Annotated in this window: 103 protein-coding genes, 1 tRNA gene and 2 pseudogenes (2 of these 106 only partly in view); 53 read left to right on the plus strand and 53 right to left on the minus strand. The window is 39.9% G+C overall.

Translation table 11 applies throughout. The features are described 5' to 3' along the window. Both HC175_RS06810 and lpdA read left to right on the plus strand, forming a co-directional pair. Positions 1-222, plus strand: the final stretch of a protein-coding gene (locus HC175_RS06810) for a collagen-like protein (protein WP_168137740.1). It extends 282 nt beyond the left edge of the window; only the last 222 of its 504 coding nucleotides appear in the window; the start codon falls outside the window, past its left edge; the stop codon is at positions 220-222. A 173-nt stretch (positions 223-395) separates the two neighbouring features. Beyond that, a complete protein-coding gene (lpdA, locus tag HC175_RS06815) occupies positions 396-1,787 on the plus strand; it encodes a dihydrolipoyl dehydrogenase (RefSeq protein WP_168137741.1) in 1,392 nt (463 codons plus the stop codon). A gap of 376 nt (positions 1,788-2,163) precedes the next feature. On the opposite strand, the gene HC175_RS06820 is transcribed toward lpdA, so the two are convergent. The 7 genes from HC175_RS06820 to HC175_RS06850 all read right to left on the minus strand — a co-directional run bounded on the left by HC175_RS06820 (position 2,164) and on the right by HC175_RS06850 (position 8,313). Further along, positions 2,164-3,636 (minus strand): magnesium chelatase, encoded by a 1,473-nt coding sequence (locus HC175_RS06820; protein ID WP_168137742.1) that lies wholly within the window; start codon positions 3,634-3,636, stop codon positions 2,164-2,166. A gap of 51 nt (positions 3,637-3,687) precedes the next feature. Then, positions 3,688-4,812: a vWA domain-containing protein gene (locus tag HC175_RS06825; protein ID WP_168137743.1), complete on the minus strand. Its 1,125-nt coding sequence runs from the start codon at positions 4,810-4,812 to the stop codon at positions 3,688-3,690. Between the two features lie 178 nt (positions 4,813-4,990). Continuing rightward, the gene (locus HC175_RS06830) at positions 4,991-5,710 is read right to left on the minus strand and encodes an adenine nucleotide alpha hydrolase (RefSeq protein ID WP_168137744.1); all 720 of its coding nucleotides are present in this window, start codon (positions 5,708-5,710) and stop codon (positions 4,991-4,993) included. Between the two features lie 71 nt (positions 5,711-5,781). Next, positions 5,782-6,405 (minus strand): porin family protein, encoded by a 624-nt coding sequence (locus HC175_RS06835; protein ID WP_168137745.1) that lies wholly within the window; start codon positions 6,403-6,405, stop codon positions 5,782-5,784. A gap of 140 nt (positions 6,406-6,545) precedes the next feature. After that, complete coding sequence (gene aroQ / locus HC175_RS06840; RefSeq protein WP_168137746.1) at positions 6,546-6,971, minus strand: type II 3-dehydroquinate dehydratase; 426 nt, start codon at positions 6,969-6,971, stop codon at positions 6,546-6,548. Positions 6,972-7,037: 66 nt separating this feature from the next. Beyond that, complete coding sequence (locus HC175_RS06845; protein WP_168137747.1) at positions 7,038-7,535, minus strand: hypothetical protein; 498 nt, start codon at positions 7,533-7,535, stop codon at positions 7,038-7,040. A gap of 181 nt (positions 7,536-7,716) precedes the next feature. Further along, on the minus strand, positions 7,717-8,313 hold the full coding sequence (locus tag HC175_RS06850; protein ID WP_168137748.1) for a porin family protein: 597 nt from the start codon (positions 8,311-8,313) through the stop codon (positions 7,717-7,719). Between the two features lie 111 nt (positions 8,314-8,424). Here HC175_RS06850 and xerD point away from each other — a divergent pair, with 111 nt between their 5' ends. The 4 genes from xerD to HC175_RS06870 all read left to right on the plus strand — a co-directional run bounded on the left by xerD (position 8,425) and on the right by HC175_RS06870 (position 11,280). Further along, complete coding sequence (gene xerD / locus HC175_RS06855; protein WP_168137749.1) at positions 8,425-9,324, plus strand: site-specific tyrosine recombinase XerD; 900 nt, start codon at positions 8,425-8,427, stop codon at positions 9,322-9,324. Between the two features lie 132 nt (positions 9,325-9,456). Further along, on the plus strand, positions 9,457-10,404 hold the full coding sequence (locus HC175_RS06860) for an aldo/keto reductase (protein WP_168137750.1): 948 nt from the start codon (positions 9,457-9,459) through the stop codon (positions 10,402-10,404). After that, the gene (locus HC175_RS06865; RefSeq protein ID WP_168137751.1) at positions 10,394-10,867 is read left to right on the plus strand and encodes a hypothetical protein; all 474 of its coding nucleotides are present in this window, start codon (positions 10,394-10,396) and stop codon (positions 10,865-10,867) included. Before HC175_RS06860 ends, HC175_RS06865 begins: the two co-directional genes overlap by 11 nt. A gap of 113 nt (positions 10,868-10,980) precedes the next feature. Beyond that, on the plus strand, positions 10,981-11,280 hold the full coding sequence (locus tag HC175_RS06870; protein ID WP_168137752.1) for an HPF/RaiA family ribosome-associated protein: 300 nt from the start codon (positions 10,981-10,983) through the stop codon (positions 11,278-11,280). A gap of 123 nt (positions 11,281-11,403) precedes the next feature. Here the strand turns inward: HC175_RS06870 and murA are convergent, their stop codons facing one another. The 3 genes from murA to HC175_RS06885 form a co-directional block, all read right to left on the minus strand. Beyond that, positions 11,404-12,720: a UDP-N-acetylglucosamine 1-carboxyvinyltransferase gene (gene murA, locus HC175_RS06875; RefSeq protein ID WP_168137753.1), complete on the minus strand. Its 1,317-nt coding sequence runs from the start codon at positions 12,718-12,720 to the stop codon at positions 11,404-11,406. Between the two features lie 17 nt (positions 12,721-12,737). Beyond that, complete coding sequence (locus tag HC175_RS06880; RefSeq protein ID WP_168137754.1) at positions 12,738-13,376, minus strand: DUF4290 domain-containing protein; 639 nt, start codon at positions 13,374-13,376, stop codon at positions 12,738-12,740. A gap of 104 nt (positions 13,377-13,480) precedes the next feature. Beyond that, entirely contained in the window at positions 13,481-13,774 is a 294-nt protein-coding gene (locus HC175_RS06885; RefSeq protein WP_168137755.1) for a DUF493 family protein, read from the minus strand. Positions 13,775-13,855: 81 nt separating this feature from the next. On the opposite strand from HC175_RS06885, the gene HC175_RS06890 reads away from it, so the two are divergent. The 5 genes and pseudogenes from HC175_RS06890 to HC175_RS06910 all read left to right on the plus strand — a co-directional run bounded on the left by HC175_RS06890 (position 13,856) and on the right by HC175_RS06910 (position 18,385). Further along, positions 13,856-14,392, plus strand: a complete 537-nt coding sequence (locus HC175_RS06890; protein ID WP_168137756.1) for an AAA family ATPase — start codon at positions 13,856-13,858, stop codon at positions 14,390-14,392. Then, the gene (locus HC175_RS06895; RefSeq protein WP_168137757.1) at positions 14,385-16,289 is read left to right on the plus strand and encodes a RecQ family ATP-dependent DNA helicase; all 1,905 of its coding nucleotides are present in this window, start codon (positions 14,385-14,387) and stop codon (positions 16,287-16,289) included. Before HC175_RS06890 ends, HC175_RS06895 begins: the two co-directional genes overlap by 8 nt. Then, positions 16,286-17,233 (plus strand): methionyl-tRNA formyltransferase, encoded by a 948-nt coding sequence (gene fmt, locus HC175_RS06900; protein ID WP_168137758.1) that lies wholly within the window; start codon positions 16,286-16,288, stop codon positions 17,231-17,233. The genes HC175_RS06895 and fmt overlap by 4 nt, the downstream gene beginning before the upstream one ends. Positions 17,234-17,407: 174 nt before the next feature. Then, positions 17,408-17,689, plus strand: a pseudogene (locus HC175_RS06905) (HU family DNA-binding protein); the annotation flags it as partial. Between the two features lie 135 nt (positions 17,690-17,824). Continuing rightward, the gene (locus HC175_RS06910; RefSeq protein ID WP_168137759.1) at positions 17,825-18,385 is read left to right on the plus strand and encodes a YqgE/AlgH family protein; all 561 of its coding nucleotides are present in this window, start codon (positions 17,825-17,827) and stop codon (positions 18,383-18,385) included. A gap of 10 nt (positions 18,386-18,395) precedes the next feature. Here the strand turns inward: HC175_RS06910 and HC175_RS06915 are convergent, their stop codons facing one another. Both HC175_RS06915 and HC175_RS06920 read right to left on the minus strand, forming a co-directional pair. After that, positions 18,396-19,241, minus strand: coding sequence for an aminotransferase class IV (locus HC175_RS06915; protein ID WP_168137760.1), 846 nt, complete (start codon positions 19,239-19,241; stop codon positions 18,396-18,398). A 50-nt stretch (positions 19,242-19,291) separates the two neighbouring features. Beyond that, positions 19,292-19,678, minus strand: coding sequence for an START-like domain-containing protein (locus HC175_RS06920; RefSeq protein WP_168137761.1), 387 nt, complete (start codon positions 19,676-19,678; stop codon positions 19,292-19,294). A 166-nt stretch (positions 19,679-19,844) separates the two neighbouring features. On the opposite strand from HC175_RS06920, the gene HC175_RS06925 reads away from it, so the two are divergent. The 15 genes from HC175_RS06925 to HC175_RS24600 all read left to right on the plus strand — a co-directional run bounded on the left by HC175_RS06925 (position 19,845) and on the right by HC175_RS24600 (position 34,096). Continuing rightward, a tRNA-Met gene (locus tag HC175_RS06925) sits at positions 19,845-19,921 on the plus strand. A gap of 528 nt (positions 19,922-20,449) precedes the next feature. Further along, the gene (locus tag HC175_RS06930) at positions 20,450-20,770 is read left to right on the plus strand and encodes a four-helix bundle copper-binding protein (RefSeq protein WP_168137762.1); all 321 of its coding nucleotides are present in this window, start codon (positions 20,450-20,452) and stop codon (positions 20,768-20,770) included. Positions 20,771-21,468: 698 nt separating this feature from the next. Continuing rightward, positions 21,469-23,067: a PQQ-dependent sugar dehydrogenase family protein gene (locus HC175_RS06935; RefSeq protein ID WP_168137763.1), complete on the plus strand. Its 1,599-nt coding sequence runs from the start codon at positions 21,469-21,471 to the stop codon at positions 23,065-23,067. Positions 23,068-23,079: 12 nt separating this feature from the next. Then, positions 23,080-23,415, plus strand: coding sequence for a hypothetical protein (locus tag HC175_RS06940; protein ID WP_168137764.1), 336 nt, complete (start codon positions 23,080-23,082; stop codon positions 23,413-23,415). A gap of 9 nt (positions 23,416-23,424) precedes the next feature. Beyond that, positions 23,425-25,050, plus strand: a complete 1,626-nt coding sequence (locus HC175_RS06945; protein ID WP_168137765.1) for a DUF4396 domain-containing protein — start codon at positions 23,425-23,427, stop codon at positions 25,048-25,050. After that, complete coding sequence (locus HC175_RS06950; RefSeq protein ID WP_168137766.1) at positions 25,047-26,288, plus strand: hypothetical protein; 1,242 nt, start codon at positions 25,047-25,049, stop codon at positions 26,286-26,288. Before HC175_RS06945 ends, HC175_RS06950 begins: the two co-directional genes overlap by 4 nt. Position 26,289: 1 nt before the next feature. Continuing rightward, positions 26,290-26,643, plus strand: coding sequence for a hypothetical protein (locus tag HC175_RS06955; protein ID WP_168137767.1), 354 nt, complete (start codon positions 26,290-26,292; stop codon positions 26,641-26,643). A gap of 492 nt (positions 26,644-27,135) precedes the next feature. Further along, complete coding sequence (locus HC175_RS06960; RefSeq protein WP_168137768.1) at positions 27,136-28,587, plus strand: PQQ-dependent sugar dehydrogenase; 1,452 nt, start codon at positions 27,136-27,138, stop codon at positions 28,585-28,587. Further along, a complete protein-coding gene (locus tag HC175_RS06965; RefSeq protein ID WP_168137769.1) occupies positions 28,563-28,940 on the plus strand; it encodes a c-type cytochrome in 378 nt (125 codons plus the stop codon). Before HC175_RS06960 ends, HC175_RS06965 begins: the two co-directional genes overlap by 25 nt. 45 nt (positions 28,941-28,985) lie before the next feature. Then, on the plus strand, positions 28,986-29,237 hold the full coding sequence (locus tag HC175_RS06970) for a transmembrane 220 family protein (RefSeq protein ID WP_209309943.1): 252 nt from the start codon (positions 28,986-28,988) through the stop codon (positions 29,235-29,237). A 73-nt stretch (positions 29,238-29,310) separates the two neighbouring features. Then, on the plus strand, positions 29,311-29,622 hold the full coding sequence (locus HC175_RS06975; protein WP_168137771.1) for a hypothetical protein: 312 nt from the start codon (positions 29,311-29,313) through the stop codon (positions 29,620-29,622). Between the two features lie 20 nt (positions 29,623-29,642). Next, the gene (locus tag HC175_RS06980) at positions 29,643-30,452 is read left to right on the plus strand and encodes a formate/nitrite transporter family protein (RefSeq protein ID WP_168137772.1); all 810 of its coding nucleotides are present in this window, start codon (positions 29,643-29,645) and stop codon (positions 30,450-30,452) included. Positions 30,453-30,705: 253 nt separating this feature from the next. Continuing rightward, on the plus strand, positions 30,706-31,221 hold the full coding sequence (locus tag HC175_RS06985) for a DUF305 domain-containing protein (protein ID WP_235942544.1): 516 nt from the start codon (positions 30,706-30,708) through the stop codon (positions 31,219-31,221). Between the two features lie 113 nt (positions 31,222-31,334). Beyond that, positions 31,335-31,733, plus strand: coding sequence for a transmembrane 220 family protein (locus tag HC175_RS06990; protein ID WP_168137774.1), 399 nt, complete (start codon positions 31,335-31,337; stop codon positions 31,731-31,733). Next, complete coding sequence (locus HC175_RS24600) at positions 31,730-34,096, plus strand: TonB-dependent receptor (protein ID WP_168137775.1); 2,367 nt, start codon at positions 31,730-31,732, stop codon at positions 34,094-34,096. The genes HC175_RS06990 and HC175_RS24600 overlap by 4 nt, the downstream gene beginning before the upstream one ends. 280 nt (positions 34,097-34,376) lie before the next feature. On the opposite strand, the gene HC175_RS07000 is transcribed toward HC175_RS24600, so the two are convergent. The 26 genes from HC175_RS07000 to HC175_RS07120 form a co-directional block, all read right to left on the minus strand. Beyond that, positions 34,377-34,853, minus strand: coding sequence for a YybH family protein (locus tag HC175_RS07000; RefSeq protein WP_168137776.1), 477 nt, complete (start codon positions 34,851-34,853; stop codon positions 34,377-34,379). Between the two features lie 232 nt (positions 34,854-35,085). Next, complete coding sequence (locus tag HC175_RS07005; protein WP_168137777.1) at positions 35,086-36,402, minus strand: PQQ-dependent sugar dehydrogenase; 1,317 nt, start codon at positions 36,400-36,402, stop codon at positions 35,086-35,088. Between the two features lie 496 nt (positions 36,403-36,898). Further along, on the minus strand, positions 36,899-38,401 hold the full coding sequence (locus tag HC175_RS07010; RefSeq protein ID WP_168137778.1) for an FAD-dependent oxidoreductase: 1,503 nt from the start codon (positions 38,399-38,401) through the stop codon (positions 36,899-36,901). 350 nt (positions 38,402-38,751) lie between these two features. Then, on the minus strand, positions 38,752-39,510 hold the full coding sequence (locus tag HC175_RS07015) for a DsbA family protein (RefSeq protein ID WP_168137779.1): 759 nt from the start codon (positions 39,508-39,510) through the stop codon (positions 38,752-38,754). 50 nt (positions 39,511-39,560) lie between these two features. Continuing rightward, positions 39,561-40,490, minus strand: a complete 930-nt coding sequence (locus HC175_RS07020; RefSeq protein WP_168137780.1) for a manganese catalase family protein — start codon at positions 40,488-40,490, stop codon at positions 39,561-39,563. Positions 40,491-40,732: 242 nt separating this feature from the next. Then, a complete protein-coding gene (locus HC175_RS07025; RefSeq protein ID WP_168137781.1) occupies positions 40,733-42,409 on the minus strand; it encodes a glutamine--tRNA ligase/YqeY domain fusion protein in 1,677 nt (558 codons plus the stop codon). 81 nt (positions 42,410-42,490) lie between these two features. Further along, a complete protein-coding gene (locus HC175_RS07030; protein ID WP_168137782.1) occupies positions 42,491-43,459 on the minus strand; it encodes a hypothetical protein in 969 nt (322 codons plus the stop codon). Positions 43,460-43,837: 378 nt separating this feature from the next. Then, a complete protein-coding gene (locus tag HC175_RS07035; protein WP_168137783.1) occupies positions 43,838-47,038 on the minus strand; it encodes a heavy metal translocating P-type ATPase in 3,201 nt (1,066 codons plus the stop codon). Positions 47,039-47,098: 60 nt separating this feature from the next. Continuing rightward, positions 47,099-48,421 (minus strand): APC family permease, encoded by a 1,323-nt coding sequence (locus tag HC175_RS07040; RefSeq protein ID WP_168137784.1) that lies wholly within the window; start codon positions 48,419-48,421, stop codon positions 47,099-47,101. Positions 48,422-48,541: 120 nt separating this feature from the next. Further along, a complete protein-coding gene (locus HC175_RS07045) occupies positions 48,542-49,069 on the minus strand; it encodes a PRC-barrel domain-containing protein (RefSeq protein ID WP_168137785.1) in 528 nt (175 codons plus the stop codon). Positions 49,070-49,121: 52 nt separating this feature from the next. Beyond that, entirely contained in the window at positions 49,122-49,247 is a 126-nt protein-coding gene (locus HC175_RS24610) for a hypothetical protein (RefSeq protein WP_262887222.1), read from the minus strand. Between the two features lie 284 nt (positions 49,248-49,531). Beyond that, entirely contained in the window at positions 49,532-49,906 is a 375-nt protein-coding gene (locus tag HC175_RS07050) for a four-helix bundle copper-binding protein (RefSeq protein WP_209309945.1), read from the minus strand. Between the two features lie 72 nt (positions 49,907-49,978). Further along, a complete protein-coding gene (locus HC175_RS07055; protein ID WP_235942545.1) occupies positions 49,979-50,479 on the minus strand; it encodes a helix-turn-helix domain-containing protein in 501 nt (166 codons plus the stop codon). A 178-nt stretch (positions 50,480-50,657) separates the two neighbouring features. After that, positions 50,658-51,230 carry a DUF2911 domain-containing protein gene (locus HC175_RS07060; protein ID WP_168137788.1) on the minus strand — a complete coding sequence of 191 codons (573 nt, stop codon included), beginning with the start codon at positions 51,228-51,230 and terminating at the stop codon, positions 50,658-50,660. Positions 51,231-51,248: 18 nt separating this feature from the next. Beyond that, positions 51,249-52,037: a DUF6503 family protein gene (locus HC175_RS07065; protein ID WP_235942546.1), complete on the minus strand. Its 789-nt coding sequence runs from the start codon at positions 52,035-52,037 to the stop codon at positions 51,249-51,251. A 201-nt stretch (positions 52,038-52,238) separates the two neighbouring features. Next, positions 52,239-52,694, minus strand: coding sequence for a heme-binding domain-containing protein (locus HC175_RS07070; protein WP_168137789.1), 456 nt, complete (start codon positions 52,692-52,694; stop codon positions 52,239-52,241). Positions 52,695-52,698: 4 nt separating this feature from the next. After that, positions 52,699-53,319 carry a DUF3347 domain-containing protein gene (locus tag HC175_RS07075; protein ID WP_168137790.1) on the minus strand — a complete coding sequence of 207 codons (621 nt, stop codon included), beginning with the start codon at positions 53,317-53,319 and terminating at the stop codon, positions 52,699-52,701. Between the two features lie 42 nt (positions 53,320-53,361). Next, positions 53,362-55,734 carry a multicopper oxidase domain-containing protein gene (locus tag HC175_RS07080; protein ID WP_168137791.1) on the minus strand — a complete coding sequence of 791 codons (2,373 nt, stop codon included), beginning with the start codon at positions 55,732-55,734 and terminating at the stop codon, positions 53,362-53,364. Positions 55,735-56,196: 462 nt separating this feature from the next. Further along, a complete protein-coding gene (locus HC175_RS07085) occupies positions 56,197-57,939 on the minus strand; it encodes an efflux RND transporter periplasmic adaptor subunit (RefSeq protein ID WP_168137792.1) in 1,743 nt (580 codons plus the stop codon). Between the two features lies 1 nt (position 57,940). Beyond that, complete coding sequence (locus tag HC175_RS07090; RefSeq protein ID WP_168137793.1) at positions 57,941-59,191, minus strand: TolC family protein; 1,251 nt, start codon at positions 59,189-59,191, stop codon at positions 57,941-57,943. Positions 59,192-59,193: 2 nt separating this feature from the next. Further along, positions 59,194-63,039 carry an efflux RND transporter permease subunit gene (locus HC175_RS07095; RefSeq protein ID WP_168137794.1) on the minus strand — a complete coding sequence of 1,282 codons (3,846 nt, stop codon included), beginning with the start codon at positions 63,037-63,039 and terminating at the stop codon, positions 59,194-59,196. Positions 63,040-63,159: 120 nt separating this feature from the next. Beyond that, entirely contained in the window at positions 63,160-63,576 is a 417-nt protein-coding gene (locus HC175_RS07100) for an HYC_CC_PP family protein (protein WP_168137795.1), read from the minus strand. Between the two features lie 289 nt (positions 63,577-63,865). Next, positions 63,866-64,081: a GDCCVxC domain-containing (seleno)protein gene (locus HC175_RS24180; protein WP_168137796.1), complete on the minus strand. Its 216-nt coding sequence runs from the start codon at positions 64,079-64,081 to the stop codon at positions 63,866-63,868. A gap of 8 nt (positions 64,082-64,089) precedes the next feature. Then, positions 64,090-65,436, minus strand: coding sequence for a dihydrolipoyl dehydrogenase family protein (locus HC175_RS07110; RefSeq protein ID WP_168137797.1), 1,347 nt, complete (start codon positions 65,434-65,436; stop codon positions 64,090-64,092). Beyond that, complete coding sequence (merTP, locus tag HC175_RS07115; protein WP_168137798.1) at positions 65,433-66,032, minus strand: mercuric transport protein MerTP; 600 nt, start codon at positions 66,030-66,032, stop codon at positions 65,433-65,435. The genes HC175_RS07110 and merTP overlap by 4 nt, the downstream gene beginning before the upstream one ends. After that, positions 66,029-66,397 carry an ArsR/SmtB family transcription factor gene (locus HC175_RS07120; protein WP_168137799.1) on the minus strand — a complete coding sequence of 123 codons (369 nt, stop codon included), beginning with the start codon at positions 66,395-66,397 and terminating at the stop codon, positions 66,029-66,031. The genes merTP and HC175_RS07120 overlap by 4 nt, the downstream gene beginning before the upstream one ends. A 453-nt stretch (positions 66,398-66,850) precedes the next feature. Between HC175_RS07120 and HC175_RS07125 the strand changes: the two genes are divergently transcribed. The 8 genes from HC175_RS07125 (at position 66,851) to HC175_RS07160 (ending at position 77,761) form a co-directional block, all read left to right on the plus strand. Continuing rightward, on the plus strand, positions 66,851-67,171 hold the full coding sequence (locus tag HC175_RS07125; protein WP_168137800.1) for a DUF6660 family protein: 321 nt from the start codon (positions 66,851-66,853) through the stop codon (positions 67,169-67,171). 81 nt (positions 67,172-67,252) lie between these two features. Then, positions 67,253-71,599 carry a CusA/CzcA family heavy metal efflux RND transporter gene (locus HC175_RS07130; RefSeq protein ID WP_168137801.1) on the plus strand — a complete coding sequence of 1,449 codons (4,347 nt, stop codon included), beginning with the start codon at positions 67,253-67,255 and terminating at the stop codon, positions 71,597-71,599. Between the two features lie 3 nt (positions 71,600-71,602). Next, positions 71,603-72,778, plus strand: coding sequence for an efflux RND transporter periplasmic adaptor subunit (locus HC175_RS07135; protein WP_168137802.1), 1,176 nt, complete (start codon positions 71,603-71,605; stop codon positions 72,776-72,778). A 2-nt stretch (positions 72,779-72,780) separates the two neighbouring features. Further along, positions 72,781-73,197, plus strand: coding sequence for a Fur family transcriptional regulator (locus tag HC175_RS07140; protein WP_168137803.1), 417 nt, complete (start codon positions 72,781-72,783; stop codon positions 73,195-73,197). A gap of 159 nt (positions 73,198-73,356) precedes the next feature. Next, complete coding sequence (locus tag HC175_RS07145; RefSeq protein WP_168137804.1) at positions 73,357-75,360, plus strand: heavy metal translocating P-type ATPase; 2,004 nt, start codon at positions 73,357-73,359, stop codon at positions 75,358-75,360. Between the two features lie 67 nt (positions 75,361-75,427). Continuing rightward, positions 75,428-75,784, plus strand: coding sequence for a SpoIIAA family protein (locus HC175_RS07150; protein WP_168137805.1), 357 nt, complete (start codon positions 75,428-75,430; stop codon positions 75,782-75,784). 215 nt (positions 75,785-75,999) lie between these two features. Then, on the plus strand, positions 76,000-76,737 hold the full coding sequence (locus HC175_RS07155; protein ID WP_168137806.1) for a ZIP family metal transporter: 738 nt from the start codon (positions 76,000-76,002) through the stop codon (positions 76,735-76,737). Between the two features lie 13 nt (positions 76,738-76,750). Further along, complete coding sequence (locus tag HC175_RS07160; RefSeq protein WP_168137807.1) at positions 76,751-77,761, plus strand: sodium:calcium antiporter; 1,011 nt, start codon at positions 76,751-76,753, stop codon at positions 77,759-77,761. 269 nt (positions 77,762-78,030) lie between these two features. On the opposite strand, the gene HC175_RS07165 is transcribed toward HC175_RS07160, so the two are convergent. Beyond that, positions 78,031-78,870: an RteC domain-containing protein gene (locus HC175_RS07165; RefSeq protein ID WP_168137808.1), complete on the minus strand. Its 840-nt coding sequence runs from the start codon at positions 78,868-78,870 to the stop codon at positions 78,031-78,033. 54 nt (positions 78,871-78,924) lie between these two features. Next, positions 78,925-81,360 (minus strand): aminotransferase class I/II-fold pyridoxal phosphate-dependent enzyme, encoded by a 2,436-nt coding sequence (locus HC175_RS07170; protein ID WP_168137809.1) that lies wholly within the window; start codon positions 81,358-81,360, stop codon positions 78,925-78,927. Positions 81,361-81,666: 306 nt separating this feature from the next. Here HC175_RS07170 and HC175_RS07175 point away from each other — a divergent pair, with 306 nt between their 5' ends. From HC175_RS07175 to HC175_RS07190, 4 genes are all read left to right on the plus strand, one after another. After that, complete coding sequence (locus HC175_RS07175; RefSeq protein WP_168137810.1) at positions 81,667-82,041, plus strand: DUF7793 family protein; 375 nt, start codon at positions 81,667-81,669, stop codon at positions 82,039-82,041. 13 nt (positions 82,042-82,054) lie between these two features. Continuing rightward, entirely contained in the window at positions 82,055-83,020 is a 966-nt protein-coding gene (locus HC175_RS07180; protein WP_168137811.1) for a helix-turn-helix domain-containing protein, read from the plus strand. Between the two features lie 75 nt (positions 83,021-83,095). Then, positions 83,096-83,578 (plus strand): MauE/DoxX family redox-associated membrane protein, encoded by a 483-nt coding sequence (locus HC175_RS07185; RefSeq protein WP_235942547.1) that lies wholly within the window; start codon positions 83,096-83,098, stop codon positions 83,576-83,578. A gap of 78 nt (positions 83,579-83,656) precedes the next feature. Continuing rightward, entirely contained in the window at positions 83,657-83,932 is a 276-nt protein-coding gene (locus HC175_RS07190) for a DUF6520 family protein (protein ID WP_209309946.1), read from the plus strand. Positions 83,933-84,008: 76 nt separating this feature from the next. On the opposite strand, the gene HC175_RS07195 is transcribed toward HC175_RS07190, so the two are convergent. From HC175_RS07195 to HC175_RS07205, 3 genes are all read right to left on the minus strand, one after another. Then, positions 84,009-86,786 carry a M16 family metallopeptidase gene (locus HC175_RS07195; protein ID WP_168137812.1) on the minus strand — a complete coding sequence of 926 codons (2,778 nt, stop codon included), beginning with the start codon at positions 86,784-86,786 and terminating at the stop codon, positions 84,009-84,011. A 65-nt stretch (positions 86,787-86,851) separates the two neighbouring features. Continuing rightward, positions 86,852-88,180: a RagB/SusD family nutrient uptake outer membrane protein gene (locus HC175_RS07200; RefSeq protein ID WP_317172099.1), complete on the minus strand. Its 1,329-nt coding sequence runs from the start codon at positions 88,178-88,180 to the stop codon at positions 86,852-86,854. 85 nt (positions 88,181-88,265) lie between these two features. After that, positions 88,266-91,250: a SusC/RagA family TonB-linked outer membrane protein gene (locus HC175_RS07205; RefSeq protein WP_168137814.1), complete on the minus strand. Its 2,985-nt coding sequence runs from the start codon at positions 91,248-91,250 to the stop codon at positions 88,266-88,268. A 725-nt stretch (positions 91,251-91,975) separates the two neighbouring features. On the opposite strand from HC175_RS07205, the gene HC175_RS24755 reads away from it, so the two are divergent. The 5 genes from HC175_RS24755 (at position 91,976) to HC175_RS07225 (ending at position 96,259) form a co-directional block, all read left to right on the plus strand. Further along, on the plus strand, positions 91,976-92,194 hold the full coding sequence (locus HC175_RS24755; protein ID WP_369074329.1) for a helix-turn-helix domain-containing protein: 219 nt from the start codon (positions 91,976-91,978) through the stop codon (positions 92,192-92,194). 247 nt (positions 92,195-92,441) lie between these two features. After that, positions 92,442-93,989: a Fic family protein gene (locus HC175_RS07210; RefSeq protein ID WP_168137815.1), complete on the plus strand. Its 1,548-nt coding sequence runs from the start codon at positions 92,442-92,444 to the stop codon at positions 93,987-93,989. Between the two features lie 584 nt (positions 93,990-94,573). Next, the gene (locus HC175_RS07215; protein ID WP_168137816.1) at positions 94,574-94,855 is read left to right on the plus strand and encodes a helix-turn-helix domain-containing protein; all 282 of its coding nucleotides are present in this window, start codon (positions 94,574-94,576) and stop codon (positions 94,853-94,855) included. Between the two features lie 5 nt (positions 94,856-94,860). After that, positions 94,861-95,613, plus strand: a complete 753-nt coding sequence (locus HC175_RS07220; protein WP_168137817.1) for a hypothetical protein — start codon at positions 94,861-94,863, stop codon at positions 95,611-95,613. Beyond that, entirely contained in the window at positions 95,597-96,259 is a 663-nt protein-coding gene (locus HC175_RS07225) for a P-loop NTPase family protein (protein WP_168137818.1), read from the plus strand. The genes HC175_RS07220 and HC175_RS07225 overlap by 17 nt, the downstream gene beginning before the upstream one ends. Positions 96,260-96,420: 161 nt before the next feature. On the opposite strand, the gene HC175_RS07230 is transcribed toward HC175_RS07225, so the two are convergent. Beyond that, positions 96,421-97,071 (minus strand): N-acetylmuramoyl-L-alanine amidase family protein, encoded by a 651-nt coding sequence (locus tag HC175_RS07230; RefSeq protein ID WP_235942548.1) that lies wholly within the window; start codon positions 97,069-97,071, stop codon positions 96,421-96,423. Between the two features lie 194 nt (positions 97,072-97,265). On the opposite strand from HC175_RS07230, the gene HC175_RS07235 reads away from it, so the two are divergent. Continuing rightward, the gene (locus tag HC175_RS07235; protein ID WP_168137820.1) at positions 97,266-97,553 is read left to right on the plus strand and encodes a hypothetical protein; all 288 of its coding nucleotides are present in this window, start codon (positions 97,266-97,268) and stop codon (positions 97,551-97,553) included. 16 nt (positions 97,554-97,569) lie between these two features. On the opposite strand, the gene HC175_RS24695 is transcribed toward HC175_RS07235, so the two are convergent. After that, the gene (locus HC175_RS24695; RefSeq protein ID WP_209309947.1) at positions 97,570-97,713 is read right to left on the minus strand and encodes a hypothetical protein; all 144 of its coding nucleotides are present in this window, start codon (positions 97,711-97,713) and stop codon (positions 97,570-97,572) included. A 110-nt stretch (positions 97,714-97,823) separates the two neighbouring features. On the opposite strand from HC175_RS24695, the gene HC175_RS07245 reads away from it, so the two are divergent. From HC175_RS07245 to HC175_RS07285, 9 genes are all read left to right on the plus strand, one after another. Next, entirely contained in the window at positions 97,824-100,244 is a 2,421-nt protein-coding gene (locus tag HC175_RS07245) for a TraG family conjugative transposon ATPase (protein WP_168137822.1), read from the plus strand. A gap of 4 nt (positions 100,245-100,248) precedes the next feature. Continuing rightward, the gene (locus tag HC175_RS07250; protein WP_168137823.1) at positions 100,249-100,818 is read left to right on the plus strand and encodes a conjugal transfer protein; all 570 of its coding nucleotides are present in this window, start codon (positions 100,249-100,251) and stop codon (positions 100,816-100,818) included. Between the two features lie 2 nt (positions 100,819-100,820). Next, a complete protein-coding gene (locus tag HC175_RS07255) occupies positions 100,821-101,663 on the plus strand; it encodes a hypothetical protein (protein WP_168137824.1) in 843 nt (280 codons plus the stop codon). Continuing rightward, positions 101,660-102,274, plus strand: coding sequence for a conjugal transfer protein TraK (locus HC175_RS07260; RefSeq protein WP_168137825.1), 615 nt, complete (start codon positions 101,660-101,662; stop codon positions 102,272-102,274). The genes HC175_RS07255 and HC175_RS07260 overlap by 4 nt, the downstream gene beginning before the upstream one ends. Then, positions 102,264-103,193 (plus strand): conjugative transposon protein TraM, encoded by a 930-nt coding sequence (gene traM, locus HC175_RS07265; RefSeq protein WP_168137826.1) that lies wholly within the window; start codon positions 102,264-102,266, stop codon positions 103,191-103,193. Before HC175_RS07260 ends, traM begins: the two co-directional genes overlap by 11 nt. Further along, entirely contained in the window at positions 103,190-104,029 is an 840-nt protein-coding gene (locus HC175_RS07270) for a DUF4138 domain-containing protein (RefSeq protein WP_168137827.1), read from the plus strand. Before traM ends, HC175_RS07270 begins: the two co-directional genes overlap by 4 nt. A gap of 7 nt (positions 104,030-104,036) precedes the next feature. Continuing rightward, the gene (locus tag HC175_RS07275) at positions 104,037-104,399 is read left to right on the plus strand and encodes a hypothetical protein (RefSeq protein WP_168137828.1); all 363 of its coding nucleotides are present in this window, start codon (positions 104,037-104,039) and stop codon (positions 104,397-104,399) included. An 85-nt stretch (positions 104,400-104,484) separates the two neighbouring features. Beyond that, complete coding sequence (locus tag HC175_RS07280) at positions 104,485-105,510, plus strand: nucleoid-associated protein (RefSeq protein ID WP_168137829.1); 1,026 nt, start codon at positions 104,485-104,487, stop codon at positions 105,508-105,510. Next, on the plus strand, positions 105,497-106,699 hold the full coding sequence (locus tag HC175_RS07285; protein ID WP_168137830.1) for a hypothetical protein: 1,203 nt from the start codon (positions 105,497-105,499) through the stop codon (positions 106,697-106,699). Before HC175_RS07280 ends, HC175_RS07285 begins: the two co-directional genes overlap by 14 nt. 44 nt (positions 106,700-106,743) lie before the next feature. On the opposite strand, the pseudogene HC175_RS24760 reads toward HC175_RS07285, so the two are convergent. The 8 genes and pseudogenes from HC175_RS24760 to hutH form a co-directional block, all read right to left on the minus strand. Next, positions 106,744-106,851: pseudogene (locus HC175_RS24760) on the minus strand (hypothetical protein); the annotation flags it as partial. Between the two features lie 33 nt (positions 106,852-106,884). After that, a complete protein-coding gene (locus HC175_RS07295; protein WP_168137832.1) occupies positions 106,885-108,468 on the minus strand; it encodes a type IV secretory system conjugative DNA transfer family protein in 1,584 nt (527 codons plus the stop codon). Positions 108,469-108,481: 13 nt separating this feature from the next. Further along, entirely contained in the window at positions 108,482-109,513 is a 1,032-nt protein-coding gene (mobB, locus tag HC175_RS07300) for a MobB family relaxase (protein WP_168137833.1), read from the minus strand. Positions 109,514-109,523: 10 nt separating this feature from the next. Beyond that, positions 109,524-109,925, minus strand: coding sequence for a BfmA/BtgA family mobilization protein (locus HC175_RS07305; protein WP_168137834.1), 402 nt, complete (start codon positions 109,923-109,925; stop codon positions 109,524-109,526). A 664-nt stretch (positions 109,926-110,589) separates the two neighbouring features. Further along, on the minus strand, positions 110,590-111,039 hold the full coding sequence (locus tag HC175_RS07310) for a JAB domain-containing protein (protein ID WP_168137835.1): 450 nt from the start codon (positions 111,037-111,039) through the stop codon (positions 110,590-110,592). 73 nt (positions 111,040-111,112) lie between these two features. Next, positions 111,113-111,469, minus strand: a complete 357-nt coding sequence (locus tag HC175_RS07315; RefSeq protein WP_168137836.1) for a single-stranded DNA-binding protein — start codon at positions 111,467-111,469, stop codon at positions 111,113-111,115. Between the two features lie 952 nt (positions 111,470-112,421). Continuing rightward, positions 112,422-114,470: a urocanate hydratase gene (locus tag HC175_RS07320; protein ID WP_168137837.1), complete on the minus strand. Its 2,049-nt coding sequence runs from the start codon at positions 114,468-114,470 to the stop codon at positions 112,422-112,424. 11 nt (positions 114,471-114,481) lie between these two features. Continuing rightward, a protein-coding gene (hutH, locus tag HC175_RS07325) for a histidine ammonia-lyase (protein ID WP_168137838.1) crosses the window boundary here: on the minus strand, positions 114,482-115,343 show its 3' portion. Its footprint extends 662 nt past the window's final position; 862 of the gene's 1,524 nt are visible here — the last part of the coding sequence; the start codon falls outside the window, past its right edge; it ends in the stop codon at positions 114,482-114,484.

The following is a 115,343-nucleotide window of genomic DNA, read 5'->3' on the forward strand; positions in this document are numbered from 1 at the left end:
AATTTTTTCCTTGCAGATGGAAGGATCATCCAGTATGTATTTAACCATACGGCTTCAGACATTGAACTACTGATAGATGGTAATTTCGATCTTTCAGGACTTGATGGCGCCTATACTCAAAATCAGTTCTTCAGATTTATTGTTGTGCCTTCAGATTTTGCTTTTGATCCAAGTGTAGACCTTTCAGATCATGATGCGGTAATGCAGGCATTGGAACTATAGGTTCAAAATTATTGCTGAAAAATTCCTTTTTCCAACCAGGAGAAAGGAATTTTTTTATGTACAGGTGTCAAAAAGGTCTTTTTTTAAAGGATTTACCAAATTCAAATACTTTCGGTTTCAGCTTAATTTCCGTAAATTCGCTGTCTTAAATTCAGTTTCAAAAATTCCGAATAATGAGTAAATACGATGTTATAGTTTTAGGAAGTGGTCCAGGGGGCTACGTGACCGCCATTCGGGCATCACAATTGGGCTTCAAGACCGCAGTTATAGAAAAAGAAAACCTTGGAGGAGTATGCTTGAACTGGGGATGTATTCCCACCAAAGCCCTGCTTAAAAGTGCGCAGGTATTCGAATACCTCAACCACGCCCAGGATTACGGACTTAAAGTCGAGAAGGCCGAAAAGGATTTTGGAGCCGTCATCAAACGAAGTCGTAATGTTGCCGACGGCATGAGTAAGGGAGTACAGTTCCTGATGAAGAAAAACAAGATCGACGTTATTGACGGATTCGGAAAATTGAAATCTGGAAAAAAAGTTGAAGTTACAGACAAGAACGACAAGAAAACAGAATATTCTGCAGAGCATATCATCATTGCTACCGGAGCACGTTCAAGGGAGTTGCCAAACCTGCCACAAGATGGTAAAAAGGTAATAGGATACCGCCAGGCAATGAATCTTGAGAAGCAGCCAAAATCCATGATCGTAGTAGGATCTGGTGCTATTGGGGTGGAATTCGCTCATTTTTATAAAACAATGGGTACAGATGTTACCATTGTAGAATTTCTTCCAAACCTGGTGCCGCTTGAAGACGAAGAGATTTCCAAACAGTTCGAACGCAGCTTCAAAAAAGCAGGCATAAAAGTGATGACAAGTTCTTCAGTTGAGAGCGTTGACACTTCCGGAGATCTTGTAAAAGCAAAGGTGAAGACTAAAAAAGGTGAAGAAACTCTTGAGGCCGAAGTTGTACTTTCAGCTGTTGGGATCAAATCTAACCTTGAAAATATCGGACTTGAAGAGTTAGGAATAAAGACAGATAGAGATAAGATTCTCGTGAGCCAGTTCTACGAGACCAATGTAAAAGGTATTTACGCTATTGGAGATGTGGTTGCAGGACCTGCTCTTGCACACGTTGCCTCTGCGGAAGGTATCACCTGTGTAGAAAAAATTGCCGGCATGCACGTGGAACCAATCGACTACGGAAATATTCCCGGATGTACTTACGCAACTCCTGAAATCGCATCTGTTGGAATGACCGAAAAACAGGCGAAAGAAGCAGGATATGAGCTAAAGGTTGGGAAATTCCCGTTCTCAGCTTCCGGAAAAGCCAAAGCCGCCGGTACTCCCGACGGATTTGTAAAAGTGATCTTTGATGCTAAATACGGGGAATGGCTTGGCTGCCACATGATTGGTGCCGGCGTAACCGATATGATCGCCGAAGCAGTTCTGGGCCGTAAACTCGAAACTACAGGGCATGAAGTGCTAAAAGCAATTCACCCGCACCCAACCATGAGCGAAGCAGTGATGGAAGCTGTGGCAGATGCTTATGGGGAAGTAATACACTTGTAAATTGTATCCTGTATAGTGTATAATGTGTAACTGTTCAATTAGTTTCACGGGATTAAAAAACCTCCGGAAAATTCCGGAGGTTTTTTGTTTTCAATTCTTCCCCACTTTCGGAAGGGTGCCCAAAGGGCGGGGTGGAAATTTTGAGATTGCCGCAGTCACCCACAAAGAGAAATTTGTACTTGTAATCGGAAGCTTTAATTTTAAAATTTTTTTACAGCCTCTGTTCTCGATACTTTTTTATCCGCCTCTAACGTGGCAAATAAAAAAACTCGAACTGACGGCATTTAAATTCTGGGGCTTGGAATTTGGTGCTTAATGCCTGGAATTTTGAATCTCAGTATTAAATATTCAGTATAAAATATTCAATCATTGATCCTTATTCATTCCTAAGTCCTTCAATATAACTTCCGTACATATCCTTGAACTGCATTCCTTCAGCAAATCTGAATTTGTTGAGCTTTTTAAATTCCACAAGACCCCAAAGCAGAAATTCCTTCAGGAAGTACTTGTCACTCTCAGAAACTTTGGACTGATATTTTTTGACCAGCTTCTCTAGCGCCGGAATGGAATCTAAGGCCTTTTTATATTCTTCATCTGAAGTTTCATCCAGGAGTTCGAATCCGCTCTCAGAAAAGAACCATTCCACAACTTCAGCATAAGGATCTGGAGCATCTGGTTTGGTAAGCTTCTCTATCTTCGGAAAAACAGTCGGGAACAACGTCTTTACAGCTTCACCTATCAATTCCTGAGCAACTACAGCACTTCCCTCCTGTTCCCCTTCATATACCAGCTCAATTTTACCTGTGATGGACGGAATCACTCCAAGGAAATCTCCAAACCTGAGGAGTGTCTTCTTTCCGCCATTTTTGATTGTCCTTCTTTCTGCAGTGCTTAATAGATTTTCATAGGCACTTATACTGAGCCGGGCACTGATACCGCTCCTGGCATCTATGAATTCATTGTCGCGAGCTTCAAAACTTATCTGTTCAAGAAGATCCTTTGCCAGCTCTGGTACGTGCACAATTTTCGTTTGATCGGGATCAAGCTTTGCTTCCTGAAGTGTGATCGCCCTGGCTGTTTCCAGGTTTGTAGGATAATGAGTCAGGATCTGAGAACCTATTCTATCCTTTAGTGGAGTGACTATACTCCCACGGTTGGTGTAATCTTCGGGGTTTGCAGTGAATACGAACTGCATATCCAGCGGCAGCCGTAATTTGAATCCGCGGATCTGGATATCTCCTTCCTGAAGAATATTAAATAGCGCCACCTGAATCCTCGCCTGTAGATCGGGAAGTTCATTGATCACAAAAATGCTTCGGTTAGCTCGAGGGATCATTCCGAAGTGAATCACGCGATCATCGGCATAACTCAGTTTAAGATTTGCTGCTTTGATAGGATCTACGTCGCCAATAATATCGGCTACCGTTACATCCGGGGTGGCAAGTTTTTCAAAAAAGCGTTCCCTTCTGTGCATCCAGGAAATAGGAGTAGCATCTCCTTTCTCTTTCAGGAGTTCTTTTGCATATCGGGAAATTGGTTTAAAAGGATCATCGTTGATCTCTGAGCCTTCAACTACCGGCATCCATTCATCCAGCAAATTCACCATCATCCTGGCAAGCCTGGTCTTTGCCTGACCACGAAGTCCCAGCAGGTTTATATTATGTTTTGAGAGAATTGCCCGCTCAAGTTCGGGAATTACAGTATTTTCATATCCGTGGATTCCTTCAAAAGCAGGTTCATTATTCCTGATCTTCTTTAGCAAATTCTGCCTTAATTCATCTTTTATGCTTTTACTTTCATAGCCGGCACTCTTTAATGCGCCGAAGGTGTTTAGCTTTTGTACATCCATCTTCAGAAAATTATATGTTCCAAAAAGGGCATTTTTGACCCTCTTTCTTTTTTATCCTTTGATCCTTTTTTTCCGGTTGGTCTCGTAATCCTCAAAGATCATTTCTCCCAGGCCTTTGAGACCTGTAAAGAAAGCTTTCCCCTGATTCGCCTGCGTAAATTCCCTTACAAATCTTTCCAAATAAGGATCTTGTGCGATCATAAATGTAGTAATGGGGATGTGCAGCTTTCGTGCCTGGCTAGCAGCATTATAGCACTTTTCCACGATATATGGATCCAGCCCCACGCTGTTTTGATAGTAGTTCCCATCTCGCTCTCTAATACAACTGGGTTTCCCATCGGTGATCATAAAGATCTGTTTATTGGTGTTTCGCTTGCGCCTAAGAAGGTCCATGGCCAGCTCGAGTCCTGCAACAGTATTGGTGTGATATGGGCCTACCTGGAGATAAGGCAGATCACCTATAGAAATACGCCAGGCATCATTCCCAAATACAAGAATGTCGAGAGTATCTTTGGGGTAGCGGGTGGTAATGAGCTCGGCTAGGGCCATGGCCACCTTTTTGGCTGGAGTTATCCTGTCTTCGCCATACAGGATCATACTGTGGCTTATATCAATCATGAGCACCGTACTCATCTGGCTCTTGTGATGCGTTTCCTCTATAACAAGATCATCCTCGGTCATCCGAAAATCATCGGCGCCGTGATGTATCTGCGCATTTCGTAGTGATTCGGTCATAGAGATCTTATCAAGAGAATCTCCATAATGGTAGTCCCGGAATTCTCCTGTATGCTCATCCCCTGTGCCTATTCTTTTTGTATTGTGATTTCCCGAACCGCTCTTCCGCAGTCTTCCAAAGATCTGGTTGAGCGCCTGCTGTCTTATCGCTCTTTCAGTCTTAGCCGTAATGGCCATTCCGCCGTTACCATCGGGATCTATTTCTTCCCTGATAAACCCTTTTTTCTTGAGGTCTTCAATAAAATCATCAATGCTGTATTCTTCGTTGGTAAGCTTGTATTCCTTGTCTAATTGACGCAGCCAATCTATGGCTTCATCAAAGTCACCCGAAGTATGGGTGATCAATTCCTTGAAGATCTCGAAAAGTTTGTCAAAAGGAGGAATGTTCTCTTCCTCAAAACGCTTAAAAACAAACCCCTTCCTTACATGTTGCCTATCCATGCCCTAATTTAAATCTTCACATGAAATTCTCACAGGAGATGAGGATAAAATTGTGTTAATTGGGGGATTTGGTTATTGGTTATTAGGAAATGGTTAATTGAATTTTAAGAGGATATTACCTGAATGCACCAGTCCTAATGCAATCCCCATCTCATAATAACAACTTTTCAAATAACTATTAACTTAGCAAATCACGATAATAAAAACGTGTGTCCCAACTTTCCTGTTCTTCTTTAAAACAATTATCCTCTTTGGTTTTAGCAGGAGCAAAAGATCGTTCCACAATTTCCCCTTTTTGAAAGGTCACCGGTTTAGAAAAGATAGGTCCGTCAAAAACAAAACTGTGAAACTCCCCATTTTCGCCGGCAGGATCTATACCTTCAGGTAAATCTGACAAAAATTTCTGGTCGATGATCCTTCCGCAGAAAGAAGCATCCAGTAATTGCGCGTTTACACTTACCGTTATTGCCTTGAAACCTGCCGCGAGGAATTCTTTCATAAGGTATGCTGTATTTTTTTTCCAGAGCGGGAATACGGCTGTAATTCCCACTTTTTGAAGCTGCTGTTCTCGATAGGCTCTAAGGTCTTCAAGAAATACATCGCCAAAAATGCTGTGGGTGAAGCCTTCTGCCTTGAGCTGACAAGTCTCCTTTTCCATGATCTCGTTGTAGCGCGCCAAAGGAACATCTCCCGGAAGCGTAATGATTTGAAGGGGAATCTGCAGTTGTTCCACCTGTTTTAGTAACAGCTCCTTTCGCAGGCCATGCATCGAAACCCGGTCGAATTCAGAATTGATAGTGGTCACAAGCTTTTGAACAGGGATTTCCTGCTGCTGAAAAAGATAAAGTGCGTATGCAGCATCTTTTCCTGAACTCCAGTTAAGGTAGGCTTTTTTCATGCTGCAAGTTATTTAAAAAGCATAAAAAAAGCGGTAACTCAGTTACCGCTTAGAATCTTTACTTCGTGGTTTTAAAACATAAAACCTACCGAGAGTTGAATCACATTGTTTTTCTGACTAAAATCGTCTTCATCTTCATAATCCCAAATATTAGAAAGTCCAAGATTATACCTTGCCTCGAAGAACAGGCCCATTTCCAATTTGTATCCAAGACCTGCAGCAAGAGCGAAATCCACACCTTTTGTATCGTCTTTTAAATCTTCTGTTTCTGTTTCGGATTCACCCATAAAGGAATATTCAGCTTCCCCTTCAGATTTGACTAGAAATCCTAATTGTGGTCCTACGTGAATATTGAAATTTGGAGAAATATAATATTTAGCCAAAAGCGGAATGTTCACATAATCCAGTTTTAATTTTGCTTCATAAGAAGCTGTGATCCCTTCAAAAGTCTCAGTTCCTTCTGCTTTTGCTCCCTGTGAGGAATATAATATTTCAGGTTGAAAAGCAAATTTCTCACTTAAAAGAATTTCAGAAATAAGACCTAAATGGAAACCTGTTTTGCCATCCCACTCCTCTGTTTCATCACCTCCTATGGAAGCGAAATTCACTCCAGCTTTAGCTCCAAAATTAACCTGCTGTGCAGTGATGGTACACGCAAATAAAGCTACAAATGCAAATAATAATACTTTTTTCATATCATAATTGGTTAGAATTTAATATGAAGATCCTAAAAAAAGTTATTCGTAGTTGAAAAAATCCGTTTTTTGGATAAAAGCATCCCTTTTAACGTCAGGATACAGCAATATGAGAGAAAAGGTGATGTGAGTGGAAGATATTAGCCAATCTCAGATAAGAAACTTTCCACTGCAAGTTCGTAACTCATTAATCCAAATCCCAGGATCACTCCTTTTGCATTGGGGGCAATGTAAGAATGATGGCGAAACTCTTCCCTGGCATAAGTATTGGAAATATGCACTTCAACAACCGGAGTTGAAATAGCTTTCACCGCATCGCCAATGCCTACAGAGGTATGCGTATATGCAGCGGCATTAAGGATGATCCCGTCAAATTCCCTATCGGAAGTTTGGATTTTTCCAATGATCTCCCCCTCAATATTGGACTGAAAATATTCCAGTGCTACCTGGGGAAAATTCTGTTCTAATTTCAGAAAATAAGATTCAAAGGTTTCAATCCCGTATGTTCCGGGTTCCCGGCTACCCAAAAGATTTAGGTTAGGTCCATTGATGATGATGAGTTTCATGAAGTAAATGTAAAAAATAAAAAACGGAAACCTGAGTTTCCGTTTTTGCAATTTCACGTAAGAATTCTAGAGTCGGAACTCCAAACCGAGATTGACGGTGGAGAATGTGCCGCCGTCTACACTTATTCCTGTATAAGATGCGATGAGCCCAAGCCCGAAGAGACTGAATCCCACCTTGGGCTTGTAATAGAAACCTCCATCATTCCCATCACTTATTCCCAATGCATAACCCAAATCTGCACCCAATTCCAGTCCTGCAAGACCAAACCTTGCTGTAGCAGCAATTGGAAGGAACTGGATGTCATCCATTTCAAAACTTCCCATTCCCTCTCCAAGGTCTACATCTTCCCCAAAAAAGTGAGTATACCCCACCATTGGTCCCAGCTGAAAAGTGTCACCAAATCCCATGAGGTAGGCGACATCTCCTCCAATATTAAAATTTGAAATATCTCCTGCATCACCTACAGGGATCCCTGCATTGATTCCCAGCCTAATGTCTCCCTGTCCATAAGAAGAAGTAAACCCCAGAGCCAGAAAGATAATTGAACATAAAAATTTTTTCATAATTATTAATTTTTTTGGTTATCTATTACTAAATTAAGCAATTACATCTCCACTTGATCGAGATGTTAAAATTAATATGTAGTCGAAATCCTACTTTAATAGGTGCTCATCGCATCGTCGTGCATCTTCAAACAAAAAAAAGGGCAGTAAAAACTGCCCTTTTTCATACCTTATCAATGGACTAGAACAATAGTCCGATCCCTGCCTGTATAACAGAATTCTTGGCATCCACCTCTACTCCGTCAATATCATAAATATCGGTCATCCCAGCATTATAGCGGCCATAAAGAAAGAAGTTACTAAACTTGTATGATGCACCTAATCCTACACTAAAGTCAAAACTATTGAAATTGTCATCATCCATTTCTACACTTCCACTAGCACTATCCACTTCATTTTGAACCAAAAATCCGAACTGAGGACCTGCCTCGAGACTTAGTCCCTTAAAGACATAAAGCTTTGCAAGAACTGGAACTGTTACATAATCAAGCTGAAATTCCACATCCTGTTCGTCTTCAATCTCCTGTATGTCATATCCTTGTGCAGAATACAATACCTCGGGTTGGATAGAGAACCGGTCGCTAACAGGCACTTCGGCCAGTAAACCTAGGTGATATGCAGTACGTGATTTAGACTCTTCATCAAATCCTGAAAATCCGTCTCCAGAGAAAGTTGAGAAATTCACCCCTCCTTTTGCTCCGAAATAAACGAATTCCTGGGCAGCTACAAACGTGGTACTAAAAACCATTGCTGCAATAAATAAAAGTGACTTTTTCATAATTGTCTGTTTTAAAGTTCATGGCAAATGTAGGAGCGATAGTGTTAAGAAAATTAAAGCATCTATTAAAATAATGGTAATTCAGTTGAGGAATCCTGTTATCTTTAGCCTATGAAGTGGGAACATGCCTTAAAAGATTACCAGCATTACCTAAAGATCGAGCGAGGGCTCTCTGCCAATACCATCACAAATTATTCGTTTGATGTAGAAAAATTAGTTCTCTGGCTCGAAGAACATGAAGTTACTGCAAATCCAATTTCCATTTCTGAGGAACAGGTGCAGCAGTTTATCTACGCTATTGCAAAAAAGGTCAATGGTAGATCGCAGGCGAGGATCATTTCCGGACTACGCGGATTTTTCAATTATCTGGTGTTTGAAGATTACAGGAAAACTAATCCGCTGGAGTTAATTGAAGCTCCAAAGACTGGTAGAAAATTACCCGATACGCTTTCTACTTCAGAAATTGATGCCCTCATTGCTGCCATTGATCTGAGTAAACCCGAAGGAGAACGCAACAGAGCTATCCTGGAAACTCTCTATGGATGCGGCTTGCGAGTTTCGGAAGTGATCAATCTGCGTCTTTCTGATCTCTTTTTTGAAGAAGGCTTTATCAAGGTTACCGGGAAAGGCAACAAATCCAGGTTTGTCCCTATTGCCGGGATCACTCAGAAATACATCGGGATCTATCGCGATCAAATAAGATCTCACCTGGATATTAAAAAAGGGCATGAAGACACGCTTTTTCTCAATCGCCGCGGCAGGCAATTAACACGAGCCATGATCTTTACGATCATCAAGCAGCTTTCAGAAATATGCGGAATTTCGAAAAAAATTAGTCCGCACACCTTCAGACATTCTTTTGCCACGCACCTGCTCGAGAATGGTGCCGATCTACGCGCGATCCAGCAAATGCTGGGACATGAAAGCATTACCACGACCGAGATCTACGTCCACCTTGACCGATCTCACCTTCGGAAGGTAGTAGAAGAATTTCATCCCAGAAGAAGATAATTCAGATGAATACTCATTCTTTATGGCCTTTGCTTCAGAAATAAGGAAAAGGAAACTAAAGTTTTGCTAAAGCGGCTTAAATCCTTTGCCAGGCGTCTTTTCCTACTTAATTTCAGCTTATATTATAGTAACATGGAAACACTTAAATTCAGTAATGGTGACGAGATGCCGGCAATTGGCCTTGGCACCTGGAAATCGGAAAAAGGGAAAGTAGGAGAAGCCGTAAAAATTGCGCTCACCAATGGGTACCGACATATTGATTGTGCTGCGACCTATGGCAATGAAGCCGAAATTGGGGAAGCGCTGCATCAACTTTTATCAAACAAGGAAATTAAGCGAGAGGATCTCTGGGTAACTAGTAAACTGTGGAATGATTCACACAGAAAGGAAGAGGTGATCCCTGCGCTAAAGCAGACGCTGCAGGACCTGCAACTGGATTACCTTGACCTCTATTTAATTCACTGGCCGGTAGCTTTTAAACACGGAGTATCTTTTCCTTCAAAAGACGAAGATTACCTGTCTCTTGAAGAAGTTCCAATTCTGGAGACCTGGAATGCGATGATCGAAGCAAAGAAGCAGGGACTTGTGCGGCATATTGGCGTTTCTAACTTCAGTTCAAAAAAGCTTGCAGACCTTATGAAGGAAACGGAGGAGATTCCCGAAATGAATCAGGTAGAACTGCATCCATTCCTTCAGCAGCATGAGCTTCTGGAATTCTGTAAAGAGAATAATATTCACTGCACAGCCTATTCTCCTCTGGGCAGCGGCGATCGCAGTGAGCAAATGAAAGCAAAAGATGAGCCTTCTCTTTTAAAGGAACCGGCCATTGTAGAGATCGCCGAAAAACACGATGCTTCCCCGGCACAGGTGCTCATCAAATGGGCTGTTGCTCGTGGTACAGCAGTGATCCCTAAGTCTACTACCAAAAAACATATCATTTCAAATCTTGAGAGTGAGAAATTAGCCTTAGATGAGCAGGATATGGAGAAGATCGCCGAAATTGAACGGGAGTTCCGCTATGTGACCGGCGAATTCTTTGTTACTCCTGGAAATCCTTATAATAACATTTATGACCTTTAGAAAAACCTTTCCAAAAATTGCATTTTTGACACTTCTTTTTGCAACACTTGTAAGCTGCAAAAACGATGACAGGAAAATGGAAGATCATACTTCTGCTCTCGATTCTCTTTCAACAGAACTTGCTTTGCAACAGGAGATCAACGATTCACTTCAATATCTCATGGAAAAAAGTGAAATGGCCGCCGCATATCCTATTTACTTCGGAAGGGATTTCGACAGTATCGCAAATCCGGAGCAATACATTTCCGAAGCTTTAAAGCAGCAAAAGCAGATCATTCCCATGGAAGCCGTGCTGGGAGGGCAAATGGAGTTTCGACAGGTACAGGTACTAACAGAAGATTGGGTGTTAGCCATTTATGATGACGGGCACGTACAGGGGAAAACCATTTTTGAATATGAACTTCAGAAAGATGGAAAATTGCGTTTCCAAGAGGTGGCTTCAAAACTTCCGAACGGGAAATAAAGACCTACCAAAAATGGCATTTTTGGAACGTTATATTTTTTATAAACTCAATCCAGTTCGACCCAAAATTGGTATCTTAAGGTGATATAAATCAAGAAACAAAAAAGGAGATTATGAAGACCAACATTCAATTTGTACACACAGACACTAAGCTTTCAGCTGAACAACTGGTTCAGAGAAAATTGGATAAACTTGAAAACAAATATGACTGGGTTATTTCTGCCGATGTAATGTTCAAGGAAGAAAAATCCACGAATGGAGAAGGAAAGATTTGCGCAATTGAAGTAAGCCTGCCTGGCCCAAAGATTCACGCATCCTCTAATGCTGATAGTTTTGAAGCCGCAGCTGCCGAAACTGTGAAAGACATAGAAAAACAATTAAAGAAACGCAAGGCCGAGATGCAAAGCCACTAGTAATTGCATAATGTATATTGTATAATGTATAATTAAAAGGCTGCCGAAAATGATATTTTCGGCAGCCTTTTTTTTGTAATACTTTGTCTTGTCTCTTGACTCTTAACTCTTGGTTCTTTAGAATTAAGCTACTCTCTTGATCTTCGCTCCAATAGCCTGAAGGCGCTCTTCAATATTCTCATACCCTCTATCGATCTGTTCGATATTGTGGATGATAGAAGTTCCTTTGGCAGACAAGGCTGCGATTAAAAGAGAGATCCCCGCCCTAATATCTGGAGAAACCATAGTAGTGGCTTTCAGCTGCGATTCAAAGTTGTGTCCAATAACAGTTGCACGGTGTGGATCACATAGAATGATCTTTGCACCCATATCGATCAGCTTATCAACAAAGAAAAGCCTGCTTTCAAACATCTTCTGGTGAATGAGCACATCTCCTTTCGCCTGGGTAGCTACCACCAGCATAATGCTAAGCAGATCTGGCGTAAAACCCGGCCAGGGAGCATCGCTTATGCTCATAATGGATCCATCTATAAAGCTTTGTACTTCGTATCCATTTTCATGCGCCGGAATATAGATATCCTCTCCCCTCTTTTCCAGGTTGATCCCAAGTTTTCTAAAGGTTGTAGGGATAAGTCCAAGGTGCTCCCAGCCTACATTTTTAATAGTGATCTCGCTCTTGGTCATTGCCGCCAGGCCAATCCACGAGCCAATCTCGATCATATCGGGCAGGATGGTGTGCGTGCAGCCTCCTAAAGATGCTACTCCCTCAATTTCAAGAAGGTTTGACCCTACTCCTGTGATCTTTGCACCCATGCTGTTAAGCATCTTACACAGTTGTTGCAGGTACGGCTCACAGGCTGCATTGTAGATGGTTGTCTTGCCTTTTGCAAGCACAGCGGCCATAACAATATTGGCCGTTCCGGTCACCGATGCCTCTTCCAGAAGCATATATGTTCCTTTAAGACCGTCTTTGGGTGCCTCAACACCATAAAACCGTTCCTCTTTATTATAGCGAAAATCGGCTCCAAGCTTAATGAAGCCTTCGAAATGCGTATCCAGCCTTCGGCGGCCAATCTTATCGCCCCCGGGACGAGGTATGTAGCCGTGACCAAATCTTCCAAGCATTGGCCCCACAATCATGATGGAACCTCTTAAGCCACTGCCCTCTTCCTTGAATTTTTCACCTTTCATGTAATCCAGGTCAAGATCATTTGCCTGGAAAGCATAAGAACCTTTCTTCAGTTTTTCAACCTTAACTCCTAATTGCTTAAGCAGGTGGATCAATTTATTGACATCCAGGATGTCGGGAATATTATTAATAACTACTTTTTCAGAAGTAAGCAGTACGGCGCAAAGAATTTGCAGGGCTTCGTTCTTTGCTCCCTGGGGTTGAATTTCCCCTTTTAAAGCATGCCCTCCCTCAATTTGAAAAGTTCCCATAAAGAATCGAAAATATTTTAATGACGCTTGCGGCTTCGCGGTCTGTGTGTTTTTTTAACGGGTTTTTTGGTGGCGAATTTTTTATTGCTTCTCAATAAATCTGAAGCTTCGCTTAAATCCTCGTCGGTGTGTTTTAAGTTGATCCTTCCGTCACTTAGTTCCCTCAAGTGCTCAAATATCACCTTATCATCTACAGAATCCTTGTTCCAGCTTAGGTAAGATTTTTTCATATGATTGGCGATAGTGTAGATAAGACCATCTTTCTCGGGCCCATCTTCAAATTTATTCGCCTCATCGATCATACGTTTGATGTTGTTTCCATAGAAACGGTACTTCGGAAAATTCTGAGGATAGGACATTCTTTCGGGTCTTTCCTCAAGCATTTCTTTTGAAGGTTTGGGAAAAGGACTCTCTACATCCAGCTTAAAGTCACTAATGATGAATAACTGGTCCCAAAGCTTATGCTGAAAATCTGGCACGTCCCGTAAATGCGGATTAAGGTTCCCCATCACAGAAATGATGGCTTTCGCCACCTTGTTTCGTTCGCCCTCTTCCTCAATCTCAACGGCGTGTTCAACCATTTTCTGAATATGTCTTCCGTATTCAGGAATAATGAGTTTACTCCTTTCGGAGTTATATTCTAATTCGTTTGTCAAAATGAATAATATTAGGTGATAATATACTGCAGAAGTTTATCGACTGCAAATTAAAAAAATAATTCAGGAAATGAGGTGCCTCTACTAAATTATGCGACAATAATTTACAGAGAGATGACTCCCTCAACTTTTTGGCCCACTTCCTTGTATTTTTCAATTACTGCATCTGGATCCTTCATTCTCACATTGACAGAAACACTGGTGTAACTGCCTTTTTTGGATTGCTTGGTATGGATCACCGCTCCAAGGTTGTCAAAAATGTCTTCTACACTCTTAATTTTATGTGCATCTGTAGGCACTATAAATTTGAAAAGATAGATAGAAGGCCAGGTAGAGGTATCAAGTAACTGGGATTTTAATTTTCGGTAAAACTCTTCAGGATCTTGTGCTTCACTCATAATTTCTAACTTCAGAATTCGTGCAAAGATACATTTTAGAATCCATTTTTTAAATTGGATGCAAATCCCGAAATTTGCCGCGTGAAAACCAGAAAGATCGTAATCACCGGTGGCCCCGGTACCGGCAAGACCTCTGTAATTGAAGCTTTGGAAACCCATGGCTATATGTGTCTCCACGAAGTCTCGCGGGAAATAATAAGAGAGGCTCAGAAAAAAGGGATCGATCAGCTTTTTTTAGAAGATCCGCTGCTCTTTAGTGAGCTACTGCTGGAAGGCCGCATCAAACAGTTCAAGGATGCCGACAACATTAAGGCAGAACTGGTCTTTCTTGATCGCGGAGTAACCGATGTCGTGGCGTACATGAATTACTTCGGAAATGATTATCCTCCTGTTTTTAATCGTGTATGCCAGGAATATATTTATGACCTTGTTTTTATTCTTCCACCCTGGAAACAGATCTATACAGAGGACAATGAGCGATATGAGACCTATGAACAGGCGGTTGAAATTCATGATGAACTCGCCCGCAGCTATATAAATCACGGCTATCAGCCTGTGGAAGTGCCGCAGGGATCTATCGACGACCGTGCTTCCTTTATATTAGACCATCTTGTCTAGTCCTGAAGCAATATTAAAAGAGTATTGGGGCTTCGACTCTTTTCGCCCATTGCAGAAAGAGATCATTACCCAGATTCTGCACAAAAAAGATGTGCTTGCTCTCCTGCCAACTGGAGGAGGTAAATCTCTATGCTTCCAAATCCCCGCCCTGCTCCAACCGGGAATATGTATCGTAGTCTCTCCATTGGTAGCACTCATGGAAGACCAGGTGAAGGCATTGCAGGCGAAGCACATAAAAGCCATGGCCTTGACCGGAGGTATTCCCTTTAAGGAAGTGGATACCATGCTGGATAACTGTATTTATGCTAATTATAAGTTTCTCTATCTTTCTCCAGAGCGACTTCAGCAGGAACTTGTACAGGAGCGCATCAAACAGATGCAGGTGAATCTCATAGCTGTAGACGAGGCTCACTGCATCTCTCAATGGGGCCATGATTTTCGGCCGGCATACCTTAATATCGCTTTGCTGCGTGAACTAAAACCCGAAGTGAATTTCGTGGGCCTTACTGCTACCGCCACTTTGCCGGTGATCACTGATATTGCGAAGCAGCTGGAGCTAAAGGAGCTAAAGGTGCTTCAGAAGTCATTTTCACGGGAACATCTTGCATATATGGTACGCGAAGCTGAAGATAAAAACTACTATCTGGAGCAATTACTGAAAGAACACCAAGAATCGGGCATTGTTTACGTACGCACTCGTAAGGCTACCATTGAGCTGGAACAATATCTCCTCAAAAAAGGCATTTTTGCCACCTCTTTCCATGGCGGACTCACAAAAGCTGAAAAGTCAAAACGGCTGGACCAGTGGCTAAAGGAGGAAAAGCGAATTATGGTTGCAACCAGCGCCTTTGGGATGGGAATAGACAAACCTAATGTGCGCAGCGTAGTGCACATGAACCTGCCCGAAAGCCTGGAGAGCTATTTCCAGGAAGCCGGAAGAGCCGGCAGGGACGGTAAGCCCGCCAAAGCAGTGATCCTCACTAACAAAAGCGATATCCCGCTGCTTAAAAATCAGTTTCTGGCAACGCTTCCAGGCGTGGAGATGGTACGGCTGGTCTACAGAAAATTGAATACTTTTTTTAGAATAGCTTATGGTGAAGGCGAGAGTGAAGATTTCTATCTCAATTTTTACCAGTTTTGCCAGAAGTATGAATTGAACACCCTTCTTGCATACAACGCCATGCTCCTCCTGGACCGGGCAAGCGTGCTGAGCTTTTCTGAACAGTTTCAGAAGAAAACCAGGATCCAGTTCCTGGCTTCAGGCAAACAAATAGGATTTTACCTGGAAGCGAATCCGCAGTTCGATGCAGTGGTAAAGGCTGTTTTACGCACCTACGGCGGCACCTTTGATGCTCCGGTAGAGATCAATCTACAGGTAATTTCAGGTAAGGCAGGAACAACGGTGCAGGAAGCCACTAAATTACTTCAGCAATTGACAAAAGAAGGCATAGCCGATTTTGAACATGATCAACATGACACAAAAATAACATTTCTTGTACCCAGGGAAGATGATGTTACGATCAATCCTCTTGTACCTTATATTAAACTTCAGGAAAAGACGAAAACGGAAAAGATTCGACAAGTGCTGGCATATGTTGAGAATGACCGCGTTTGCAAGAGTGAACAACTGCTGCAGTATTTTGGAGAAAAGAATACTTCTCCCTGCGGAATTTGTTCGGTGTGCCAGCCATTGAATACAAAACTGGACAGGGAAGGAATGAAAAAGATCTATTTTGCGATTGTAGAATTATTACAGGAAGGCGCATACTCGTCAAGAGAGATCACAGAAAAATTGTCATTTCCGGAACCTCATGTTATAAAGGTGCTGCAACTTCTGGTTGAGAAGGATGCCCTTACCATCACCACAAATAAAAAATATAAACTGAAGCATTTATGAAAGAGCTGAGAATAGTCTTTATGGGGACACCAGATTTTGCTGTACATACATTAAAAACTATAGTCGAGGCAGGTTATAAGGTAGTAGGTGTGATCACCGCACCAGATAAACCTGCAGGCCGGGGAAGAAAACTTCAGGAATCGGCAGTAAAGAAGTACGCCTCAGCACAAGGTCTAAAGGTGCTGCAGCCTACCAACCTTAAAGCAAAAGAATTTCTAGAGGAGCTAAAATCTTTGCATGCAAATCTCCAGGTGGTCGTGGCCTTTAGAATGCTACCAGAGATGGTCTGGAAAATGCCAGAATTAGGGACTTTTAATCTTCATGCTTCCTTACTTCCGCAATATCGTGGTGCTGCGCCCATCAACTGGGCAATTATTAACGGGGAGCAGGAAACAGGCGTTTCCACCTTTTTTATTGATGAGAAAATAGATACAGGAGAAATGATCATGCAGGAAAAGGTGGCGATCGCTCCAGCCGAAACTGCCGGAACGCTCCACGATAAACTTATGGTCACGGGCGGCGATCTTGTTATAAAGACTCTGGAAGCAATAAAAAAAGGAGAGGTAACCACTACCTCCCAAAAAAATTCCGGAGACCTTAAATCGGCTTATAAATTCACAAAGGAGAATACCCGAATTGACTGGGAGCAACCTTTAGATTCAATATACAACCTTGTTCGGGGTTTAAACCCTTATCCTACGGCATGGACAATGCTAAAGAACGGCAATGACGAGCTCATGATGAAAATTTACGCTGTTGAAGCCGAACCTGAAGTTCATGATATGGAGCACGGAAAGATTATACAGCACGGAAAAAAAATAAAGGTATCGGTGAAAAACGGCTTTTTGGAGCTAAAGGAAATTCAGCTTCCTGGAAAAAGAAAAATGACGATTAAGGATCTTTTGAATGGCTATGATTTCCATCCCAATGCTAAAGTGTGGTAAACCCTTATGAATGCTGATGTAGGCGCATTTTCCAAAAAATCAACAAAGGTTATTAACAATTTATCGAAGTTATTAACAATAATCGGCTTTTCCCTTGATATTACTTGCGTGGGAAAGTTTTCCATATAAATTTGTAGAGCAAATTAATAAAAGTTTAACCAACAACTATTTAAAACTCGAATTATGAACAAAACAGATTTAATCGATGCAATGGCTGAAAATGCTGGAATTTCAAAAGCAGCAGCAAAAAAAGCTTTAGAGTCTTTTCTTGAAAATGTAGAGAAATCTCTTAAAAAAGGAGATCGCGTATCTTTAGTAGGTTTCGGATCATGGTCAGTATCTAAAAGAGCGGCTAGAGAAGGAAGAAACCCACAGACTGGAAAAACTATCAAAATCGGCGCTAAGAATGTTGTGAAATTCAAAGCTGGTGCAGACTTACAAAAAGCGGTGAACTAATCTCTTCACAAAAGCTAACAAAATATTAAACTCTCCCAATTGGGAGAGTTTTTTTGTTAAATATTCTCAAGGTCTGTTCCAAAGTGCCTATAATTTTTTTAGATTTAATAGAAAGATCGAAGAAACTATTGAAACATGACTACATTAAAACCTGCCAAAGGACTTCTTTTAATTGCCGAACCTACTATTACCGGAGATCTTTCTTTTAACCGGTCTGTCGTATTGATCGCCGATCATACCAAAAGTGGCTCAATTGGCTTTATATTAAACAAGGAGCTGGATTTTACACTTAGGGATCTACTTCCCGATATACAGGGGAATTTCAAAGTGTACAACGGTGGCCCCGTTGAGCAGGACAATCTTTATTTTATTCATAAAGTACCAGATCTAATTCCAGACAGCATTGAAATTGCCAGCGGAATATATTGGGGTGGAAATTTCGAAGTAGTCAAAGGTCTTATCAATGAAAATCTCATAAGTGAAAATGAGATCAAATTCTTCCTTGGATATTCGGGATGGGAGCATGAACAGCTCAATGAAGAGCTTAGCGCTCACTCGTGGATAGTAGCAGAAAATCCCGATCACAAGGACATCTTAAACAAAAAACCTCGCACCTTCTGGAAAGATAAGATGATGCAGCTGGGAGGCAACTATGTCATTTGGTCTAATGCGCCCGAAAATCCTTCTTATAACTAATTAGAAGTAATTAACTCAGCCGGGCAAGCGTATTTAATCTTCCCAGCAGTAACTTTGCAACCTCTTCCCCATATTCCTTTTTCCGGTATTTGTGAACTGGCTGTATTCCCACGGCAACGTTTGTAATAAACATTTCATCTGCCTTCTGAAGTTCAAACGGAGAGATAGACGTTTCCTGAAGCTCATATTCCGGAAGTTTTTTTAGGATTTCCAGGATCTTGGTGCGCGTGATGCCTTTAAGGCAGCCATCGCTTAATGGTGGTGTTTTGATCACCTTGCCAGTTACGAGAAACAGGTTCCCGTTGAGAGCCTCCACCACGTTTTTCTGTTCATTAAGCAATAGGCAATTATCATAATCATTTTCACGGGCATAAATACTTCCCAGCACGTTGATGGCCCTGTTATTGGTTTTTAAGGTGGAAAGGAGGCCGGCAGTTACGAAATGATCTTTGTACAGCTCAACTTCATAAAAACTAGTGTTAAGAAGGTAAAAAGCCTCCTCAAGAGGTACAGAGGTAATAAGATATTCAATGTCGTTGGTGGCAGGGGTATATAGTCCGCCCTCACTTCTTGTTACTGATAACTTAACGCGCGCCTGACCTTCTAGAAGCTCATTTTCACGAAGCAGTTGTAGAATTTCGGCTTCCAGAAATTCGGGAGAAAAGTTATGCGGAATTTCCATCCTCATAATGCGCATGGAAGCCATTAACCTGAAGTAGTGTTCTTCCCAGAAGATAATCCTTCCATTGATCACTCTTATAGTTTCAAAAACCGAATCACCATATGCGAAACCGCGATTTCGAATTGATAAGGATGCCTGTTCTTCTAATACTAATTCCCCGTTAATATTTACCATAAAAAAAGCCCGTTTTTAAACGGGCGAAGGTACTATAAATTGAATAAATTCTAAACAGATCCCAGGACTTGTTTCAAATCGGAAATCATGTTTTCCCATAACATTTTTCCTTCATCCACCTCATCTTCTTCAGCAAAATCTGTCACCATGATAGAAACATCTTTAGTGATTTCATCAACCTGGATCCTAAGTTCAAAGAAGTATGGCGTGTCCTCATCGGCAACCCATCTGAATTTAACTCTTTCACCAGATTTTTTACTCAGCAATTTTGCTTTTTCCTCACTGCCATCCCAGATGAAAGTGAACATCTCTCCACGCGAGTTAACATTATTCGCATACCACTCGCTTAGGCCGGAGGGAGTTGCAATATAGTTGTATAATAAAGATGGGGAAGCCTGGATTGGAAATTCCATTTCATACTTAATCTTGTCGTCCATTCTTCGGTTTTGATAGTTTCGGGCAATATAATTATTAATTGTAAACCTAAAAAGAAATCAAAATAAATAATTCCCAAAAGATAGTTTGCGACAAGACAAATTGTTTTTATATTTGCACCCGCTAAAAGAAAGCAGCAAGCTATAATTGCCTTTCCAAGGCGCAAATGGCGAGGTAGCTCAGTTGGTTAGAGCGTCGGATTCATAACCCGGAGGTCACGAGTTCAAATCTCGTTCTCGCTACCAGTAAAATTAAGGCTTTCGAGAAATCGAGAGCCTTTTTTATTTTGCTCTAGTACAGAATAAGTACAGAAATTCAAAATTTTCAATATTTACATTTCAATTGTTCTTTTTTGATCTCTTTTCTAGGCAAATTTTACATTGAAGATTTAACTAATTTTGAAAAATCATATGTTTCGGACTTCACAATGAATCAGAGAAACACCTGGTTTGCCACCTTTTGTATAAATAAGTAGTTTAGAAATTGGGCGACTCAGACTTCTATGAACACTGAAGATGTGAGAAAAGCCCCAATTAAAGTCGATTGTTCACTAAATCTTAAATCACAAAATTCTTTAAAGTTACTATCACAAACCGAAGGACCTTTCACCTAAACATTCATACTAAATTATTTAACAGGTCGTGTATTAAACAGAAAGTTAAATTGCGCTAAAAAAGTCATAAAAACATGATAACTAATGTTTTACCTTAAAAATCGCAGATATTTTACACCATAAAACCGTAATTTCGGAATAAACTTAAAAAAATATAACGATGAGAAATGAAGAATTAGTTAAAGGGATGTCGAACTGTGTGAATCACTGCAACTGGTGCGCTGACGCTTGTTTAAATGAAGAAAACCTAAAGGATATGGTTGAGTGCATAAGACTAGACAAAGCTTGTGCAGCAGTATGCAGGGCATTAAATGACATTCTTGTTACAGAATACAAAGATATTCAAAAATTGGTGGATTACTGTATTGAAATGTGCGAAAAATGTGCGGAAGAGTGCGAAAAATTTGATTCCAAGCACTGTAAAGACTGCGCAGAAGTCTGCAGGGAATGTGCTAAAAATCTCCGAAATTTCACAGCTTAATGCTTGTAAACTCAGACTATTGAAAGGCTGCTAAAAAAAGTAGCCTTTCTCCTCTACCATTGTTTCTGCTACAGAAACTTTTTTTGAACTGGATTACTTCGACAATTTGAAATCCTTGTTTGATCCCGGTACACAGCTACAATTCAATTTAGGATACTCAGTCCCAGCCTTAGGATTCAAAAATTTAGCTTTCACCACTTTTTTATGTATCGCAATGTTGCCTTCCTTCCGACAACTATTCCCGAAACTCCGATTCTGTGTATCCCACCTCTTGAATGTTTTTACATTCTATTTATAACTATAAAAAAAATTAACAAATAATATTCTTTTTTCCTAAAACATTCATAAAACCTTAAAATCTAATGAATTATACATAAAATGAAAGCCTTCCTAACTGTATATTATGTTAATTTTAATTTGGAAGTTGATCTAATTGCTAGGTTCATAGCAGCCAATTTGATATAAAAGTAAGATAAAAACAGTACTAAATTAGATTGTGTGTTAACTTAAGAGTTCCATTTAGCCGGGTCAAAAAGGGAAAATAGAAGTCTGGTTGAATGTCTTTTTTAGGTCTCGGCAAATGGCCTCAAGTTATAAAGAGTAAAAGTGATTAAATAAAAAGATTCATAAACAAAACCGACACATTAAGAAGCATGAGCTTCAGTGGAATCAAATATCAACCAGAAATTTCCTTTGAAATGAAATATTTATACTTCTACTATTTCTTTATTTTTTTTACGGTTATCTCGTGTAAAGATGCTGAAAAAACCCGGGGAGACGAAGACAACGCTACTCCTGAAGAGGTTGTAAACCAACCTTCGCAGCGAGTAATAAACGTAGCAGACATTGTTGTCCCTGATGGCTTCACTATAGAAGCTGTCAATACCGGCCTCTCTTACCCTGTAGATGTCACCTTTGACGAGGAAAAAAATTATTATATAGCTGAAGCTGGCGGCCATACCTACGGCACTAAACCAGCTCGAGCACCGGAGGCACGTATTCTTAAAGTATTCCCCAATGGGCAGGTAGAAGTACTTTATGATAAGGTGGTTCCCATGACTGAAATAAAGGAATCAGCCTCTTCCGAGGATATGGAAGAAGGGCTAATTCCTCCTGTGACAGGAGTAACTTATTACAAAGGCAACCTCTATATCTCCCACCGTAGCCGATATTCTGTTTACAATCTGGAATCGAAAGAGTTTGAAACCATCATCAACGGCCTTCCTTCCTGGGGGGAATTCTTAAACGCTAAACCGATTTTTAAGGACGACAAAATGTATTGGTTCCTTTCTACTCAAGGGAACAGTGGTGTTATTGAAGAACATTGGGCCATGGTAATTGATGAATTTAATAAGCCCGAAGCCCGGGAAATTCCCGGGGAAGATGTTACCCTTACCGGACAAAATTTTTGGGTTCCAACTTCAAAAATTACTATGACAGAAGCAGACTCTGTCAAAACAGGGGCCTATGCTGCTTTAGGAGAGACTACTACTGCTGGACAAGTGGTGTCGGGCGAAAAAATAGCCAATGGAGCTTTTTTTGTAAGCGATTTGGACGGATCCAATATTAAAAGGATTGCCTGGGGATTCCGAAGTAGCTTTGGCTATCGCTTTAGTCCCGACGGAAGACTTATAACTACAATGAACAGTGCAAATCCAATGCCCCCCCGCGGATTAATGTTTGACTGGGAACCTATTTACGAAGTGATAGAAGGGGAATGGTATGGTTGGCCTGATTTCTATAGTGGACTTCCGATTACAGAAGAACGTTTTGGGGTCAAAAAAGAAGAACGGAATTTTGTCCTTACTCCTGAAACTCACCGCAAACTTTTAAAAGGTAAAAATAGACCTATACAACCTCTTGCAAAATTGTCGTCTCATGCAGCAACTCAGGGTATGGTATTCGGTCGTGGAACAATGGATGTGCCCGAAAATGAAATTTTGGTCGCTGAATTTGGAGCTATTGTACCGGTTTTTAAAGGAGAGAAATATCATCCCCACCGCCCGCCTGGTGTGCCGCCGGAATCTGAAGCTCCCGAAGGTGTAAAGTATAATTGGCCGGGTTTTAAGGTACAGCAGGTAAATTTGACTTCAGGAAAATCTACAGATTTCATTTACAACAAATCCGGACTTCCAGCCTCGGCTGACCAGGGGGGTGGTTTGGAGCGCCCTATTCAGTTAGAGTGGGACTCCCAAGGAAATTTGTATATCGTGGATTTTGGAGTAGTCGAATTTGACGATACGGGAATGAACGCCCATCCTTTTACGGGTGTAATTTGGAAAATAAGCAAACAATAAAAAATACCGGGAATGGAAATTACAGCTACAGTTTTACTTTTTGTAGGAGCGGTTTTAGGTTTTATGGCCTTTACCCACTTAAGCATGAACATGCCGGTGCCTAAAGGGATCTGGTTAAGCCACGTTGTTCTGGTAGCATTAGGTCTAATAGCTTTGATCATTAATGCTTTTACAACTGACAGTATGGAAAAACATTATAATTTGATGGTAATTTTCGCAATTGCACTTATTCCCGCACTAATGATGTTTGGAAAAAAAGACATCAATACCAGGAAAGCATTGGCCATTGTTTATGGTCTCACTGGATTTTTTGGTCTTTTCTGGTTAATTACTTATGTATTACCTTAAATAAAAATTATGAAGTGGACATATCCAATAGTGGCTTTTATTGTATTCTTTGCTCTTGGTTTTGGTCTTGTAAACCTTATTAAAGAAGACCTTGAAGTAGCCCCTTGGGCCGGATCAACTGCTGAAGAAGGCCGCCTTATATCTCATACAAAAAACTTTACCCGACTGGTGAATGCAGGACCTGCAGATCTTCATTCTTATTTAAAGACTGCCATTCCGTATGAAGAAGCACAAACTACAAATATGGCTCCTTCAGAAGAAAACTGGCAAGAATTTTTTCTGAATTCCCTAAAAGTCAATCCTGAAGCCAGGCACGTTATCATTGTGCCCGGAGGTGACAAAAAAGCTTTAGCCTGGTCTTTACCAGGACTCTACTACGCCTATTTTTATGGTTCTCCGGTGATTTTTTATAACAACGGGGAACTTACAGGTAGAGAAAATGTCACCACTGCAATGCAAGCCTATGTACTGGGAACAGAAGAGATGGTTCCTGACGAAATTTTGAGCGACTTCAAGGATGTAGAAAGAATTTCCGCAAACTCACCCCAGCAACTGGCATTGAAACTTGCTGAATACCGGGACGAACAGACCGAATTTGGATGGGGTCGTGAAGTGGACCGGGACAATGGATATTTTCATTATGTGCTTACTACACCGGACGATGTGCTTTTAGGTTTAGCTGCCCTACCCTACGCCAAAAGTAATAACGCCACCTTATTGTATGTAGAAGAGGATGGTGGAATTTCAGGGGAATTGGATAGATATGCCTTTGCACAACGCTCAGACTGGTTTGTAACTCCTTCAGAAGGTCCTTTCAGGCATTTTTGGGTTGTGAGCAACAGGATAAGCTATGCAGCCCAGGCGCGACTTGACTTTGCTGTGGAAAAAGCAGAGTACGCCAGTATGGGACCAATTGCTTTGGGGGATATGGAAGCCTTAATGTCCATTTTCCTGATTTGGGGAATTGCTTCCGCCCTGTTCGTGTGGATCCATTCCCTTTATTTCCTGCCCATGGTAAAGATGCCCATAAAAATCGGCTGGACGCTGGCTTCGCTCTTGCTGCCGGTGCTGGGACCTGTGCTGTATATAAATTCCTATAGAAGGCCTGCAAAAGAAGTTGATGATGGTGACTGGAGATGGATACGCTCCCATAACCAGCAAAGTGCTACCGCTACTATTATGGGCTTTGGATATGGTGCTCCTTTAATGATAGTGGTGGGTTTCATTTTAGTCTGGTTCGGATTTCCCATTTTCTTTGGGGAAGGAATGGAAGGGCCTTTCTTTTGGCTGGGAGCGGGTATGCCTATTATGATGATTGCCATGTATATTTTGGCAGTGCTCATTGCCTGGGCAATGGTCCAATACCCTATGAAAAAATCAATGATGCCGGGAATGTCTGATAAAAAGATTTCTAAAATGGCATTTATCACCACAGCATTAAGTATGCTGGCAGTAAGCCTTGGAATGATGTCGGTTTCCTGGTATATGCTTATGGACAAGATTCCTATGATGCCAAAGGAGGACGATATTTTATGGTTTGCGAGTATGTGGCTGGCCTCCTTTATAGGTTTTTTGGTCGCCTGGCCTTTAAACTGGATTTTCATCCGTAAACATTTAAAACCCGGAAACGTATGATTAGATATTTATATACTATAGCATTAGGTTTACTTCTTACCGCTTGCGGAAAAACCGAAGGAGGACCAGGAGGAGGAAGTCATCCCCTTCAACAGGAGGCTTTGGCTACAGCTTACACTGTGAGGCTGCCTGGAAGAAACCCTGAAGAACAGGCAATCCTCTTAACCCAGACAGTTTATCCCGCCACAAGGGAGGATAATGCAGTTGGCGCTATCATTCTTGTTCCACAGGATGAGAAAATTGCTTTTACTGCTATGAATCGCATCACACATATGCCGGTAAACGCACCCTTACTTTACCTGACAAGAGACAACAAGATTTCTGAACAAACCCTTCGAGAAATGAAACGGCTTCGACCAGATGGGGTGCTACAGGATAAACGAACAGATGTTTATGCAGTAAACGTTCCGAAGGACCAGGTAAATAAAATTCGAGAGGTGTTGGGATATCGTGTTCGAACTTTTTACGAAGAAGATCCGGTAAAATTAGCCTCGGTGCTGGATATGTGGCAAGCGGCTATGAAAGCAGATCATCCCGATGAAGTCATCATCTCGGCAGTAGATCATCCTGATGGCATAAAACACGGTATAGGTCCTATGGGGTGGAACGCACATATGGGCAAAGGATTCGCCTGGGTTTATCAGGATTCCATTCCCCAGGCGACCCGGGATATTCTCAAAAGGAGATATGGAGATCATGGCTCATTTATGTACCTCACCGGTGGGCCAGATGTAATCTCAAATAAAGTTGCACAGGAACTAGGACAGTATGGGCTGGTCCGAAGAATTTATGGACCAAACGTTTTCGCTACTAACACAGTTAACGCCGGATATAAAGATTTTGGCAGAAACTGGGGATGGTGGTGGGACTGGGAACCCAGATCTTTTGGCTGGGGAATTGCACAGGCAGGCCACAACTATATAATTGGAAATCCGGACGATATGTTATCAATGATCCCGGCAGCAGTTTTGGGCCATATGGGAAAACACGGCCCTATTTTACTGGTCAAACCAGATAGTGTTCCTAAAGCCACAGCAGATTACCTAAAAATGGTTAAACCATTTAAAACAGGCCCCCAGGAAACCATCTTAAACTTCGCCTGGATCATTGGGGATACCACCTCTGTTAGCCTGGCGACCCAGCAAAAGTTGGATCGATTGTTATCACCTTTTGACATTCCGGCCGATACTTCGGCTTATTTAACTGAGGCGCCAACATTACAGGAAAAAAAAGATTAAAATGGAAAAACAAAACGAGAAGCAGAAAATGAAAAAACCAGAACCTGATCTAATGCTGGAGAGGACAAACAGAGATCCACATGGACAGCTCTTTTATCATCCATCGATGCTCTCCATGGCGATTACAGGCGCTATTATAGGTGGTATTTTACTTGGATTCATTGCCTGGATGGTGGCCGATGGTGCATGGTCTGTGGTAGGTTTAGGGCAAATGTCGGCAGGAAATCGAGGACCGGGAGCTTTTTTCGGCTTTGTAGTAGGAAGCGGGATTGGAGGTCTGTTTGGTGGTCTTTTGGGCATACATTCTACTCTTCGGGAAAACAGAAGAGTATCAGAAGAAAAAAGTAGAAAGTAATCCTATCTACACAAAGATAACTGAAGCAGGAATATTTTAAATCAATTTATTAAAATCACAGAGTCATGGAAACAGAAAGAGAACGAAAAAGAAAGAATATGTGGTATTGGATCATAGGAATTTTAATAGTCATTGCACTAATTTGGTGGTGGGCGGAAGCTGCCTAAAGAGTACGAAATCCTTATTCAATAAAATTCTAATCAATTAAATTTTTTAAACTATGGAAACAGAAAGAGAACGGAAAAGAAAGAATATGTGGTACTGGATCATAGGGACGATAATAGTCATTGTACTGATATGGTGGTGGTGGGCAGAAGCTGCCTAAAAAGCAATACAATTTTATACTTCAGTGGCTGCAGGCCTGGAAAAAGATATTTTTTTAGATTATGATGATCATAGTTATAAGCCGGCCGGCAGTCATTTTATAGTTTTACATGATCCCCTCTACAACAAATTTAAGAAACTGCCCCCACTACAGTAAAAATTAAAAAGATGAAGGAAAAATTTAGAATTATAATTCTCTTTGCTATTCTGGTGGGATTCCAAAGTTGCTATCGTATAATGCCTTCCAAAGGCGGCGGCCAGCTAAATGATGTTCCTGAAAAGCGAAATATAGAGCCCACTGATGTTCTTTTACCTGATGGGTATAAAATAGAGGTAGTGGCAAGAAATCTTACATTTCCAACTGCTGTTACTTTCGATGAGGCCGGCAATTTATATGCCATAGAAGCAGGTTATTCTTATGGAGAAGTTTTTTTAGAACCCAAACTGCTTCAAATACTGCCTGATGGTTCCACTACTCCTATATATACCGGACATAAAAATGGACCCTGGAATGGTATTACCTATAGCGACGGTTTCTTTTACATATCTGAAGGAGGGCAGCTCGAGGGAGGAAAAATACTCAAGGTGAGTAAAGAAGGTACTGCACAGGCACTGGTTGAGGGCTTACCAAGTCTTGGGGACCACCATACGAATGGTCCGGTCATAAAAGATGGGTATCTGTATTTTGGACAAGGCACGGCAACCAATTCCGGAATAGTGGGTAATGATAATGCCTCTTTTGGGTGGCTCCACCGCTTTCCCGATCTTCACGATATCCCATGTAAGGATATTACTATAAATGCAATAAACAGTGAGACAAAAAATGTTCTGAGCGAAGATCCCGATGATAAAGCAGTTACAGGCCCCTTCCATTCTTATAATAAAAAAGCTGAAACAAATGAGGTGATAAAGGGAGCAATTCCCTGTACGGGTGCTGTAATGCGGGTGCCAATCAACGGTGGCGATCTTGAGGTGGTAGCCTGGGGGTTCAGAAATCCTTACGGCCTCGCATTAGCCCCAGATGGACAGATCTACGTTACCAATAACTCTTATGATGTTCGGGGCAGCCGTCCCGTTTGGGGAACAGGAGATTTGCTTTTTAAACTAGAGCAGGATGCGTGGTATGGATGGCCAGACTACAATGGAAGTATGTCCATAACCCACCTGGAGGTGCCTGGAGAAGAAGACCCAAAAAAAATACTGGTGAATGATCCCGGTACGCCGCCACAGCCCGTGGCAAGTTTGGGGGTTCACTCCTCCTCCAACGGAATAAGTTTTTCCACAAATGAAGACTTTGGCTTTGAAGGCCAGGCTTTCATAGCCCAGTTTGGCGATATGGCACCCGGAGTAGGTAAAGTACTTTCCCCTGTGGGTTACCGCGTGGTTCGCGCAGATGTAGAAACAGGGATCGTGGAGGATTTTGCCACTAATAAAGCGAAAAAGAACGGACCGGCATCCTGGTTGGAAACAGGAGGTTTGGAAAGACCGGTGTCAGTGCAGTTCAGTCCCGATGGTACTGCATTGTATATTACAGATTTTGGAATCCTTGCAACGAGCAAGGAAGGTGCTAACCCTGTTAAAAATTCTGGTGTGGTATGGAAAATTACAAGACAAGATTAAAAGGAAGAAATTACAGGTTTATAGCTATAGCGCTTCTATCAGGCATTGCCATTATTAGCTGCTCTGCCCCAAAGACAAAACCTTATGCTGAAGTGGTCACGCTGCCAACAGAGCAGCTTCAAAATGGGAGGATACTGTTCAACAATTACTGTGCCTCCTGTCATCCTGGAGCAATGTCGGGTGTGGGGCTGGCTATTATAAATAAACCTTTGCCAAAGGCTCTTATTAAATTTCAGATAAGAAACGGAATTGGTGTTATGCCCGCATTTAATGAAAAACAACTCTCAGATGAACAGGTAGACAATATCGCAGAATACCTGCGCTACTTGCGTACAAACAGGAACAAAGACTAAATTCTGAGAAGTGAAATTACCAACACTGCATTTATTCTTTTGATTTTGTTCTCTGCCAACCTGCAGTTAAATGATCCGGACCCTCTGTTATGGTTTTTCATCCATTTATCTGGTGCAATATTATGCGCTTTTCCGTTTTTTAAAATAAGCTTTGCTGCCTTGTATTGGGTGGCCATGATTTTCTATACTGGTTATGCTGTTTACCTGTTATTCATTTCAGATGGGGTCCTTACCTGGTACAGTGACTATGGTGCCGGGAACATTACCCAAACTATGAAGGCAGAAAAACAGTACTAGTAATAATAAAGTAGTTGAAGTAAAATTAAATGCTCAGCTACTAAAGAAAAACAATAAAAATTGATTGATAGATATGAGAAAGAATGAAAAAGAAGTATTGGACGGGTACGTAGTGGATATTATTTGTCTTCGGCGTATTTCACCCTCGCAATATACTAAACAAGCAAGTGAGCATTCTACCGCCTGCGCTTTGATGGGCCACTGCGTAGAAAGCGGTTATGGATTGATAGGGGAGAATAACGAGCTAAAACTGCTTGATCCCAAAGCTACCCCTCGCATTGTTGCCCTCTTAAAACAAACCGACAAAGACAAAGGTGTACGCCTTCGAGTGGAGCGGGAACAAAATGACCAAGAAATGACGACCACAAAGGTCTCGTTTGCTTAACCCCGAAACAGTTAATCTATATGAAAGAAAAAAAGCCTTATCAGACAGAGTACAGGGAGGCAGAGGAGCGTAAACCTCCTTCCGCCAAAGTCATACATGATGCTATTTTTAAAGAAGCAATCTCAGAACTTTCCCGTTCATCCTCGGCATTATTCTGGTCAGGACTTGCAGCCGGATTATCTATGGGATTTTCTATGATTTCAGAAGGCTTGTTAAAGGCATATTTACCTGATGCCGATTGGAGCTTCCTGGTTTCTAACCTCGGCTATAGCGTAGGCTTTGTTATTGTGATTATGGGAAGGCAGCAGTTGTTCACAGAAAATACGCTAACACCAATATTACCTCTTCTGGAAAAAAAAAGCTATAGGACGCTTTTAAACGTCCTACGCCTATGGGGAATTGTTCTTGTTGCTAATTTAGTAGGAGCTGCTATTGTAGCTTACGTGGCTGCCCGTACAGAGGTTTTTGACCCGCACGTACAAAAGGCCTTTGCAGAAATTGGAAGTACTGCAATGGACCCTGGGTTTGAAACGACCTTGCTACGGGGTATATTTGCCGGATGGCTCATCGCATTGATTGTTTGGCTTATACCATACGAGAAAACTACAGGTTTTTGGGTAATAGTGATTTTGTCATATATTATTGGAATCGGACATTTTAGTCATGTAATAGCAGGCTCTGTGGAAACTTTTACTCTGGCTTTTATGAACAAGGTAGGATGGTGGTCCGTCCTCGGCAACTATACACTACCTGCCCTTATCGGAAACATTATAGGGGGCGTAATGATTGTGGCAGGAATTAATCACGCTCAGGTAAAATCAGATAATTAAAAAAAACTCCTGGCCAACTAAAAGGCTACAGTTCTTTAAAGTTAATGGTAAAGAAGTCATTCTAAAAAATCACTCCCAAAACCGAAAATAGATTTAACACAATTTTTATATAATTAAATTTTCAAGCTTTTTATTTTGCAAAATCGTTAAATACCTAATCAAATTAGGTTTAAATCAAAATATATCTTAACCAAGTAATCTTTAAATGGAAAATAATCAAAATAACAAAAAGCCTTATCTAAAATTCTTTTTAATGATAGCAACATCAATGTTGGCTATGTTCTTTCTAATGTATACACATTCTTTTCAAATTATAGATCATTTTTGGTATAGTGAAACAAGATTGTTTATGACAATGATTATGGGAGGGGCAATGATCATTATCATGTTATTGTATATGCTCAACATGTACAAAAACAGGAAAGCTAATATGCTCACTCTTGCTTTCGGAGTCATTTTAATTAGTGGGGCACTATGGCTGGTACGAAGCCAGGTAACCGTTTCGGGTACAGATTATATGGAAGGCATGATACCTCACCATTCCATTGCTATCTTAACCAGTGAGCGTTCTCAAATAGAAGATGTAAGAGTAAGGGAACTCGCAGATAAGATCATTAAAGCGCAGCGTAGGGAGATTATGGAAATGCAATGGCTGATAAATGACATAAGAGAAAACGGTATAGTAGAAACAGAGGAAGAAAAAAAGGAACGCCCGGTTCCAGATTTTGAAGGTTGGATCGAGAAAGAGACCATAGATCTGGAGGAATAAAAAAAACTGGTGTTATATCGGCGATTCTTCCTAAACCACGATTGTAACTTTAGATGAGAATCTCCAGCTCCTTGTGGGGCGAAGAGGTGACTAATTTTTAAAACTAACTTTTTGTGAAAATAGCCAATTCATTTTTTGCAGTTATTTTTTTTGTTTCTGCCTTTGTACAACACAACGATCCGGACCCATTTTTCTGGATGTCAATATATGGCTACGGGGCACTGGTCTGTATTCTGGCTATTTTCCGGAAGGATAGTAAAATTTTACATTATGCAGGTCTGGCCGTTTTCGTTTCTTACGCTATTTACTTATTCTTTGCTCCCAATGGCGTCTACACCTGGTTCAGCTTGCATTCCGCGGAAAATATCACCGGTTCCATGTCTGATGATAAGCCCTGGATAGAAGCCACCAGGGAATTTTTCGGATTGCTCATCCTAAGTTTTGCACATATTCTCAACCTGCTTTTTCGAAAGTCACTTAGAAATAAAAGAACACAAATTGTTGACCAATGAATAAAGAAATATACTTAGGGATTCTTTTCAGCCTTTTTACCTTCCTTTTAAGCGCACAGGAATCTGGCACCTTACAAGGAAAAGTGGTTTCAGATTCTTTTGAACCCTTGGCAAATGTTGAAGTAAGATTATTGAACACTTCTTTTCAAACCCGTACTGGAGTCGATGGAAATTTTTCTCTTCAGGAAATACCCTATGGCTCATATATTATGAGTATTCGAAAATCAGGGTTTTCAGAAACTATACGAGAAATTACCGTCGATTCAGCAATAATTGAACTTGAGGTGGTTTTAGGTTCTGAAGGAGAACGCCTCGGGGAAGTAGTTGTAACTGCTCAAAAAAGGGAAGAAATGATCCAGGAGATCCCCCTTAGCATAACCAGTCTTTCTTCCGACAACATAAAGCAAAGTCAGATCCAAAATACAAATGATTTAACTGCTATAGCACCAAACCTTTACGCAAGTGATCCCGGTGACCGTAGGACTATAACCTCAATAAGAGGTGTTGTATCTACTTCTTATGATCCGGCAGTTGCAACTTATATTGACGGTGTTAACCAGTATAACCTCGATACCTATATCACTCAGTTTTTCGACATTGAAAGGATAGAAGTTTTACGGGGACCACAAGGAACTCTGTACGGAAGAAATGCTATGGGCGGGGTTATCAATATTATAACTAAAAAACCCGAAGATGAAACGACTGTTTTTGGAGAGGCCACAGTGGGCAATTATAATCAACAGCGCTATATGGCAGGATTCAGGACTCCTTTAGGAGAGAAATTTTATTTTGGAGCGGCCGGGCTTTATGAGGAAAGAGATGGATTCTATACCAATGAGTTCACCGGTTCGAGTTATGATGATCAATATAATTTCTCAGGAAATTACTACCTAAAGTACCTCTTTAGCGCCACCTGGGATGCAACTTTAAACATTAAACATTTTAACGCTGAAAATAAAGGAGCTTTTCCATTGAACATGGGAATTGAGGCTGCTTTTGAAGATCCCTATACATTAAATCAAAATGAGATTTCCACTATGAAGGACAATACTTTTAATACTTCTTTGGTAATTGATCATAAAGGAAAAAACCTCAATTTTAGTTCTCAAACTGCTTATCAACAGAATTACAGGTATTATGAAAGCCCAATTGATGCGGACTTCTCTCCCCTGGATGCTCTGTCGATCATTAATGACTATGGAAAAGACTGGAATACAGTAAAAGTGGCGACACAGGAATTTAGATTCTCTTCTTCCAATAGCCCCGGCAGAGGCCTTGAATGGACGGCAGGAACTTATATGTTCTACCAGGAAAGTCCGGTAAAGCAAGCAACCCATTTTGGGGAAGATGCTGCACTCATAGGATCTGAACAAACAAACTTTTCTCTTATCAATACCACCGAATCAACAGGTAAAGGGATTGCCTTTTTTGGGCAGCTAAATTACCAGGTGACAGATGATCTGGGCGTTATAGCAGGCATAAGATATGATAATGAATACAAGAAGCAATCGGTTTTGGGAGAATACCAGCTGGATTCTGATACCGAACCACAATTTGAGTATCAACCTGACTCTACTGCCACAGCAAATTTCAATGCTTTTTCACCTAAAATCGGCTTAACTTATGACCTTTCAGAAGAAAACCTCATCTTCCTTACCTACAGTCGTGGGTTCCGGGCCGGCGGACTTACTCCTCTGAGTTCCGACCCTTCCCAGCCACCTTTATTTGAATATCAACCAGAGTTCAGTAACAATTACGAATTAGGAACAAAAAATTCATTTTTGGAAAATAAGCTGCTTGTAAATGCAACTCTGTTTTATACGGAAGTGACAGACGTCCAGGTGCCCACCTTAATATTGCCAGATGCAGTCATTGTTACCCGCAACACCGGAAGCCTTACCAGCAAAGGTTTTGAAGTAGAACTTCGTGCTTTGCTTACCCGTGGCCTTGAATTTAGTTATAACCTTGGTTTTACTGATGCCAGTTATGAATCGCTTCTTATAGCACAGGATGGAAATGAGGTAAACCTGCAGGAAAATAAACAAATCTATACCCCCGAGGTAACTTCTATGTTCGCCCTCCAATATAATTCAAATCTCGGATTTGGTAGTAACTGGAATTTTAGCGCCCGTGCAGAATGGAAATATCTTGGAGAACAATATTTTGATCTTGCTAATAATCTAAGGCAGGAGCCATATAACTTATACAATGGAAACTTGGGACTCTCATATAAAAATGTTGAACTAATGATATGGGGACGTAACATTTTTGACACCCGGTACATCAGTTATGGGTATAATTTTGGTGCAGTTCACCTCGGAAATCCTGCTACTATGGGAGTGACTATTTTTTTAGAGATGTAATTGAAGAAGAACACTTAAAATCATCACTATTGCCCTGCTATAGATTCAAGACTGCTTCGCTACAAGAAATAATTAAAATACGAATAGCTAAAATCTCAAGTTATAAAGCGGGAAATCCATTAAGGAGATCCCGCTTTTAAAGAAGTTCACCGGACACTAATGATTCAAATTATAGGATACATCTTAACCCATTTTCCTATACTCATGAAAAAAGCGATGAGAATTTTGAAAATGCTTCTTTCAGCGACACCCTTTCCTTTTTAGAACCAGGGGAAAAAAATTATTTTGGGTTTCTTGAAGAGGAATGCATTTTAATTATTTTCCAATTACCGTCTATCTTTTTAAGAACAGAGGTCGCTACACCTTTTTTCTTTATGGTTTTTGATTCGCTGTTTTCGCTTGGTTTGGTGACAATTGTATAAATATAAGTTTCGGTGGTAAATGCATACGGTGCATCTACCTGCACGTCAATTTCATAATCTGAATATTCAAATTTACTGAAATGCCCCAATTCCGGACCTATATGATGTTCTATATAGTTTGCATACGAACCTTCGACACCGCCGGATTCAAAAATATTAGAGTCCTTGGCAAATAATTCAAATGTACCTTCGGTAGTTAGATTCTGCATAGCGTTCTTGTAATTTTTCATTACGTTTTTTACAGCCTCCTTTTCTGTATCCATATTTTGGCTGTAGATTCGTCCGGTTGAAAAAAGCACCAGAATTAGAATTGTTGATAGTTTAAATATTTTCATTAATTAGATTTTTAAAGGTTTTTAATAGTTAAAATCATTCCATACCTTCATCGGGGTTATTTAATATTGTTTACAAATAAACAATTATTTTTAAAATTAGAAATTGCAAGGAGGTAATTTTCAAAATCTCTTTCACACCTTTATTTAATTTGTTTAAGATTTTAACAAAGACAGAATCAAAACATAACCGGCGTAGCTTTTTCGATTGTTACCAAATTATGTTCTCGCAAATTCATTTCCCAGAAACCATCTTAAACACTTTGCCGGTGTTACCTACAGGTCCTTCCTCATCGGTTGTAAGAACGAACATTTCTCCTTCTTTATTCTGGCCAAAAGACAGCAAATAATGGCCGATTGAAGTAGAGTTGGTCTGAGCAATTTTCAGCTCTTGAAAATCCCACATGCCGGTTTCTTTTGGAGTTGAAACAAACACTGCACCTGCAGGTTTTCCATGATGCTGCGTCCATGTACCAAATATGTATTTCCCGGCCATATTTTTAAGGTCTTCACCCCTATAAACATAGCCTCCTATTACAACCAGACCTTTTCCGCCGTCATCGACTCCGCCTTGTTTAAATTCAATTACCGGATCAATTAATGGATTACCCATTTTATCTTCCTTTGGACAATCTTTTCTTTCCTTATCATTATTGTAGGCATTAAAACAATGCGTTCCTTCCTTTACATTCCAGCCATAGTTCCCGCCTTTTGTAATCACACTTACTTCTTCCCAAAGTACCTGTCCCGCATCTCCCGCGATGAGATCATTGTTCCCCTTAATGTCAAAGGAAAACCGGTATGGGTTTCTAAGCCCATAGGCATAGATCTCGTCCATTCCCTCTTTATCTACAAAAGGATTGTCATCAGGAATGGCATAAGGACCATTGCCATTCACGTCAATTCTCAGAATACTGCCCAGCAGATTCTGCTCCACATCCTGTCCATTTCCACCGGCATTTTCTTTATACCAATCGGGTACATGCCCCATATCGATATCGTTTGCTCCTCCTCCATCACCTAGGGCAATGTAGAGGTAATTGTCAGGTCCGAAGGCCAAAGTCCCTGCATTGTGATTATCCTGTGGCTGATCGACCTTCATAATGATCTTTTCTGAAGCTTTGTCAGCCATATTAGGGTTATCCGGAGAGACCCTGAATTCTGAAATGTGGCTGGTATGATCCCAGTTCTCGGGACCATCTTGACTAAGGGGTGCACTATAATAGACAAAGAACCTGCCGTTTTCCCTGTAATCGGGATGAAAAGCAAGTCCTAACAAACCCCGTTCTTCATGGGCATCTTTTAGTTCAACTATCTCGTTTTTCAGATTTAAAAATGGCTCTTCCAAAAGCCCTTTTTCGGGGGTATGAATTCGAATCACCCCTACCTGATCAACGATGAAATATCTTCCAGATTCATCGGGAGATTCAACAAATGCCACAGGGGAAACCAGATTATCTGCTATAACCTCCAGTCCTACCGATTCCTGTGAAAAAGTTGCGAAGGAAATAGTTAATAAGCAGGTTAAGGAGAGAAAGAATCTAATTTTCATAATGGTATATTTTACGTGGAATTTTTTGTTATCAATCTGATAGTAAGATACACAAAACCATATACTGCATTGGTTAATAGCCTGTTAAAAGACTTATTTACAAAACAGATCAAACTTCTACTTTCGATTTAAGAAGCCCTTAATCTTTTTTTAACCCAGAACATGAATTAATATCCAAATGAATCCAAAAAGACCAATACTCTCATGCACAATAGCCACGATTTCGGTACATTTTTATGGCTAATGTCCCGGGAGAACTTGTAAACCCCGACAACGGCCGCAATGTAAAAGATTGTAAAACTATACCAATGCTTATGGTGTTGTTCAGTTGTCAACGCAAAAATAAGTATTAGAAGGATCCCTAAAACGGCAAAAGTACCTTAGGCAAAAACAATGGCTTTTGGCGGATGTTTTTTTGCAAAATGCGCATTAAAAGGTAAGATCCAAGAATTACTGAAAAGGTAATTAATGTTATTGCTGCAATGATCATTTCGTTTTATTTCTGAGGATTAATATTTCTTTGATCAAGTGGCGAAAACGCAGGGCCTTCAATAACTTCTCCCGTGGGTTTAAATCTGCTGCCATGGCAGGGACAGTCCCATGTTTTCTCTTCATTGTTCCAGTTAACGATGCAATCCATATGAGTACAAACAGCAGATGCCGCGCAAAGTTTTCCGTCTTCGTTGCGATGCACCGCCCACTTCTCATCCTTCACTTCCACAATTTTACCTTCTCCCTTTTTTATTTCAGAGAACTTCTCTGCTTCTGCACTGCCGGGATAGTCTTTAAGATATTCTCCCAGGACGTTTAAATTCTCCTTCAAAAAAGGTTTTGCAGATTTGAGAGGAGTGAATCGTTTTGCTTTATAAATTTCTGCCCATTCATTATCTCTCCCAGTTAGGAGATCTCTAAATAATAAAGCTGAAACCACCCCGTATGTAAGTCCATCGGTTGAGAAACCGGTTGCTACATAAATTTGATCATCTGTGCTTTCTCCTATGTATGGAAGCCCATCTGCAGGTTTGTAATGCTGCGCAGACCACCTATACGCTACTGCCTCAACATCATAATACTTTCTTAGGTTCTTTTCGAGATCTTCGAAATAATTCTTATCCCTATCCTCCTGCCCCACCTTATGGTGATAGCCAACAGTTATTAAGAACTTTCCTTCTTCAGTTTCATAAGTACGCAGGGAGGGATGTGTTTTTGATTCGGCACTCCAGAAAATACCTTCTGGATAGTCCCCGGATCGTAAGCGAGCCGCCAGAGCATATTCGCGGTGAGGGAAAAGGGTTGTATGAAGACCATAAACCCCTTTGGGTGTATGTGTGGCGAGAATGACTTTTGCAGCTTTTACTTTTGCGTTTGGCGTATGTAAAATGTGAGTTGCTCCTTTTTCAATTTGATGAACCGGAGTATTCTCATAAATCCTACAGTTGTTTTTTAGGTTTTGCGCCAACCCAGAGACAAAAGCTGCGGGGTTGAACTGAGCCTGGTTTTCAACTCTTATTCCCGATTTAATTGAGAACGGCAGCGAAGTTGATGTAATATCCTGTACTTCAAGACCAAATCTTTTCAGGGTTTCTTTTGTGGTCTTGATCATCTCTTCTTCTTCGCCTGTTTCGCTATATAAGATCCAAGGCTGTCGTTTAAAACTACATTTTATCTCGTGACGAAATACCAAATCCTCTATTAGATCAACCGCAGTTGTCCGAGATTCAGCCACTTTCCTGGCGGTATTGTCGTCAAACTTTGCCTGGATGTGATGCAGCCGGTTATCCACCATGGTGTATAAATTACCAGTAGAACCAGCGGTTGTGCCTCCACCCACGCTCATGCTTTCCAAAACTGCAACTTGAATACCTTCCTCAGCCAGGAGGTAAGCAGTAGTAATTCCGGTAATTCCACCCCCTATAATAGCAACCTCCACCTCTATATCTTTAGTCAAAGGGGTGGCCTTGGTATTAAAGGCTTTAGCTTTCCAAATTGATTCCGTCATGAGTTTTATATTTTTACAAATTTTGATAACGAATATTAGATATTTATTTTAATTTTTTGGATCCTGTTCCACGACCTGGTGCCAGCTAAGATCCTCACTTCTAAGCAAGCTCTTCAGAATACCCCTACGCACAACCAACTCTTGTGGGTTGAACTTAAATGAAGGCGAGGTAGGCTTAAATTACCCTTTCCCAAAGTTGAAAGTATTTAAGCCGTAAAAAGTGCAGCTCGCAGTAATTTGCTATTCTGCCGCTACTGTTGGTAATAGACTCGGGGTTTGAGGAATAAAGAAATTAGATTAGTACATTTACTTTTAGGTAATGCTCTTTACTATGAAGACCAGCAGAATAATTAGGTGACAAGGCAATCCTTCTTTTCCAGATTGGTCGAAATTTCCTGAAGTTCCCTATCCGTTAAATTCTGCCAGCTATTTATATATTCTTTCCTGTTAACTACCAGATTTACATTTAAAGCAGGTTCTAAAAGTTCAAAAGTAGCCATTAGAACAGAAAAGGGTCTATAGCCTGTTATTTGTACAGTTCTTCCTCTATAGGTAATTAATATAGTGGGAAATCTTGATATTCCTTTTATCTTAACCAATTCCAGATTTTGGCGAAAGAGATGGGAAGAGTCATCAGAAAATAGGGAGTCTCGAAATCTTTTTTTGTTTAGCAGGTTTTTTTCTTCAAGTTCCCCTGCAATGTCCATAATCACATCAATGTTACCTATATTCTTCTTATAGATCATTACTGCTTCCCTTAGTTTCCGGAGCATGGCTTCCCCGGCAATCGAAGAATGTTGTTCGGCTGCTTTTACTGCCATACAAGAAAGATAAGAAGTATCCACAGGATTTTTCACCCACATATGTTCATCAATAGGTTGACCCGAAAGATGTTTGGCTTCAACCCAGAGTGGGCCCATTTGAGAAGGTTTGCTAATGTTATTCAGGTGGTCAGAGAAATGTTCCCAATCCCTTAGGAGCCCTCCCATAACATACCTTATTTTTAAGCGATCCTTAAGCAGGTAACGCAGTTTTCGCATTTGTGGTTCCAATCCCCAACTCCAACAACACAATGGATCTGTATAATACTCAAGATAAAATTTGTCCATATATTTTCTAGCCAAAACCGGAATAAATCCGGCTTTTCATTTTTTGGTATTTAGTACTTGCTCCACTGCATTTCTCCCTTGTCCGGTAAAGCTTTTTCAATTTCCTTTACCTTCTTTTTACTTAGTTCTTTATTTTTTTTATCTACCTCTTTTTGGGTTCTGGAAGAGGTCTGTTCCCCGTCTACCATCCCCTTGGTCCTCTTTACATGTTCAATAGGGTCAGAAATATATTCCCAGGTTTCTCCCAGTTCCGGACTTTTTCCTTCGTTCCATGGTCCACGAACATCTTCTCCATTTGAAAGATTAAAATATTTGTTACTGTAACGTGGATCACTTTGCAGAACTCCCGGAGGGAAGTTTGGCTCTATGGTTTCCAGAGCCGCCTGGAACATTTGGAAATGTGCCACTTCCCTGGTCATAAGAAATCTTAAAGTTTCTTTTACATGAGGATCATTGGTGTGCTGTAAAAGGTATTCATATACTATTTTTGCACGGGATTCTGCCGCTATATTGGACCGAAGATCTACAGTTAGATCTCCGTTGGCAGTTACGTAAGCCGAAGTCCAGGGATTTCCATTACTATCAGTTAAAGTTGGTCCACCTCCGGAAAGATTAAAAAACTGTGGATTCACCATTGCCTGGTGAATAAACTCCTCTTTTGAAGCCGTTCCTTGCATAAGAGGCATAATTTCCGATTCGTCTGCGGCATCTTTAAGACTTCCATGTACCCCTTTTAATAGCATTTGAATAGTTGCTCCTACAATTTCCAGATGGCTAAATTCCTCTGTAGCAATATCCATTAGAAGATCATACTTGTCCGGATGTACCTTCTTAGCGGCAAAGGCCTGAGTAAAGTATTGAAGAGCAGCTTTTAATTCTCCGTTAGCACCCCCGAACTGTTCTAGAAGAAGAGTGGCAAAGGCAGGATCTGGTTTTGAAACTCTGGCGTTAAATTGTAATTCCTTCACGTGATAAAACATAATAAATTGGTCTTAATGGGTTAATAAATTTAATAACTAGGGGGATGATAACTAAGGACGGGTCAGTATTCAAGATAAAAAGAGCAAAGAAAAATGTCCGTTAATTAAACACTAAAGTAATGTTATCCTTTTCACAACCTCTATGAATGATTTCTGATGCTCCACCAAAAGATCCTAATTTTTCCCTATTACACCATTCTCACCACCAGCCTTCCACATCTGTAGAAATTATATTCTTTCTCTCAGTTCTTTTCCTGATAACCGGAACCTTCTCTAAGGTTTACTGTGCGGTTAAAAATTAAATTATCCGTCCTACTTTCTTTGTCTGGAACAAAATAGCCAGTACGCAGGAACTGTAAATGCTCTCCTGATTGTACTTCTCTTACGGCTGGTTCAACAAAGGCATTTATTACTCGGAGGGATTCAAAATTAATGGAAGTAGTGAAATCTTTATCTGTATTAGGTGAAGCGGAAGTAAATAGATGTTCATACAACCTAACTTCTGCCGGAACTGCATGTTTTACTGAAACCCAATGTAAAGTACCCTTTACCTTGCGTTTTGATTCAGGTGTGCCACTGCCACTCCGGCTTAAAGGGTCGTACGTACAGTATACTTCCAAAATTTTATCCTGACTAACTTTAACTACTCCTTCTGCCCTTATAATATATCCTCCTTTTAATCTCACCTCACGGCCCGGGGCTAAACCATAAAACTTACGGGAAGGATTTTCCTGAAAATCCTTTTCTTCAATATAAATTTCCCTTGAAAAAGGTGTTGTTCCTCTGAGAAAAGGAACTCCCGTATCTGAACCTGAATGGATTTGAAGATCCTCCTCCTTTCCTACTAAATAGTTTGTAATAACTAACTTTACCGGATTTAATACAGCCATAACCCTGGGGGCTATTTTGTTTAAATCTTCTCTAACAAAAAACTCAAGTAAAGAAATTTCCGCGACTCCTTCCCGTTTTGTAACACCGGTTTCCTTTATAAAGTTTTTAATGGCAGCAGGAGTATAACCCCGCCTCCGCATTCCACTAAGGGTTGGCATCCGTGGATCGTCCCAGGATGCCACTACTCCATTTTCTATGAGTTGCGCTAGTTTTCTTTTACTCAATACAGTATGACTTAAATTTAGCCGGGGGAATTCCCGTTGCTTCGGCTTCCTCACTCCTTCTATCCCTGGAATTTTGTCCAAAAACCAATTGTACAATTCTCTATGAGGGTTGAATTCCAGAGTGGCAAAAGAGTGACTTATTTTTTCTATGAAATCACACTGACCGTGCGCCCAATCATACATTGGATAAATTTTCCATGTAGAACCTGTACGGTGGTGGTCCTTCTTTAACATCCGGTACATTACCGGGTCCCTCATTAGCATATTTTCAGCAGCCATATCAATTTTCGCTCTTAAGACATGACTTCCCTCTAATACTTCCCCATTTTTCATTTTACAGAATAGTTCAAGGTTTTCCTGAACAGTTCTTGTTCTGAATGGACTATTTATTCCTGGTGATGTTGGAGTTCCTTTTTGTTCTGCCATAATAGCAGAAGGTTGACTATCTACATAAGCATAGCCATTCTTTATCAATTCTACCGCCCAGTCATAAAGCTGCTGGAAGTAATCAGATGCAAAAGTTTCTTTTGACCAATGAAATCCGAGCCATTTAATATCTTTTTCAATGGAAAGGACGAATTCTTTTTCTTCACGTAATGGATTGGTATCATCAAAACGTAAAAAAACTGGAGCATTATACTTCCTTCCAAGGCTGAAGTTTATAAATATGGATTTAGCATGTCCTATATGCAGATATCCGTTTGGTTCCGGCGGAAATCTGAATTTTAGCTCTCCAATTTGATATCCCTCCGTTAAATCTTCTTCAACTATTTTGGCTATAAAATTTTCTGGTTCTTTTTTCATGTTTGCAAAAAATTTATGGAATAGGAGGCCGAAGAACTGCTAAAAGTAAAAGAAAAGCAGCTTGAAAATAAATTTCTACCTCTATTCCTCAACAATCACATTATTCCAGCTAAAGCCTTCACTTTTCAGTAAGCTTTTTAATATCCTTCTCCTCTCATTCAACTTTTTAGAATCAAATTCATTCAAATAAGATGGTACATCCTGCTCATTTAACTGCTTTCCGATGTTTGGCAGACTCCGGGAAAAATTTTTATCCAGGTTTTGAAGAAAATTGGAAATGGCGGCGCGAAGCAAACCAATCTCCTCCTGTAAATTTTCTCCTTTATTTGAATTGATTATTATAGACAAGGCTTCATCTAACCTCGAAATATTAATAGAAAAACAATCTTTTTCTTCAGAGCGACTATAGTAATGAACAACGGGATAAGCCTGATGGCTCACAGAATGTTGATCCACTAATTCCTGAAGCGTATGAACTTGCTGATAGCTATAGGAAGAGTCTAAGGAGAGTAATTTATTTGCAATAATTTCGGGTTGGTTTCCAAGATTATTTATACTTTTTGCCAAAGTTCTTTTTCTTACTACAGCAGATGAAACAGAAAGGAAGTAAGTCATTGAGCTGGTGAAAAAAATAAACCCAAAGAAAGAAAAACAACTAGTAACTACTTCAAAAAAAGGTGAAACAGGCTTAAAATTTCCCATTCCCAGAGTAGAAAGTACATACCCGGTAAAATAGAGCCGTTCCCAGTTATACGCAGCTCTCCCGCTACTGTTGGTTATAGCCTCGGGGTTTGAAGAATAAACCAAAAAAAGGCCTAGCCAAATAAGGAGAAGCCACACAAAGAGTATCATAAGATTAACAAATAGGCCATGATAATCATAAGCCTTCCTCCCGAAAGTCGAGGCACCAAACTGAATTATTCTATCAGATAAGATTGCCACATTTTCAGAAATAAAACCACCTCCGCTAGCGGAAAGGGTGGTGTAAAAGAAATCATGTATAGCTAATAATAGTATAATGAATCCAAGGATTAGTAAGGTTTCTGACATTTTACTTGATTATAATAATTTAATTAAAACTTAAGGTTTTGCCTTTTGATATAATCCATTGATAAAAAACAAAATTTATCTTGAAAGCCTACAAAAAAAAGAATTATTTGGTGTGACTTCCTTCGCTCCTCTGGAATTAATGTGAACTTTAGGATCGCAGAAGACTTCTTCTGCGATCCACCACCCCAATTCCACAATAACCAAAGAAATAAGAATTAAAAACCATATTCGTCTATTTGTTGTTCTCTCTCTTTTCGATTTCATAGTTCTTACTGAGATTCTTCAATGGGTTATTTAAAGAAGAAATTTTCTTGCTATTCATTTTTTTTAATTTTAATAGCAGTTATTCTTTATCATTACTTAAACTCCTGTAATTACCTAAAGCTTTACAGCTCTCAAACGAAGGGCGTTTGCTATCACTGATACAGAACTCAGGCTCATAGCCAAAGCGGCAATCATAGGTGAAAGCAGGATTCCAAAAAATGGGTACAGCAGTCCTGCTGCAATTGGAATACCCAGGGTATTGTATATCAGCGCGAAAAAAAGATTTTGCTTAATATTCTTCATAACCTTTTGACTCAAAATTTTAGCCTTGGCAATGCCTTTTAAATCCCCTTTCACTAGAGTAATTCCTGCACTTTCAATAGCAACATCTGTCCCGGTACCCATCGCTATTCCAATATCAGCCTGAGCTAAAGCAGGAGCATCATTTATTCCGTCGCCTGCCATAGCGACTTTTTTACCTTCCATCTGTAAGCGCTCTACTTCTTTCAATTTGTCCTCCGGAAGCATTTGTGCTTTAAAACCGTCCAGATTTAAAGTTTCACTAACAGCTTTGGCTGTATCTTCATTGTCTCCGGTTAACATAAAAACTTCCATCCCCAGATCATGAAGCTCTTTGATCGCCTCTTTACTTGAAGCTTTGATCTTATCTGATATGACTACAAATCCGATAATGCCGTTTTCTTCTGCTATATAAGAAACGGTTTTTCCTAATTGTTGTTCTGCTTTTACCTGTTCACGAAGTTCTTCAGAAATTTGAGCGTTTTCCTGCTCCATTAATCTATCATTTCCTAAAGCTATTTTCTTCCCGTTTAATTCTGCGGTAACCCCTTTTCCTGTAACCGCATTAAAATTAGAAACTGATTTTATTTCTATTTCCTTTTCTTCACCGTAACGCACAGTTGCCTCAGCCAAAGGATGTTCGCTACTGCTATTAACCGAGGCTATCTTCTGAAGGATATCTTTTTCGGAAAATTTGGATGATGCAGAAATTACCTTTTCTACCGAAGGTTTTCCTTCAGTGACAGTTCCTGTCTTATCTATTATTACCACATCAACCTTATTGAACCTTTCGAGTGATTCGGCATTTTTAATAAGAACCCCCGATTGTGCACCTTTCCCCACTCCTACCATGATAGACATTGGTGTAGCCAGGCCTAGGGCACAGGGACAGGCAATGATCAATACTGCAATGGCATTAACCAGCGCAAAAACGTATGAAGGTTCAGGACCAAAAATTGCCCAGATAATAAAGGTTAAAACAGACACTGCCACTACCACCGGTACAAAATAACCTGAAATCCTGTCAGCGAGTTTTTGAATTGGTGCCCGGGACCTGCTCGCAGCATTTACCATTTCAATAATTTGAGAAAGGAGGGTTTCTGATCCTACTTTTTCAGCCACCATAATGAAGGTTTTGTTTCCATTTATAGTTCCAGAGCTTACTTTATCACCTACCTCCTTGTCCACCGGAATAGGTTCCCCTGTTATCATGGATTCGTCAATATTGCTTTCCCCTTCCTTGATACTTCCGTCTACAGGAATTTTCTCTCCCGGTTTTACCCGAAGCAGATCTCCCTTATTGATATCGTCTATCATCACCACCTGCTCTTTTCCATCGACTATACGGGTGGCTTTGTTAGGCGCGAGTTTTAAAAGTTCTTTAATAGCTGAATTTGTCTTTCCATGGGCTCGTGCTTCCAGCAACTGCCCCAGCAGCACAAGGGTGAGGATAATAGTCGCCACTTCATAATAGACAAAGACAGTACCCAGTTCTGTTTTAAATTGAGCAGGAAGAACATCGGGAAACAGCATAGCTGCCACACTAAAAAGCCAGGCTACCCCTGCACCTATCCCTATTAGCGTAAACATATTCAAGTTCCATGTTTTTATAGATCTATAAGCTCGTTCAAAAAACATCCAGGTGGAATAAAAAACAACAGGAATAGATAGCCCTAACTGAACCCAGTTCCAGTACTCCCAATCCATTACCTCCAACAGGGGATTATCTGAAAACATTTCTTCAGACATCGCTATTATTAGAATAGGAATGGTGAAGGCAGTAGCAATCCAGAACTTCTGCAGCAGTTTCTTGTAGGTCTTGTCATCTTCTTCCACACCTCCTTCCATAGGCACGAGGTCCATTCCGCAGATTGGGCACGAACCCATTTCATCCTCTACTATTTCAGGATGCATGGGACAGGTAAATCGCTGAGGCATCTTTTGCGAGGAGGGTGCTTCCACAAGATCCATCCCGCACACAGGGCAGTCCCCAGGTTTGTCGTAGGTTTTTTCCCCCTCACAGTGCATAGGACAATAAAAGGTTCCAGATCCTCCCGTCGTTTTTTCTGTACCTTTTTTAGACGGTTTATTAGGTTTCTCTCCCGGCATAGTAATGGAATAAGCTCCACCATCATCTTCCAGTTTTTTCTGAAAAGTTTTAAGTGGAATATGTTTGTCCATCTCTATCACCGCCTCTTCCTTTTCCAGGTTTACCGATGCATTAGTGACCCCTTCTACTTCGCTCAAAGCTTTTTCCACATGACTTCTGCAACCGCTGCAGGTCATTCCATGAACGGCATAAGTGTGCTTCATCTTTTTTTCACTGCTATGTCCTTCTGAAGGTTGAGAAATTCTGTAATTCGAATCTTTTAAAGCCTCCTGGAATTTAGCAATTTCTATATGGCGTTCCATTTCTATAGTAGCTTCAGCCTTTTCAAGATTTACCGAGGCCTTTGTGACTCCTTCTACTTCATTTAAGGTTTTTTCGACATGGCTACGGCAACCATTGCAGGTCATCCCGTGAACAGCATAGGTATGCGTCATATTTGTGTGTGAACCACCTTCTTCCTCATTAGGTAGAGCAATTGAATAGCTTCCTTTCGTTTTTTCCAGTGCCTGTTGTAATTTTGCCACGGGCACATGCTGCTTCATCTCAATTACTGCCTGTTCATCCTTAAGGTTTACTTCAACATTAGAGACACCTTCAACTCCCTGCAAAGCTTTCTCCACCGTACTTCGGCAACCATTGGATGTCATTCCCGATATTGTATAAGAATGTTTCATCATTTTTTCCAGCCCAGGCTCCTCTGGCGCCGGGGCAATAGTATATTTTGATCCTTTCAAAGCCTCCTGAAATTCACCAAATTTAATATGGTGTTCCATTTCTATAGTAGCTTCAGCTTTTTGTAGATTTACCGAAACTTTTGTGACTCCCTCTACTTCCTTTAAATTTTTTTCTACATGACTTCGGCAGCCGTTGCAGGTCATTCCTGTTATTTTATATTTATGAGTCATTGAATAATGTATTTAATTAAAATAATTTACCCTACCATACTGTTAAAGTAGAATTTGTATTTACTCATGAGAATGCATATCAGCTTCCCCTTCATCAAACTTGTTTTTCAGAAAGAAAAATTCAGCAAGAAAAATTAGAATAATAGAAGGAACCGCGACATAAATTATAAATACGTCAGTTTGAGATTTTACAACCAGGAAGGCAAGAAGTACAACAACATCAAGAATAATTGCTGTAATCAAAATGGATGATTTTGCTTTTACTTCCCTTCTCAAGTATCTCAACACCCCCACATGAACGATTATATCCATGACCAGGTAAAAAATAGCACCCAAAGAAGCAATTCGGCTTAGGTCAAAGAATATGGTCAAGATAATTGCAATTACTACTATATATACCAACATATGCCTTTGGATAGTTCCAGACATTCCAAGATGGCTATGGGGGATTAAATGCATATCTGTAAGCATTCCTGTCATTCGGGAAACTGCAAAAATACTTGCTATCACCCCGGAAACCGTTGCTATAATAGCAATCCCAACGGTAAAGATCAAACCAAAATCCCCGAACAGGGGCCGGGCAGCTTCCGCAAGAGAGTAATCTTTTGCTTCTATTATTTGAGGAATAGAAAGATTAGATCCTACAGCCAGAGCTACTAAAAAATAGATTACCACACAAATTGATAAAGAAATTACTATAGCCCGACTAACGTTTTTGTGAGGCTTTTCAATTTCACTCCCGCTATTGGTTATAGTAGTAAAACCTTTATATGCCAAAATAGATAAGGCAAGTGCAGCAACATAATCAACAATGCTGTTCTTTGGATCTTCAGAAGGAACAGCCGCATCCAGATCCACCCCAGAAGCCCATAGAGCTCCAGCTGCAAAAATAATTAAACCTCCAATTTTTAAAGCTGCCATATAAAGGGAGATTTTTCCTATCGCTTTATTACCAAGAATATTTACAACAAAGGCTATTATAAGTAATCCTACCCCTAAGGCTGGAACCCAGAAGCTTCTTTCACCAGCATCAAATAGCTGCAAGGTGTAACTTCCAAAGGTCCTGGCTACCAGACTTTCATTAATAATCATAGAAAAGGCCATTAGCAAAGATGCCGCAGCTGTAATAGTTCCTTTGCCATAAGCCTTTTGCAAGTACATAGCTATCCCTCCTGCTGAAGGATAAGCGTTAGACATTTTGATATAAGAGTAGGCGCTAAAACCAGAAATAATTCCTCCCAGAATAAAAGCATAGGCAAAATATTCTCCGGAGAGTTCAGCTACCTGCCCAAGGAGCGCAAAAATCCCTGCACCAATCATTACACCTGTACCCATTGCCACCGCACCGGTAAGGGAAAGGCTGTTCTTTTTATATTTAGACATATAATTTTTTAGAAAAAATCATCAATTAAACTATTAGTGTTAATTTCAAAAAGCAGAAAATTCCCGGCTTTCATTTATTAGCTGAATTCCATTCTAAGCTGTACCTGAACTTCCTTATTCTTAATCAGAACCAAAAAAAGTGGTTTCATTGAAATCCTGCTGGTTGTAAAAATTCCCTTGCGTATAACTGGTTTCTTCCTTTTGTTTTGAGGAAAAAATTAGAAGAGTCTCCTTTTCATCTTCAATAGCGAGACTTTTTACGTTTTTATAAGTGGGTAATGTTTTTAGTTTTTCAAAACTTACTTGTTCCTGAACAACAATTTTTTGTTCCTGTTGATTTAGTTCTGCTCTTCCTATGGGAATTAAGACATCCTTATCCTCTTTTACATTTATCTCTAAACCCACAACAAGGTATCTTATTCTTTTCTGAGTTTTGTCGAACAAAAAATCCTTCATCTTTCCCACTCTTGCTCCAGTAGTATCAACTACCTGCCATCCATAAATCTGGGAAAAATGATCATCAATTTTGTAGTCACTGTTCTTAAGCTCTTCCAAATGCTCAAGTGGTGCAGAAATTTCATTAGGATCTCTTGAGGTACTTCTTTTTATATCCTGACCAACCTCATCATACTTCCACTTCTGTATCATTATTCTGTGTCTCGTCATAATTTAAATTTATTTTGATTTAACTAGCCCCCCTCTACACTACCCGCACCAGAGTACCGGTTTTTTCGTTATCAAGCGAAGCGTCAAAACATATATCACATTCTGTTGCACACCCTACAAGAATTTTAAGTAAATCCTTGTTGGTCTTTCCTGTTTCCATAATATTAAGGTTCAATGCTTCTCTCCTAAATTAGCCATAAGAGAAAATAAATACCATAAAAATTATAGGAAAATCATTCATTTTTAATGAATGATGAAAATTTTAATATTTCAAATTCCAATCATTACACCTGTTCCCATTGCCACCGCGCCTGTAAGGGAAAGGCTATTCTTTTTATATTCAGACATATAATTCTTCAGAAAAAATTTTCAATAAACTTATCAGTATAAACTACAAAAAGCCCGGAATGCCGGACTTTTTAATTTTTACAGCATTGCTTTTGATTAAGCCGCAAACTCTCTACAGGCTTCTGCACACTTCTGGCAGATTTTCATGCACGGCAGGCATTCCTGCTCATGATTTGTATGATTTCCACATACCTCTGCACATTCATCACAAATGTCGGCACATGCTTTAGCAAGATGTTTGGCGTGAGATGAATTCGACGCGACAAAACTGAGTGTCGCATAACAAATTTTAGCGCAATCCCGGCATAATCTCACGACACGTGCAAGAGCATCGGTTTTTTCATTGTCAAGTGAAGCGTCAAAACACGTATCACATTCTGTTGCACATTCGGCAAGAATTTGAAGTAAATCCTTGTTTGTTTTTCCTGTTTCCATAATATTTATTTTATGATTTACTCCTAAATTAGCCATAAGAGCAGATATATTCCATAAAAATTATGGGAAAAACGTTCATTTTTAATGAATTATGAAAATTTTAGCATTTCATATAGTATCCAGATCTATATCCCTTTTGCACCTTTTATGCCTGTAATCTGTAGGACTTAAACCGGTTATTTTTTTAAACTGGGTAGACAAATAAGTTGCACTGCTGTAACCCGTTTCCCTGGCAATTTCTGAAATATTTAGTTCATTATATTCAAGCAACTCTTTTGTACGTTCTATTTTTATTTGATTCTGAAAGTCTTGTATAGTCTTACCTTCTATAGCTGTAAAAATCCGAGTAAGATGGCTATAATCACACAATAAAGTGTCCCGTAAAACTTTGGATAATTTTCCGCTGCCATAGTTTTCCTCTTTATAAATACGTGCTATAATAATTGATTTTGTCCTGTTCACCAGCCGCTCATTTTTATCGAAAAGAACCTCAAAACCAACTCTAAGGAATTCTTTCTGAATGGCAGACAATTCCTTTAAATTAAGAGGTCTTTCCAATACCGCCTGCCCTAAGGATACTTCCTGATACGGAATTTTTAATCCTTCCAATATTTCCCTGACACTACTCTTGCACCGTTGACAAACCACGTTTTTTATATAAAGTACTTTTTCTTCCATATTTGTAATTTCTATTACTATTGAACTTAATTCCACTCCATACTACAGGAACGGTTTTAGGGTAAAGTTGCCATTGTTAAAACAAAAGCTTCATACCTGTTTTAAGCTCTTACTCAATTAAAACTCTGAATGGAATGGTAATTTTGGCATTTTCCCAGGATAAAGATATAGTTCCTTGATCCTCACCTTCTTTTTTCACATCATACTCTAGTGCTTCCTGTGTTTCCGCCAATTCTTCAGGTGTGACATCCATACTAAGTACGTTCTCGCTCTCATCATATTCATCCTTTCCATGCTGATCCCAGCGGGAATTGAACATGACTTTCCAATTTTCTTTTCCGGGAACTGTAAAAAAAGCATACTTTCCGGCAGGCAATATTTTATCACCAATTACCAAATCCTTATTGGTTTCTATCCACGTGGCTTTGTGAGCTCCGGCCTGCCAAACAGTGTTGAAGCCTACTAGTCCACCAAAAATTACCCTGTCACGCACGCGTGGTGAAGAATAATCTATATGAATATGAGCCCCATCAATTATGGCCATCGTACTGGTATGCGGACTTAATACCTCTTTGTTTTGTGTTGTCACCTTTTCGGCCTGGTGGTTTTCATGTTGCGCCTGCATTCCACTTGTGGATAATAACACGAGTAGCACGTAAAAAATGTATTCTGTGGTTTTCATGGAAAATTGTGTGTTTAATTAATTGTTTTTATTAATGCTTACGCTAACATTTTCAGTTTGGATATCAGAGAAAAATTCTAGCTTTCCTGCTTCATATAGGGAGTCCAAATCACGTAACGGTGTGGAAAGGTCGTCGGTTTTGTAGTTTTGGTAATCTACAAACCTTATTCCTTCTACTAATCTTGGATTTACAGCTTTCCTGAACCTTATCCCCCCGTCATTGGTGAAAAACCTGTAGGCTAAATAATCTACCGTGAAATTTTCCTTGTGGATCCAGTATAAGAATTCATCCTCAAAATCTGTCCCTCCACCTTCCTTTCGAAAGGTGACTTTAACTTCGTAATAGGTATCCCCTTCCACCTCATCTTCCCCCAACAGTTCTTTGTTGGCCGCAGGAGAATTAAGCACAAAAGGCACCTGGACAAAATAGTGGACCGAGTTTACCCCATCACTTATCCGGGTAACCATGGAATCTGGAACAGTGACAGCTTTACTGTTTACAAAACGTTTCAGACCCTCATTGTCCAGAACATCATGTGTGGTATTACCGGTGGAATCCTTTACAATACGCTCTAACCGGAAGATGTCCCCATTGCGTTTGCTCTTATATCTCCTGTTCCTAAAAGTGAAATCGATTTCAGCACTTTCATAGTTCCTGCCTCCCGAGGCCTCTATACTTTTCTCTATAACTTTCTCGCCTTCTGATTTCTCTTCGGAAGTGCCACAAGAGAGCGATAGTACTGAAACCAGTATTGCAGTTATGACTTTATTTTTGTGACACAAGGTCTTCATTTTAATTTCTCCCATTTTAAAGTATTTAAGTTGGATCCTAATAAATATCACTAGATAACGATGGGCTTTTCTTAATTTTAGCGCTGTTTTTTTTGAGCAATAATTATAATTTTTATTTGTTGCTGAAAAGTCTTTATAAAAACCCTGCACCTGAAATATCAACTAACCAATTAAACAAACAATTTTCCAGGCACAGGGCTGAGGGGTAATTTTCTTTCACCTTACTTCCTTGGCCAAAGAATCCATCCAGGCAATGAATTTTTTCTTCTCCTTATCCGAGAGTTTCGCATCCCAATGGACCAGGGTATAGGAAGAAAGTGGCATTTCTCCATCTTCCACCTGGCTGCTTATTGAGCGTAATTTGCTGCTTTGCCGCCGGGAGGAATACTCACCAAATTCACTAAAATTCAATTCTTCTTTACCTTCCTCAATATGATCATTCAAATACCAGGTAAACGGCTGGATCTTATTATACCAGGGATAATTGGTGTTGTTGCTATGGCAGTCATAACAGGAGGTTTGCAGGATTTTATTAATGTTTTCCGGCACCTCGTAAATTACCGTAAAATCTGATTTAGGTATATAATCATCCTGATTGAGTTTAGTGGGAATAAACTGTATTCCCACAAACGCAATCAATAAAGCCAAGCCGATGATCTTGAGAAATTTCATTTTATTAAATTTCTTTCTGGACCTTTCCACAGGTAAGCATACTTTGCCCAAAATAAGGGTTTCTTATTTCTTCACTGGTACTCAACCAGATTGCACCTTTGTTGTCATTATACATGGGGCAAAACTGTTGGTAAAGTGTCCCGGGAGAACCTGTTATTTCCAATAAATCTACCATGTCAACACTCAAAATATCAAAATGCTCCCTTTGATGGGCCATATCGCTCATAGTAATATGTTCGGCATGTTCTTTGGCATCTTCAATAATTTCCGTCAATTCTTGTTGCTGCCCTTCTTCATATTCACTCATATCAAAGCCTTCAAAAGATGTTACCAGGTCTTCACCGGCTTTTGCTGCATCTTCGGTATTATCGGCTACAAGCGCATCCTTTAATTCCAAATAGTCACTAACAATACGTGCGGTTTGTGAATCCTGATTTTCACTGCCAGACATATCTTCTGAAGTTTGTGATCTTTCTTCCATCATATCTGAACTCCCGTTCATATTATCATGGTTCATTTCTGAATGATCTACATTATCTTCTTCATTCTGATTTTTACAGGATACTGCTGTAAAACTTGTAAATACTAACATTGCAATTCCTAAGTTTACTTTTAGATTCTTCATTTTTAATTGTTTTTAACTGTTATTAATTACTACTTATTTTCACTAAAATCTTATGCTAAGTCCACCCCCGGCACCAAACCGGTTGTCATAGCTTCCCATGATGGAAAAGTTTTTTGCCAGGAAATATTCGGCACCCACGGTGAGGACTTCTTCTTTTTCAAAGTTTTCTCCTTCAGAAAGATCATTCACCCATCCAAAGTCGGCCTGGAATTCATATTCTGCAAAGACTGCGATCCTGCGGAAGACTAGAATTTCCCTGCTCAGACTCAATTGAGGCCTCAGTTTGTTGTCCAGGCGCACATCAAAATTGAACATGTAGGGGGTAAAATATCGTATCCCTGCTATGGCGGTTGTAGCAATTTCATCCAGGCTATTGGCACCTTCGTTTTCCACATTTATCCCACCAAAAACCCGAAACCAGTCGTTTAAATAGCGTTCATACGTAAATTCTGCCTCCATGTTTTGGTTCCAGCCATATTCCCCGGTTAGGGTGAACTGGTTCCTTATGTTCGAGGATACCACAGTAAGTCCGGTCATATGTGAGGCCACATCGGCAATGCCCCAGGTAAAGTAGTGATTGCTCGTATTGGTTAGAATCTTGAGGGGATGATCTTCCAGGCGCTCATCCCTGGGGGTGTCATAGCTAAAAATACGTGCCATACCAGAATCCAAATGGTACAGAATATGACAATGAAAGAACCAGTCTCCATATTCATTGGCATCAAATTCAATCACTACTTTTTGCATAGGTGCCACATTCACCGTATGTTTTAACGGGGAATATTCCCCGTGTTCATTTATGACCCTGAAAAAATGCCCATGTAAATGCATGGGATGGTGCATCATTGTAAGGTTGTTGAGGGTTATACGGGTTACCTCTCCCTGTTTTATTCTTATTTTATCACCTTCAGACAAAGGGACACCGTTTAAACTCCAAATATAACGTTCCATATTACCGGTTAAATTCAGGAGGATCTCCTTAACTGGTTTATCTTCAGAAAAATCTGTTTCTACAGGAGCTTTCAGGTAATCATAGTTATATTCTGAAAACATGCCACCTTGCATGCCCATTTCGTGATCCATTTCTACTTTACCTTTTTCAACCATACCGGCTTTTATCATCTCTTTCCCATCCATATTTCCATGATCCATCATCATTGTGTCGGTGGATTTTTTCATTTCATCCATCTCATGAACATTTTGGTTCATTTCTTCGTGATCCATCTCCATTTTACCGTGTTCCATACCTTCCATTCCGTTCATCTGCATACCGTATTTTTCTGCCGTTTCGTACGGTGTTTCTTTATCTGGATTGAATTTCATTGCAGGGGCTCCCATTCTCATATCCATGGCAGCCATTTGTTTCATCATCCCAATTAAATCTGGTTTGGGCACACTGGGTGCAGTTAAAACTTGCCCCTGACCAAGAAATGCCGAGGTTTGGCCGGTACCGTCCTGTGCACTAGCCCTAACTTCCAGTTTTCCGCTCTCGGGAATGGTAACAATAAAGTCATAGGTTTCAGCTACGGCAATAAACGTGTTGTTTTTTTGTACTGGCACCACATCAAGCCCGTCTGCAGCAACAAGTATAGGATCGTCTTCTCCACCAAAAGTCAGCCAAAACTGAGTGGAGGCAGCTGCATTAATGAATCTTAATCTTACTCTTTCCCCCGGTTTAAATTCAGGATATTCCCGGCTCTCGGCTCCGTTAGTAATGAAAGCAGGATAATACACATCTGAAACATCCATTCCTTCCATTCGCTGTTTCCAAAAATTCAGCTGAGCCCCCAAAGCTCCCCGTGCGATCACCCTGTTAAGAGGAGTAACAGTATTTTTCTTTATCCCATACCACTCATTGCCTCGTTTTAATGTTTTTAAAACATTTTTTGGTTTTTCGAAAGTCCAGTCTGCCAGGACCAGGACCAGGTCTGAGTCGTAATCAAGATCCTCCTCAGGGTCTTCAATTACAATTGAACCATATACTCCATTTTGTTCCTGTAGTGCGGTGTGGGAATGGTACCAGTAAGTTCCTGCTTGCTTTAAAGAAAATTCATACGTAAAAGTTTCTCCCGGTTCTATAGGAGGAGTTGTGAGATAGGGAACACCGTCAAAAAAATTGGGAAGTAACAGGCCGTGCCAATGCACTGAGGTTTCTACATCCATTTCATTTTTAACGTGAATTACAGCATACTCCCCTTGTGTAAACCTTAAGGTAGGGCCGGGAATACTGCCGTTAATGGTCATCCCCATTTTCTCCTTTCCCCCTATTTTCACTTCCTCCTGATCTATGGTAATGTTGTATTCCCTTACCGGTAGATTATTAACATTTCCTTCAACAGATTGTTGTTGTTGCTGCTGGGGATACATTCCCCATGTAATTCCTATAAATCCAATTAAAACATAAAAATTCTTCATAGCTTTCGTTTTTTCTAAAATACTACTTTTAATCTTTGTCATTAACCCTTTCCACCTGTTTAAAAATTTTTTTAAGCTAGTTGACCACTATGCAAGCGCAAGCCATAAAGAGATAAATACTGCTGCCAGAAAAAGACCTGAAATAATGAGAAAAGCATATAACTTATCTTTTTTAGTTACTTTGGAACCCTCAGATTTTCTTTTTTTCTTTTGTTCCCTCCTGAACTTCCTATCCCCTTTCATAAATTTTTCAATTTTTGAGCTAATCTATTGTTGTTTTGTGCCTGCCAATGGGTTGGAGAATTTGTAGGGAGCTCCAACCCATTCCTGCAGGACTTTAGTTAACTATTTTTTATCAAATTACCACATCATAATCTTTCATTACCCAGGTAGTAAAGGAGTATTCTTTTAGATTTTTAAACAATAGCTATCTGGTATTACTTTCATTTAAAATGTTGACTATTAATTTATTGTTTCACTAACTTCTCCACATCGCAGCATTGAGGCACCGTAATACGGGTTTTCAACTTCAGAAGATTGGCTCAGCCAATCGGCTCCCCTGTCATTATTTGCCATTGGGCAATGCAACACATACATCGTTTCATTTGAAAGCTGAAAGGTTTTTACCAATCCTATAATGGTTTTAGATAGACCGATAAACGCGTTACGCATTTCAGAAATATCTTCCCCGGAAGAAATGTTCCTTGCGGCTATACCAAGTTCTTTTCTATAACTATCCCACACAGTTTTAGCATCTTTGTCTAAAGTGGAGGTTTGGACATTTTTGATAACTTCTTCCAAAGCAGTGGCATTTACTTTCGCCAACTGGGAATCATCTTTTACCAAAGCCTCTTTCAAACTTAAATACGCATTTGTAACCTTTGTAAGCTCCTTCTCTGCCTCTTCCTGAACAGTAACCGTAAGGGTATTGGGACTATTTTCTTCTTCCAAAGAAGGGTTCATCATACTTGGCCTGCCCGACAATTGAACTGCTGCATCAACCGTAAAGGCTCCATTGGAGACAATTTCTTCTCCCGGCTCCAACCCTTTTTCTACTATAAAGGAATTTCCCAGGGAAGGGCCTAAAGTGATTTCACGAAGTTGGAAGTTTGCTCCTCCATTTTCAACATCTTTTGCTTTTACATAAACAATAGATCGTTTCCCGGTCCATAACACTGCCGATTTTGGTATTACCAGTTCCTGGATATCTGGTCTTCCAAAAGAAGTGTTTGTTACTATTCCCGATGCGAACATTCCGGGTTTAAGCCTGCCCTCTTCATTATTAACTTCAACACGGGCAGTAGCTACGCGGGTTTGGGAATTAAGCAGGGGATCTACAAAACTAATGGTACCTTCAAATGTTTCCCCGGGAAAGGAATTGATGGTAAACTCTATCTCATTTCCTTCTTTTACTCCCGCAAGCTGTCCTTCATAAAGATCAAATAACACCCACACTTTAGACAAATCTGAAATCTCGTAAATTGGCATTCCCCGCTCTACATAATCTCCCAGGTCCACCATTTTTTCAGTCACAATTCCATTTACATCGGCTCTTATGGAGAAACGTTCCAGTGCATTACCACCACTCAGGATCTGCTCAATTTGTGCTTCCCCTATTTTCCAGTTTCTCAGTTTTTGTTTGGCGGCTTCAAATAATTCCGGCTGACTCTCCCTTATGCTTGCTGCCTGCAAAAGTTCTTCCTGCGCAGTAACAAGTTCAGGTGAATAAACAGTTGCCAGCGTTTGTCCCCGGTTTACACTTTCTCCTGTAAAGTTGATGGAAAGTTGCTCAATCCTGCCTGGAATATGGGTAGATTGGGAATAAGAATTTCTTTCGTCTACCTGTACTTTTCCATTTAGCCTTATTTCGCGGGACGCATCTCCCTGTCCTACAACCATCGTCTGGACATTGGCGAGTTTCATGGCATTTTCGCTCATTTCATAGCTCCCCAAATCATCGCCTGCTCCGGTTGTTTCCAGCGGAATAAGATCCATACCGCAAATAGGACAATCCCCGGGTTCATTTTGGCGAATTTGAGGGTGCATGGAGCAAGTCCATATCTGGTTGTCCCCAGCTTCGGAATGGGCGTGCTCGTCATCAACTAATCGGGCTGCATTATCGCCACCAAAAATCAGCCAACCTATAAGGAATCCGAGAACAAGGATTCCTACAATTTTTATTATATTTTTATATTTTGAGTTCATTTTATTCTGTTTTTGAAAATAAATATTCCAGTCTTGCTTCGGCACTAAAACCGTTCTTTAAAGCTTCAATTTTTTGAATCTCATACATCAAAATATCCTGGTTCATTTGCAGTATCTCATCAAAATCTATGATAGAATTACTAAACCCGGAAACCAACAACCTGTTCGCCTGATTTGAACTTTCCAGTTGCCGTTCATATAGACTCAAAAGTTTTACTGCACGGTCCAATTCATAGAGGGCCATTTCATAGCTGTTCCATAATTCATTTTTTTGAGCTTCCTGTTGTTGTATAATACTTGCTCCCATAAATTCCGCTTCCTTTCTGGCAGCTTTTATTTTTTTTCTGAAAATTGGCAGGGTTACCGAAACCATAGGCATGATAGCATCCTGCCCGTTCATTTCAGGATTGGCATCTGTACGTTTGGAAATAATGGAGTAATCCACTCCCAATCCTACCATGGGCAAACCTTCTTTTTGAGCCACCGTCTCCTGAATTTCGTAAGCAAGCCGTTGTTTTTCCAGAGCATTAACGGTAGGATGATTTTCAAAAAAATCATCGGTATCAACAATAGCCTCAAATTTTTGAAAAGTCAGTGTGTCCTGTACCACAATTACCTCCAGTGGTTCCCTTTCAAGCATCAGGTTAAACCGGGTTTGAAGTGGCTTTCTCTGGTCCTGCAGCAGCTCGATCTCTGTAATGGCAGCATCCCTTTGGATATCTACTTTTACAACATTGACCATCGGGGAATTCCCACTTCTGAAACCGCTTAAAGCGAGTTCCCGATAGGAATTTAAAATTTCCAGATTTTCTTCTTTTAGCTCAATAGTTTTTTCCAAGGCATATATCTCAGCGTAAACAGATTTTATATCAAGGAAAACTTCATTACGGAGATTTAGATAATTTTGAAAAGAAGCCTCTGCCATCAAGGTGGCAGCATCTTCTTTCGCTTTAAGTGTCCCAAACCATGGAAACATCTGCATCAGTGAAAACCGAGCTTCCTGTGCCCCTACCCTGGTTTCAATCATTCTTCCGAAGGCACTCATGGTCAAAGTAGGGTCGGGTAAACTTGCTACCTGCGGCGCCCTTTGCATGGCGGCTTCAAACTCGGCATAAGCTGACAATAGTCTCGGATTATTTTCTGCAGCCATTTGCAAATAATTATCCAGTGTTTGTGCCTTTGCCTGGTTATTGTAAATTCCGAAGATCAGCGCAAACAAAAAGACGATTTTATATTTTATTGATTTTTCCATTTCTAATATTCGTTAATTTCATCCGGCACCCGGGATTCAGGATAATTCTTCACCACAGATTCCCTCCAATATGCCTGTAGCACAGGTACCACGAAAATTGTCATAATTTGAATGATCATTCCGCCTACAATTGGAATTGCCATAGGTACCATTATATCGGCCCCTTTACCTGTAGATGTAAGGACCGGGAATAGCGCAATAATAGTAACCGCTGTGGTCATCATTGCCGGTCGAACCCTTTTTAACCCGGCTTCCATCACTGCACTACGCACGGCAGGAACTGTTTGCGGATTTCGTTTTTCAAATACCTGGTGAATATAGGTCCCCATTAACACTCCGTCATCTGTCGCTATCCCGAAGAGAGCTATAAAACCTACCCATACCGCAACACTTAAATTAATGGTGCCCATTTGGAACAGGTCCCGCATATTCACTCCGGAAACAGCAAAATCCATAAACCACGGCTGCCCATAAAGCCAAATCATAATAAATCCACCTGCAAAGGCCACAAAAACTCCGGAGAAATGAATGGTTGACGCAATAATGGTTTTAAACTGAAAGTACAAAAGCAGGAATATGATGATCAAACTTATAGGAATTACAATTGCCAAACGTTTCACTGCCCGCACCTGATTTTCATAATTCCCTGAAAATTTATAGCTCACTCCTGCAGGTACTGTCAATTCCCCTGAATCTATCTTATCCTGAATAAATGCCTGGGCATCGTTTACAACGTTTACCTCGGCAAAATCGGTACGTTTATCAAACAGCACGTATCCTACTAAAAAGGTTTCTTCACTTTTTATCATTTGGGGGCCGCGAGTGTATTTCAGTTCGGCAAGTTGTCCCAGTGGGATTTGTGCTCCGGCCGGAGTGGGCACCAGGATCCTTTCAATACTGGAAGGATCATCCCGAAGTTCCCTTGGATAACGCACACGTACAGGATAACGTTCCCTTCCTTCAACAGTAGTGGTAATTTCCATCCCGCCTATTGCCGTTTCAAGTGTTTGCTGAACATCTTCAATGCTAAGGCCATAACGGGCAATAGCATTACGGTCAATATCTATTTCTAAATAAGGTTTTCCCACTGTCCTGTCTGCAAAAACAGCTTCAGATTTAACCGATGGCACCTGCTTTAAAAGCTCTTCCAGTTCAATTCCAAAATCCTGAATTGTTTGCAGGTCAGGGCCATAAACTTTTATGCCCATAGGAGCACGCATCCCTGTTTGAAGCATCACCAGCCGTGTTTCAATGGGCTGTAATTTAGGAGCTGAAGTTACCCCGGGAAGATCCGACCTGCTTATGATCTCATTCCAGATGTCATCAGGGTTTTTGATATGTTCCCGCCAGTTACGATAATATTCCCCATCCTCATCTGCAATAAGGTCTTCTTTTAAAACTCCTCTATTAATTGCATCTTCATTGGACAAAGTATCTCCTGATCTCAGGATAAAGCGATTATCTTCGTCAACTTTAAAAGCCATTAGATCTCCATCTTCTGAAAGCAGGTACTCCGGTTTGTAATTGATTATGTTCTCATACATAGAAATAGGGGCCGGGTCCAAGGCACTTTCTATTCTTCCGAGTTTACCTACTGCAACATCTACCTCCGGAATGGCTGTAATGGCAATGTCCAGTCTTTGCAACGTCTCCTTAGAGGCTTCTACTCCTGCGTGAGGCATGGAAGTGGGCATCAGTAAAAAACTTCCTTCATTTAATGAAGGCATGAACTCCTTTCCAACCCCCGGAAAAGTATGCGCCATTGCATTCCATCCTGAAGTGGTGCGAATATTCCAGCCTATTCTATCAAACCCATTAGCTACAGGACTAAAGATTTTAGGAAATCCAAGCCATATCATAATCCCGATAAAAATGGTAATTACCGGAACCAAAAGAAAAGCCCCTTTGTTCCCCAAACACCAGCTTAAAATTGGCCGGTAAAATTTGACAATTCCCATAAGCACCAGCAGGGTAAAAGCCAGTAAAATAATCACGAAGAGATAGTTAGAAAACAAAGAATTTTGATGCCCCAGCGGAACCCATTCTTCCGTTAGGAAAAATAAAGTAACAGCCAGGATTATAAATAAAGTTATCTGGGTTGAATATTTTCCTAAAAATTGTGGATTTTTATCTTCCAGAAGCCGTAAAAGGCCGATAACCACCAATGCAAGGGGCAACCAGAAACTAAAGTAAAATGCGAGAAACAATCCTGCAACTATCAGGATAATGTTCCAAATTCTTACCATTCGCGCCTTTTGCAATCGTATATTAAAAGCAAAGTATGAAAGCATCGGGAGGATCATTATCCCTACAAGAAATGCTGCTGCAAGGGCAAATGTTTTGGTAAAAGCCAGCGGCCTGAACAATTTCCCTTCAGCATTTTCCATGAAAAAAACGGGAAGAAAACTTACAACAGTGGTTGCCAAAGCAGTAGTTACCGCAGGAGCAACCTCAACGGTTGCTTTATAAATAGTTGCGAGTAATTTTTCGTCTTTAATACCGGCATTCTTTTTCATTTCCAGATGCCGGATATTATTTTCAACAAATACAATCCCTACATCTACCATTACTCCAATTGCAATGGCGATTCCCGATAGCGCCACCACATTGGCATCTACCCCAAAATACCGCATGGCAATAAAGGTGATCAATACGCCTATGGGCAACAAGCTCGAAATAATAAGAGAAGCCCGTAAATTAAGAACCAGTACTATAATTACGATTATACTAATAAGCATTTCGTCGGAAAGGGCGCTTTCAAGTGTGCCCAGGGTCTCATTGATTAGCTCGGTCCTGTCGTAAAAAGGCACAATGGTAAGTTTACTTACAGTCCCATCTGCTAGTGTTTTTTGCGGAAGGCCTGGGGAGATCTCCCTAATCTTTTCTTTGGTGTTTTCTATTACCTGCAACGGATTGGAGCCATATCGGGCTACTACAACCCCACCTACAACTTCGGCACCGCCTTTATCCAGAATCCCACGACGTTCGGCAGGTCCCAGAGTAACCACCCCAAGATCTTTTATAAGCACCGGTGTATTATCTACCGCTGTTACTACAGAATTTTCTATGTCTTCTATAGATTCAATATAACCAAGCCCGCGAACAAGGTATTCCACCTTGTTAATTTCCAGGGTTTTTGCACCAATATCACGGTTGGAATTCTGCACCGCCATCATCACCTGGTCTATCCCAATATTGTACGCTTTTAGAGCATCTGGATCTACATCTATCTGGTATTCCTGAACAAAACCTCCTACTGAGGCTACTTCCGAAACACCGGCAGTTCCGCTTAGACCCAGTTTCACGTAATAATCCTGGATAGATCGAAGTTCATTCAGGTCCCAGCCTCCTGTAACATTGCCTTCAGGATCTCGACCTTCAAGTGTATACCAGAAAACCTGTCCTAATCCTGTGGCATCGGGCCCCAGGGTAGGTTGCACTCCCTGCGGAAGTAGATCGGAAGGAAGGGAATTCAATTTTTCCAGTACCCGAGTGCGGGACCAGTAGAATTCTACATCTTCTTCAAATATTATATAGACAATGGAAAATCCGAACATGGATGTACTTCGGATGGATTTTACCCCGGGAATTCCTAGTAAAGTAGAGGTCATAGGATATGTGATTTGATCCTCAATATCCTGTGGCGAGCGGCCCGGCCAATCGGTAAAAACGATTTGCTGATTTTCCCCAATATCGGGGATAGCATCTACCGGAACAGGATCGTTTGGCAGAAAGCCCAGATCCCAATTAAACGGAGCTGTCACAAGCCCCCAGCCTATCATGAAGATAAGCAGCAGGATAGTAACCAGCCGGTTGTAAAGAAAATATTTTATGAATTTATTGAACATTCTTAATCGTTATTTAATGAAGTTGATCCTTCGGGAAAAAGATGAGACTGCCCCAAAATTGGCGCATAGCAAAGGAAGCATCATCAGGATTATTCCTGATTAGCCGAATTCATTAAATAATCAAATAAGAAAAACCTGGTCGAGTAACTGTACGTCACGAACCAGTAAGGGTGGAGTATAATCTTTATTAGGAACTGCCTGTAAGGGAAGGACTTCAAAAAGATTAATATAAGAATAGGTAAAAGTGGCAAGAAAAAGCTGTTGGTCAAAATCAAGCGAATTACGAGAAGCTTTTAATTCATCTTGTCCTTCAATCGCTATTTTTTGATTTTCGCAGCAAAATTCCTGCTCTACAGAATCCTCAGTTGTATCGGAATGCTCGTGCATTTCCATTCCGCAACTTTCGGCCTCAGAAAATATAGCCATATCCACTAACATACTTCCACAAAAATGTTTGTCCACTGTAAAAGAAGAGGTAGAGAACAACACTAAAAGTGCCATAGCAACGGAAGTAATATTATGAAAAGCTTTTTTCATGAAGCACAAAGGTAAGGCTTTTTACTATTTAATATGAACTAGTTTCTTTCACTTTCGTGGAAAAAACATTCGAATTTTTGTACAACAAAAACTTAAGTGGAACTTTTTAGAAATTTTGGCAAGAATGAATGTGAACAAAAAATTCCACCACTTTAATTGTAAAATCTACTGGAACTTGGAATTTTAAATAGCGTCTTTTAAAACAAGGTTGTGTTAAATCAACTTCTGAGATAATTAAAATATTTACCTCAAAAAACTAAAATTTGACATGAAAATGATTTTTCCAATTTTAAGAGATTTTACAACATGAATTTGATGCCTGAATTGGCGGACAAGCAACAGAGCCGTAACTGCAAAATACACAGCAGTCGCCCTCAAATGGTTTTATAACAGCTTCACAGCTGGAGCATTTATAAAAGAATTGACAAGCATCTGTGGGCATAATTTCTTCCCTGGCATTCTTGCAATTAGGACATGTAAGGATTGATTTTAGAATAGGCTCCATATCTGGTTTTATAACATTGATGTGATATCCGAACCCATTGTCGGATATGCATAAATCATTTTCTTTAAGTCTCGTACTGATATCGCTTTGTACATGGCAAGTGAGAAGAAATTAATTGTTTCTTCTACCCCTGGACCAATGAGATGAGCTCCCACTAAAGTCCCTTTATCAGTGTCTATTATGGTTTTATAAGCATATTCCTGAACGTTAAGACGTTTAGCATTGAACCACTCTGGAACTGCCTTGGTGTTCACTTTGATATTTAACCCAGCTTTCTCCGCTTCCACTTCAGTCAGACCTACCGAAGCCATAGATGGTAAGGTAAAGACAACTGACGGCATCGGTGGATATTCTGGTTTTTTATTATTACCCTTTAATATGTTAGAAGCAATGACATGACCTTCATAAACAGCTACTGGGGTTAATGGAAGCCCAGCGGTATCGGCAGCGTCACCAGCAGCATAAATAGATGGGTTTGAGGTACTTTGTAAGTACTCGTTAACCTCAACTCCCTTCTTGTTATAATTAACAGATGCCGCCTTTAAGTTCAAGCCATCAATATGTGGTACTCTTCCCGCACTGTTGAAAACAGCTTCAGCTGTAAACTCTGTTTCGGAACCATTTGTTTCACCAATTACCGTATAACCTATTGTGTCCTTTTTGATTCTCGTGACGTTCGTTTCGAGCACCAATTTTACTCCAAGTTTTCTGGTGGCCTCCGACAAATGGTGAACTATATCCTTATCAAAATTCTCCAATGGCCGAGGTCCCCGATGTATGATGGTAACTTCTGCTCCACATCGCTTAGCTATATGTGCAAACTCAAAGGCAATGTATCCACCACCTATAAAAATTATAGATTTTGGAAATTCCTTCAGGTTTAAAAAATCCGTACTTGTCAATGCATGGGCACCACCTTCAAACTTTAGCTGGCGTGGCCGCGCTCCAGTTGCAATAACAATCTTGCTTCCCTTTAAAACTTCCGATTCAATTTGGACTGAATCATTACCGATGAAGCGAGCGGCACCATGATAGGTGTCGATACCGTTGTGTTTGTATCCTTTCTCAATTTTTTCAGGCATTGCATCTACAAATTCCTGCTTAAAGGTCATAACGTCCTTCCATTCTACTTCAGGAACCCTATTAATACCCTTACCTGCCAGACGTTGAGCGAAGTCTCTAACTTCGGTAGCACCAATAATTATCTTTTTCGGGTCACAACCACGAAGAGCACAAGTTCCACCATAAGGTAACTCATCTGTCACAGCTACTTTTAATCCTTTGGAAGCACACTTGTTTGCAACAGTCATACCCGACATACCTGAACCTATTACTATAACATCATATTTCTTCATGGTCTTTCTACTTTTGTGGCTTTATATCCTGTCCGTTCAATTGCCGTCCTTATTTCTTCAACGTTCGTGCGGGTACTATCATATTCAACTATGGTATTACCTTCTTCGTAAGATACTTTGCAGGAGACAATACCGTTTAGCTTGTTAACTTCAGATTTTACATGACCCTCACATCCAGCGCAGGTCATCCCGCTCACTAAGAATTCAGTGGTCCGAATGTTTTTCTCCTGCACGAACACAACCTCCTTTTCATTGGAAGGATAAAAAGCTTCTGCATAGTAAGGGAATGCCAGACTCAGAGCAACAAAAACAGTTACTCCACCCAAAAATGTTCTGGACTGGAAGAAAGAAGGTTCGGTTTTCGTGTCACAACCACAGTCATCATCTTGTGTAGCCTTCAGGTTCAAATACCAGGCGAATCCTAAAGCAACCAATGAAACTATTACAAGAGGCCACCTGAAAGGCTCCAGCCAATCAAATGCACCTGCAATACCTCCCGTTCCAGCTACGAAAGCAAGTAAGGGAGTTATGCAACAAAGAGAACTGGCGATCCCGGTTAAAATTCCCACTCCAAGTAGATTGGTTTTTGCTTTCATATAGCTTCAGGTTGGTGGTCCAATAAATTAAAAAAGGGAGCAAGAAGTTGTCGATGGTCATCCCGCAGTGAATAAAAAATGGTCTGCCCTTCCTTTTCTGATTTTACAAAATCTCTATCCTTCAGCTTTCGCAAATGCTGTGACACTGCTGGTATCGTCATGTTCAGGATATCACTTAAATCACAAACACATAATCTTTCTTCTGCCTGAAGGACATAAAGAATCCTTAATCTTACGCTGTTGCTTACCAATGAGAGCTTATCGGTTAAAGTGCCCACAGCCTCTTCAACTTCTGATATTTGTTCTTTACACCGCCTGATTTGATTTAAATCGGCCTCTTTCCGTATGCAGCTAATGTCTTTCATAAAACAAAGATAAAAAATTATTTAAGCAAGTACTTAAATACATGCAATTTTTTGTCCGGCTAATTATTTACGACATCCAAGAGTGTAAGACTATTTTTTATTTTTCAAGTGGCATCATTTTTTAAGGCAACTAATCAGTTATCTGTAGGAAAGAAAATAAAGAAAATCGCTGAATCATTTTTGTCGCTGATAATTTTAGGATAAAAAAGTAGGATAGGATGAAGAATTATTTCCCATGGAAATAGAAAGTTCTTCTTGGATGGCTGACATCTATACCCCATTGTTTTCCATTCTATTTCAAAATAAAACTTCTCCATCCCGTAATCATCATTTTAAGCACAGAATAATATGTACACGCCTGCCACTGTTTTGAAGCATAGGTTAAGTAGGTTTTTATTAGCTCCTCCTATTAATTGCACTTCCTGTGCATTCATATTTTAATACCTTTGCAATGTGAAATTTTTCGCAGTCATATTATCTGTTTATTTCCTGGGGCTAAACTTTATACCCTGTGATGACACAGCTGTGTCTGAAAGTCAGGAAACCGTGTCCGTTAGTTTGGAAGTAGATCAGGATCAGCAAGGGGAGCAGCATGGAACTTCTGATGACTGTCCGCCTTTTTGCCAATGTCACTGCTGCCATGTGCATGTGGTGAGATTCGAAACAAGTAGCTTTGAAGTATTTGAGCCAAAAATACCCTTTTTGACACCTCTATTTGGCGAGAGTGCAGGCAAGGAAATTGCCTTTTCTCACTTCCAGCCTCCCCGTATTTAATTCAGTTTTAGGATAGCTATATCCTGTTGTCAATGGCCTCGGCCAGAGAATTTTATCACAAACTGAATTAAATTATCATGTATGATTAATAAGATCATTGATTTTTCGATCAATAATAAATTTATTATTGGTCTACTCACAGTGGTGTTAATTGGAGCAGGGATCTGGAGCGTTTTTCAGGTTCCCGTAGATGCCCAACCAGACATCACGAATAATCAGGTGCAGGTGATTACCCAGGCACCAAATTTAGGAACTGAAGACATCGAGCAATTCGTCACATACCCTGTGGAGATTGCCATGAGTAACCTGCCCGGCGTTACAGAGATTCGGTCAGTATCCAGGTTCGGACTTTCCGTAGTAACTATTGTCTTTGAAGATGACATGGGTACTTACCTCCCCAGGCAGTTGGTAGGTGAAAAACTGAATGCCGTAAAAGATGAAATTCCCGAAGGTTTTGGAGAACCTTCCATGGGGCCTATTTCTACGGGACTTGGTGAAATTTACCAATATACCCTCGAAGTAGAAGAAGAATTCAAGGATAACTACTCCCCTACTGAACTGAGAACGATTCAGGATTGGATTGTTCGCCGACAAATGGCAATGGTGCCAGGAGTTGTAGAAGTGAACGGTGTTGGCGGAATGATCAAGCAATATGAAGTTGCTGTAGATCCGGACGAACTAAAAGCCATTGGACTTTCCATTTCTGATGTTTTTACCGCCCTCGAAAACAACAATCAGAATACCGGCGGGGCTTACATTGAAAAAAACCATCAGGCAAACTTCATTCGGGGCGAGGGCCTTGCCAGAAGTGTGGAGGACCTGGAAAAAATTGTCGTCACCACTTCCGGCGGAGTACCTATAACAGTTGCAGACGTTGCTGATGTCCGCATAGGAAGTGCCGTGCGTTATGGAGCGCTGACAAAAAATGGACAGGGAGAAGCCGTTGGTGGAATGGTCATGATGCTGAAAGGAGCCAATTCCAATGAGGTAATTGACAATGTAAAAGACAGGATTACGCAGATTCAGAAATCCCTTCCGGAAGGTGTTTCTATAAAACCATTTTTGGATAGAAGTGAACTTATTAGTGACACTACTTCCACAGTTACAAAAAACCTGCTCGAAGGGGGGCTAATTGTAATTTTTGTCTTGGTTCTGCTTCTTGGAAATTGGCGGGGAGGTTTAATAGTTGCCTCCACGATTCCGCTCTCCCTCCTGTTTGCTTTCATTCTGATGAACCTTTTTGACGTCTGGGCAAACCTGATGAGTCTGGGGGCAATAGATTTTGGGATCATAGTAGACGGAGCCGTAATTATTGTGGAAAGTACCGTTTTTACTATTCATCAACGCATGAAGAAACGAGGTGAATTAAACAAGACTGAGAGAAATAACATAGCCTCCTCTTCGGCTAAAAAGATGATGAATTCTGCCTTTTTCGGACAGCTTATTATTCTCATCGTTTTTCTTCCCATCCTTGCCCTGGAAGGGGTTGAAGGCAAGATGTTCAAACCAATGGCACTGACCTTTATTTTTGCCATGTTGGGTGCGATGATCTTGTGTTTGACCTATGTTCCAATGATCTCAGCTCTCTTTCTGAAGGAAAGTAAAAAGCGAAAGAAATCCTATGGTGACAAATTTGTTGGTTGGGTTCAGGACAAATATGAGCCTCTGTTAGACAGATCCCTAAAAAGAGGAAAAATTGTGCTGGGCACCGCTATAGCATTATTTGCTTTAGCTGCCTTCATGTTCACCAAAATGGGAGGGGAATTTATTCCGCAGCTTGACGAAGGGGACATAGCTTTTCATATTATCCTGAAACCGGGAAGTTCGCTTGACGAGGGAATTGCAACTTCCACAAGAATAGAACAGCTTCTCCTGGACGAGTATCCGGAAATAGAACAGATCGTCACCCGTTTTGGAGTTTCTGATGTCCCAACAGATCCTATGCCTATGGACATTGGAGACAGCTTTATTATTTTAAAGGATAAAGATGAATGGACTTCTGCCGATTCTAAGGATGAACTTATTGCGAAGATCAAAGAAACCATCGGTATTATTCCCGGAGTTAGCTATGAATTTACCCAGCCAGTAGAAATGCGGTTCAACGAACTTCTTACAGGTGTTCGAGAAGATGTTGCAGTCAAGCTTTATGGTGAAGATCTGGAGGTTCTGGCAAGCAAGGCGCAGGAGATGGGCAACATCATTTCTACTGTAGAAGGGGTTGCCGATATGAAAGTAGAGGCCACAGCAGGATTACCGCAAATCACGGTCAACTATAACAGGAATAAAACTGCGCAATACGGTTTACAGATCAAGGAGCTGAATTCCCTAATCCAATCGGCTTTTGCGGGCGGAGATGCAGGAGTTATTTTTGAAGGAGAAAGACGGTTTGACCTGGTGGTGCGATTACAGGAAGAAGAAAGAACGAGTATTGAGAATATCAGGAATTTGTATGTAACCTTACCTTCAGGTAGCCAGATCCCGCTGAAAGAAGTGGCTGAAATAAGTTATCAGCCCGGCCCTATGCAGATCAGTAGAGATAACACCAACCGCCGAACCTATGTGGGAGTAAACATCAGGAATCGTGACGTAAAATCTGTGGTGGAAGATATTCAGACCAAACTGGATGCTGAGTTTGAACTACCACCCGGCTATTACATTCGCTACGGTGGAGCCTTTGAGAACTTCGAAAGAGCAAGTAAGAGACTGCAAATTGTAGTCCCTATTGCCCTGCTCCTCATATTCATCCTGATCTACTTTGCTCTCAAGTCGTTTAAACAAACCACCATGATCTACATAGCTATTCCACTTGCAGCTATTGGAGGAATATTTTCTTTATGGCTGCGGGATATGCCCTTTAGCATTTCTGCCGGGGTTGGATTTATTGTATTATTTGGAGTGGCAGTTTTAAATGGGCTTGTACTCATTAGCAGTTTCAATGAATTAAAAGAAGAAGGTGTGAAAAATTTAAATGAAAGGATCAGTCTTGGAACAAGAAGCAGAATACGGCCTATTTTGCTTACGGCTCTTACCGATGTGCTTGGTTTCCTGCCTATGGCGATTTCAACCTCTGCCGGAGCAGAAGTGCAACGGCCGCTGGCAACCGTAGTTATAGGGGGCTTGATCACTTCTACCCTGCTCACATTGTTCATTCTACCTATTCTCTATAAATGGGTCGAATCAAGGTCGGGCAGGATGAAATTTAAACCCGCAACAGTTGGTTCTTTTGCGGTGATTCTTGTCGTATTCCTTTTACCTGCCGGTTTAAATGCTCAGACAGCTGAATTATCTCCGCAGGTAAATCAGGAGGAAGCCGTTGCCCTGGCTCTTCAGAATTACCCACTTCTGAAAAATGAAAAATTGAGGATTGACCAGGAGCAGGCAATGAAAAGATCTGCATGGGATCTTGGGGAAACCGAAGTATTTACGGGTGGAGAAGAGCTTGGAGATGCCGGGGGAATATACACCACAATAGGCGTTCAACAGAAAGGGGTTGATTTATTGGGGATTCCTTCTAAAAGTAAACTTTACAATAAAAAGATTGCCCTTGCCGAAGAAGCCTATGATCTGTCTCAACTTCAGGTGGCACAGGAGGTAAAAATAGCCTGGAGCCGGGCCTTTACAGCAAAACAACAGTATTTGTTATTTCAGAAACTGGATTCCCTGTACCAAAATTTAGAGCAGGCAGTTAGCCTTCGGTACGATGTAGAGGCCATTTCGAGATTAGAAATGCTGACAGCCAAAAATAAGATCAACCAAATTTCGATTGATTTACAACAGGCCGAGATGGACTACCTAACAGCCGTCCAAAAACTGAATCTTTGGTTGGGAGATGAAGAAGTCTATGATGTTTCGGATGATTTTCAAAGTATTCGGGAGGATGAGATTTTCCTTACCGGAGATCCACCTAAAGATCATCCTCTTCTGGAGGTTTCTGAAAAAAAGGTTGCAGTTGCAGAAGCTGCTTATGCTGCAGAAAAGGCTAATTTTCTACCAGATTTTAATGTTCAATACGGGCTTCAAAAAGTAAATGGTGCAACGGGCTTTTACAGTTACCAGGCCGGTATATCTATTCCAATCCTCTCCGGGGCTGCCCACGGCGAAGTTAAAGCGGCAAAAATAGAAAAGGAAATTGTACAAAGAGCTGCCGACTTTCAGAAAGACCAGGTAAGAACAGATTTTGAAATTGCCTTGAGCAACTATAAACGATGGAAATCTTCCTGGCTATTTTACAAGGACGAAGTTTTGCCGTTACTGGAAGAACAACGGGAGGGATCATTACTTGCCTTTAATGAAGGTGCCATTGAATATGTGGCCTTTATTCAGAACTTAGACAATGCAATGGAGTCAGAAATCAAAGCGCTCGAGGCTTTTGAAAATTACCAGATAGCCCTTGCAGAATTACAATTTTACCTAACTGGAAAAAACTAAAAAATGAAATTTCAAACAATTTATATACTCCCGTTTCTCCTCCTATTGTCTTGCGGGGAAAATGCTGAAAAAGAGGAAAATCAGAAAGAAGAAGCCGGTGAACCTGCTAAAACAGAAGCCGTCAAGGAGGCTATGCTTTCACAGCAGCAGTTCGATGTACTTGATATGAAAATTGACAGCCTTACAACCAGGTTAATGAGCGGCTATGTACAGGCAAATGGAGAGCTGGAAGTCCCTCCTCAAAGTGAAGCCACAGTTACTCCCGTTATTGGAGGTAACGTATCGTCAATAGTAGTGATCGAAGGAGATGAAGTGCAGCGTAGAGATGTATTGGCCTACATTGAACACCCGGAAATCATCGAAGTACAAACACAATATTTGAACGCCTTGAACAGTCTGAATTATCAGGAAAAAGAGTTCCAAAGACAAAAAAAATTGTACGAAGCCGGAGTGGGTTCAGGGCAAATCTTTCAGCGTGCCGAGGCAGAACTGGAAAGCCTTGAAGGACAAGTTGCCGGACTTAAGGCTCAACTGCAACAACTAAATATCAATCCTGAAACTATTCAAAACGGAAATATCCAACAGAGGATCCCGGTAAGAAGCCCGATAGATGGCGCTGTACAATCGGTGAATATCAAAACAGGTCAATTTGTTCAGGCGCAGTCTGAAATGTTCCATATCATCAATACGAAAGATGTTCATGTGGATCTTATGGTCTTTGAAAAAGATGTGGCAAAAGTGGAGAAAGGACAGAAAGTATTTTTTACTATCGAATCATTACCGGAAACTGAATTGACCGCGGAAATAATTTCTGTAAGTAAGAATTTTGAGCAGGATCCCAAAGCAGTTCATGTTCATGCGGAAATCATCGACAGGCCCGAAAATCTGGTTCCAGGAATGTATGTAAGAGGACGAATTGCGGTTGACAATCAACGAACAACAGCACTACCCGAATCTGCCATAGTTAGAGAAGGGGGTAGATTTTATGCTTTTACTGCTGAAGAAGAAGGAGATGCCTGGAGTTTTAAACCTGTAGAGGTGATTACCGGGACCAATGGAGGTGAATGGGTTGAAGTAAAGCTATTAAAAGACCTGCCGGAAGAGACGAGATTTGCATATAACAATGCCTACTATCTTATGGCTGAAATGCAAAAAGGAGAAGGCGGTCACGCGCATTAATTATGAAAGCAATAGAAAATTTTTTAGAGGAAAAGCAGGTGAGGCCTACAGCAATGCGGATGCTCATTTTGAAATTTTTAGCTCAAAAGCAAATGGCTGTAACTTTGGCTGATATCGAGACGGCTTTTGAAAAAAGTGAAAGAACAACTATTTATCGTACCATTAAAACTTTTGAAGATAGTGGAATCGTCCACCTGATTGAAGACGGGAGTGGAGTAGCCAAGTATGCTCTTTGTGAGGCGGGCTGTAATTGTGAGCTCGACAGCGATCTTCATCTCCACTTTCACTGTGAAACGTGTAAAGAAACGCAGTGCTTAACTGAGACTAAGATTCCGCATATTAATCTTCCACCGGGTTTTACAGCAACTGACGCCAGTTTGGTGGTTAAGGGAACCTGCGACAAATGCAATAAAAAATAGAATTTTCCGAGCTTGTTCTTCTAAAGTAAAGGTCTACACCAAACAATGCACTTCCGTTGCAGGACTATATAGATTAAATTCGTTCTTGTAATTGTTAAGTGGGAAATACCAGTTTTATTCTATTGGCTTTTTCTATTGAAAAACCTTTTATAAGAAGTTATGACAAAAGACAAGGATAATAAAGACACAGAATTAAAAGATCCTACAATTACTTCTCCCAGAACGGCTGAAGAACCTGGACCAAAAGCTGAAAAAGGGGAAGATTCCTGTTGTACCCCACAGCAAAAGGGAGCAGATAAAGATGAGGAAGAAAGATCTTCCTTTATTCCGACTATATTAAGCTTGATACTTTTACTTTTTGGTATTGGGCTGGACTTTTTTGATGTGGAATGGTTTAAAGGATATCTGCGCTTAATTGTTTTTGGTGTTGCTTATGTTCTGGTTGGTGGGAAAGTTGTACAACATGCTGTGACCAACATAGGAAAAGGAAATATTTTCAATGAATTTTTCCTTATGACCATTGCTACCGTGGGTGCGTTTTACATTGGAGAATATGCAGAAGGGGTGGCGGTAATGTTGTTCTATGTAATTGGAGAACATTTTCAGAAGGCAGCCGTTGCCCGTTCCCGTCGCTCAATAAAAGCCCTCATTGATAATCGTCCTGAAGAGGTAAGTGTTCTTACTAATGGTCAGGTTTCAATTGTTAATCCGAAGAAGGTGAACATTGGGCAAATCATTCAGATAAAACCGGGTGAGAAAGTAGCGCTTGATGGAGAAATGCTTAGCGAAAGCTCCTCCTTTAATACTGCCGCCCTTACAGGGGAATCAAAACCTGATACCAAGAAAAAAGGAGAGACAGTCCTTGCAGGGATGATAAACCTGGATAGGCTGGTTGAGCTAAAAGTAACTTCCGGGTATGAAGACAGTGCTTTATCAAAAATTCTCAAACTAGTTGAAGAAGCAAGTGGGAGGAAAGCAAAAACCCAAAAATTCATAACCCGCTTCGCGAAAATTTATACTCCTATAGTGGTCTCCCTTGCAATAGGTCTGGCGCTCCTCCCCTATTTCTTTGTCGACACCTATGTCTTTGATGAATGGCTGTACCGGGCCCTGGTCTTTTTGGTGATCTCCTGTCCCTGTGCGCTGGTAATTTCTATTCCGCTTGGATATTTTGGTGGTATAGGTGCCGCTTCAAGAAACGGTCTTCTTTTTAAAGGTTCAAATTTTCTCGACCTCATTACAAAGGTAGATACAGTGGTAATGGACAAAACCGGAACCCTCACAGAGGGAGTTTTTATAGTGCAGGAGGTAAAGGTCCGAAGTCTGGAAAAGGACCGGTTTTTGGCGCTAACAGCGGCACTTGAGAATAAATCCACTCATCCTATAGCTTGGGCAGTTGTAGAACACTCCGGCAACGCTTATAAACAGCTGAAAGTGCAGGATGTAGAAGAAATTGCCGGACACGGATTAAAAGGAACGGTAGACGGCCAGGAACTTTTAATTGGTAATGCGAAACTGTTGCAGAAGTTCAACATCTCCTATGCCCCGGAGATAGAGGAAATAGTGGAAACGATTGTTGTGGTAGCAATAGATGGCAAATATGAAGGTTACATAACCATTGCCGATAAAATTAAGGAAGATGCGGCGTTAGCTATAAAGCAACTTCGGGATTATGGAATTGATAATATTGTAATGCTCTCAGGCGATAAAGATTCTATTGTTCAAAAAGTAGCGGGACAATTAAAGATAGACAAAGCTTATGGCGGACTACTACCTCAGGACAAGGTGGATAAGGTCGAGGAACTAAAGAAACAGGGGAAAAAAGTAGCCTTCGTAGGAGACGGTATAAATGATGCTCCGGTGATCACCTTAGCCGATGTAGGCATGGCAATGGGAGCCTTAGGCTCTGACGCAGCAATAGAAACCGCAGATGTAGTAATACAAACAGATCAGCCTGCGAAAATCGCCACGGCCATTAAGATCGGCAAAAAGACGCGACAGATTGTATGGCAGAACATAGGCCTCGCCTTTGGAGTAAAAGCCCTTGTTCTAACTTTTGGCGCATTTGGTGTAGCATCTCTATGGGAAGCAGTATTTGCTGACGTGGGAGTGGCATTCTTAGCCATTTTGAACGCAGTGAGACTGCAGAGAATAAAGTTTTAAAACTAAAACTGCGTGCCGGTTTGTTTGTACAGAGAAACCAAAAAACCAATAATTTAAATAATGAGGTATGTTAAAGCTGTTAAATTCCAATAACAAAGAACTTATTGCTGCTAAAATTTGCGACAAAGTTTCAAAAGAAGATGTTGAAAATGTTCACCTTCTCATTCATCAAATTCTAAGTAAAAGTGAAAAAGTAAATTTTTACCTGGAACTGCAGGATTTTCATGGATATGAGTGGGAAGGACTGTTGGCAGATCTAAAAGTTGAATCCGCACATCTTTCTAATTATGGGAATATGGCTATCGTAGGTGATAAAAAATGGAAAAAGTGGGCTGCAAAGGCTACAGATCTTTTCACAGCCTCTGAAGTGAAATATTTTGATCTGGATGAAAAGAAAGCGGCAAAGGAATGGATTGGCTTTTAATCAAGCAATCTTCAGTGGGCTTTCGAAAAATCACTTTCTCTTTAAAATACAGATATAGATATCATTAATTTTTAAAGGACGCCGCAGGCTTTTTAGATGCTTAAACAAGGCCAACCTTCCATTATCTATTTTTAAAACCACTTTATAACAGAAGTTTAAGAACGAGCAGGATGTAAATGGTTAATTTAGAGTAAACACCCTCATTTTTACCGGTAATGAGCGAATTCTTAATGGTTTTATTACTTGCTGCTATGCCTGCTTTGGGGAACTTTTCAGGCGGTTTGTTGGCAGAGTGGATCAATGTTTCCGAAAAAACCTTGAATTTGGCGCTTCACTTCGCTGCAGGTATAATACTCGCTGTTGTCGGTTTAGAATTAATGCCTACTGCTCTTGAAGTAGAGCAACCCTGGATCCCCATTGCAGCTTTTATGGGAGGAGGCTTCACTTTTCTTCTTTTGGAAAAAGCGGTTCATTTCATTAAAGATAGGTTCGGAGGTGAAGGCAAGGCAACGGGATCTGCTTGGGGAATTTATTTAGGAGTCGCCATTGATCTTTTTAGCGACGGCATCATGATAGGGACAGGATCTACGGTATCCGTATCTTTAGGGCTCCTTCTCGCTTTGGGGCAAGTTCCTGCAGATATTCCGGAAGGTTTTGCCACAATTGCCACCTTCAAGAGCAAGGGAGTACCTAAAAAAATGCGCTACTTACTTGCAGCCGGTTTTACAATTCCTATTCTCCTCGGCGCTACAATTGGTTTTTGGACAATGCGCAACAGTGGTGATTTGATCAAATTCAGTCTGCTTGCATTTACCGCCGGTATCCTGCTCAGCGTCGCCATCGAAGAAATTTTGACAGAAGCTCATGGTAAACCCGATCCTGTCTATGCTTCTGTTCTTTTGACTTCCGGTTTTTCCCTGTTCGCATTGTTAACGGTATATCTAGAAGGCTAAAAAAGAATAGATTATGAATACCTGGTTATGGGCTTTGGTTCTGATCGCAGCTGTATGGGCAGCTCACTGGGGTGCTGAGCACCTGGCAAAACCTTTAAAAAAGTTGAGAAAACGATGGGGGTTTTCGGTAGCTGCCGGTGGGGCCTTAATTGGTTTGGCAGCAGCAAGTCCTGAAATAGGAATTAATATCACCAGTGCAGTAACCGGAGTGGGTGATATTGGTCTGGGGACCATGTTTGGTTCTAATGTTATTGCCATTCCTTTGATGGTCGTTACAGCATATATTGCGACCAGGCATTTAAAAGCTAAGAATAAGGATAAAAATCACCGGGAGCACAAGAAGGAGCACCTGCTAAAGGTTGATCCCACGGCGGTAACAGTCCAGGCTTTACCGTATTTGGTAATCGTAGCAGTAGTAGCTATACTAACTGTTCCTTTTGCCTGGAGAGGGTTACAGCCCATGGATGGCTGGATAATGTTGGGAATGTATATCGCTTTTCTTGCTCAGGCCCTCCTTAGAGGAAAAAAAGAAAGCGAAAAAGTGGAATGGAAGAAAAAGGAGATCTGGTTGGCGGTAGCAGGTCTGGTTGCTTTAGGTTTAGGCGCCTTTTTCACAGTTCGTGCTACAGAAAACTTGGTTTCCTCCTTTGGATTATCACAAATAGTGGGTGGGTTATTTATTACAGCTCCAATGGCTGCTTTGCCCGAAATATTCGCCACCTGGAGTGTAGCTAAAAGTGGTCAGATAACTTCGGGAGTCACCAGCGTCATAGGAGACCATGCCGTTACGCTTACAGTAGCATTTTTCCCTCTGGCCTTAGTTGGCCTGCCGGTAAGCAACTTTCCCTTATTTGTGACGGTTTTGAGCTTTGTAGGATTGGTGGGAATCCTTTACGCCGCTTTCATTCATATGGGCAGCAAGAAAAGTGGACATGGTTTTAAACGGTGGCAGGTGGTTACCCTGGGCGGTGTGTTGCTCGTTTATGTGGCGGTTGTGCTTTTTGGGGTGCTGAACATTTTTTAACAGTGGCAGAGGAATGTCTAAACCGTGAACCAATAGTTCCTATTAACTGTTTGTTTTCTAGAGATATGTTCGCTTGCATTGCCTTGACCGCCTTCCCCTGACGATACCACAGATCCAATGCTGGTGTCCTCTATCCGCAGCCGACGGAATTATAAGATGATAAAACAAAAAAATGGATGCTTGAGTTGAAAGATTTATAATTCTCATCAGTTTCCAACAATAAATTGATTTCCTTCAACGGAGGCTATTTTTGACAATTAGATTTCCTTTTAAAGGCTATCTTCTTTACTCATTTTCTGTTGAAGATTAAGCATCAGTTCCTCTAAGAATTTTGTTTTACTTCCTTTCCTAGCCTTTATTTCTGAGTAAGTCTTGTAGACGTTATCTAGCTTAACATTAAAAAAATCCTCAAAGGAGGTAGTAATCGTATTAAGATCTGCAGCACCATGATTTAATGCGCCATCGGAGTACAAGGCGTAAATCAACTCAGTCAAAGCTGTTTTTGAAGAAGTCCAAAATAAAACCGGATGCTTTCTTTCCGGAGAAATGAAACTTCGACCCGGGCGTAGTTCTCCCAGACATTTTCTTATATAATGCAGAAATCGATGCATGGCCTTAATCTTAGACCACAACATATCATGAGAGGTTGAGAATTCGGGAAACTGGTAGTAGTTAACCAGTGGAGTAAAAGGGAAATTGTTCTGGTAGTTCCGTGTGAATAACTGGTGATCCAAATAATTGTGACCCAATTCCATGTAGTGAGAAAAATCAATATTCCTGTAAAAAAATTTATTAACCTTTTTTATTTCTTTCTCGAAAAACCGGACCTGGAAATTAACCCCTGCTTTTGGTTTTCTAATTTCACAGGAACGAACTTCTGTGAAATAAATTAAATAACTCATAATAGAAGGCTTAACTTCTTTGAAAAAGTGGATCTCTTCTTCTACCGATTCTAAATCCTCCTTTTCAATAAGATCTTTTAATTCGGTAAGAACCCTATTGCAGAGATCGATACCCTTATTTGTCACCCTGATTTGCTGTTCTGGAGAATCTAAAATGACAGTTATTTTCTGTTCAAATGATTCCATTACTCCAAGAAATCTCTTCATATCAATTTGATGGATTGAAAAACTGGAAGGGGGAGCTCACGTATGCCAATTTGGTTATCTACTATTCTGCATCGTTTCTAGAAGTTCTAATGAGAAGTTATCCTTCGCCTGAACATAACAAACCTTTGGTGTTATTTCTGCCCCCAATTTACGTTTCTCAAAGGCCGCGGTTAAACCAAAATCGATCTTTTTATAACCTAAATTTTTCGCTCTTATTATTGTGCGATAAAGTAGTTGCCTATAAACATTAAATTCTCTGGCGTATTGATAATCCATTCCAATGAACTCCGGAACATAAGTCCTCTCCAAATTTTTATAGCAAAACATCACCCCTACAAGTTCCATAGAATTACTTTCAGTCCACTCCTTCTTTAGATATAATAAGAGGAACTCCCAATTTGGATCCTCATTCATGCTACGGAAAAGCTTTTCGGGAAAAGAAAAAGTGTTTAGCCCCGGATTATTCTGCCTCACGTTTTCATAAAGCACCTGCAACTTTGGAAGTATATCCTGCTGAACATTCTGACAAACCGTCAATTCAAACTTATCCTCAAAAGCAGCTATGTCTTTTCCAAAGTGTCTTCTGGACCGTCGTGAAAGTGTGGCCTGGAACTCTTCAGGTGTCTCCCAATTGAAATTTTTATACACACTGGATTCGGGCATATTCACCTTTACAAAGCCATGATCATGAAAAATTCCATTGTAGGGAGTATCCGATGAAAAATCCCGAAGTACTATCATGGAACTATTGTAGTGCTCGTGATCTATGCTTTCCAGGATGTCAATAAAAACCTTCCAGACTTTTAAAAGATTCGGATGTGATTCGTTAATATAAATATGATCGCCTTCAGTAAAAATGGAACCGGTACTTAAAATCTGAGATGTCAGATAATAAGTTCCCATAGTTTTTCTCTGTTCTTCAACTTTGAGAGAAGTAGAAGCAGGTGCCAACAAATCGTCTTTCCAGAGTGCATGACTTAAACTGCTGGCCAAAATTGGCTCATCATGCTCATCTTTGATTATTAAATACTTAAAATCCCAGTTGTGTTCTTTTTTACTGTTACCCCTAAAAACATTCTCTAAAAAGAGTTGTCCATCCCAGTCGAGAATCCCTTTTCCTTTAAACATCCTGTTCCACTCCTTCTTTTTAATTTTTTCTATTGAATCTTCAATAAGAATTTTGAAGTCATGGGATATTAACTGCTTTTCTTCTTCCTTTATTTTTTCTGTAGGCATTTTAAAAGCCTTTCTTACTTTAAGAAGTGAAGCACCCGTCTCTTCCAATGCTGCAGTATAATGATATTCCATCGCTTCAACCAGGCCTTTTATATCACTGGCCTTATTGTGACGAGAAATGGTAATTCTTACCCCGGTATTTTTTACGGGCACAGCAGGATAAATTCCCAGGTTTACATAAAAACCTTCCTTGAGTAAGCGTTGGACAAAATTATATCCTGAGATGGGCATTCCTGTCCCGATGTAAAAAACAGGAGAATTATTCCTGTCTATAAGCGGTAATTCCGTTTGGTCAAGAAGATGATTAAAATAATTAATTCTTGCCTGCAGCTCGGCCTGAAGAGAGTAAATTTCAGTAGACAGATGGATATCAGCAGAAGCAATGGCAGCTCCCACAGATGCAGGTTCTAGTTGCGCAGAAAATGTAAGAGGACCGCCAAAGGTCTTTATCTTATTATGTAATCTTTTGTCTGAACAAACGGCAACTGCCCCACTGGCACCAAAGGTTTTACTAAGCGTCCCCACCAGTAACACATTTTTGGGCAGCTCATTTAAGATGCTTGAAACATATCCTGTACCATTTTCTCCATTCCAGCTCATCCCATGCACATCATCAAAATAAAAGTGTAACTGAGGATATTTGTTTGCCAATTGCATTAGTTGTTCAATCGGTGCAAAATCTCCGTACATAGAATAAACCCCATCAGCCATATACCAAATCTTACTGCATTTTCCAATTAGTGACTTTATCTTGTCTTCAAGCATATCCAGATTGTTATGTCTGATCATTTCTACAGGTACGCCCCTGGTCTTTAGAAGTTGTGTAGCATTCTGCACACTCCAATGTACCTGATGATCCAGGATCACCCCATCTTCATCTCGGACTGCAGTTGGTATTACAGCTAAATGTCCAAGTGTACTATTTTTAGTAATAATCACTGGTTGTCCATACATTTGCCCTATTTTTTCCTCAAGGGTCGCGTAAAGGGGATGAGAAATATAACTTTTGGATAGAGGAAACTGCGTACCATACCTTCTGATAGCGTCAATAGCTGCCTCTTTTAACCGAGGGTCCTGTTCTAATCCCAGATATCCAGTTGTTCCAAAATGATAATGCTGTTTGCCGTTGATCTGGATGGTCCTACCGGAAAATACATTACCATCTGAATGAAGGTGTAGCACGCCGGCTTTCTTTGCACTGGTAAAAACTTCATCAACCGTGTCTAGAAAATTATTCTGTTTGATCTTTGCCATTTCGGAGCGGTTTAAAATTATTTAGATGAAACTAAGTAATTTGAATTGAGCAAAATACCTCATTCAGTTTTTAGCTATTAACAGAATCCTTTATAGGCAAGTACTTATACTTTACAGGCAAAATAAATTTAATCTTGCGGTGCCGAATTATTTTAATACTCTTAGAATAAATCAAACTCCCTCATTTACAACTACTTTCTAATTAACTCTATTAAATTTATTCATCAGGTTAGGTAAAAATGTTGAATGTCAAGCAAATGACATTATTTTTTCCTTAACTTCAATGTTGGCTAAACTAGATTAATTATGAATAAATCGCTTTCCAACGAATATGCGACCTTTTGGATTGATGATGGTATACTCCACTTTATCTATCATCCAGAAGTTGTTGTAGATCTTTTCGCTGCAGAAAAGGTGGTGGCTGATCGATTAAAATGCCAGGAAGACAAGTATTATCCAGTTTTTTGTGATACCCGTGGAGTCAAAGATACAGACAAATCAGCAAGGGACTATTTAGCAAGGGAAGGTTCAATTCTTACTTCAGCTGTTGCTTTCCTTGTAAATCCCCCTATCTCTCAGGCCATAATTGATTTCTACGTTCGCACCAGTAAACCTATAACTCCCACTAAAATATTTACCGAAAAATATGATGCTCTCATGTTCCTAAAAACCTTTCGCTAAATTGATCTGATAGATGTACACCAAAACAGATAAAGAAAAGATTGCCAAGATCTGTCAAATGATTCTTGAGGTGGCCAGTGGAAATTTTTCTTACCGCATTGAACGCTCCCGCCATAATGACCAACTGGAAACAATAATAGTGCTTCTAAATATGATGGCGGAAGAGATACGAGAGAGTTTTCATCACTTTGCGCTTATCAATCCTCACGAAACTTACAAGCAGATAGCTCAAATGACATTCATTCTGGATGATCAGTTCTGTGTTCGTAACTTTAACTCCTCTGCCCAACAGCTCCTGGGACTACCATTCTCAGAATTGAGTGGAGCTCCCTTTGAAAAATTTTTGACAATAGATTCTGCAGACCTATGGAAAAAGGAAATAGAAGAAATTAAAAAGTTCAATGAATCACCCTATTATCAAACACTACGGCTATTTTTCTCCTCCAGTAATTCATTAACAGTTCCGGCCCTTTGCTCCATTTCGTCTCTTGCGTTAAAGAAAGATGATCGAAAGTTATTTCTGGTAACGGCACTCCAGACAATTATCCAGTCCAAAGAAAAGGAGGAAAACATTCAACTCGCACTACAAAACCTTAAATCCAAGGGTTTAAAGAGCAAAAAAAAGCAGCAGTATTCACTTTACCGGGAAGCGGATAAGAAAAAGATCCAGAAAATATATGATTACATCCTCAATAATCTCGAAAAGCCTCTGCCCTCTTTAAAAGAGCTTGCTCTTAAACACGGCACCAATGAATTTAAACTAAAGATAGGTTTCAGGCAACTCTATAACACTTCAGTGTTTCGTTTTCAAAAAGACCAAAGGCTTCAAAGAGCTCATAGCTTCATATCAAACACAGATATTCCCCTCAGTCGAATTGCAGAAATTTGCGGATTTAAAAGTTTTCCTCATTTTTCTAAGATCTTTAAATCGAAGTATGGCTATAACCCCAGCGATCTGAACCACAAAAACTTAGAATAAATACTTTACCAACAAGATTCTATACCAGCTTGTTAGTTATTCCTTCCGAATTTTATCATGTAACGAAAAAGAGTCATGAAAAAGTTTGAGATGAGAATTGAACAATGGAAAAAGAAGATAGTAGATGTTAGCTTTCTATTCTTCATTATTTTATTTACTTATGCAGCTACAAGTAAGCTTTTAATTTTTGAAACATTCCACTTACAACTTGAGCAGTCACCATTCATAGGAATGATCTCCCTTCCAGTGGCTATTATATTACCGGGAGTTCTATTGGTAATTTCCTTTCTCTTCTTTATTACCAAATTTAGACTAATCGCCTTCTACTTCTCTTTAGCGTTACTGATTATTTTCAACATATATATATTAGGAGTTTTGATTTTTGCAGAATCTATCCCCTGTTCCTGTGGCGGTGTGATAAACACGTTCTCCTGGAATGAACATTTAATTTTCAACATTGGCTGTTCCTTATTGGCCCTTTTGGGAATTGCCCTCTCATACGACCTGAAAACAACTAATAGTAGATCTTCAACCGGTGCGGTTGAACTGAATTCATAAAGATTTTTTGTTGCAACAAAAGCAGGGAAAGCCGAAAACCTGATAAACAGAGTAGGCAATCTTTAAATATTAGAAATCATGAAAACTAAATTTTTATTACCAATGATCGCAATGATTTTTGCCATTGGAATGTCCTTTGCGACTGAAAAGAATGATTTTATTCAAGCCAAAGATTACATCCATCTTGGAGGTAATAACTGGCAACAAATTGATGAGCAACCTTGTAATTCTGGGCCTAGGATTTGTCAGGTTCAATTTGGAGAAGGTGGCCCTATTTACGACGTTTATGATGAAATGAATCTAAACAGTAAGAGAAATACCACCAGTCCACGACCTTTTGTTATTAACCCTTAGGGTCAACGGGTTGTTTTAAAGCACATCAGGATAAAAAATAATCCTGATGTGCTTTTCTGTATAGAATATATTTAATTCACTTTTGTACAAATTCATAAAGAAATTTATCCTGAAAAATTTCCTGAGCTATCTTCACAATCTCACCTACTGTCAAAGTATTAATATATTCTTCAACTTCTGAAGGATTAATAAAAGTTTCGTCATACCTTTTATAACGGTAGATAGCATCTTTTACTTTAATGGGATGGCTAAGACGATTTTCACTATAACTTTCTAGCACCGTCTTAATTGCATTATCAAACTCTCCTTCTGATATATTTCCTGCTAAGATATCTTCAATTTTTTCTAAGCTTCTTTTTCTGATTTGGGCCCACTCGTCAGGAAGTAGAACAAAATTAGAATGTATCTCATATCTCTTCATTGTACGGTCCAAATCACCACCAACACCGAAATAATATAGAGAAAAACCTTCAGCTCGTAATTTCTTAATCAGCTGCTGTGTCACCGCAGTCAGGACCTCAAATTTTAATTCATATTTCCAATCTTCATTGATCTGTTTCGGTTTTATATAGGAAAGACTATAATATCCATGTACATCACCTTTTGGAGATTTCAACTTTTTAAATTTAGGTCCATTTTTCAGTTTTAACTCATCTTGATTCTTAGTTCGACATTCTTTTTTCTCTATTGAACTGGGAAGATTTCCAAGATATTTTTCTATCTGGGGGAGTATGGATTGAACTTCAAAATTTCCCGTAAGGATGAACGTAAAGTCCTCGGCGCGACCATATGCCCGTTTATATATTTCAAATACCTTATCAAAATCGACATCTTTAAGTGCTTCGTCCAGTTTAATGGCACGGGGGGGCTCCGAAATATTCTTAGTAAAAGAATTTTGTAAATCTATAAAGTGGTTCAAATTAGCCTGATTATTGGCATATTGTGAAGTTTCTTTTCTCCAGCTTTCAAATGCTATTGAATCCTTTCGAGGCTCAGTGAAGAATAAATAGACTAATTGCAGTAAGTCTTCAAGTTCTTCTGAATTGGTAGTCCCCTTGATTCCTGTTTCGTTATATTGAATGTAAGGAAAAACACCCGTTTTCAGTGAAGAAGTTGAATTTAAGAATTTGCCTAATTCAAACCTGTTGAAATCACCCACGCCACTATATTTGATGATATTTGGTGAAAACAAAGCAGAGAAAAAATCTTCTTTAGGTAAACAAGAGGCTCCATATCTTCTAAATCCATGCAAATATATTTCCTGGCCCATTGAATTATCAGGTTGTAAAATTACGCTTACGCCATTTCTTAAGATAAATTTCTGGGCTCTGAATGGATAATCTGTTTCGACCTTTGTGTACCCTTCAGGTTCTAAAGATTTTATTTTTTTCGGCTTTATTAATTGTGAAGGCAGAGTTTCTAGAATAAAAGGTTCAACCGGATTTTCTAATATGTCTCTTATTAAAATCCGTATTTCTTCTTCAGAATCTAATTTAGTCTTATAAGTTTCCGGAATTAAAGCTCCTATATCCTCTGGAATACCTGCAATAACCCCTTCTAGTTCCTTATTAAACTCCTGTAATGTGAGGTTCTCAAACCAGGTCCTAAGAGATTTTGCTTTCCCATCAGGCAAAGATTCCTCCCGGGTTATAAGATGCTCTATTTCATCTTTCCAATAAGAAATACCTTCCCCTAGGAACAAGGGCCGGGTGTTAAGGTAATTTTGTTTTGCCTGTACGAATTCAGCATCGTTGATTCCAAAAGTGGCGGTTTGGTGCACCAAATAGATTACTTCTTTAATAGCCTCTCTTTCCCGTGTTTTTTCTGCCTCAATAAAAACTCTTATTGCATTTGGTAAAAATCCATTCCTGTTGGTACTCAGAGAAGATGCCTCAAAAAAAGGGTTGTATCTTTCTGACAAACTACCTAAGCGATTACTTATAACAGTACTAATTAGATCGTCTAAAATAATTTTACGTATTCCATTTCCTGATCTTAAATCCTTTGAAATTAAAGGATTACGGTAGAATAGATTGAATTGAATGACCTCCTCAGACTCCTCAAGATTCTCTTCAACGTCGTATTGAATAACTGAAAATTGAGGCGCCTTTTTATAATGGAGTTCTTTACACTGTAAAACCTCGAGATTCTCTTTTGCACTGGGTATATCACTGAATTTCCCCATAATATCTTTCTCTAATTCCTGGATATCATTAATGTTTCCCAAGATTAGAAGAACCATCCGGTCCGGACGATACCATTTCCTGTAAAAATTTTGTAAATCCAAATGAGAAAAAGTTTTATTATGTTGAACAAAATTTTCAGCATACCCCATACAAGAAAAAAGGCGCGATTCCAATAACAATTTTGCTCTACGGTTTCCTTTATTAATCTCATCTGGGGCCATTTCCTGAAGAAGTACCCCTCTTTCTCTATCTACACTTTCAGCGGAAATTATCAGTTCTGTCGCAATATCCCGAAACCAATTTAGTCCTAAATTTCTTGCTGCATTATTAGCATTTGGCACTGAAAAATCATACCGGGTGAAATTCCCTGCAGTGGTTCCATAAAAACTTCGATCATACAACCCCACCTCGGCTAGTATCTCTGGGTTGGAAGTCAAGCCGTCGGGAAAATTTGTTGTCTCCCGAAACGCCAGGTGCTCCAAGGCATGTGCAAAATCAAATTCCTCAGGCTCCTGAAAAGCCTGACCAACCTTTACATAAAAGTACATTTTAACTGGCCCCTTATAGTCGTCAATTGGTTTAATGTAATACGATACACCGTTTCCCAATTTTCCATAACGGATTGTACTGTCCACATCTACTTTCGATAGTTCTTGCTGTGCAAACATGTAATTGCAACTCCCTAGAATTAGGAGCCCTAGAAAAAAGATTCTATTTATCATTATAATTAATTTTAATATCCAGGATTTTGGGTAAGCTGATTATTTTTTATTCGCTCCTCAGCGGGTATAGGGTAAAGAATGTCTGTAGGTTGCCATGACGGATTATCTTTTTCGAAAATCTCTCCGGCCTTACCTATTCTACTTAAATCCAGCCATCTATGACCCCATTCAGCAAATAGTTCCCTTCTCCTTTCTTCCATAATCAGGTTAAGCAACTCTGCCCCTTCCAATTCGACCGTTTCAGGTATTAGATCAAGTCCAGCCCTAGTTCGGATTGCATTAATATCTGCAATAGCTTCAAAGATTTTCCCTTGAGCTGCGTAAGCTTCTGCCCTTATCAAGTATTGCTCGGCTAATCTTAGCACCATGGAGTATTCAATTATTGGTTGTTCACTACTATTCCATATTTTGTATTTATAAGAGTAAAAAGCATTTAAGGAAGAATTGTTTCCAATCCAATTGGATAGACGTTTGTCATCCGGATCGAAATTTTGGACCAAGTTTTCATTCAGCTTTACACTTGCGAAAAAGGAGAATACAGGATGAATTATAAATATATTACCCTCGTTAGTGTGGGTTGAAATATTTCCTCGGCCAATGGGAGATATCTGCCATATAGCTTCTTTACTATTAGCAAGGAACACATCATTAACGTTCTCCAGAAGTTCGTACTTACCTTCTTGGGCAATGATTTGACTACTAAAGTCTTCAGCCAATTGCCAATCTTCCAGGTACAAATAAACTCTTGCAAGTAAGGCGACAGCTGAAAGTCGAGTTACTGTAGTACGTTCTCCATTTAAGTACTCCTCTCCTAAAGAATTCAGGGAGGTTTGAAGGTCACTGATAATTTGTTGATATATCACCTCTTCTGAAGTGCGTGATGCCACTTCATTCTCGCGAAAATCTGTGCTGAGAATTAAAGGAACATCTCCGTACAGATTCACCAGATAAAAATAGGTGAAGGCTCTAACAAATTTCGCCTCTCCCTCTAAACGGCTTCGAACATCTGCTGAAATAGCATCTGACCCTTCTATTCCTTCTAATAAAGCATTAGTGAGGTATATGATATTGTAAGCGCTGGACCACAGGCTAAGGTTAAGCGTATTGTCAGGATTAATTTGATGTCGTTCAAATTCTGTCCGGCTTAAGTTGGTACTTCTGATATTCTGCACATTATCTGCAGATAATCCAGCCAAAAAAGTTACACTAGAGGTGGATCCATTACTGAAGGAGGCCAAAGCCAGCTGGTTATATATACCCGTCATAGCACTAATAGCTGTTTCGTCGCTATTGAAGACTTCCTGACTTGTAATTTTATAGTTCGGGGTTTCCAAATCCACAAATTCCTCGCAGGAAACCAATGGAATAGAAAAAAGGAAAACCAGGAGGGCCTTCCTGAGTGTTAGGTTTTTCATAATAGTCTTTTTAAAAGTTTAATTCTATGCCTCCCGTAAGTGTTCGAAGATTTGCGAATGAGGTTGGAGAATAAGGGAATTCAGGATCTAAACCGTCATAGTTAGTAAGGGTCAAAAGGTTTTGCCCGTGCAAAAAGACCTTACCTCCTTTTAAGCCCATTTTTTCTAACAAAAAAACGGGTACTTGATAGCCAAGGCTGAGGGTTTTCAGACGAAGGTAAGATGCTTCCTGTAGGACAAAATCACTTTCGATGACATTGCTATAAGCAGTCCTGGCATCAAAGGATTGAGAAATTCCTTGAAAATCACCTCCGGACTCAAATGCCTCCAAAGCCATCTCTCGTTGTACGCCTGAGGCTCCCGCGTCAAAGAAGCTAAGAACCCCTTCTTGTTTAGCAAATTGAAGTAAAAATTGCAGCGTAAAACCTTTATAGATTAGATGATTATTAATTCCCCCAAAATACTGCCTTCCCCTGTCCTGAATATGTGTCCTGTCTTCGTGATCCAATCTACCATCGTTATTAATATCCGTGAATTGATATAACCCGGTTTCAGGATCCAGCCCGTCATATTGATACATTAAACCTATGTCCAGAGGATAGCCTATCTTAAAGGTATTAGCATAAGGTGACTGTTCTATGCCGGGATATTCGACTAGTTCGTTTTTCGGGAAGGTTACATTTAAATTTGTACGCCATTGAAAATTTCGGGTATTAATGTTTGACGTAGAAATAACTATTTCCCATCCGGTATTTTCAATAAGTGCCGGTAAGTTTGCCTGAACGCTTGTAAAACCGGTAATTGCCGGGAGTGGGTAACCTACTAATTGTTTTGAGATAAGGTTTCGGTACCAGCTAACATCGAGATTTATTCTATCATTAAAGAAACCTACATTAATTGCACTTTCCAGCTTTTGATTCACTTCCCAGGAAAAATCAGGATTAGATAATCCGACGGGGTAAAGCCCTTGCGGGCCATCAGTAGCTTCATAGGCATCTAAGTATCCATAGTCTCCAATCTGATCATTACCCGTAGCCCCATAACTACCTCTAATTTTTCCAAAGGATATAAATGAGCTATGTTCATCTGAGATTGGATTTTCAGTAAAGATCCAGGCCGCTCCAACTGCTCCGAAGTTAGAAAAACGTTTGTTGGGTCCAAATCGGGACGAACCGTCCCTTCGACCGGTGAAGTTTAAAAAAAGTTTCTTCTTCCAGCTTCCTCCAACACGGGCAAAAAAAGCACTATACCTGTATTTATTTTCCGGGCTGGATGCATGTTCGATATCTTCGGCCGCGTCGAGGTTTCCTATGAGAGTTTCTGTTACATAACCCGTGCCTTGAAGACTTAAAAGTGAACCTACGTTTTCTTGAAAAGTTGTTCCTACTAAAGCCTCAAGACCTACGTTCTCAAAGTCCTTTTCAAATATAAGCTGTGGTTCAACTATCCATGAGCGCCTGTAAGAATTTAGATGAAAAGAATAATGAGGTGCCTCTTCTGCAGGATTATATGATCTTGATGGCCTCTTCTTTAGCTCTTCGCTATTATAGGTTGTATATCCCAGGCTGGTCTTGAAGTTTAGATTATTGAAAATGGAATAAGAAAAGTTTAAATTAGAGATCAAACTTCTTGTTCTTATTTCACTATTGTTATAATAGCCGGCCAAAGGATTGTTTAACCCCGCCTCTTCCCAATCTTCCCAATTGAGGTCTCCATTTTCATTTAATACGCTTGGTGCGTTAGGGGGTAAAAGAAAAGCGTATTGTGAAACATCTGATTCACCCAACAGCTGGTTCTTATCAACTCCATATGAGAGAGAAAGATTTAAGTTTAATTTATCATCCCTGGATGTATGGTTCAAGCCCAGAGATCCAGTAATCTTTTTGTAATTATAATCCCCGGGATAAATTGTTCCCTGATCATAGAAGCCTCCTCCAACTCTGAAAAAGGTCCTTTCTGAACCTCCATTTGCCGCAATGTTCACGTCTGTTGTTTCAGCTGTACCTCCAAAAAAGAAATCCTGCCAATCAGTATTTCTGGTTTGATTCCACAGGATTAAGTCATAGGCATTGTATTGATCGGGTTCCACTTGATCATTTTGAAAAGCAGCTCTCCTTAATTGGAGGTAATCAGGCGTTTCTAATAAGTCAAGGCGGCCAGGAAAGCTGGAAGTTCCAGAATAAATTCTCACATCCAAACCAGTAGCACCAGATTTTCCTGTTTTTGTGGTAATAAGAATAACCCCGTTGGCACCCCTTGAGCCGTAAATCGCTGTCGCATCGGCATCTTTTAATACTTCGATGCTTTCAATATTTGACAGGTTTAAGCCGTTCAAGGGATCCATTCCCAGGCTCCCAAACATGCTGTTGGTTTCAACAGGCAAAGAACTTATGGGTACCCCGTCTATGATATAAAGAGGGAAATTCCCTTCTTCTCTTAGACTATTAATTCCACGTATTCTTATTGTATTTGCTGCTCCTACCTGGGCACCTCCAGAAATGATCTCTACCCCCGCCATTCTTCCCTGCAGGGCCAGCAGCGGATTCACCACCGGCTGTAGTTCTATCTCCTCTGCGGTGACACGGGAAATATTTCCTGTACTTTCTCTCCTGGTTGTATTATAGTAACCGGCGTTGATCTGCACTTCATCAAGAGCAGTGATATCTTCTACCAACCGCACATTGATTTCCCGCCGACCATCAACAGATATTTCCATGGCTTTAAAACCTACATATGAAAACTCCAGTACTCCCTGTGGATCTACTGCTATTTTATATTCCCCGTCTATGTTTGTGGCTGTACCCTTGTTGCTGCCTTTTACGGTCACTGTGACTCCCGGCAGGGGCATTCCTTGTTCGTCTGTCACCACTCCGGTGACTGTTTCCTGCAAAGTAGCAGGAAGTCCTGCAGCATATCCTTTAATCGTTAAAGCATACAGGAAGACGATTATGGTGATAAGCGCGATTATTACTAACCGGCTGTAATTATTTTTCATAATTTTGTAATGGTTAAATGAAACGTAGTTTTATTTAATGCAGGCCTTCCAGCGTCCTTCGCCAAAAGTGACTGGAAGGCCATTTTTTTTTGATGTTCACTTGTTCCTGGAACAAGGGTAGGATGCTTATTTGCCGGGGGGCTAGCAAATTTGCAGGGTTAATTTTTGTTACTGTTTCATTGGCATGCGCTTTTTATTTTTAAAAGTTTCATCCCTCATAAGAGGGCAAAATGTCACCCACCCACCCATCACCATTACAAGTTGTAGGATTTGTGTAATGGTTACCCACGGGTACTAACGGCTAAACTAGTCACCCTGCAAGCTTTGCTCTTCAATATGAAATAAGGCTAATAGTAGAAGGAGCAAAGCCAAAAGTTCATTTTGTTTTGTGAAACTTCTTAAGAAGAAACGGCTTTGAAAAGAAGAGTATCGGGGGACGTCTTAATGAGGGGAAACAAAAAGGCGTGGATACTCAACTTAACGAACAGAGGTACTGGTATACCGTGCAACGAATAAGAGAGCCCACGCCCGGGTCGTGAGCATCTTGCTTATCATCTCGTTGCTAAAAATTACCAGTTTTCTGTTCGAGATTCAAAGCGAAATGCTTCTATATTATTTAAAGAAGATTCGCAAAGTTATTATTCTGGGACCAATATAAAAATAAAATTATTGTTGCGGACATATGTCCGCATTTTTTTTCTGTTAAATCTTTTGATTTGTTTAAAATGCAGGATATCTATTCAAAAATAAATCGACGAATTTCTCAATGGATCTCTTGTGCCAGCTCAAATAGGGACTTTGCCCTAAGTCATAATATTGATGAAAAAACTGTCCGCCGGATTTTAACAGGGGAATACAAAATTTCAATTAGAACACTTGAAAAAATCTGCGAAGCGCGTAATTTACCCCTATCTGAATTCTTCAAAAGAATAGAAAAGGATTAATAAACCGTTATTCAGTTTCCCCAGGAGAAAATCCTCTAGAGTATCTGTATAACAGATCACCTTCAATAAAACTCCTCTTTTCAACCACTTTGTTCCTCCATAGGTTATATTTTAGGGTGAAGACGATATCATACTCCTGTCCTGGTTAAAAATCATTTTTCATTATTTATCGCTTAAAAAAGCGTTTTTCATACGGAATAACCATTTTTCATCGTAACTTTATAATCGAATTTCATGATAAACCTCTATGAATAATTATTTTTCACGCCAGGTAATTAATTTTCACGGGCGTCAGCTCCCTGAAGAGGGATTTCTGGTAGGATATTCACAACTCATCGAAATAATTGAAAGCCGGTTCGAAATTGAAATACCTTTACCAGATAAATTGGCAATGGCCACAAAAAAGCACCAACGTTATGATACAGAGTACTGGCAGGTGTTCACCATTAGGCATAAACCCAATGACAATTTAAAAAGCCATTTAGTATTTGCCCTAAAATATGAGGCTTTAGATCTCTATATCCTAAAAAAGTTCTTCGAGTTGATGGGAAAAGAGGTTGTATTACAAATGATCCATGAAGAACCTACAAGTCAATACACCAGGAGAGCGTGGTTTTTATATGAATGGTTATTAAAAGAACAACTAGAGGTTCCAAACCTTAAAACAGGCACTTATGTAGATGTTGTAGACGCATCACTTCAGTTCCCAGGATTAATTGTTACCTCATCCCGTCACCGGGTAAGGAACAACCTGCCCGGCACACAAGATTTTTGCCCCATGATACGTAAAACGCAAAAGCTGGAACATTATATTGAAAAGGATTTATCCAGGGCCATTGAAAAAGGTTTGGGAAAAAGGGATAGAGATTTGATACGACGAACGGCAGCCTTTTTACTATTAAAAGATTCTAAGGCCTCATTTGCCATTGAAGGAGAATACCCTCCAAACGTTCGGGCTCGAAATTGGGGGAAAGCAATAGGGCAATCAGGGAAAATCCCATTAAACATTGAGGAAATAGTACGCTTGCAGGAAATTGTAATCGGGAATAAAAAACTCAAAAATATGGGAATCAGGAAGGAAGAAGGTTTCATAGGAGAGCACGACAGGGAAACCTTTACACCAATGCCCGATCATATATCTGCAAAGGCTAAAGATTTGCCTTCCCTCATGCAAGGTTTGTTCGAAACCAATACTCTTTTGCAGCAGGCAGGTTATGATGCTGTACTAACCGCAGCAACGATAGCTTTTGGCTTTGTATTTATCCATCCTTTATCTGATGGAAACGGAAGAATTCACCGCTATATCATACATCATATCCTCAGTAGGATGGGGTATACCAAAAGGGGGATGATCTTTCCTGTTTCCTCGGCAATTCTGGATCGTATTGATGAATATCAGGATATTCTGGAACATTTTTCATCCCCGAGAGTTAATCTAATCCAGTGGAAAGGAACTCAAGATCACAATGTGGAAATTTTAAATGAGACTATAGACCTGTACCAATATTGGGACCTTACAAAACAAGCTGAATTCTTATACGAATGTGTAAAAGATACAATAGAAAAAATTATTCCCTCAGAACTGGATTATCTGGAAAAATATGATCGAATGACTCAAATAATTAATGAGCATTTTTCCATGCCTGATACAAAGGTGGACTTGTTGATAAAGTTCCTAAATCAAAATCAGGGAAAATTATCAAATAAGAAAAGAGAGAAACAGTTTGAAGAGCTAAGTAGTGAAGAAATCAAAATTATAGAAAACGCATTTCAGGATATCTTCGGAAATGCATGAATTTATCTAAATCTTATAATAAGCCGGGTCAACGCCCTCTACAGCACCTATATCGCAGAAGTTGGAAATAGGTAAAAAGGAAGACGCCCACGCTGCCATTCGATTAGCAGTGCAAAAAGAATTACGGGGGAAAATGTCATTTTCTAAATTTGATAATTTTCTGAAGGAAGTGATGGAGTAGGCCTAGGGGCAGTACAGGAATTCGTATATCATCACCACTCTTACTGAAGGCTGAAACAGTTGATAATCCTTTCTTTATTCCGACAGAGTGAAATACATATTTATCCTCTCAAATATTGTTAAATAAATCCGTACTACGACTCACCTACCGAAATCACTACTCGGTCAATTATACCAACTTTTTTTATAGTCTTAAAAGATAAAACATAGAGAAATAGAGTAAAAACTAACAACAAGACTCTAAATTTCAAGATGTTAAATTTTGACCGTACTACGGTCGTACTGGGGAATAATATCCAGTAAATCCTCCCAACTTTGTAGAACGAAAGTCAAACCTTGATAGGGACTATCAACTAAAAAAATTTAATCATTTGATAGTCCCTTTCTTTAAAAACCGTTCTATTATGCCGACAAGTATTATTACCACCGACGATCTTCGAGAGTTCAAATTAGAATTGCTCGAGGAGATTAGAGATCTCATCATCAAACAATCATCAGGAACTTTGAAGAAATATCTAAAATCTTCAGATGTGATGGATCTGCTCCAGGTAAGTCCGGGAACACTTCAGAATTTAAGAATTAACGGAACCTTACCCTACACCAAAGTTGGAGGAATTATTTACTATGATGCCGAGGAAATCCAAAATGTAATGACCGCCAATCGGGTGCATCACAATTTTGATTAGTTATCATGAATTACATTAAGCAACTGAATGCGGCTTTTGAAAAGTTTTTTTTTGATGACCGTTTGAATCCGACCCATATTAGCTTGTATATGGCCTTATTCCAGGAGTGGAACAGCAGCCGGTTTGCAAGTGAGTTTTTCATTAACCGAAGGGAATTGATGCGTGTGGCCAAGATCGGCTCAAAATCTACTTATCATAGGTGCATGGTAGATCTTGATTCTTGGAACTACCTTACCTATTTCCCATCCAATAATCCATACAAAGGCAGTAAAATCAAGATGTTCGATTTTGAGACATCAGATAAATCGTTCATGGAAGATCACGATCCTATATTGGAACAGCTCGCGGAACAGTATCATCCCAAAAATGAACCAGTAGTGTACCGACACTGTCCCAATAGTGGCCAAGCAGCGAAGCCGCACCGTCCCATGAGTGGACAAGCATTAGTATCTAATATAAACAGTACTAAACATGTAAACATTAATAAACAGCCAAAGAACAGGAAGGCTATTTTATATTTTTTCAAAGAAAAAGGTTTTTCTGCCGATGAAGGAAAAAAATTCTTTGAACATTATGAAGCTAACGAATGGAAAACAAGGGATGGAAAAGCAATTCATGATTGGCAGGCCTTAGCCGTAAACTGGATGGATCGAACCAAACTATTTGCTGTAGAAAACAAAACAAATAAAAAGGGAGCATCCCAAAATCGGGACAACCTGCGAACCACTAAAACCAAGGATTATGGACAACCCCTCTAAAATCATGGAAGGTGGCATAGAGTATTCGCTTGGCACGTTTGATGGAAAATCGGTGCTTTACGATTTTCCTAAAATCCTGGTTTACCTAAATGCGAAAGGAAAGCTCCTGTTTGGCGAGAATTTCAAAATCTACAAGGAAGACAGGGATATTTTGCTAAAGCTGTGCTCGTACTTTATCAAGGATAAAGTGAACTGCGATAAATTTGAAATCGATATCAAGAAAGGCCTTCTATTGTCTGGTCCAGTAGGATGTGGAAAAACCAGCTTAATGAAACTACTTCGCCACCTGGTTCCTCTGCGACGGCCATACGAAATGATTCCAAGCCGTAATGTAACCTTTAGTTTCAACCATCTTGGGTACAAGACGATTGAAGATTACGGAAATACAAAATTCTACTGCTTTGACGATTTAGGGATAGAACCTCCCGGAAGGTTCTACGGAAAAGATTGTAATGTAATGGGGGAAGTTCTTTTATCGCGCCATGAACTTTTTCTACAAACAAACCAGAAAATTAAAACCCATGCCACGACAAACCTGAACGCTGAAGAGCTGGAGGATCGTTACGGAAACCGCGTTCGCAGCCGAATGCGCGAGTTATTCAATCTTATAGCTTTTGATGAAAATGCAGTGGATAAAAGAAAATAAAAATGAAGTATCTAGAGTATAAGTTTGACCAACTATTCACACAGCATATCACCGGACAATATCCTATTTTTTGATGCCCGATAGATGCTTAAAAATCTCTAACACAAAAGCTTTTACAACATTCCCAATACTCCTAATTACCTTTAAAAATGCTTCTTTCATTATTCCGATTTTGAATGATTATTTATTCCTGATAAAATAGCCAATGCTATTGCTGTAATACCTGATGATCTCGAAAAATGCACTGCCTCAACCGGATTATTTAGAAAACCCACTTCAATTAGAATAGCCGGACAAAACCTAATCATTTCCCTGAGAACCTGAAATTTGGCCAACTTCATACCTCTATTTGCAATTTTTATGTTAAGGGTAGCCTCTCTTACAATCTCATTCCCAAGAGCGATTGAAGTTCTGGTATTATTGTCAACTATTGTAATTCCAGAATTGAAGGTGAAAATTTCCATTCCCCTGGCGACGCTATAAAAGGAATTGCAGTGCAAGGAAATAAATAGATCTCCCCTTAATGATTTTGCTAAGTTGATTCTTTCGGAAAGGGTTAAAAAACTATCATTATATCTTGTAAGATAAATATCATACTCATCTCCAAATATTGATTTATTGAGCCTGATCATTTCTTTTCCTATTGCCAGGACAACATCTTTTTCCTGGATTCCATTTATTCCGATGGCACCAGGGTCTTTTCCTCCATGACCAACATCGACAATGATTCTTTTTTGATATTCTTTTTCCTGCCCAAAAATGACACACATTTTCAGGAGCAAAACCAGAAAAATGACGTTTTTCAGCCTCATGAGCATTGAGGATTTTCAGGTTGTTACCAGTTCTCCTGGTGATTTCAATTCAATTTGACATCATTTAATATCAAACTAACCTATTGAAAATCAAATATTATTTTCTGTTTATTATGCTGATTTTCAACGTATTATATTGAAATATATGTATTTTTTCTATAACAAAAACAGTACAAAACTTAAAACTGTGCGTTATGAAAAAATCAATCTATCCAACACTTTTTTTGTCCCTGATTTCTTTCCCGCTTTTTGCACAAATCGGGGGAATTGAAAATTCGGTTAATGATATTGCCGATACTATCCGGACCATCTTCCCCATCCTCCTTGGAGTGATTTTTCTTGTTGGTTTCCTGTTTAACGCAGGCCATTTCTTTGGGGAAAATGCAGACCTTAAAAAGGGGATTACCCGGGTGCTCGTCTTTGTCCTTATCGCAGGAGCAGTAGTTGGCATCTTCACTTACTTAATTTCAATCGTGGTCTAATGAAACAATTTGAAGTCTATAGAAACATTAGGAAAGGGGCTGTCATTTTTGGGCTGCCCATCTCCTCCTTTGCTTTAATGATGATTTGCGTAGTAGCTTCATTACTGGTCATCATTTTCTCTTTTAGCTTCTGGATCATCATTGGTGCTTTGATCTTCAATTGTATCTTTTATTTAGTACTAATCAAAATAACCAGAACATCACAGCTCTTTCAGGTGTCGGTAAGATTTCCAGAAATCATCAGCAACAGAAGAAATTCAAATTTTAATTATGAATAAGATTAATCTTACGGACTTTACGCCCATAATCGATATTCAGGACAATATCATTTTTGCCAATAATGGTAACGTGATTCTTTGCTATGAGGGGATGTTACCTGAAATCTATTCTTTATCCGAAAAGGATTTAGAAGATATTCATGGAGTTTGGTTCCAGGCTCTAAAATCTTTGCCTACAGGCATTGTTGTACACAAACAGGACATTTATTTAAAAAAATCTTATTCTGCGGAGTTATTGCCAAATACTACCTTTTTAGAAAAGGCAACACACGAACATTTTAAAGGCAGGGAATTTATGGAACATCGCTGCTATCTGTTTTTTATCCTCACCAAAAACAAAACAATAAATAACCCGAAATATGTCAATCCATTTCGAAAGGTCTCAAAAGGGACGTGGCAAGAACTGGATGATAATATAAATAGTTTCATCAGCTCTGTCAGCGATTCCATTTCCTTCATCAATAATAGCCGAAAGATGTCTTTTGTTCCCCTTGATGAAGTGGAAATTCAAGCTTTGACCAATAGCTTCTTTAATGGATTTCAGGAAGGTTTTGATACAGATATGCTACTGAAGAAATCCAATATTCAGGTTGGCGATAATTTTTTTGATGTCCTTGCTATCAACAGCGAACGCTGTTTTGGCGAAACTGTTCAGAGCAGTAAGGTCAACGAAAGGTTTACTTCGGATGATTTTGTATTCCACCAGGGTTTAATTGACGGCCTCGGCTTGACCTTTAATGAAAATCATATGGTGAACCAGATTCTCTACCTCGATGACAAACAAAAATGGCGGAAGCTTCTTGATAATAAAATTGAAGAACTTCATAAGAGTTCAAATTTCGGATCTCAGAACAAGGTGGTGCTGGGTAAAATTCAGCATATCCTTGACCAGATTAATGCGGATGATACCTCAAGGATTATCCGTGGCCACCTCAATGTCATCTATTGGGCTAAGGAAGCCGGAGAGCTGGCTCAGATAGCTTCAAAGGTAAAGACTGAATTTAAGGAACTGGATATTACGCCGTATTACCCGAGGGGAGAGGAACGAAAAAACTATGTTCTAAATAGCTACTGTTGCTTTTCTTCCAATTTTTCCAATGCAGATTTATATGTGACCGATTTAAAACATGCGCTTTGCCTGCTGATCAATAACACAAATTACCAATCGGATCCTACAGGAATCATCTTCAATGATCGGGAACACAATATTCCGGTGCTAAAGGATGTATGGGATGAAGGAAAGAAGCGGATTAAAGCGCGGAACTTTGCCATTTTTGCCCCTACAGGAGAAGGAAAATCTTTTCTGGCCAATAACATTCTGCGCCAGTACTTTGAGAGCGGAGTTCGCCTGGTGATCATTGATCTCGGTGGCTCCTATACAAAATTCGCAAAACTATATCCTGAAAAGTATACTGTTCTGAGATATGAAAGCGGGAAAAATTTGGGTATCAATCCGTTTTACATCAGTAATTCAGAAGATATCACGCCAGAACGGCTGGAGGATTTGTCGATGTTCCTGTTTGAACTCTTCGGTTCAGATTTAAAAGTCACCAAAGCACAATCAGTTTCGATCAGAAAGATATTGCTCCACTACTATTCGAATGTTCCTGAAAAGCATTCCCTGGATAATTTTTATCGGTTTGTAGAAACCAATCAAAAGGATCTCCTGCAAAAACTGAAGATCCATGTGGATTACTTCAACATAGTGAACTTCCTGCACGTGATGTCTGAATATGTTGGAGATGGTCTGTACAGTTTCCTTTTTGAGATTAGCGAAGACCAGACTTATAAAATTGAAGATAAAAGATTGATTGTTTTTGAGCTTGATGAAGTAAAGGATAACAAGGAAGTTCTTTCTGTGATGCTGAAATTGATCAAGACCGCCATCCAACGGACCATCTGGAAGAACAGAGCAGAGAAAGGGATCATTCTCTTCGACGAATTTGCCAAGCAGCTGAAATTCGAGAATGTACTGGAAAGCGTGGAATTCTACTATCAGGCCATTCGGAAACAGAACGGGGCGATTGGTATCATCTTGCAATCCATTAACCAATTACCAAAGAATGCCACCTCGGCCAGTATCCTGGAGAACACCCAGGTCATTTACAGCCTGCACAATGAAAAGGGATATAACGAGCTGGCCAAGCGGTTAAACCTTTCCAGTCACGATCTTAACCAGTTAAAATCTATCAGGAACAATCTTTCCGGGGAACGAAAGTACACAGAAATGTTTATCAAGATTGGGAAGGAAAGCAATGTCTTTCGTCTGGAGGTACCAAGGGAAGTTTATGCAGCTTATTTAACCGATGGATTCGAAAATGAAGAAATAATGAGGCTCTATCGGGAACATAAGGATATGGAAAAGGCCATTAGGCTATACACAACAGAAAATCGGCTAACTATAAAAATTTAAAAACATGAAAAATTTACTTTTAACCTTAAGTCTGATACTATTTATAAATGCCAGTTCCGCCGGTCAGGGAATGCCGGTGTACGATAACACGAACTTTATCAGCCTGGTGAAGTCACTAGTTGAATCTGCCAAGCAAACCGCCCAACTCTTAAAAACTGTAGAATTTCTAAAACAGCAGAAAGAAAATCTTGAAAAGGTGAATTCTGTGGTGAAGCAACTGAAGGCAGTTCGTGAAATAGGCCGAAACAATCAACGTCTTATTGGGATAATGCAAAATGATCTAAGAGAAATCCTGGACTCTCCCTATATCAAACCGGAAGAAGTTACACGGATATCGGAATCTTTTAATGCCATTGTAGATAATTCTTTGGAAACAATGGATTTCATAGATGAAATCTTGTCCAGTGATTATCTAAAAATGAGTGACGGGGAGCGTACAGAAATGCTTCAGGAAAAGGAAATGCAGTCCAGGGAAATGGTTATGGAGATCAATATGAAAACCAACCGCTATCGGAATATCATTTCTTTCAGAAAGATGCAGGATAAGATCAACAATCGTGAAACAAATTTTTAGAGATGAGTGTTATCATTCTTTTAGGAATTGGACTGGAATATGTAGATACTGTTTTCCAGACCATACAGAACAGTGAATTTTCACAGTACACCATAGTGGGAATGAAAACGCTGGCTGTGCTCTTTTTTCTTGTGAACATCCTTAAGAAATACAATGAAGGCATTGCCGATAAGGAAGGTTATACCTGGGGACTGAGCCCGGGGGAACTTGCAAAGAATTTTGCAGTTGTGCTATTGGTAATTTTCTCCACACAGATTTTAGGATTTTTTGATGAAATTTTAGTGGCCATTGAAGATCGCTATCGAGATACGGCTCCTGCTTTGCTACCCTTACAAATGCAGGACATCCCCATTGAAGAAGATGTAAGCATTGTGGATGCTGCAAGAAAGGCCATGTCTTTGTTGTACGAATTCCTAATTACTCCCTTGTATGGCTTCAAAATGATAGCTTTTATTCTAAGTCTTCTACTATGGATATTGGACCTGTTCATCTATCCATTGTTCCTGGCTGAACGTTATTTTTTATTAGGGTTAATGCAGGCTTTTTTTCCATTGGTCATTAGCCTGGCCGTGTTCGAGAAGTTTCGTTCCCTGGCGTATAACTTCTTCAAGTTATATGCCGCAGTCTATATGCTCGTTCCGGCATTTTTCCTGGTAAACGTTTTTATAAATGCCATATACACGGAAATTAATACCAATTTTTGGACGAACCTTTTCGGTACTGACGTGGGTGGTCATTTTTTTGCCCCAGTAGTTGAACTGGGATCCATCGGGTTTATCTTTTTTCTAAAGTTTAAACTTTACAGGCGGGCAACTTCTTTTACACTAAGACTTTTTACATCATGAAAACACCTTATCAAAATATATATTCCGTGTTAAAGCTAAACAGGTTTGTAGTTATTGCTGTAGTTATTTGCGCATTCTCTTCGAGCATCTTTTCGGGATGGACAGCATTTTCAATTCATAAAAGAGCACTGAACAGTGCCTTTGCGGTTAATACAAACGGCGAGGTAATTCCGTTACAACTGGTTTCCCAAAAAGAAAACTTCAGGGTGGAAGCACTGGCACATTTAGAGTTATTTCACAATTACTTCTATAACATCGATGCCAGCAATTATGAGAAAAATCTTAAAAAAGCACTTTGGCTGGGAAATAGCTCTGTCGATAATCTATACCGTCAGAAGAAAGCTGATGGCGTTTACAATAGATTAATTCAATATTCCCTGGTTCAAAAGGTACTTAGTATAAACTCTGAAGTAGAGGAAAAAGAAGAAAAGTACAGCTTTAAAACCATTATAATTTTTGAAATCAACCGCGGATCCGTGATCGATACATATGAGCTGGTTTCCACAGGAAATCTGCTCACTGTAGATCGAAATTTTCCCAACAACCCACACGGGTTGCTTATCACAAACTACTTTGAAAATACCTTAAAGAAACTAACTAATGAAAATTGAGAAGAACAAAATAGTGTTTGGGGCTGTTATGGCAATAATACTCCTATTTCTAATCTCCTATTCGCTAATGATTCTTGGCGATGACGAAGGTGAAAGCCAAAATTTGAAACAAACTTTGGTTCCTGAACTAGAAGAGGAATCGAAGGAATACGATTCTAAACTTGATGCCATAAATGATTTGAGGGAAGTACGGGAAACCAACGCTCCCAGTATCTACGATGAGAAGCTGATAGATTCCCTGGGCTTCTATGATACAGAGTTAACCGAAAAGGAAAAGGAAAGGATTGTTGACAGTATCTATAAATCCGGACGTATAAAATATTCAGAAGGAATAGACCAGGAATTCACGCCAGAACAAAAAATTACCACCCACACTCCTCAATTAGAAATTGAGGAGATACAGCAGGAACATAAAATTGAAGCTAAGGAAATGGGATTGGAGCATCAACTGTTCTTTGCCTCCTCCCCTACTTCAGACAGTCGGTTTGTTGCAGCGGATATTCCTTCGGTTGTATATGCTGTAGTCGATGGGAACCAGGTCGTAAAGACCAATTCTAGACTTCGGATGCGCTTGACATCCACTGCAAAGATCAATGATCAATGGATACCCAAAAATACTGTTGTCTATGGTTTTATCAGTTTTCAGCCGAACCGGACACTGGTCGAAGTTGAAAATATAGATCATCATCCGGTAAACCTGAAGGCTTTCGACCTCCAGGATGGCAGCGAAGGTATTTATGTGGAAAACAGTTTCCGGGCCGAGGCAACCAGTGAGGTTCTGGATGATATCATACAGGACATAAACATTCCAAGTGTGCCACAAATTAGTGGAATAACCAAGGTACTTAGGCGCAATAACCGGAACGTCAAAGTAACCGTACTTAATGATTACAAACTCATTTTAAAATCTGACCTATGAAAACTAATATCTTATTCCTCCTGTTTTTCACCTCTTTTGCATTTCGTCCTTGTGTGGCACAGGAACGAAAAATCCTCGATACCATTTTTGCAAATGAGCAAAAAAATGTGGCCCTATTCTTTCCGGAACCTATTCGGCAGGGAATAACAGGTTCTGACAATTTTGTTTTTACATATAACCGGGAAACGGAACAGCATTTCGGACTCTTACAGGCCAAGCCTGGTAAAGAAAGTAATCTTCTGGTAATCAACTCAAACGGCTCTGTTTTTTCTTACATTGTAAGGTATAAGGAACAGCTTGATCAGCTGAACTATTTTGTTTTAGAATCTGACACCATAGGCAATGAAAAGCCTGTGGTCATTGGTGAGTCCCCAATACAGAAGGGAGATCTCAACGAAAGGGACAAAACCTCCTACTACGACAAATTTTGCTCCTTTCTGGTTGAACGCAAACAAAGAATAGGGCGATTAACAAAACGGAATCAGTCTATTATTTTAAGCGTTGAAAATATTGTATTTGAAAAGGAAGAACTCTATTTCGTTATTTATATAGAAAACAAGTCATCCCTGGATTATGATTTGAATTTCCTAAATTTTGGAATTGAGACCAGGCAAAAAGGTAAAAAGAAATCTTCTCAGACCATTTATCACGAACCATTATTTACATATGGTCTGCCCACTAGAGTCAAAGAAGGTGAAACAGAGAAACTGGTGTATGTGCTACCCAAATTTTCTTTGGGAGATGACCGTAGGGTAATACTGGAACTAAATGAAAAAAACGGCGGGAGAAATATAAAATTAAAAGTACCACAAAAATATATCAATAACCCCAACTAGAAACATCATGAAAAGAGTCCTCCTGTATTCTATCATTATAGCCCTGGTAGCTTGTAATGAAAAACAAATGACCCACACCGAAACGGCTAAAATTGTTGTGGAGAGTTTTTACCACAACGACGATGCTAAACTGGAAAGGTACACAACCGCCGAAAGTTATGCCATTTTATCAAGCCTCCAGGACCTATTTGCTGAAAATGAAAATTCGGAAATTAACTTTGCCGTCATTGAGGATACAATTGTTGGTGACGTTGCCTGGGTTCGCTATTCCACTTCGTTCGAGGAAAAACCGAGTATATTCAAGTTGGTTAAAGAAGATAGGCAGTGGAAGGTAACAGAGCAGAAGCCAGGGGAGGAAGGACCATTTTAATTTAACATTTTGCTATCCGATTTTCGATTGCTGTGATTTTAAATTACATTAGTGGACCTAAATGATAAAAACCCTCCACCACTTTATGGAATTAGAAATCCGACAAATTGCCATACATTATTTAGAAAAAGAAGCTAAAAAAACGATGGCTGATATTGATTACTCCGACCAGCCGTTGGAAAAAAATGAATTTGCTTTAAATCTTATTGAACAAGTCCATAAGGCAGTAAATATCAGTCCAAGCTTAAAAAATGCATCCTTTAAGGAAGATGAAGAAAATAAATTTACCCTTACACTAAAGGATTATATAGAAAATCCAAAAGATGAAAATTTTTCCTCATTTACACATTCTTTAGACATATTGAGAGAAAAGGTTGCCAAAGAACCTTTTGCGGTAGGGGGATATTACCTCTTCGCGGATTATACTATTCAAAAAGTCAGATATCTTTCAGTAATACTGCTTAGAAAAAAATCGGGGATAAACATTATTAAAAAGGAAGGGGCTTACGTTTTAGATAGTACTGAAAACATAAATATTGAGAAAATAGCGATGGGAGTTAGGCTTAACTTCAGTATCTACAATTCGCGATCAGATGATCGCAATTATTTAGCTTTAATAACCACTCAACAAGACGGGGAAGTGTCAGGTTATTTTAAAGATTGGGTACTTGCAGCAGGCTTAATTAAGAATTCTGTAAATACTGAAAACATGATTAAGCTAGTTAAAACAATTCCTTTACCAGTGGACGAAGAGGGCAAAGAACTTTTTAGTCGCGGAGAGTTCAATAAAGCTATATTTGAACAGGTAAACAATAGAAAAGATAAGCGCGTTAATTTATTTGAACTAGGGGCTACTTTCTATGGCGAAGAAAACAGAAATTCTCTTCGAGATTTTGCCGATTCTAATGGGATAACTATAGATTCTGAATTTAAAAGAGACGCACCGAAATGGAAATCGTTGATTTCCATAAAGGCATCAGTTCCAGGAATTAATATAAATGTTGACTTTGATCAATTTGGGCAACATGGAGTGCAAATCAAAAATGGTAAGGTGATTATAAATTCCGAAGAACTGGCTAACTCTATGCAGGAGCAATATGATCAATACTAAGACCGGAAATAAAAATATTGATACATTTTTAGAATGTTATAATAAGAACCTTAAATCTGGTTCACCTAGATATGATGGTAGTAGATTAATACTAAATATTCAGTCCGATTTTCAGGAAGCAAAATCAAACATTGAAAATATTTTTTATGAGGTGAACACGCTGGTGGCAGGTTCAATTGAAATTAAGTTATCTTCTTGTAAAATTACCAATGTCAGCTTTTTTTTTGGCACGAATGATTTTTTTCAAAAATATGACCGGATAAAAAAGAACTTCATTCTTCAAAATATAATTATATTAAATAGTAGCGGACATCATTTCCTGAAGAAAGACTATGACACCTATAACGAAGGCAATGCCGTCATTTACAATATTCATGAGTATCATCAGATTTTAGACTACTTCTTACGTACCCCAGAATTTACTCCATATAAGAGCGATACAGATAATCAATTTACACTGATAAGTAAAACCCACGGCGTATTTAATGTAGGATACAAATTGCCTGATATTACTTTCTTTCAGAACGTGAATCTAAACGGCTTATTCAGCCGATTCCAAGAACAATTTGAAAAGAAAGAATTTATACAATTTTTTAAGGAGATTGTAATATCAGGAGTACATAATACTCCTGAAGAAAATCGATATAATGAAATAATCAGAGAACATAATAGTCTTCTGAATCTCGCTAAAAGAGATTATGAAACCTACGTCTCAAATTTTGCTTTTGATAAAATCAAATCAGAATTTAAAGAAGAGAGAGGGAAATATTTTGAAACTATTGATCGAAATATAGATTCGATTGGTAAGCAAGTAATATCATTCCCTCTTACATTTGGGGCGACCGTATTCGCAAGTTATAAGGTAAAGGATCAACCTGAATTTCTAATTCTCATACTTGCGGCATATTTACTTTATACAATCATAGCTTTTCTAATCCTAAGAATGACTGCTTATAATGTAAAATGCCTTCGTAAAGACGTTAACGACGAAGAACTAACGATTCAAAAATCTTATGGAGTAATTTATGAGGGATTCAAATCAGATTTTAAAAAAATAAAGCACAAAATATTAAACCTTCGGTTTATCATTGGTGTGTTATATTTTGTATTAATAATGTTATTACTCCTTTTTACAATTTTCACTTTTTATTATATCGATATAGATAATTTATCCTATTTAATGGAATGAGATCGGTCAATTTAAGCACAGTCAACTACTATTTAAAGACTCGTTTACACCGCTCTATTTTTCTTAAAATTTTCCGCTTGTTCAAAGATTTCCTCATAAATCTCATCTCGTTCCACCGGTGAATAACCATGTTGATCAAGCAATAAAATAAGACCAAATTTAAGAAGAAACCTTTAGGAAAGTCTTCATTCACCAAAAATAGACTTGGCTTCAGAATAAATCCTCTCAAAATTAGCTTTCAAATCAGCCTTGGAAAATTGCTTTTCCTCTTCTGGAACCTCTCTTTGAATTTTTGGCAATTTAAACTGTACCTTTTTATCCTCCCCATCCGCATAAGTTATAAATTCCCCCTGCTTTAAGCGAAAAAAGGCATCTGCCCTTATTTTCGGAATTTCACGTTCCCCGGTAGTAATGCGCGTATCAAAATCAAGACTATACCCACGGTTGATGCTGGTAGTTTCTTTTTTAACTATTTCAAAGAAGCGTTCGTAGTATTTAGCAGTGTCGGGATCATTGACCTTTCCGAAGAATTGATAGGAAAGGTTGCTTAAAATAGCTTTACTCGCTTTATCTCCATACATCATGTCGTTCTGAATCTTGTCTTGCATTACGTAAACTGTGGCAATATCATAACTTCTTAATGTCGCTGGAATGCGGTGCATATTCAATAACCGAATGGTTGGTGCTTCTTCCATTAAAAGGAAGGAAGAATTTGAATTTCGCACACTCATTTGCTTTATAATCGTGTGGATTGTAGTGGCAATCACAGGTGAATAAGAGGTCTCGAATTTAGGATTGTTCACTACTGAAATCACAGCAGGATTTTCCGGATTATTAATATTTAATGGCACTTCATCTGCAGAAAGGGCCATAAAAATATTTTGTGTGCTTATGCGTTTCAGAGCATTGGCCAAGGTACTTTTCACTCCTGCGGTCTGTCTTTCGGAACCTTTGCCGCTAATGAAAGCATCTGCCATTGCCCTGGAGGTGGTATTGGTCTCTAAGAATTTTATTAGACTATCGGTATCCAAAAATTGGTAAATGGCGATTAGATGGGGTAAGGTGCAGAATTCCGGATAGGATGTTTTCAGTTTCCAAATCAATCCACCAATCAATCCTTCTGCTGCATCATTAAAAAATTTAGAGGTTCCTGTAGTTCCCGATTCCCGCTGTTCCAGAAGATTTTCAATAAGTACTCTCGAAATCTCATTCACACTCTCTTCGTTTTCAAGATACCGGGGTGCAATGGGATTGACCCTATGAATAATTTTGTCAAAGGAGATAATATGAAAAGGAATATCCGGATTTTTAAATAGCGGGTAGGCTATTTCGGTAAGTTCAAAATCTTTGTAGTCGTGAATAACCCCACAGAAGTTATGTTCCTGGAAATGTTTTAAAAATCCGTAAACGACGCTTTCGGTTTTTCCGCTTCCGGCAGACCCAATAATGGATGCACCGCGTCTGATGTTTTCAATTTTAAAACTTTTCTTGTCTGTTTTAAAAGTTACCCGATATTTTTCAGAGGTATTTTGCTTTAAATCCGGTTTATGCAGAAAAACGTAAAATACCGTATTGACCAACAATAAAGGACAGCCTAAATAAAGTAATGCTTTTATCGCATTATGAGGATAAAACGTAAAGGCTAGTATTCCAAAGAGCAGCATGATGTTTATCAAAAAGGCATATTTTGATAACCGATACAGTGCGTAAAATACTGAAATTGTCAAAACGATCATTAAAAGTATGTGTAGTGGATTAGCTAGTTGCATTAGACTTTTCCCTTTAGATACCTATTGAACTTGATTTTATAGCGATGTCCACACCACGTCTTAAGCGATTAAATACTTTCATTGCCAGTTGTGCCTGTGTAACCGGAATACTTGGTAACATTGGAACATCACTTTCTTTCATTATTCTAAAGGCAATCGCTCTTTCACTGGTCGGCAATTTCATAAGCGAAGCAAAATAGATTTTAGGGTTTCTGATAAAATCCTTGCGAGCCTGATAGGTTTCGGCAAAGTTTCTTTGGTAGCCAAAAGTTCTGTCAAAGGTCTTTTCTGCCCGGTCAAAAAACTTATCCCGGTCGAAGCCCCGTTTTATGTTCTTACCGTGCATCTCGACTTCCGAGGCCTTATGTTTGCTCCCGGGTGAAAGGCTAAAGGTATTGGATACGTCTTTTCTGCTTACGATGATATGGATATGGCTTTGATTTCCTGCCTTTGGCATCCCCTGGACAATTCGCTTCCCGTCTTGTTGCTGCGGAGCCTCCTTTTCCAATCGGTCAATTTTATTCTGCAATAGTTTAATATTGCCTTCAGCTCGCCCCTCTTTAACGTTTCTGATTTCAGTTTTGAGCTGCAATATTTTGGTAGCAAAGGGTTGGTTTTCCCTAATCTGCCAATCCGTTCCCTTAAACGTTCGTTGGTGTTCTATTTTGGCGTAATATTTAATATCATCGATGCCAATCGGTCTTCCGTTGATTTCCCGATTGAAGGATGCCACATAGTCCTTCATTAGTTCACGGGTGTACGTTTTTAAATCTTCGCTATTGTTCTGTAACCGGTTTAACTCGTATTTGGAAGGGCTCACCGTGATCGAATAGAATTTTGGTTCCGTCTTTTTGAGTTTGGCACCATTTCCATCAATTTCCTTTACAACTTCATCCGCTGATATTTCATCATCATATTGATTGAAAAAATGTTCCATACCTGCCTGTTCCAAACCCTTATTTTCCTTCTCCAGGTAGCCCACAAAATCCGCCGAACTTTGTGAGTAATTCTTCCCTAATTTTTGGGGTGTGATGGTAATGTACATAGCTCAAAAATTAGAGTTCGTTGCTCCCATTTAGCTTTTCTCGAAAGCTTGCCCTGCCGGCAGGCGGGCATACTTCATTCTTTTCTTCAATGATTTTCTTTTCTAAAATTAAGGGCTTCGTTTTAGGTTCTTCAGTTTGAAATAGAGATTCCAGCATTGCCACAGTGGGTTTGGTCTGGCACTTTTCCATATCCCTAATAATGGCAATCACCGCATTAATTCGCTTCTTGATTGAAGCTTCGATTGTCCTTCCCGTTGGTCCTAGTTTTTCCTTTGGGGAAATTTCGTTGTAGAAGAAAAAGTCAAGAATTGTATCTAATGCTTCAGTGTGTGATTTGAAGTGTGTTTTTGAAAATTCCTGAAAACGTTTTGCTGTTTCCTTTTTGAACCTGATGCCGATAAATGAGTCCATAATTCGCCGATTTGTCGCAAATCCTTCCCTAAAAATGGGCATTCACAGGGCATTTGTCGCAAATTGTAGAAGGTCGGAAATTTATATTTTTTACAATACGCTTAATATCAGCGTTTTAAAAACAAAAAGGAGTGCTTAACATCGCATCGCGTGTTACCCTCTTGCTACTCCTTTTCGTTCGCCACAGGCGAACAAAAATTCCGTACAATTTGGTCAAAAAGTCCATTGCCAGTTCCAAGGAAAGAATTTCCTGTTATGTAATTTTTCGATGGGTAAGGTTATCGGCGAAAGTCAAAAAATGGATAACCCTATATAAAATTAAATGCTGAATTTCAGCGAAATAAATATAGTAATTTTTCTTTACTAGAAAATAATTGAACGAAAAAACACCTCCAAAAATTAGAGGTGCTTTACTACAAATTTCATAAAATCAGATGTGGAATATGACAGGATTAAAGTATAAATTTTGAAATACTTCCGTTCCAATTCACACAGGACAGGCTTCTTCTACCATCGTCTCAAAGCAGGTATAATTTTATTTTGCATATTTGCGGATATCATCCCCAAATTTTCGCACCACATCCTTTATGAAATTCTCCGAAAGTTGGTCTTCGGGCTTCTTCGTTCAGGTTTGAAAGATTAGTATAGATCTCAAGCTTTGCATTTAAAGCATTCCTTCATCTGCAAAACTGAAATAATTTCCATCAGGTGTCAGGATCAGATGGTCCAATACCTTTATATCAAATAATTCCCCTGCCTTTTTAATTTTTTGGGTCAGGCGTTTATCCGGTTCACTCGGTCTCAAGGTTCCGCTAGGATGGTTGTGAGCAAGGATTACAGCCGTGGTAAGGCTTTTGAGTACTACGGCAAATATTATCCTTAAGTCTACCAAGGTGCCGGTAATGCCTCCTGTGGATACTTCATAAATACCTTTTACTTTATTGGCGTTGTTCAGCAACATTATTTTAAAGGTTTCGTGCAGTTCGATATTGTTTTTGTTCCATTGTCCGTAAAGGAGTTCGGCTGCATTTTGAGAGGAAGTTATTTTTGGAAGCTGATTTGTTTTAAGGTTTCCACTGTAACTTATCGCTATTTCGTTAACTTTGATTTCCATTATGATCTGATTTTGAAGGTGAATAATGAAAGAGGGCGCAACTTTTGAGAGGAACGCCCTCTTTGTTTTTAATCTACTCGGCTGAAGTATTGCCGTTCTTTATGCCTAACAAGAGGATCTCATTGGCTTCCACCTCGGTAACATAGCGTTTAATGCCGTCATTATCTTCGTAACTACGGGATTTCAATTTTCCGCTCACTCCAATTTCCTTACCCTTTCCTGCATATTTCTCAATGATTTCTGCAGTTTTTCCCCAGGCGACTACGGTATGCCATTCCGTATTTTGCACTTTTTCGCCTTTGTCGTTTTTGTAATACTCATTTGTGGCAAGTGAAAAACGGGCTACTTTCTTTCCGCTTTCAAGGTTTGTAATGGTTGGTTCCTGACCAACATTTCCAATTAGCTGTACATGATTTTTAATAGTACTCATAATAAAAGAATTAAAGATTAACTAATACACTACCTGAACCCTTCAGGACGTTTTCGTTTATTTTTTTTTGAAGCGATTTACTTATTGTATCCTGAGCGTTTTCCTTTTTTTTGTTTTTTTGACCCCGCTTCCTTTTTGATGTTTTTGTAAGATTTCATAATGTTCATTTTGGATTTACTTCCCGTAGTGCCGTCGCTGTTACCTTTTTTTGTTGCTGATACATTTTCAATATTTGGAATTGATAAGGACTTATAAAAAGGAGGTACGACTGGCTTATGCAGTCCGTTCAACTTCCAAATGTTGGTATTTTGCTTACCAAAAAAGGGAAGGGGCAGTGACGGCGCGGAAGTGGGTCTAAAGTCCCTATTGAAATACAAAAACATTGGAAGCGGGGCCAAATGCAGGGATGGATATACGATTCAGCGGACTCCATTTCCGATTTTGGAGTGAGAATGAAGCATCCCGTTCCGGCACAGCGGAATGGGTTAGCGTAGTGGAAAGGAAAAATCGGGTATGGTGTCCAAGACCTTTTTAGGGAAGCTCTTTGTCCGGAATGCAGCTTTTCGCGAAATAGAGCGCAATGTGCTGACCGGCTTATAAAAACGGCTTACCCTCCTGAAGTAGGATTTAAATCGGACTTGACTTCAAAGATGTAGATTTGAATGAAGTTAGCCGCTTTCCGCAATTTTCACAGAAAGAATTAATTTCAGAATCAAACCCTTAATCCCTTAAAAATAAAAAAACCCGAAATGTTACCTTCGGGATTCTATTCATTTTTGTGTTACAGGAAATGAGAATAGTAGTCTAGCAATTTTTAGTTATAAGGATTTAACTTCAGATAAAAAGCCAAATTGCTCTATTATCCAAAATTAGTATATATTAATAAATGAAACAGGGCTCTGCATGTTACCCTACTGCCATTCTCCCCTTATTTTAGAATTACCTACTCTTACTACTTGTTGCATTTAAAAAGACATTCATCTACCACATTTGGTAAAGTGATTTTTAACCTGGGTTCTGCTTCCATAGCCCTTTTTATAGCGAATATGGCACCTTCATTTCTGGCCCAGGACCTTCTGGCAATACCATTATTTACATCCCAGAACAACATAGCGTTAAGGCGTCTTTCGGACTCCGAATTACCCTCAAGCACCATACCGAAGCCGCCATTAATCACTTCTCCCCAGCCAACTCCGCCGCCATTATGTATGCTGACCCAGGTCGCACCTCTAAAGCTGTCTCCAATCACATTCTGTATGGCCATATCGGCCGTGTAGCGGGATCCATCGTAAATATTGGAGGTTTCCCGGTAAGGAGAATCTGTTCCCGAAACATCATGGTGATCCCTTCCCAAAATTACAGGTCCAATTTCCCCTTTTTCGATAGCCTTATTAAAAGCACGTGCTATCTCAATGCGTCCTTCTGCATCGGCATAAAGAATTCTGGCCTGGGAGCCTACTACCAGCCAATTGGCGCGCGCACCTTCTATCCATTTGATATTATCCTGCATTTGCTGCTGAATCTCCTCGGGCGCTTCGTTCTTTAATTTCTGAAGCACTTCCCGCGCAATTTCATCTGTTCGTTCTAGATCTTCTTCTTTTCCCGAAGCACAAACCCAGCGGAAAGGTCCGAAGCCATAGTCAAAACACATGGGCCCCATTATATCCTGTACGTAACTCGGGTAGGCAAAATCTTTATCGTCGCCGCCTGAAGTCCCACTAGTGAAATTTCCATCCTCATCTTTATATATCTTGGCTCCGGCTCGAGAGGCTTCCAGTAAAAAGGCGTTTCCGTAATCAAAGAAGTACGTGCCTTTCTTAGTGTGGCGGTTGATGGCTTCAGTTTGCCTGCGGAGACTCTCCCGTACTTTTTCTTTAAAGCCTTCGGGATCCTTGCTCATCATTTCATTGGATTTTTCAAAGGTCAATCCTGCAGGGTAATAACCGCCGGCCCAGGGATTATGCAGGGAAGTTTGATCACTTCCCAGATCAACGTGAACATTTTCTTCGTCGAACTTCTCCCATACATCTACTACGTTGCCGAGGTAGGCGAAGGAGATGGTTTTGCCTTCAGCTTTTGCGGCAGTAACTTTATTCACCAGTACGTCAAGGTCCTCAACAACTTCATCCACCCATCCCTGAGAATGACGAGTATGAACTGCTTTTGGATTTACCTCGGCACAAACAGTGATGCAGCCGGCAATGTTTCCGGCTTTGGGCTGAGCGCCGCTCATGCCTCCCAATCCCGAGGTAACAAATAGAGAACCCTCTCCTAAATTGTCATTTTTGATACCTCTGGTTTCGGCGATCTTTCTCAAGGCGTTGAGCACCGTGATCGTTGTGCCATGGACAATTCCCTGCGGACCAATGTACATATAGCTGCCGGCAGTCATCTGGCCGTATTGGGTCACTCCCAGTGCATTGAATTTCTCCCAGTCATCCTGCTTAGAATAATTCGGGATCATCATTCCGTTAGTCACAACTACTCGGGGCGCATCTTTATGAGAAGGAAAAAGCCCCAGCGGGTGGCCGGAGTTCATGACAAGCGTCTGTTCTTCGGTCATTTCCGCCAGGTATTTCATCACGAGCCTGTACTGCGCCCAGTTCTGAAAAACTGCTCCGTTACCACCGTAAGTAATTAACTCATGCGGATGCTGGGCCACTTTAGGATCGAGGTTGTTTTGGATCATCAGCATAATAGCCTTTGCCTGCTCGCACTTTCCCGGATATTCAGAAATGGACCGCGCATACATCGCATAATCGGGACGCAGGCGGTACATATAGATCCTACCATAGGTCTCCAGCTCATGGCGAAATTCCGATATCAGTTCTTCGTGATGTTGTTTCTCAAAATACCTGAGTGCATTGCGCAGGGCGAGCTTCTTTTCTTCGGGACTTAATATATCTTTTCTTTTTGGAGCGTGATTTACTTTGGATTCATAAGGTTTTGCCGTAGGCAGCTCATTTGGAATACCTTCTAAAATTTTATCTTTGAAATTCATTTCTAAAGTGGTTAGTAATTGTTGTGGTTGATTTTTTCTTCCATCTTACCTATTGCTATCTCAGTTAGGAATTGCCGGGCAGCAGCAATATGCTTGTACATTATCTCATCTTTTTCCAGGATGGGGACCTGAGATCGAAAGCCTTCTAAAAAGGTTTCCAGTACTGGAGACGTTTTTTCCGGTTCTCTAAAATGAAGTGCCTGGGAAGCATTAAATAATTCAATCGCCAGAATATTCAGAACATTTCCAGTAATCTTTAAGAGTTTTGTCGCTGCATTGGCTCCCATACTGACGTGGTCTTCCTGCCCATTAGACGAAACAATTGAATCTATACTGGCAGGGGTAGCGTATTGCTTGTTCTGGCTTACCAGACTGGCGGCAGAATACTGTGTGATCATGAAACCACTGTTAAGACCGGGATCTTTCACTAAAAAAGCAGGAAGATCCCTTGTGCCAGAGATCAACTGGTAAGTTCTTCGTTCAGAAATATTTCCTAATTCTGCCATGGCAATTGCGAGATAATCTAGTGCCAGGGCCAAAGGTTGCCCGTGAAAATTCCCTCCCGAAATAATCTTGTCTGCTTTAACAAAAATGTTAGGATTATCGGTAACTGAATTCACCTCCGTAAGAATCACCTTTTCCACAAAGGCTAAGGTGTCCTTACTGGCTCCATGGACTTGTGGAATACATCTAAAGGAATAAGGATCCTGCACATTGTTTTTCTTTTTTGAAGAAATTTCACTTCCTTTCAAAACATTCCTAATTCTTTGTGCAGTCCTAATCTGTCCGGCATGCGGCCGGATCTCATGCACCAGCGAGTCAAAAGGTGACATATTACAGTAAAAAGAATCTACTGAGGTAGCGCCAATAACA

It is taken from the genome of Salinimicrobium oceani, from assembly GCF_012037645.1.

Excerpts from the sequence above, each read along its gene's own strand:
- lpdA (WP_168137741.1), top strand. The coding sequence starts at position 396 with ATGAGTAAATACGATGTTATAGTTTTAGGAAGTGGTCCAGGGGGCTAC.
- HC175_RS06820 (WP_168137742.1), bottom strand. The coding sequence starts at position 3,636 with ATGGATGTACAAAAGCTAAACACCTTCGGCGCATTAAAGAGTGCCGGC.
- HC175_RS06825 (WP_168137743.1), bottom strand. The coding sequence starts at position 4,812 with ATGGATAGGCAACATGTAAGGAAGGGGTTTGTTTTTAAGCGTTTTGAG.
- HC175_RS06830 (WP_168137744.1), bottom strand. The coding sequence starts at position 5,710 with ATGAAAAAAGCCTACCTTAACTGGAGTTCAGGAAAAGATGCTGCATAC.
- HC175_RS06835 (WP_168137745.1), bottom strand. The coding sequence starts at position 6,405 with ATGAAAAAAGTATTATTATTTGCATTTGTAGCTTTATTTGCGTGTACC.
- aroQ (WP_168137746.1), bottom strand. The coding sequence starts at position 6,971 with ATGAAACTCATCATCATCAATGGACCTAACCTAAATCTTTTGGGTAGC.
- HC175_RS06845 (WP_168137747.1), bottom strand. The coding sequence starts at position 7,535 with ATGAAAAAATTTTTATGTTCAATTATCTTTCTGGCTCTGGGGTTTACT.
- HC175_RS06850 (WP_168137748.1), bottom strand. The coding sequence starts at position 8,313 with ATGAAAAAGTCACTTTTATTTATTGCAGCAATGGTTTTTAGTACCACG.
- xerD (WP_168137749.1), top strand. The coding sequence starts at position 8,425 with ATGAAGTGGGAACATGCCTTAAAAGATTACCAGCATTACCTAAAGATC.
- HC175_RS06860 (WP_168137750.1), top strand. The coding sequence starts at position 9,457 with ATGGAAACACTTAAATTCAGTAATGGTGACGAGATGCCGGCAATTGGC.
- HC175_RS06865 (WP_168137751.1), top strand. The coding sequence starts at position 10,394 with ATGACCTTTAGAAAAACCTTTCCAAAAATTGCATTTTTGACACTTCTT.
- HC175_RS06870 (WP_168137752.1), top strand. The coding sequence starts at position 10,981 with ATGAAGACCAACATTCAATTTGTACACACAGACACTAAGCTTTCAGCT.
- murA (WP_168137753.1), bottom strand. The coding sequence starts at position 12,720 with ATGGGAACTTTTCAAATTGAGGGAGGGCATGCTTTAAAAGGGGAAATT.
- HC175_RS06885 (WP_168137755.1), bottom strand. The coding sequence starts at position 13,774 with ATGAGTGAAGCACAAGATCCTGAAGAGTTTTACCGAAAATTAAAATCC.
- fmt (WP_168137758.1), top strand. The coding sequence starts at position 16,286 with ATGAAAGAGCTGAGAATAGTCTTTATGGGGACACCAGATTTTGCTGTA.
- HC175_RS06910 (WP_168137759.1), top strand. The coding sequence starts at position 17,825 with ATGACTACATTAAAACCTGCCAAAGGACTTCTTTTAATTGCCGAACCT.
- HC175_RS06915 (WP_168137760.1), bottom strand. The coding sequence starts at position 19,241 with ATGGTAAATATTAACGGGGAATTAGTATTAGAAGAACAGGCATCCTTA.
- HC175_RS06920 (WP_168137761.1), bottom strand. The coding sequence starts at position 19,678 with ATGGACGACAAGATTAAGTATGAAATGGAATTTCCAATCCAGGCTTCC.
- HC175_RS06930 (WP_168137762.1), top strand. The coding sequence starts at position 20,450 with ATGAGAAATGAAGAATTAGTTAAAGGGATGTCGAACTGTGTGAATCAC.
- HC175_RS06935 (WP_168137763.1), top strand. The coding sequence starts at position 21,469 with ATGAAATATTTATACTTCTACTATTTCTTTATTTTTTTTACGGTTATC.
- HC175_RS06940 (WP_168137764.1), top strand. The coding sequence starts at position 23,080 with ATGGAAATTACAGCTACAGTTTTACTTTTTGTAGGAGCGGTTTTAGGT.
- HC175_RS06945 (WP_168137765.1), top strand. The coding sequence starts at position 23,425 with ATGAAGTGGACATATCCAATAGTGGCTTTTATTGTATTCTTTGCTCTT.
- HC175_RS06950 (WP_168137766.1), top strand. The coding sequence starts at position 25,047 with ATGATTAGATATTTATATACTATAGCATTAGGTTTACTTCTTACCGCT.
- HC175_RS06955 (WP_168137767.1), top strand. The coding sequence starts at position 26,290 with ATGGAAAAACAAAACGAGAAGCAGAAAATGAAAAAACCAGAACCTGAT.
- HC175_RS06960 (WP_168137768.1), top strand. The coding sequence starts at position 27,136 with ATGAAGGAAAAATTTAGAATTATAATTCTCTTTGCTATTCTGGTGGGA.
- HC175_RS06965 (WP_168137769.1), top strand. The coding sequence starts at position 28,563 with ATGGAAAATTACAAGACAAGATTAAAAGGAAGAAATTACAGGTTTATA.
- HC175_RS06975 (WP_168137771.1), top strand. The coding sequence starts at position 29,311 with ATGAGAAAGAATGAAAAAGAAGTATTGGACGGGTACGTAGTGGATATT.
- HC175_RS06980 (WP_168137772.1), top strand. The coding sequence starts at position 29,643 with ATGAAAGAAAAAAAGCCTTATCAGACAGAGTACAGGGAGGCAGAGGAG.
- HC175_RS06985 (WP_235942544.1), top strand. The coding sequence starts at position 30,706 with ATGATAGCAACATCAATGTTGGCTATGTTCTTTCTAATGTATACACAT.
- HC175_RS24600 (WP_168137775.1), top strand. The coding sequence starts at position 31,730 with ATGAATAAAGAAATATACTTAGGGATTCTTTTCAGCCTTTTTACCTTC.
- HC175_RS07000 (WP_168137776.1), bottom strand. The coding sequence starts at position 34,853 with ATGAAAATATTTAAACTATCAACAATTCTAATTCTGGTGCTTTTTTCA.
- HC175_RS07005 (WP_168137777.1), bottom strand. The coding sequence starts at position 36,402 with ATGAAAATTAGATTCTTTCTCTCCTTAACCTGCTTATTAACTATTTCC.
- HC175_RS07010 (WP_168137778.1), bottom strand. The coding sequence starts at position 38,401 with ATGACGGAATCAATTTGGAAAGCTAAAGCCTTTAATACCAAGGCCACC.
- HC175_RS07015 (WP_168137779.1), bottom strand. The coding sequence starts at position 39,510 with ATGGACAAATTTTATCTTGAGTATTATACAGATCCATTGTGTTGTTGG.
- HC175_RS07020 (WP_168137780.1), bottom strand. The coding sequence starts at position 40,490 with ATGTTTTATCACGTGAAGGAATTACAATTTAACGCCAGAGTTTCAAAA.
- HC175_RS07025 (WP_168137781.1), bottom strand. The coding sequence starts at position 42,409 with ATGAAAAAAGAACCAGAAAATTTTATAGCCAAAATAGTTGAAGAAGAT.
- HC175_RS07030 (WP_168137782.1), bottom strand. The coding sequence starts at position 43,459 with ATGTCAGAAACCTTACTAATCCTTGGATTCATTATACTATTATTAGCT.
- HC175_RS07035 (WP_168137783.1), bottom strand. The coding sequence starts at position 47,038 with ATGACTCATAAATATAAAATAACAGGAATGACCTGCAACGGCTGCCGA.
- HC175_RS07040 (WP_168137784.1), bottom strand. The coding sequence starts at position 48,421 with ATGTCTAAATATAAAAAGAACAGCCTTTCCCTTACCGGTGCGGTGGCA.
- HC175_RS07045 (WP_168137785.1), bottom strand. The coding sequence starts at position 49,069 with ATGATACAGAAGTGGAAGTATGATGAGGTTGGTCAGGATATAAAAAGA.
- HC175_RS24610 (WP_262887222.1), bottom strand. The coding sequence starts at position 49,247 with ATGGAAACAGGAAAGACCAACAAGGATTTACTTAAAATTCTTGTAGGG.
- HC175_RS07050 (WP_209309945.1), bottom strand. The coding sequence starts at position 49,906 with ATGGCTAATTTAGGAGTAAATCATAAAATAAATATTATGGAAACAGGA.
- HC175_RS07060 (WP_168137788.1), bottom strand. The coding sequence starts at position 51,230 with ATGAAAACCACAGAATACATTTTTTACGTGCTACTCGTGTTATTATCC.
- HC175_RS07065 (WP_235942546.1), bottom strand. The coding sequence starts at position 52,037 with ATGGGAGAAATTAAAATGAAGACCTTGTGTCACAAAAATAAAGTCATA.
- HC175_RS07070 (WP_168137789.1), bottom strand. The coding sequence starts at position 52,694 with ATGAAATTTCTCAAGATCATCGGCTTGGCTTTATTGATTGCGTTTGTG.
- HC175_RS07075 (WP_168137790.1), bottom strand. The coding sequence starts at position 53,319 with ATGAAGAATCTAAAAGTAAACTTAGGAATTGCAATGTTAGTATTTACA.
- HC175_RS07080 (WP_168137791.1), bottom strand. The coding sequence starts at position 55,734 with ATGAAGAATTTTTATGTTTTAATTGGATTTATAGGAATTACATGGGGA.
- HC175_RS07085 (WP_168137792.1), bottom strand. The coding sequence starts at position 57,939 with ATGAACTCAAAATATAAAAATATAATAAAAATTGTAGGAATCCTTGTT.
- HC175_RS07090 (WP_168137793.1), bottom strand. The coding sequence starts at position 59,191 with ATGGAAAAATCAATAAAATATAAAATCGTCTTTTTGTTTGCGCTGATC.
- HC175_RS07095 (WP_168137794.1), bottom strand. The coding sequence starts at position 63,039 with ATGTTCAATAAATTCATAAAATATTTTCTTTACAACCGGCTGGTTACT.
- HC175_RS07100 (WP_168137795.1), bottom strand. The coding sequence starts at position 63,576 with ATGAAAAAAGCTTTTCATAATATTACTTCCGTTGCTATGGCACTTTTA.
- HC175_RS24180 (WP_168137796.1), bottom strand. The coding sequence starts at position 64,081 with ATGGAGCCTATTCTAAAATCAATCCTTACATGTCCTAATTGCAAGAAT.
- HC175_RS07110 (WP_168137797.1), bottom strand. The coding sequence starts at position 65,436 with ATGAAGAAATATGATGTTATAGTAATAGGTTCAGGTATGTCGGGTATG.
- merTP (WP_168137798.1), bottom strand. The coding sequence starts at position 66,032 with ATGAAAGCAAAAACCAATCTACTTGGAGTGGGAATTTTAACCGGGATC.
- HC175_RS07120 (WP_168137799.1), bottom strand. The coding sequence starts at position 66,397 with ATGAAAGACATTAGCTGCATACGGAAAGAGGCCGATTTAAATCAAATC.
- HC175_RS07130 (WP_168137801.1), top strand. The coding sequence starts at position 67,253 with ATGATTAATAAGATCATTGATTTTTCGATCAATAATAAATTTATTATT.
- HC175_RS07135 (WP_168137802.1), top strand. The coding sequence starts at position 71,603 with ATGAAATTTCAAACAATTTATATACTCCCGTTTCTCCTCCTATTGTCT.
- HC175_RS07140 (WP_168137803.1), top strand. The coding sequence starts at position 72,781 with ATGAAAGCAATAGAAAATTTTTTAGAGGAAAAGCAGGTGAGGCCTACA.
- HC175_RS07145 (WP_168137804.1), top strand. The coding sequence starts at position 73,357 with ATGACAAAAGACAAGGATAATAAAGACACAGAATTAAAAGATCCTACA.
- HC175_RS07150 (WP_168137805.1), top strand. The coding sequence starts at position 75,428 with ATGTTAAAGCTGTTAAATTCCAATAACAAAGAACTTATTGCTGCTAAA.
- HC175_RS07155 (WP_168137806.1), top strand. The coding sequence starts at position 76,000 with ATGAGCGAATTCTTAATGGTTTTATTACTTGCTGCTATGCCTGCTTTG.
- HC175_RS07160 (WP_168137807.1), top strand. The coding sequence starts at position 76,751 with ATGAATACCTGGTTATGGGCTTTGGTTCTGATCGCAGCTGTATGGGCA.
- HC175_RS07165 (WP_168137808.1), bottom strand. The coding sequence starts at position 78,870 with ATGAAGAGATTTCTTGGAGTAATGGAATCATTTGAACAGAAAATAACT.
- HC175_RS07170 (WP_168137809.1), bottom strand. The coding sequence starts at position 81,360 with ATGGCAAAGATCAAACAGAATAATTTTCTAGACACGGTTGATGAAGTT.
- HC175_RS07175 (WP_168137810.1), top strand. The coding sequence starts at position 81,667 with ATGAATAAATCGCTTTCCAACGAATATGCGACCTTTTGGATTGATGAT.
- HC175_RS07180 (WP_168137811.1), top strand. The coding sequence starts at position 82,055 with ATGTACACCAAAACAGATAAAGAAAAGATTGCCAAGATCTGTCAAATG.
- HC175_RS07185 (WP_235942547.1), top strand. The coding sequence starts at position 83,096 with ATGAAAAAGTTTGAGATGAGAATTGAACAATGGAAAAAGAAGATAGTA.
- HC175_RS07190 (WP_209309946.1), top strand. The coding sequence starts at position 83,657 with ATGAAAACTAAATTTTTATTACCAATGATCGCAATGATTTTTGCCATT.
- HC175_RS07195 (WP_168137812.1), bottom strand. The coding sequence starts at position 86,786 with ATGTTTGCACAGCAAGAACTATCGAAAGTAGATGTGGACAGTACAATC.
- HC175_RS07205 (WP_168137814.1), bottom strand. The coding sequence starts at position 91,250 with ATGAAAAATAATTACAGCCGGTTAGTAATAATCGCGCTTATCACCATA.
- HC175_RS24755 (WP_369074329.1), top strand. The coding sequence starts at position 91,976 with ATGCAGGATATCTATTCAAAAATAAATCGACGAATTTCTCAATGGATC.
- HC175_RS07210 (WP_168137815.1), top strand. The coding sequence starts at position 92,442 with ATGAATAATTATTTTTCACGCCAGGTAATTAATTTTCACGGGCGTCAG.
- HC175_RS07215 (WP_168137816.1), top strand. The coding sequence starts at position 94,574 with ATGCCGACAAGTATTATTACCACCGACGATCTTCGAGAGTTCAAATTA.
- HC175_RS07220 (WP_168137817.1), top strand. The coding sequence starts at position 94,861 with ATGAATTACATTAAGCAACTGAATGCGGCTTTTGAAAAGTTTTTTTTT.
- HC175_RS07225 (WP_168137818.1), top strand. The coding sequence starts at position 95,597 with ATGGACAACCCCTCTAAAATCATGGAAGGTGGCATAGAGTATTCGCTT.
- HC175_RS07230 (WP_235942548.1), bottom strand. The coding sequence starts at position 97,071 with ATGAGGCTGAAAAACGTCATTTTTCTGGTTTTGCTCCTGAAAATGTGT.
- HC175_RS07235 (WP_168137820.1), top strand. The coding sequence starts at position 97,266 with ATGAAAAAATCAATCTATCCAACACTTTTTTTGTCCCTGATTTCTTTC.
- HC175_RS07245 (WP_168137822.1), top strand. The coding sequence starts at position 97,824 with ATGAATAAGATTAATCTTACGGACTTTACGCCCATAATCGATATTCAG.
- HC175_RS07250 (WP_168137823.1), top strand. The coding sequence starts at position 100,249 with ATGAAAAATTTACTTTTAACCTTAAGTCTGATACTATTTATAAATGCC.
- HC175_RS07255 (WP_168137824.1), top strand. The coding sequence starts at position 100,821 with ATGAGTGTTATCATTCTTTTAGGAATTGGACTGGAATATGTAGATACT.
- HC175_RS07260 (WP_168137825.1), top strand. The coding sequence starts at position 101,660 with ATGAAAACACCTTATCAAAATATATATTCCGTGTTAAAGCTAAACAGG.
- traM (WP_168137826.1), top strand. The coding sequence starts at position 102,264 with ATGAAAATTGAGAAGAACAAAATAGTGTTTGGGGCTGTTATGGCAATA.
- HC175_RS07270 (WP_168137827.1), top strand. The coding sequence starts at position 103,190 with ATGAAAACTAATATCTTATTCCTCCTGTTTTTCACCTCTTTTGCATTT.
- HC175_RS07275 (WP_168137828.1), top strand. The coding sequence starts at position 104,037 with ATGAAAAGAGTCCTCCTGTATTCTATCATTATAGCCCTGGTAGCTTGT.
- HC175_RS07280 (WP_168137829.1), top strand. The coding sequence starts at position 104,485 with ATGGAATTAGAAATCCGACAAATTGCCATACATTATTTAGAAAAAGAA.
- HC175_RS07285 (WP_168137830.1), top strand. The coding sequence starts at position 105,497 with ATGATCAATACTAAGACCGGAAATAAAAATATTGATACATTTTTAGAA.
- HC175_RS07295 (WP_168137832.1), bottom strand. The coding sequence starts at position 108,468 with ATGCAACTAGCTAATCCACTACACATACTTTTAATGATCGTTTTGACA.
- mobB (WP_168137833.1), bottom strand. The coding sequence starts at position 109,513 with ATGTACATTACCATCACACCCCAAAAATTAGGGAAGAATTACTCACAA.
- HC175_RS07305 (WP_168137834.1), bottom strand. The coding sequence starts at position 109,925 with ATGGACTCATTTATCGGCATCAGGTTCAAAAAGGAAACAGCAAAACGT.
- HC175_RS07310 (WP_168137835.1), bottom strand. The coding sequence starts at position 111,039 with ATGGAAATCAAAGTTAACGAAATAGCGATAAGTTACAGTGGAAACCTT.
- HC175_RS07315 (WP_168137836.1), bottom strand. The coding sequence starts at position 111,469 with ATGAGTACTATTAAAAATCATGTACAGCTAATTGGAAATGTTGGTCAG.
- HC175_RS07320 (WP_168137837.1), bottom strand. The coding sequence starts at position 114,470 with ATGAATTTCAAAGATAAAATTTTAGAAGGTATTCCAAATGAGCTGCCT.